Annotated in this window: 104 protein-coding genes (1 of these 104 running past the window's edge); 58 read left to right on the top strand and 46 right to left on the bottom strand. The window is 64.4% G+C overall.

The features are described 5' to 3' along the window. From N826_RS05785 to N826_RS05750, 8 genes are all read left to right on the top strand, one after another. Positions 1-190, top strand: partial view of a HEAT repeat domain-containing protein gene (locus N826_RS05785; RefSeq protein WP_044426600.1) — the end only. 404 nt of this gene lie to the left of the window's left edge; only the last 190 of its 594 coding nucleotides appear in the window; the start codon falls outside the window, past its left edge; its stop codon occupies positions 188-190. An 8-nt stretch (positions 191-198) separates the two neighbouring features. After that, positions 199-1080 carry a CheR family methyltransferase gene (locus N826_RS05780; RefSeq protein ID WP_186818069.1) on the top strand — a complete coding sequence of 294 codons (882 nt, stop codon included), beginning with the start codon at positions 199-201 and terminating at the stop codon, positions 1078-1080. Then, the gene (locus N826_RS05775) at positions 1073-1465 is read left to right on the top strand and encodes a response regulator (RefSeq protein ID WP_044426597.1); all 393 of its coding nucleotides are present in this window, start codon (positions 1073-1075) and stop codon (positions 1463-1465) included. The genes N826_RS05780 and N826_RS05775 overlap by 8 nt, the downstream gene beginning before the upstream one ends. Beyond that, positions 1462-3735, top strand: coding sequence for a chemotaxis protein CheA (locus N826_RS05770; RefSeq protein ID WP_044426595.1), 2274 nt, complete (start codon positions 1462-1464; stop codon positions 3733-3735). The genes N826_RS05775 and N826_RS05770 overlap by 4 nt, the downstream gene beginning before the upstream one ends. Then, entirely contained in the window at positions 3732-3971 is a 240-nt protein-coding gene (locus N826_RS05765) for a hypothetical protein (RefSeq protein ID WP_044426594.1), read from the top strand. The genes N826_RS05770 and N826_RS05765 overlap by 4 nt, the downstream gene beginning before the upstream one ends. Before the next feature lie 255 nt (positions 3972-4226). After that, positions 4227-4610, top strand: a complete 384-nt coding sequence (locus N826_RS05760) for a response regulator (protein ID WP_044426592.1) — start codon at positions 4227-4229, stop codon at positions 4608-4610. Continuing rightward, on the top strand, positions 4607-5266 hold the full coding sequence (locus N826_RS05755; RefSeq protein WP_044426589.1) for a chemotaxis protein CheX: 660 nt from the start codon (positions 4607-4609) through the stop codon (positions 5264-5266). The genes N826_RS05760 and N826_RS05755 overlap by 4 nt, the downstream gene beginning before the upstream one ends. Further along, positions 5266-6720: a sensor histidine kinase gene (locus tag N826_RS05750; RefSeq protein ID WP_052830863.1), complete on the top strand. Its 1455-nt coding sequence runs from the start codon at positions 5266-5268 to the stop codon at positions 6718-6720. The genes N826_RS05755 and N826_RS05750 overlap by 1 nt, the downstream gene beginning before the upstream one ends. 25 nt (positions 6721-6745) lie before the next feature. Here N826_RS05750 and N826_RS05745 read toward each other — a convergent pair whose 3' ends face one another. From N826_RS05745 to N826_RS05735, 3 genes are all read right to left on the bottom strand, one after another. Next, positions 6746-7960: an NnrS family protein gene (locus tag N826_RS05745; RefSeq protein ID WP_052830862.1), complete on the bottom strand. Its 1215-nt coding sequence runs from the start codon at positions 7958-7960 to the stop codon at positions 6746-6748. Positions 7961-8016: 56 nt separating this feature from the next. Continuing rightward, entirely contained in the window at positions 8017-9471 is a 1455-nt protein-coding gene (gene wsfD / locus N826_RS05740; RefSeq protein ID WP_147040281.1) for a glycan biosynthesis hexose transferase WsfD, read from the bottom strand. 223 nt (positions 9472-9694) lie between these two features. Beyond that, complete coding sequence (locus N826_RS05735) at positions 9695-10084, bottom strand: hypothetical protein (protein ID WP_044426586.1); 390 nt, start codon at positions 10082-10084, stop codon at positions 9695-9697. 566 nt (positions 10085-10650) lie between these two features. Between N826_RS05735 and N826_RS05730 the strand changes: the two genes are divergently transcribed. The 4 genes from N826_RS05730 (at position 10651) to N826_RS05715 (ending at position 16893) form a co-directional block, all read left to right on the top strand. After that, entirely contained in the window at positions 10651-11502 is an 852-nt protein-coding gene (locus N826_RS05730; protein ID WP_147040279.1) for a hypothetical protein, read from the top strand. Further along, entirely contained in the window at positions 11499-14954 is a 3456-nt protein-coding gene (locus N826_RS05725) for a glutamate--tRNA ligase family protein (protein WP_044426584.1), read from the top strand. The genes N826_RS05730 and N826_RS05725 overlap by 4 nt, the downstream gene beginning before the upstream one ends. Beyond that, on the top strand, positions 14947-16029 hold the full coding sequence (locus N826_RS05720; protein ID WP_044426583.1) for a GAF domain-containing protein: 1083 nt from the start codon (positions 14947-14949) through the stop codon (positions 16027-16029). Before N826_RS05725 ends, N826_RS05720 begins: the two co-directional genes overlap by 8 nt. A 153-nt stretch (positions 16030-16182) precedes the next feature. Continuing rightward, positions 16183-16893 (top strand): hypothetical protein, encoded by a 711-nt coding sequence (locus N826_RS05715; RefSeq protein WP_147040277.1) that lies wholly within the window; start codon positions 16183-16185, stop codon positions 16891-16893. A 99-nt stretch (positions 16894-16992) separates the two neighbouring features. On the opposite strand, the gene N826_RS05710 is transcribed toward N826_RS05715, so the two are convergent. From N826_RS05710 to N826_RS05700, 3 genes are read right to left on the bottom strand one after another with little or no spacing between them, the layout of a single operon-like run. After that, positions 16993-20142: an efflux RND transporter permease subunit gene (locus tag N826_RS05710; RefSeq protein ID WP_052830861.1), complete on the bottom strand. Its 3150-nt coding sequence runs from the start codon at positions 20140-20142 to the stop codon at positions 16993-16995. After that, positions 20139-21287: an efflux RND transporter periplasmic adaptor subunit gene (locus N826_RS05705; protein ID WP_044426581.1), complete on the bottom strand. Its 1149-nt coding sequence runs from the start codon at positions 21285-21287 to the stop codon at positions 20139-20141. The genes N826_RS05710 and N826_RS05705 overlap by 4 nt, the downstream gene beginning before the upstream one ends. 41 nt (positions 21288-21328) lie before the next feature. Beyond that, the gene (locus tag N826_RS05700; RefSeq protein ID WP_044426580.1) at positions 21329-22135 is read right to left on the bottom strand and encodes an SDR family NAD(P)-dependent oxidoreductase; all 807 of its coding nucleotides are present in this window, start codon (positions 22133-22135) and stop codon (positions 21329-21331) included. A gap of 208 nt (positions 22136-22343) precedes the next feature. Here N826_RS05700 and N826_RS05695 point away from each other — a divergent pair, with 208 nt between their 5' ends. Then, the gene (locus tag N826_RS05695) at positions 22344-22868 is read left to right on the top strand and encodes a winged helix-turn-helix transcriptional regulator (protein WP_044426579.1); all 525 of its coding nucleotides are present in this window, start codon (positions 22344-22346) and stop codon (positions 22866-22868) included. Next, on the top strand, positions 22865-24295 hold the full coding sequence (locus N826_RS05690; protein WP_044426578.1) for an MATE family efflux transporter: 1431 nt from the start codon (positions 22865-22867) through the stop codon (positions 24293-24295). The genes N826_RS05695 and N826_RS05690 overlap by 4 nt, the downstream gene beginning before the upstream one ends. A 7-nt stretch (positions 24296-24302) precedes the next feature. Here N826_RS05690 and N826_RS05685 read toward each other — a convergent pair whose 3' ends face one another. Next, positions 24303-25235, bottom strand: a complete 933-nt coding sequence (locus N826_RS05685) for an N-carbamoyl-D-amino-acid hydrolase (protein WP_169789295.1) — start codon at positions 25233-25235, stop codon at positions 24303-24305. A 179-nt stretch (positions 25236-25414) separates the two neighbouring features. Continuing rightward, complete coding sequence (locus N826_RS05680; protein ID WP_044426575.1) at positions 25415-26518, bottom strand: Gfo/Idh/MocA family protein; 1104 nt, start codon at positions 26516-26518, stop codon at positions 25415-25417. A gap of 367 nt (positions 26519-26885) precedes the next feature. On the opposite strand from N826_RS05680, the gene N826_RS05675 reads away from it, so the two are divergent. Beyond that, complete coding sequence (locus N826_RS05675; protein WP_044426574.1) at positions 26886-27803, top strand: AraC family transcriptional regulator; 918 nt, start codon at positions 26886-26888, stop codon at positions 27801-27803. Positions 27804-27986: 183 nt separating this feature from the next. Here the strand turns inward: N826_RS05675 and N826_RS05670 are convergent, their stop codons facing one another. Genes N826_RS05670 through N826_RS41515 form a run of 3 tightly spaced genes read right to left on the bottom strand, consistent with a single transcriptional unit; the run spans position 27987 to position 31825 of the window. Beyond that, positions 27987-30185: a xanthine dehydrogenase family protein molybdopterin-binding subunit gene (locus N826_RS05670; protein WP_044426572.1), complete on the bottom strand. Its 2199-nt coding sequence runs from the start codon at positions 30183-30185 to the stop codon at positions 27987-27989. Continuing rightward, entirely contained in the window at positions 30182-31201 is a 1020-nt protein-coding gene (locus tag N826_RS05665) for an FAD binding domain-containing protein (RefSeq protein ID WP_044426571.1), read from the bottom strand. The genes N826_RS05670 and N826_RS05665 overlap by 4 nt, the downstream gene beginning before the upstream one ends. A gap of 3 nt (positions 31202-31204) precedes the next feature. Further along, complete coding sequence (locus N826_RS41515) at positions 31205-31825, bottom strand: (2Fe-2S)-binding protein (protein WP_084720521.1); 621 nt, start codon at positions 31823-31825, stop codon at positions 31205-31207. A gap of 479 nt (positions 31826-32304) precedes the next feature. Here N826_RS41515 and N826_RS05655 point away from each other — a divergent pair, with 479 nt between their 5' ends. Next, on the top strand, positions 32305-33063 hold the full coding sequence (locus tag N826_RS05655; RefSeq protein ID WP_044426568.1) for a terminase small subunit: 759 nt from the start codon (positions 32305-32307) through the stop codon (positions 33061-33063). 40 nt (positions 33064-33103) lie between these two features. On the opposite strand, the gene N826_RS05650 is transcribed toward N826_RS05655, so the two are convergent. After that, the gene (locus tag N826_RS05650) at positions 33104-34807 is read right to left on the bottom strand and encodes a sensor histidine kinase (RefSeq protein WP_052830860.1); all 1704 of its coding nucleotides are present in this window, start codon (positions 34805-34807) and stop codon (positions 33104-33106) included. 250 nt (positions 34808-35057) lie between these two features. On the opposite strand from N826_RS05650, the gene N826_RS39700 reads away from it, so the two are divergent. From N826_RS39700 to N826_RS42850, 3 genes are all read left to right on the top strand, one after another. Then, positions 35058-37136: an ATP-binding protein gene (locus N826_RS39700; RefSeq protein ID WP_084720518.1), complete on the top strand. Its 2079-nt coding sequence runs from the start codon at positions 35058-35060 to the stop codon at positions 37134-37136. 69 nt (positions 37137-37205) lie between these two features. After that, positions 37206-37616, top strand: a complete 411-nt coding sequence (locus tag N826_RS05640; protein ID WP_044426567.1) for a DUF883 domain-containing protein — start codon at positions 37206-37208, stop codon at positions 37614-37616. A 57-nt stretch (positions 37617-37673) separates the two neighbouring features. Beyond that, positions 37674-37835, top strand: a complete 162-nt coding sequence (locus N826_RS42850) for a hypothetical protein (RefSeq protein WP_157599324.1) — start codon at positions 37674-37676, stop codon at positions 37833-37835. 11 nt (positions 37836-37846) lie between these two features. Here N826_RS42850 and N826_RS05635 read toward each other — a convergent pair whose 3' ends face one another. Then, complete coding sequence (locus N826_RS05635; RefSeq protein WP_247870462.1) at positions 37847-38770, bottom strand: LysR substrate-binding domain-containing protein; 924 nt, start codon at positions 38768-38770, stop codon at positions 37847-37849. A gap of 149 nt (positions 38771-38919) precedes the next feature. Between N826_RS05635 and N826_RS05630 the strand changes: the two genes are divergently transcribed. From N826_RS05630 to N826_RS05580, 11 genes are read left to right on the top strand one after another with little or no spacing between them, the layout of a single operon-like run. Continuing rightward, a complete protein-coding gene (locus tag N826_RS05630) occupies positions 38920-39954 on the top strand; it encodes an ABC transporter substrate-binding protein (RefSeq protein WP_044426564.1) in 1035 nt (344 codons plus the stop codon). A 54-nt stretch (positions 39955-40008) separates the two neighbouring features. Further along, positions 40009-41061 carry an ABC transporter ATP-binding protein gene (locus N826_RS05625; RefSeq protein WP_044426563.1) on the top strand — a complete coding sequence of 351 codons (1053 nt, stop codon included), beginning with the start codon at positions 40009-40011 and terminating at the stop codon, positions 41059-41061. Further along, complete coding sequence (locus N826_RS05620) at positions 41058-41987, top strand: ABC transporter permease (RefSeq protein WP_044426561.1); 930 nt, start codon at positions 41058-41060, stop codon at positions 41985-41987. The genes N826_RS05625 and N826_RS05620 overlap by 4 nt, the downstream gene beginning before the upstream one ends. Then, positions 41984-42784: an ABC transporter permease gene (locus tag N826_RS05615; protein ID WP_044426558.1), complete on the top strand. Its 801-nt coding sequence runs from the start codon at positions 41984-41986 to the stop codon at positions 42782-42784. Before N826_RS05620 ends, N826_RS05615 begins: the two co-directional genes overlap by 4 nt. 8 nt (positions 42785-42792) lie before the next feature. Then, positions 42793-43926: an NAD(P)/FAD-dependent oxidoreductase gene (locus N826_RS05610; RefSeq protein WP_044426557.1), complete on the top strand. Its 1134-nt coding sequence runs from the start codon at positions 42793-42795 to the stop codon at positions 43924-43926. Further along, positions 43907-44203, top strand: coding sequence for a (2Fe-2S)-binding protein (locus tag N826_RS05605; RefSeq protein ID WP_044426555.1), 297 nt, complete (start codon positions 43907-43909; stop codon positions 44201-44203). The genes N826_RS05610 and N826_RS05605 overlap by 20 nt, the downstream gene beginning before the upstream one ends. Further along, the gene (locus N826_RS05600) at positions 44200-45618 is read left to right on the top strand and encodes an FAD/NAD(P)-dependent oxidoreductase (RefSeq protein WP_044426553.1); all 1419 of its coding nucleotides are present in this window, start codon (positions 44200-44202) and stop codon (positions 45616-45618) included. The genes N826_RS05605 and N826_RS05600 overlap by 4 nt, the downstream gene beginning before the upstream one ends. A gap of 13 nt (positions 45619-45631) precedes the next feature. Next, positions 45632-46759, top strand: coding sequence for an NAD(P)/FAD-dependent oxidoreductase (locus N826_RS05595; protein WP_044426552.1), 1128 nt, complete (start codon positions 45632-45634; stop codon positions 46757-46759). A 28-nt stretch (positions 46760-46787) separates the two neighbouring features. Further along, positions 46788-47135: a RidA family protein gene (locus N826_RS05590; protein WP_044426551.1), complete on the top strand. Its 348-nt coding sequence runs from the start codon at positions 46788-46790 to the stop codon at positions 47133-47135. Positions 47136-47187: 52 nt separating this feature from the next. Continuing rightward, positions 47188-47952 (top strand): transporter substrate-binding domain-containing protein, encoded by a 765-nt coding sequence (locus N826_RS05585; RefSeq protein ID WP_044426550.1) that lies wholly within the window; start codon positions 47188-47190, stop codon positions 47950-47952. 49 nt (positions 47953-48001) lie between these two features. Continuing rightward, positions 48002-48349 (top strand): RidA family protein, encoded by a 348-nt coding sequence (locus N826_RS05580; protein ID WP_044426549.1) that lies wholly within the window; start codon positions 48002-48004, stop codon positions 48347-48349. A gap of 38 nt (positions 48350-48387) precedes the next feature. On the opposite strand, the gene N826_RS05575 is transcribed toward N826_RS05580, so the two are convergent. From N826_RS05575 to N826_RS05560, 4 genes are all read right to left on the bottom strand, one after another. Continuing rightward, complete coding sequence (locus tag N826_RS05575) at positions 48388-49092, bottom strand: cyclic nucleotide-binding domain-containing protein (RefSeq protein WP_044426547.1); 705 nt, start codon at positions 49090-49092, stop codon at positions 48388-48390. 227 nt (positions 49093-49319) lie between these two features. Then, positions 49320-49541 carry a hypothetical protein gene (locus tag N826_RS05570; RefSeq protein WP_044426545.1) on the bottom strand — a complete coding sequence of 74 codons (222 nt, stop codon included), beginning with the start codon at positions 49539-49541 and terminating at the stop codon, positions 49320-49322. Positions 49542-49592: 51 nt separating this feature from the next. Further along, positions 49593-50438: a hypothetical protein gene (locus tag N826_RS05565; RefSeq protein WP_147040275.1), complete on the bottom strand. Its 846-nt coding sequence runs from the start codon at positions 50436-50438 to the stop codon at positions 49593-49595. Positions 50439-50512: 74 nt separating this feature from the next. Continuing rightward, a complete protein-coding gene (locus N826_RS05560; protein ID WP_044426540.1) occupies positions 50513-51232 on the bottom strand; it encodes a hypothetical protein in 720 nt (239 codons plus the stop codon). A gap of 754 nt (positions 51233-51986) precedes the next feature. Here N826_RS05560 and N826_RS05555 point away from each other — a divergent pair. Next, positions 51987-53480 (top strand): adenylate/guanylate cyclase domain-containing protein, encoded by a 1494-nt coding sequence (locus N826_RS05555; protein WP_044426537.1) that lies wholly within the window; start codon positions 51987-51989, stop codon positions 53478-53480. Here N826_RS05555 and ehuA read toward each other — a convergent pair. The 9 genes from ehuA to ehuR all read right to left on the bottom strand — a co-directional run bounded on the left by ehuA (position 53422) and on the right by ehuR (position 62385). Next, a complete protein-coding gene (ehuA, locus tag N826_RS05550; RefSeq protein ID WP_044426536.1) occupies positions 53422-54261 on the bottom strand; it encodes an ectoine/hydroxyectoine ABC transporter ATP-binding protein EhuA in 840 nt (279 codons plus the stop codon). The genes N826_RS05555 and ehuA overlap by 59 nt on opposite strands. A 27-nt stretch (positions 54262-54288) precedes the next feature. Then, positions 54289-54951, bottom strand: a complete 663-nt coding sequence (gene ehuD / locus N826_RS05545; RefSeq protein ID WP_044426534.1) for an ectoine/hydroxyectoine ABC transporter permease subunit EhuD — start codon at positions 54949-54951, stop codon at positions 54289-54291. After that, entirely contained in the window at positions 54948-55610 is a 663-nt protein-coding gene (ehuC, locus tag N826_RS05540; RefSeq protein WP_044426532.1) for an ectoine/hydroxyectoine ABC transporter permease subunit EhuC, read from the bottom strand. Before ehuC ends, ehuD begins: the two co-directional genes overlap by 4 nt. A gap of 73 nt (positions 55611-55683) precedes the next feature. Next, complete coding sequence (gene ehuB / locus N826_RS05535; protein WP_044426529.1) at positions 55684-56553, bottom strand: ectoine/hydroxyectoine ABC transporter substrate-binding protein EhuB; 870 nt, start codon at positions 56551-56553, stop codon at positions 55684-55686. Between the two features lie 76 nt (positions 56554-56629). After that, positions 56630-57640 (bottom strand): N(2)-acetyl-L-2,4-diaminobutanoate deacetylase DoeB, encoded by a 1011-nt coding sequence (gene doeB / locus N826_RS05530; protein ID WP_044426527.1) that lies wholly within the window; start codon positions 57638-57640, stop codon positions 56630-56632. A 4-nt stretch (positions 57641-57644) separates the two neighbouring features. Continuing rightward, complete coding sequence (gene doeA / locus N826_RS05525; protein ID WP_044426526.1) at positions 57645-58826, bottom strand: ectoine hydrolase DoeA; 1182 nt, start codon at positions 58824-58826, stop codon at positions 57645-57647. A 20-nt stretch (positions 58827-58846) separates the two neighbouring features. Then, on the bottom strand, positions 58847-59839 hold the full coding sequence (locus tag N826_RS05520; RefSeq protein WP_044426524.1) for a cyclodeaminase: 993 nt from the start codon (positions 59837-59839) through the stop codon (positions 58847-58849). A 3-nt stretch (positions 59840-59842) separates the two neighbouring features. After that, a complete protein-coding gene (gene eutB / locus N826_RS05515) occupies positions 59843-60826 on the bottom strand; it encodes a hydroxyectoine utilization dehydratase EutB (RefSeq protein WP_044426522.1) in 984 nt (327 codons plus the stop codon). Between the two features lie 140 nt (positions 60827-60966). Beyond that, positions 60967-62385, bottom strand: coding sequence for a MocR-like ectoine utilization transcription factor EhuR (gene ehuR, locus N826_RS05510; RefSeq protein WP_044426854.1), 1419 nt, complete (start codon positions 62383-62385; stop codon positions 60967-60969). Between the two features lie 90 nt (positions 62386-62475). Here ehuR and N826_RS05505 point away from each other — a divergent pair, with 90 nt between their 5' ends. From N826_RS05505 to N826_RS05475, 7 genes are all read left to right on the top strand, one after another. After that, positions 62476-62970 (top strand): Lrp/AsnC family transcriptional regulator, encoded by a 495-nt coding sequence (locus N826_RS05505; RefSeq protein WP_044426520.1) that lies wholly within the window; start codon positions 62476-62478, stop codon positions 62968-62970. Between the two features lie 129 nt (positions 62971-63099). Next, on the top strand, positions 63100-64599 hold the full coding sequence (locus tag N826_RS05500) for an NAD-dependent succinate-semialdehyde dehydrogenase (RefSeq protein ID WP_044426518.1): 1500 nt from the start codon (positions 63100-63102) through the stop codon (positions 64597-64599). A 42-nt stretch (positions 64600-64641) separates the two neighbouring features. Continuing rightward, on the top strand, positions 64642-66033 hold the full coding sequence (locus N826_RS05495) for an aspartate aminotransferase family protein (RefSeq protein WP_044426516.1): 1392 nt from the start codon (positions 64642-64644) through the stop codon (positions 66031-66033). A 188-nt stretch (positions 66034-66221) separates the two neighbouring features. Further along, a complete protein-coding gene (locus tag N826_RS05490; protein ID WP_044426515.1) occupies positions 66222-67484 on the top strand; it encodes an ABC transporter substrate-binding protein in 1263 nt (420 codons plus the stop codon). An 84-nt stretch (positions 67485-67568) separates the two neighbouring features. Further along, positions 67569-68447, top strand: a complete 879-nt coding sequence (locus N826_RS05485) for a branched-chain amino acid ABC transporter permease (RefSeq protein ID WP_044426514.1) — start codon at positions 67569-67571, stop codon at positions 68445-68447. 8 nt (positions 68448-68455) lie between these two features. After that, complete coding sequence (locus tag N826_RS05480) at positions 68456-71059, top strand: branched-chain amino acid ABC transporter ATP-binding protein/permease (RefSeq protein ID WP_084720515.1); 2604 nt, start codon at positions 68456-68458, stop codon at positions 71057-71059. 39 nt (positions 71060-71098) lie between these two features. Continuing rightward, on the top strand, positions 71099-72037 hold the full coding sequence (locus N826_RS05475; RefSeq protein ID WP_044426513.1) for a 3-hydroxyacyl-CoA dehydrogenase: 939 nt from the start codon (positions 71099-71101) through the stop codon (positions 72035-72037). 10 nt (positions 72038-72047) lie between these two features. Here the strand turns inward: N826_RS05475 and N826_RS05470 are convergent, their stop codons facing one another. The 3 genes from N826_RS05470 to N826_RS05460 form a co-directional block, all read right to left on the bottom strand. Next, positions 72048-72866, bottom strand: a complete 819-nt coding sequence (locus N826_RS05470; protein ID WP_044426511.1) for a substrate-binding periplasmic protein — start codon at positions 72864-72866, stop codon at positions 72048-72050. 19 nt (positions 72867-72885) lie between these two features. Further along, a complete protein-coding gene (locus tag N826_RS05465; RefSeq protein ID WP_044426509.1) occupies positions 72886-73257 on the bottom strand; it encodes a c-type cytochrome in 372 nt (123 codons plus the stop codon). A gap of 71 nt (positions 73258-73328) precedes the next feature. Continuing rightward, the gene (locus tag N826_RS05460) at positions 73329-75086 is read right to left on the bottom strand and encodes a pyrroloquinoline quinone-dependent dehydrogenase (RefSeq protein WP_084720514.1); all 1758 of its coding nucleotides are present in this window, start codon (positions 75084-75086) and stop codon (positions 73329-73331) included. 527 nt (positions 75087-75613) lie between these two features. On the opposite strand from N826_RS05460, the gene N826_RS05455 reads away from it, so the two are divergent. From N826_RS05455 to N826_RS05435, 5 genes are all read left to right on the top strand, one after another. After that, a complete protein-coding gene (locus tag N826_RS05455) occupies positions 75614-76186 on the top strand; it encodes a hypothetical protein (RefSeq protein ID WP_044426508.1) in 573 nt (190 codons plus the stop codon). A 63-nt stretch (positions 76187-76249) separates the two neighbouring features. Beyond that, the gene (locus N826_RS05450) at positions 76250-77251 is read left to right on the top strand and encodes an MBL fold metallo-hydrolase (RefSeq protein WP_044426506.1); all 1002 of its coding nucleotides are present in this window, start codon (positions 76250-76252) and stop codon (positions 77249-77251) included. A gap of 89 nt (positions 77252-77340) precedes the next feature. Then, positions 77341-78555, top strand: coding sequence for a WD40/YVTN/BNR-like repeat-containing protein (locus N826_RS05445; protein WP_044426505.1), 1215 nt, complete (start codon positions 77341-77343; stop codon positions 78553-78555). Continuing rightward, the gene (locus N826_RS05440; protein ID WP_044426503.1) at positions 78549-79535 is read left to right on the top strand and encodes a Vgb family protein; all 987 of its coding nucleotides are present in this window, start codon (positions 78549-78551) and stop codon (positions 79533-79535) included. The genes N826_RS05445 and N826_RS05440 overlap by 7 nt, the downstream gene beginning before the upstream one ends. Before the next feature lie 3 nt (positions 79536-79538). Continuing rightward, a complete protein-coding gene (locus tag N826_RS05435; RefSeq protein ID WP_044426501.1) occupies positions 79539-80654 on the top strand; it encodes a HupE/UreJ family protein in 1116 nt (371 codons plus the stop codon). Here the strand turns inward: N826_RS05435 and N826_RS05430 are convergent. Next, positions 80640-82190 (bottom strand): class I adenylate-forming enzyme family protein, encoded by a 1551-nt coding sequence (locus tag N826_RS05430; protein ID WP_044426498.1) that lies wholly within the window; start codon positions 82188-82190, stop codon positions 80640-80642. The two genes, N826_RS05435 and N826_RS05430, sit on opposite strands and share 15 nt — an antisense overlap. A gap of 92 nt (positions 82191-82282) precedes the next feature. Between N826_RS05430 and N826_RS05425 the strand changes: the two genes are divergently transcribed. The 10 genes from N826_RS05425 (at position 82283) to N826_RS05380 (ending at position 93309) form a co-directional block, all read left to right on the top strand. Beyond that, entirely contained in the window at positions 82283-83443 is a 1161-nt protein-coding gene (locus tag N826_RS05425; RefSeq protein ID WP_044426496.1) for a CaiB/BaiF CoA transferase family protein, read from the top strand. Then, positions 83433-84242 (top strand): enoyl-CoA hydratase/isomerase family protein, encoded by an 810-nt coding sequence (locus tag N826_RS05420; protein WP_044426493.1) that lies wholly within the window; start codon positions 83433-83435, stop codon positions 84240-84242. Before N826_RS05425 ends, N826_RS05420 begins: the two co-directional genes overlap by 11 nt. A gap of 42 nt (positions 84243-84284) precedes the next feature. Next, positions 84285-85220: a hydroxymethylglutaryl-CoA lyase gene (locus N826_RS05415; RefSeq protein WP_044426490.1), complete on the top strand. Its 936-nt coding sequence runs from the start codon at positions 84285-84287 to the stop codon at positions 85218-85220. 12 nt (positions 85221-85232) lie between these two features. Beyond that, the gene (locus N826_RS05410; RefSeq protein WP_044426488.1) at positions 85233-86426 is read left to right on the top strand and encodes an acyl-CoA dehydrogenase family protein; all 1194 of its coding nucleotides are present in this window, start codon (positions 85233-85235) and stop codon (positions 86424-86426) included. A gap of 45 nt (positions 86427-86471) precedes the next feature. Beyond that, positions 86472-87848 (top strand): MmgE/PrpD family protein, encoded by a 1377-nt coding sequence (locus tag N826_RS05405; protein ID WP_044426486.1) that lies wholly within the window; start codon positions 86472-86474, stop codon positions 87846-87848. Between the two features lie 85 nt (positions 87849-87933). Then, positions 87934-88968: a TRAP transporter substrate-binding protein DctP gene (dctP, locus tag N826_RS05400; protein WP_044426484.1), complete on the top strand. Its 1035-nt coding sequence runs from the start codon at positions 87934-87936 to the stop codon at positions 88966-88968. After that, the gene (locus N826_RS39695; protein ID WP_169789290.1) at positions 88952-89572 is read left to right on the top strand and encodes a TRAP transporter small permease; all 621 of its coding nucleotides are present in this window, start codon (positions 88952-88954) and stop codon (positions 89570-89572) included. The genes dctP and N826_RS39695 overlap by 17 nt, the downstream gene beginning before the upstream one ends. Positions 89573-89584: 12 nt before the next feature. After that, positions 89585-90853: a TRAP transporter large permease gene (locus N826_RS05390; protein ID WP_044426482.1), complete on the top strand. Its 1269-nt coding sequence runs from the start codon at positions 89585-89587 to the stop codon at positions 90851-90853. Positions 90854-90925: 72 nt separating this feature from the next. Then, positions 90926-92017 (top strand): LacI family DNA-binding transcriptional regulator, encoded by a 1092-nt coding sequence (locus N826_RS05385; protein ID WP_052830853.1) that lies wholly within the window; start codon positions 90926-90928, stop codon positions 92015-92017. A gap of 173 nt (positions 92018-92190) precedes the next feature. Then, positions 92191-93309, top strand: a complete 1119-nt coding sequence (locus N826_RS05380) for a mandelate racemase/muconate lactonizing enzyme family protein (protein ID WP_044426479.1) — start codon at positions 92191-92193, stop codon at positions 93307-93309. A gap of 52 nt (positions 93310-93361) precedes the next feature. Here N826_RS05380 and N826_RS05375 read toward each other — a convergent pair whose 3' ends face one another. Beyond that, the gene (locus N826_RS05375; protein WP_044426849.1) at positions 93362-94681 is read right to left on the bottom strand and encodes a nucleobase:cation symporter-2 family protein; all 1320 of its coding nucleotides are present in this window, start codon (positions 94679-94681) and stop codon (positions 93362-93364) included. A 264-nt stretch (positions 94682-94945) separates the two neighbouring features. After that, entirely contained in the window at positions 94946-95161 is a 216-nt protein-coding gene (locus N826_RS05370; RefSeq protein ID WP_044426477.1) for a hypothetical protein, read from the bottom strand. A gap of 145 nt (positions 95162-95306) precedes the next feature. Here N826_RS05370 and N826_RS05365 point away from each other — a divergent pair, with 145 nt between their 5' ends. Continuing rightward, entirely contained in the window at positions 95307-96251 is a 945-nt protein-coding gene (locus tag N826_RS05365) for an SDR family NAD(P)-dependent oxidoreductase (protein WP_063772204.1), read from the top strand. 82 nt (positions 96252-96333) lie between these two features. On the opposite strand, the gene N826_RS05360 is transcribed toward N826_RS05365, so the two are convergent. From N826_RS05360 to N826_RS05325, 8 genes are all read right to left on the bottom strand, one after another. Further along, the gene (locus N826_RS05360; RefSeq protein ID WP_044426476.1) at positions 96334-97419 is read right to left on the bottom strand and encodes a nucleotidyltransferase family protein; all 1086 of its coding nucleotides are present in this window, start codon (positions 97417-97419) and stop codon (positions 96334-96336) included. 174 nt (positions 97420-97593) lie between these two features. After that, positions 97594-98043: a PaaI family thioesterase gene (locus N826_RS05355; RefSeq protein ID WP_044426474.1), complete on the bottom strand. Its 450-nt coding sequence runs from the start codon at positions 98041-98043 to the stop codon at positions 97594-97596. A 75-nt stretch (positions 98044-98118) separates the two neighbouring features. Further along, positions 98119-99207 carry a mandelate racemase/muconate lactonizing enzyme family protein gene (locus tag N826_RS05350; protein WP_044426472.1) on the bottom strand — a complete coding sequence of 363 codons (1089 nt, stop codon included), beginning with the start codon at positions 99205-99207 and terminating at the stop codon, positions 98119-98121. Between the two features lie 26 nt (positions 99208-99233). Beyond that, a complete protein-coding gene (locus tag N826_RS05345; protein ID WP_044426470.1) occupies positions 99234-100292 on the bottom strand; it encodes an ABC transporter ATP-binding protein in 1059 nt (352 codons plus the stop codon). A gap of 19 nt (positions 100293-100311) precedes the next feature. Beyond that, positions 100312-101163, bottom strand: coding sequence for a carbohydrate ABC transporter permease (locus N826_RS05340; RefSeq protein ID WP_044426468.1), 852 nt, complete (start codon positions 101161-101163; stop codon positions 100312-100314). After that, positions 101160-102032: a carbohydrate ABC transporter permease gene (locus tag N826_RS05335; RefSeq protein WP_084720511.1), complete on the bottom strand. Its 873-nt coding sequence runs from the start codon at positions 102030-102032 to the stop codon at positions 101160-101162. The genes N826_RS05340 and N826_RS05335 overlap by 4 nt, the downstream gene beginning before the upstream one ends. Positions 102033-102068: 36 nt before the next feature. Further along, a complete protein-coding gene (locus N826_RS05330) occupies positions 102069-103433 on the bottom strand; it encodes an ABC transporter substrate-binding protein (RefSeq protein WP_044426466.1) in 1365 nt (454 codons plus the stop codon). Positions 103434-103500: 67 nt separating this feature from the next. Next, positions 103501-104205 carry an RraA family protein gene (locus N826_RS05325; protein ID WP_044426464.1) on the bottom strand — a complete coding sequence of 235 codons (705 nt, stop codon included), beginning with the start codon at positions 104203-104205 and terminating at the stop codon, positions 103501-103503. A gap of 185 nt (positions 104206-104390) precedes the next feature. Between N826_RS05325 and N826_RS05320 the strand changes: the two genes are divergently transcribed. Beyond that, on the top strand, positions 104391-105371 hold the full coding sequence (locus N826_RS05320) for a 2-hydroxyacid dehydrogenase (protein ID WP_044426462.1): 981 nt from the start codon (positions 104391-104393) through the stop codon (positions 105369-105371). A gap of 12 nt (positions 105372-105383) precedes the next feature. On the opposite strand, the gene N826_RS05315 is transcribed toward N826_RS05320, so the two are convergent. Further along, positions 105384-105680 carry a helix-turn-helix transcriptional regulator gene (locus N826_RS05315; protein ID WP_044426461.1) on the bottom strand — a complete coding sequence of 99 codons (297 nt, stop codon included), beginning with the start codon at positions 105678-105680 and terminating at the stop codon, positions 105384-105386. Continuing rightward, complete coding sequence (locus N826_RS05310) at positions 105667-107043, bottom strand: type II toxin-antitoxin system HipA family toxin (RefSeq protein WP_044426459.1); 1377 nt, start codon at positions 107041-107043, stop codon at positions 105667-105669. Before N826_RS05310 ends, N826_RS05315 begins: the two co-directional genes overlap by 14 nt. A 102-nt stretch (positions 107044-107145) precedes the next feature. On the opposite strand from N826_RS05310, the gene N826_RS05305 reads away from it, so the two are divergent. Further along, complete coding sequence (locus tag N826_RS05305) at positions 107146-107913, top strand: SDR family oxidoreductase (protein WP_044426457.1); 768 nt, start codon at positions 107146-107148, stop codon at positions 107911-107913. Between the two features lie 10 nt (positions 107914-107923). Here N826_RS05305 and N826_RS05300 read toward each other — a convergent pair whose 3' ends face one another. Continuing rightward, positions 107924-109558: a winged helix-turn-helix domain-containing tetratricopeptide repeat protein gene (locus N826_RS05300; protein ID WP_244619465.1), complete on the bottom strand. Its 1635-nt coding sequence runs from the start codon at positions 109556-109558 to the stop codon at positions 107924-107926. Between the two features lie 128 nt (positions 109559-109686). Between N826_RS05300 and N826_RS05295 the strand changes: the two genes are divergently transcribed. After that, positions 109687-109866, top strand: a complete 180-nt coding sequence (locus tag N826_RS05295; protein ID WP_044426456.1) for a hypothetical protein — start codon at positions 109687-109689, stop codon at positions 109864-109866. A gap of 180 nt (positions 109867-110046) precedes the next feature. After that, positions 110047-110991 (top strand): MBL fold metallo-hydrolase, encoded by a 945-nt coding sequence (locus tag N826_RS05285; RefSeq protein ID WP_044426452.1) that lies wholly within the window; start codon positions 110047-110049, stop codon positions 110989-110991. 29 nt (positions 110992-111020) lie between these two features. On the opposite strand, the gene N826_RS05280 is transcribed toward N826_RS05285, so the two are convergent. The 3 genes from N826_RS05280 to N826_RS42845 form a co-directional block, all read right to left on the bottom strand. After that, positions 111021-112349, bottom strand: coding sequence for a DUF4384 domain-containing protein (locus N826_RS05280; RefSeq protein ID WP_169789289.1), 1329 nt, complete (start codon positions 112347-112349; stop codon positions 111021-111023). A gap of 102 nt (positions 112350-112451) precedes the next feature. Continuing rightward, entirely contained in the window at positions 112452-114365 is a 1914-nt protein-coding gene (locus N826_RS05275) for a porin (RefSeq protein ID WP_169789288.1), read from the bottom strand. Then, positions 114347-115343: S41 family peptidase (locus tag N826_RS42845; RefSeq protein ID WP_044426446.1), on the bottom strand; the 997-nt coding region annotated here is incomplete at its 5' end. The genes N826_RS05275 and N826_RS42845, both read right to left, overlap by 19 nt.

Below are 115343 nucleotides of genomic sequence, written 5' to 3'. Positions count from 1 at the left end.
TCTGTGCGGGCTGCTGGAGCGCGAGACCGATCCGAATGTCTGCCTTGCCGCCGTCGAGGTCCTGGCCGAGTCCGGCACGCCGGAGGCGGTCCCGGCGCTCCGGCGGCTGGCCGGACGGTTCCCGTCCCAGCCCATGCTGCCCTTCGCGGTCAAGGTCGCGGTCGAGCGCATCTCGGGAACCGCAAGCTGAAGCGCCGCATGCCCCCCGAAGATGCGCCGCGAGAAAAAGCGTCCGCCGGGGAGATCCGCATCGGCGATGCCGAATTCCGCCGGTTCCGCGATTTCTTCTACCGGCGCACCGGCATCGTGTTCGCCGAGTCGCAGCGGGTCTACGTCGAACGCCGGCTGTCGGACTGCATCCTGGCCGCCGGCTCGCGCGGGTTCGCCGACCATTTCGCCCGGCTGATGGTGGAGCCGGCGGAGATGGAGCGCCTGATCTCCTCCTTCACCGTCAACGAGACCTATTTCTACCGCGAGGACTACCAGCTTCGCTGCCTGACTTCGTCGCTGCTCGACCGGATCACCGCCCGAAAGCGTCCCGGCCAGCCGATCCGGCTGTGGTCGGTCCCCTGCTCCACCGGGGAGGAGCCTTACTCGATCGCGATCTGGCTGCTGGAGAACTGGCCGGAGGTCGATGCCTGGGAGATCGAGATCGTCGGCTCGGACATCGACGGCCGGGTGCTTCAGGCGGCCGAAGCCGGGATCTACTCCGAGCGCTCGCTGATGCGCCTGCCCCGTCCCCTGGTCGGAAAATACTTCACGGCGATCGGCGACGGGCAGTACAGGATAGACGCCGAACTGCGCGGCTCGATCCGGTTCAGCCGGGTCAACCTGATCGATCAGGGCGATACCGCCAAATGGCGCGACATCGACGTGGTCTTCTGCCGTAACGTCCTGATCTATTTCGATGAAGTCTCGCGCCGCACCGCCGCCGGCAACCTGTACGACAGCATGGCGCCGGGCGGCTTCATCTGCCTGGGCCATACCGAATCCATGAGCCGCATATCGCCGCTCTTCCGTGTCTGCCGGTTCGAAGACGCCATCGTATACCAGAAGCCGGAGGAAAATGGTCATGTCTGACCGGCCGGAGCGACCGCGAATCCTGATCGTCGACGACGGTTCCCTGATCCGCCTCTATTACCGCGAAACGCTGGAAGCCGCCGGGTTCGACGTCGCCGAGGCGCTGAATGGGATCGAGGCGCTGGAGAAGCTGCTGTCCGGCCGGTTCGACCTTGTGATCGTCGACATCAACATGCCGAAGATGGACGGCATGTCGTTCCTGCGGGCCCTGCGCGGCCGGCATGGCGAGGCGGGGTCGCTTCCGGCCCTGATGATTTCCAGCGAGGCGGCGAACCACGACGTGGCCGCGGCCCGGGCGGCCGGCGCGAACTTCTATCTGGTCAAGCCGGTGGCGGCGGAAGTCCTGGCGCTTCATGCCGCCGTGCTGACGGGGAGACCGGCATGAACGCGCTGCTCGAACAATTCCTGCTGGAAAGCCGGGACCTGATCGCGGAAGCGACACGGGATCTGCTGGCGCTGGAAAGGGCGCCCGACGACGGCGCGCTGATCGTCGGGGTCTTTCGGGCGTTCCATACCTTGAAGGGCTCATCCGGCGTGTTCGGCATCCAGCCGATGACCCGGATGCTGCACGCCGCGGAAGACATCCTGGCCGCCATCCGCGACGGCCGCGCCGCAACCGGACCCGACCTTACCGATGCGCTGCTGGAATCCCTCGACCAGACCGCGCGCTGGCTGGACGAGCTGGAGGCAAGCGAAGCGCTGCCGGCCGATGCCGACGCCACCGCAGCGGCACTGATCGGCCGCCTGCACGGCGACGGCGGCATCGACACGGCCCGGCCGGACGCACCGATGGCTGGCGACCTCGACATCTTCACCGGGGATGAGCGCGCAAGCGTGCTCGACGCCGTGCATGGACAGCCCGCCGGGACCGGAGTCTTCAGGATCGCCTATCGGCCCGATCCGCGCTGTTTCTTCAACGGCGACGATCCGCTGAAGCTGCTGGCCGGCCTGCCCGGACTGGCTGCCCTGCGCATTTCGGCACGCGAAGGGTGGCCGGCGCTGGACTCCCTCGATCCCTTCCAGTGTCACCTCGACATCGATGCGCTGGTGCTGGGCGATGAGTCGGCGGTCCGGCATGCGTTCCGCCTCGTCGCCGATCAGGTGACGATCGCCGCGATCGATCCCGCGGCGCTTTCGCCGCAGCCTTCCCCGATTGCCGGGGCCGGCGATGTCGTCGGCGCGGTGCTTGAGGAACAGCGGCGTCTGCTCGCGACGCCGGACGTTCCGCCGGGGGAAGTCGCCGGCCGCTGGGGATCGGCGGCGGCGGCCGCTGCCAACGCCCTTCGTCACGAAGGCCGCGGCGGCACTGCGGACGCCCTCGCCGCCGCCCTTGCCTTGGCACAGGACCGGCTCGATCCCAAGCCCCTGGCCGAGGCGCTGGAGCGGGCGATGCGCGACAGGTTGGCGAGCGGGAAGGACCTTGCGGCATCCTTGCCCTCGCAGCAGCCGTCCTCGCAGCAGGCGTCTTCCCGTTCGCTTCGGGTCGAGGAACAGCGGGTCGACCGCTTGTTCGCACTGGTCGGCGAGATGATCGTGGCGAAGAACACCCTCGGCTGGCTGGCGGGACGGACGGCGGAAGCGGCTGATCCGTCCGGGATCGTCCGCCCGCTGCGGGACCTGCATGCCCTGGTCGAACGGCTGACCCGCGACATGCACGATGCCGTGGTCAGGATCAGGACCGTGCCGGTGGGACAGGTCTTCGACCGATTTCCCCGTCTGGTCCGCGACCTGTCGCTCCGGCTGGGCAAGCCGGCCGATCTCGCGATCGAGGGGGAAGCGACCAGCGCCGACAAAACAGTCGTCGACGCCCTGTTCGAACCGCTGATGCATCTGATCCGCAACAGCCTGGACCACGGCGTCGAGCGGCCGGAGGAGCGCCGCGCCAGGGGCAAGCCGGACCGAGCCACCGTCGTCCTGCGCGCCTTCCATGCCAATGACCGGCTGGTGGTGGAAATCTCCGACGACGGCGGCGGCATCGATCTGGCGGCGGTCGGCAGGAAGGCGGTGCTAGCGGGGGTGCTGGACGAGGCCCAGCTCGCCCTACTGACCGACGCGGAAGTTGCCGCGCTGATCTTCGCCCCCGGCCTGTCGACCATGGAAGAGACCTCCGACCTGTCGGGCCGTGGCGTCGGCATGTCGGCGGTCCGCATGGCGATCGAAAGGATCGGCGGTTCGGTCGGCATCCGGACCCTCCGCCATCGCGGGACGACGATCAGCCTGGAGCTGCCGCTGACGCTGGCGCTGCTGCGGATCGTCACGGTCTCGGCCCGCGGCAGGCGGTTCGGCGCTCCGCTGGACGACGTGGCCGAAACCATCCGGCTGCCGGACAGCCATATCCAGCGGATCAGGGGCCGCCGGGCCTTCACGTGGCGCGACCAGGTGGTTCCGCTCCACCCGCTCGGGCGTCTTCTGGAACTGCCGGAGGAGCCGGGGCAAGGACAGCGGCGCGGCGACGGGGATGACAGGCTGGTGCTGGTCGTCCGGACCGGCGGCGGGGTCTTCGGGCTCGAGGTGGACGGGATCGGCGACCGGCTGGAAGTGGCGCTGCGCCCGATGGACGGGCTGCTGGCGAATATTCCGGCCTATCTCGGCACGACGTTGCAGGGAGACGGCGGCGTGCTGCTCATCCTCAACCTGAAGGAGCTTCCGCCATGACCGTCCGTTTGTCCGACCGGGTCATCGTCCTGGAAGGGGATTGCCCGGTCGATGAAGCGGAAGCGCTGCTCGATCTCCTCCTCGCCAATCCCAATGCCCCAGTAGACTGGACCGCCTGCCGCCAGCTACATAGTTCCCTGGTCCAGGTGCTCCTCGCGGCCCGGCCGGCGATGCGGGGAGTGCCTGAAAGTTCCTTCCTCCAACGATGGATCGTTCCGATCGTTCAAGGCTCATGATGAAACATACTTCCGATCAAAAATATGACGCTTCGCTATAATAAAAGAACTATGCGCATCGATAGCTGAATAGCGATATTAGGGTGCGCTTCGTTGCCATATAAATGTGGAACCGTGAACGATCGAATCGCATTATTCTGACTTGATGACCGCATTTCATCGTACGGGCGGTAGAAAGCGGCTTCAGCATTTATGCTGTTGGAGATCGAATTATCAGGACCGTGGCCTGATGATCATATTTGAGGTATAGGGTTTATGACGCGTACTGTGCTGGTTGTCGACGACAGCAAACTCGCCCGGATGGTTGTGAAGAGCATCCTCGTCAAGACGCGGGCCGACTGGCGGGTCGTCGAAGCGGCCGGGCCGGGACAGGCCCTCGACCTCCTGGACGGGGAAGGCATCGACATCGCCCTGATCGATTTCAACATGCCGGAGCACGACGGCCTGTGGCTCGCCTCGGAGATCCGCGACCGCGACCCGGAAATGCCGATCGCCATCCTTTCGGCCAATGCCCAGGACGCCATACTGGCCCGAGCCCGGGAACTGGACGCCGCCTTCGTCGAAAAGCCGATTTCGGAAGAAGCGCTGGCGGCCTTCCTGTCGGGAGCCACCCTCAAGCTCAGGCGTGCCGGCAAATGACCCCGGACCAGAGCGGCGTCCCGACCGGCGGCGACGGCCTCCTGACCGAGCTGGAGCGCGACGCCCTTACTGAAATCATCAATATCGGCGTCAGCCGCGCCGCCAAGAACCTGAGCCGGATGGTCAAGGATCAGGTCCATCTCGCCGTTCCCCGCACCGAGATCATGACCCGCGACAGCGCCGTCGAATGGCTGTCGAGACGCGAGAACAGCAGCCTGGTCGCCGTAGGCCAGGACTTCCGCGGCTCGTTCTCCGGTCAGGCGCTGCTGATCTTCCCGGAAAAGACCAGCCTGGAACTGGTCAGGAGCATCCTCGACGACACCTTGTCGCTGGATGAGATCGTCGATCTGGAACAGGAGGCGCTGGCGGAGATCGGCAACGTCGTGTTGAACGGCTGCCTCGTCGTCATGGCCAACATGTTGAAGGAGAGCCTGAACATGTCGCTGCCCCGCGTCATGCGCGGCAGCAGCCAGGTGGTGCTCCTCGGCGACGACGAGGAGGAAGACCCCGGAGAAATGGTGCTTTTCCTGACGATCGATTTCGCGGTGCGGGCCAGGAGCATAAACGGCTATATCGCCTTGCTGATGGATCTTCCCTCGATCGCCGCCATCAAGACCCTGATACGCGAGTATCTGAAGGGGTTCGAAGGAAGCTGATGGACGCGTCTTTCGACATGGCACAGGCCGGTGGCGCGATACTGGATGCGCTGGATACCGGAATCGTCATTCTGGACGACGAGTGCCGCGTCGGGGTGTGGAACGCCTGGATGGAGCGCGCCAGCGGCCTGGATCGCGCCGACGTGGCCGGTAAACCCCTGTGGGAAGCGCTGCCGGACCTAGCCGACAGCCGGCTGCGCGGCGCCGTGGACGATGCGCTCCAGGCCGGCGCGTCCAGCATCCTGACCCATTCGCTGCACGCCGGCCTGCTGCCGCTCACCCTCCCCGACGGCAGGCCGCTCCTGCACAACCTGATCATCCGCCCGCTGGCTGGAAAAGCCGCAGGCGGCTGCATGATCCAGGTAAACGACATTACGGTCACGGTGACGCGCGAGCGCGTGCTGCGCGAAAGGCGCGACGCCAAGTACCGGGCGGTGGTCGACACGGCGCAGGACGCCATCGTCACGACGGACGCCGCCGGCACCCTGCAATGGATGAACACGGCGGCCGAGCGGATCTTCGACGTCCATTCGCAGGAAGCCATCGGCAAGGATATCGGCCTGCTGCTGTCCGCCTCCGGCTGCGTCCACTGGCCGCGCAACCAGGCGGCCCTGGCGATCAACGAGGAGGCCTTGCAGCCTGTCGAGCTGGTCGGCCAAACGCGGGACGGCACGCCATTGAACCTGGAACTGTCGCTGGCAAGCTGGCGGAGCGAAGACCGCGTCTTCGTGACGGGCATCCTGCGCGACGTGACGGAGCGGCTGCGGGTACGCGACGCGCTGGAGCAGGCGGTCGCCGACAAGACAGTGCTGCTGCGGGAAATCAACCACCGGGTCAAGAACAGTCTTCAGCTCGTATCAGGCCTGCTCAACCTGCAAAGGGCGAGCATCGACGACAACTTGGCCAAGTCGCTGCTCAAGGACGCCTCCGACCGAATCGCGGCGGTCGCCCGCGTCCATTACCGCCTCTATCAGAGCGACCGCTTCTCCACGCTGGACTTCGCGGCGTTCCTGGAGGAGCTGTGCGACGATCTGGCCGAAGCTTCCGGCATGAGCGTCTGCGACCTCGTCCTGGAGGCGGGACCGCTGGAGATCAACATCGACCATGCCGCACCGCTGGGGCTGATCGCCAACGAACTGATCACCAACGCGATCAAGCACCGCGATACGGACCCCGCCGTCATCAAGGTCGCACTGGAGAGCGGCCAGGGCGGCTATGCGCTCACCGTCAGCGACCAGGGTCCCGGGCTGCCGGCGGACTTCAATCCGGCGAAATCCCGTACGCTGGGAATGCGCATCGTCACGGCCCTGACGCGCCAGCTCGGCGGCAAGCTGGAGATGCTTCCCGCCAGCAAGGGCACGACCTTCCGGGTGACGGTCCGGGGCAGCCGGAACGGCGCACCCCAGCAGACGGACGCTTCGACCGACCGGGCAAACGGCGAGAACGCCGCCTGAGACCGGAAAGTCGCCGGCGCCGCCTTCAGCCCGGCCGGCCGTCGATCCGCGCGCTGGTCAGGATCGGCGAGAACTCGATCAGGTAGAGCAGGAACGCCAGCGCCCAGAGCAGGGCCGAAACACCGATCAGGGGATGGGCATCGGGAAAGGCCACCGGCCCGAAGACTCGGACAACCGCCGCCAGATTGATGATCGCGAAGGCTGCCGTCATCAGGCGCGACGCCTCGATCGGCCTGCCGGTATGGCCGCACGCGGTACGGGCCATCATGCCGAGCGTCAGCACCCCGATCCCGCCGACCGTAAAGGCATGATCGGCGGTGCCGGCCGGCAGGTCCAGCCCGAAGTCGGAGGCGGCCCGCAAGGCCAGCGCTACCGCGATCCAGGCGTGCCCGGCATGCAGCACCCAGAGCATCGGGACCCTCAGCGTCGCCCACGGTTTCCAAGGCAGCGCACGGGCGATCAGCAGCGCCGCGGCGGCTAGGGCTGCAAGTCCGCCGGCGACGCTGCCGGGAACCAGCACAGAGGCCGTCACCGCCGCCACGGTCGCCGCGACCGCAAGCCCGTCGAGCCGCTTGTCGATGCCGGCCCCGGCCGCCGGCAGCCGGTTCTTCGTGAAGAACGGGATCACCCGGCCGCCCATCACGACCAGGATCATCATCATGACTCCCAGCACGCCCCGCGTGACCTCGGCGCCGACTGACAGGACGCCGGCGGCATCCAAGTGAAGAGCCAGGTTGGCCGATGCCAGCACCATCAGCACGAAGGGAAAGGCGATGTTCCGACGGTTGCGCGCGGCCAGCAGCGGCGGCAGCATGGCGGCGGCCGCCAGCGGCAGGAAAGCCACGTCCACTCCGGCGACGACCTGCCAGGGCAGGTCGTCGCCCGCCAGCATCAGCACGCGCCCCGTGATCCACAGCGCCGCCAGCCCGGCCAGGGGAGCGCCGGCGATCGTCGGCCGGCCCGTCCAGTTCGGGATCGCGGTCAGCAGAAATCCCACGAGGACCGCCGAGGTGAACCCGAACAGCATCTCATGGGTATGCCATGCCGCCGGGTTGAAACCGGCCGGCAACGCCAGATGGCCGTGCCACGCCGCGACCCACAGCGGGATCCAGGCGACGGCAAGCAGGGCCGCCAGCAGGTAGAAGGGCCGGAAGCCCAACGCGAACAGCACCGGCGCCCGAAAGAGGCCGGAGGTGTCGAAGCCGGGACCGGGGGTCGGGGCTGGCGTCGGAATGGTCATGGACGGAGTTCCTGATGGTGGCGCGATCATGCCGCACCATCCTCCGATCCGGCGGGCTAGCCCTTGACCGCGGTCAAGCGCGATGGAAAGACCCTGGACGCCACCGGGCTGGACGCGACAGCCCGGACCAGCAACCCGGCGGTCAGGACCACCGCCAGATCGAAGGCGAAGTTGCCGACCAGCAGATGCTTCGCGATCTCCGCCCTGCCGTCGCCGACGACGGTGATGACGGTCTGGCTGACGGCGACGGCGCACAGGAACTGCGCCGCCAGCGCGAAGCCCCGCAATCCGGCTGTTCTGGATATCGGCAGCAGCACGCCCGACAGCGCCAGGGCCAGCAAGTAGAAGCCGAACCCGGTCGGCAGCAGACCCTTGACGGTGGTCCAGAAAGACGGCTCGAACAGGGGTTCTATCAGGCCGTCGAGATGCCGCTTGCCGTAGACGTCCAGCGCTATGTCCTGCATGGCGTCCGAAGCGAAATGCACCGCGGACGCCATCGCCGGCGGGTCGTTCAGGTAGATCGAGACGACCTTGCCGTGGCTGGTCAGGCTTCCCAGTTCCGTGAAGCAGGTGCCGGGCACGAAGGCGTTGACGCCGATGCAGCGCGCCGCATCCGGCGGGAAATCGGCGAGATGCCGGCCGGGGTCTTCGCTGAAGGTCAGGGCGCCGATGAACGTCGCGTTGTAGGCATTGACGTTGCGGAACTCGTAGCCGGACGTGGCTGCCAGCGCGACGATCTGCGGCACCAGGAACAAGGCCGCAAAGGCCGGCGCCCTGCGCCAGGTCAGGCCGGGGATGCCCGATACCCAGGAATGCGCCAGGAACACGGCCAGCAAGATCGCCGGCGTCGGCGCGAACTGGGCCTTGGACGTGGCGAACAGCGCCAGCACCGCCGCGAACAGGATCTTCCAGCCCCAGCCGCCCGCCGCCCTGAAAGCCAGGACGGCGGCGGGCACCAGGACCGTCAGGTAGAGCAGGCTGGCCCGCTCCTCGTAGAAGGAGTTGAAGAAGGCCTTGTAGCTGACATCAAGCAGGACGGCCGAAACGAAGAGCATCGTCCCGAAGGTCAGGGCGGCACTTCCGGTCGCGGCGTGGAACAGGATCGCCAGAGCCGCGAAGGCGGCCAGTTCAACGATCCGGGCGGGAATGGAGGCGATCCGCAGCGAATAACCGGTGTTTCCGGTGACGGTCCGGGCAGCGGCATTGGCCGCGATCCCCGCCATGTTGAGCAGCTGTGCAGAGGATCGGCTCTCCATCCCGCCCAGCGCGGGTTCCGGCTTCGGAGTCCACTCGTCGATCCAGAACTTGGCGAACCGGCGGTCCCAGGTGGCGTCGTCCGACGGCCAGTTGGTCTCGAAGGCGGCCGGCTTCTCGATGAACCACTGCATCGACCGGGAGAAATCGCCGTTGTCGGCGATGCCCGTATTGATCAGCAACGGCGCCAGCACCGCGTAGATCAGCATGACCAAGGCCAGTGCTGCCGGTAGAGGCTGACGATCGCTTCTTCCCATAGTACCAACAACTCTCCCTACCGGCGGCGGCTTGGCAAGACCTCCCCAACCATCACGCGCGTGACAGTATCATAAGTTCAATCAGGCAGATTTTGAATCGAAATGCGACCATCGGGATGTTTCATCAGTTGTGAAAACGGCATCATGGATACCCCCGGGAGTGAATCCGTCCGCTGCCTTCAGATGCGCTGGCAAAGAAATACGGACGGACGGACACCCTTTTCTACTTGCCGACGCTGTTCTTCATGTCGCGAAGCTTCTTCAATCGGCTGCTGCAAGCTGCCTGGAGGCTGCGAAGCAGCCGGCCGGTGCTTTCGGCCAAGTAAACGGCGTGGTGCTGAGTCAGAAGGACCCAGCCGATCACGCCAACTAACCAGAGCGCAGAATACGCTATGCCATGGGCCATCAACTCGCCCCAGAGAACTATGGCGAAACGATTGACCGTTCCGGCCACCGTCATCTGCTGAACGGCTTCATTCAAGCCACTCTGGATCATGGGGTTGATTTTCAACGCACCCATTTCCTCGATGAAAGCTGTGGCCTTGACAGCGATCAAGGCACTTTCCAATGCGAAGCGGAAAAGATGGAATGCAGGGTCCCGGTTATCGGTCATGACTGCTGCTCCTTTTACAAAAGGTTTTCTGCTGACGAAACCAAGAGCCAAAGATGGGTAATTCGGTTGTACTCGCCTTGCCTGCCAATCATTTTTGCCGCCGAGCTACATATTTGCAAGGTATGACAGAATATTCCATCTTATAGAAGATGCTTCTTTGGATGATGCCTTGCTGCCGCTTTAGATTATTATTTATAATATTTTATTCAGCCGTATATTCTTACTTGATGATCGGCAATTTTAAAATCTGTGTTTTCGGGCGTGGCACCTAGCTTCGATATGTTGTGCTTCGAGTGAGATCAACACAGGGCATCTGGACTTATAGAATTTTATTCACGCCTTGTGCTTACCTGGTGCCGCTGTCACACTTGAGGTAATTCATCTGGAGGGGAACCCCATAGATCTTCTTCGCAATCCTGGAGGCATTTGCTGCAATGCGGCAAAAAATTCTCTTTTAGGACGTAATATCGATAAATTTATTCAACTTTAAAAGACATGTTGACATAAAGCACGCCTTTAGTTCGATAATCCAGCGTCGACTCAACTTTGAAATGAAGGAGGATTGGGTGATGATCAAAAACTTTTCGGACAAGGTCTTGACCGTCCAGAACCTGCTTCGCAAACATGGCTTCGTCGTTCCGGAAACGGGCGAGGAGATCCAGAGTCAGAGCCGAAAAGAGCTTTGCCATCTTATTAATGCATTACGCGAAGTCCGAGGACTCGGACGCGGCATGATGTACGATTCTAACCTGTCTAGTTTTCTCAACTATCCGGAAAAGGCGCCCCGCAACTTCGTCAATGAACTGACGACGGCAATGGGCCTCATCGACCTGGGGCTGAGTGAAACGTTGTGGGACGAAGAATTGCCGACGATCATGGCGACGGTCGATTCCGTGCTGAACGGCGGAGTGATCGCAACGGTGCTTGCGCAGCCGGTCAACCAGGTCCTGTTCAAAATGGGACCGAACATCTCGATGGGCATCCGTTTCAAGAGCCAGAACCCACTTCCCAACCTGCCGCCGATCCGAGAGTTTACTGTCGCGACGGGCAGTGACATAGCAACCGAAGCGACCCTCGACTATCCCGCCTACCTACGCGTGATGGCTTGCGAGGAGGGTGAGTTCATCGCCCTCAATGCCTTCCTCAGCATCCCGGAGGGCCGCATCGATGCTGGCACCCATCGTTTCGGCGTTATCCCCACGGACGATCGTGTCGCGCGGACGCTGATCTACGCCTTCGCGTCAAGCGAGCCGTGCTTCCACGGATGGCCAGTGACTCAGAAAAGGAGTAGTCGCCTTAAACAGGGCCAGTTCCTTAAACTCTTGCGCGGCTTCTATGACCTTCATCCGACCAAGCGCGATTCAAGCGTGCAGTCCTTCATCACGACGGTTTCCAAAGAAGCGGTGAGACAACAATGAAGAAGGCGCTTCTCGTCGCAATGGATAGCTACGATTGGTATCAACCATTCGATGGGGCTGTGCAGCACACCGCGCTGGAACTACGCAAGCTTCTTGCCAACCCCCTCTTTGGAGGGTTTCAAGATGTGAGTTTGAAAGAGAACGACCAATATCAAAGTTTCCTTGAAAGCGTCGGCCGCCTCTTCGATACGGCTACAGTAAAGGACGAACTTTTATTCTACTTTGCTGGGCATGGTGCAAAACTACTTGACGGCGACATGGTATTGCTGCCCGTCAACGCAACAGACACCGACCTGCGGCAATGCGCCATTTCAGGACACTTGTTGGCGGGGATGCTTCTTAGCACTAAGGCTACAAAGGTGTCGGTTATCCTTGACTGCTGTCATAGTGGGACATTTCTAAAAAGCGTCGCTAGCCAGGACATCGAAAGCGAACTCACCAGCTCCAGTTTCGCCACTCATAAGAAGTCGCTCCAAGTCTTGTGCAGCAAGGATGATTCGCATGTGGAGATGTGGCGATCGCAATTTACTGGCGGCATCCTCGATGGCATCCGGACTGGAGTTGCCGGGGGGAACGACATTAGCGTTACCTTAGACGATATAGCTAGGTACTTATCCATCACTAAAGCAATCGGACGAGATGTTGAAAATCATTTCCGGTCTTTCAAAAATATAAACAAAACGGATCCGGAACAACGGCATATCATATCGAAGAATCCATACCGAGGAAGAGCTGTCCCAAGGGAATTGATCATCAGTTTGTATTCACAAGATCGTGCCCGGAGTGAAAAAGCCATGCGCGACTTAAAGAATCTATCGACTCGTGAGACGGAGACACTCGACGGATCCTCGCCCGCGTCACGCCTGTTGCATGCATTCCTGCGAGACAATGGCGATTTTCAGCAGCAGATTGGCCAGTTGGCGCCCGAGATCCCACATGGCTCAAGGCAGGAGCCTGGTCCAAGGGAGGAAGCGATCCAAGTATTCTACCACCGTCGCAACGAACCCTTTGCACTGGAGGCTGCCACCTGTTTCACGCGGAACGACGTCGTATTCTGGTTGCACGACTTGGAAGGCCCGCTCAAGCATCGGGGTCCTGACGTACTTGATTGGATTTCAAGAAGCTTACCGACATTGTGGATCGTCGATGCCGAGTTCGCGCGGCGTCTGCGGAGCCGCAGCCCTGAAATCTATCGGGCACTCTGCGACACGCCCCACGACCGCATCGGCCACCGCGCCGTCTATTGGCTGGAACGTGGATCGGAGATGCCTTCGGACCTGCCGCTCGCCCATAGCCGGCTGACGGGCAATACCAATACACCGATGGAGGAGTTCGCATGCGAGTTGTCCAGGCTGGTCCTCCCCCATCGAGCCGATCTTCGCTACGAGGCTGAATTCAATCCGGCAAACTTCACTTCAGTCGTGAAGAAGGAGGAAGGTTTTCTGACACTGCTCGAACGCCGCGATGAGCAGTTGATGTTGGTCCTCAGGCGACACCAGGATTTGCCGACCGCTCACATACTGCGTGAGCCGCCCCGTGAACCGAAGTTTCTGATCTACGAACGCGCAGGCTCCTACGTCATGGCGATCGTTGACATGGATGCGAGCGTCAACGAGGCGGCCCTGCAATACACCTTCGAGCCGCAAGCCACGGCGCGCTTGGCGACTCACGAGGAGCTGAAAGAACTCGGCTTCGAACCCGACCGCGTACATCCGATGTGGCTTGATCCGGGAAACCAAATCTCGAGGATATTCATTGACGCGAACATCTTCTTCCAATATCTGATATTTCCTTTATCAAAAGTCATCCTGCCAAAATACCATCTGGGCGCCGACCATAAGGCTGTGTCGTCGATATCATCGTTTGTTCGGACGTTACAGGTATTTCATGGTGAGCAGAAAATCATATTCGGAAACATTATCCAGAAAAAGAAGCTTTACGACAAGACGTTGATCTCGTTGTTGTCCAGCCATCATGCCTTCTCGCGGTTCGCTCCGACGCCGTCCAATTCCTTGCATGTCGGCAGTTTGCGAACCGCAATCATTGCTTATCTTTTCTCCATCACCAACGCAAGTCTTGGGCGCTTTCACATCCGCTTCGATGACACGAACGTCGAACCGGACATGGCCGACCACAACATCGGCCTCATCCTGAAGGATCTGGAATGGATCGGCATTCCATCCAAGCAGCACTACCGCCAAACCAGTAGCATGGCGGCTGAACGTTACAATTCTGCATTGGATCTCCTCAATCGGTCAGGCCTTGTGGCGGAGCGGCGGGATGGCAGCTTCGAATTGCGCCTCGATCCGAACGTACCCGCCTTCTCCTATTGGCTGGACCTGCGGCACGGACCGCGGGTCCTGCACAAGGCACCGACGCGCTCACCGCACGCACAACCTCTCGACTATTCGTTGACGTGGGTGCCAAAGAAACCAGGTGACGTGCGCCGGTTCAAGTACAAGTTCGCCGGCGCCATCGATGACATGATCAACAACTCGCTTGTCGTCAGGGACATACGCCAGGAACATTCCATGTTCACTGCGCGGCAATCGCTGTTCATGGGTATGGTCCGCGAAGCACTGGCTTTCCCCAGGGATCCATACTCGAAGAACCTGGGCCAGCAATTAAAACAGAGCGCACAAAGGAGAATTGCCAACACGGGATCCTTTCGACCGTTCCCATTCCCCTGTCCTCCAACGTACTTCCACGTCTCCCGCGTCGTCGACGAGAAGGGAGTGCAGCTTTCGAAACGGGAGTTACGGCCCGAACATACGATTTCTTTCCTCCGGCAGCACGGCACCTATTTTCCCGAAACGATCCTGGCTTGGTGCTTGTACAGCCTGGGCCAGCCGTTCTGCGCGTCACTCGGTTATCGGACGTTGACGGCCTTGATCAAGGCGGTTGCCCCGTGCGGCGCCCATGGCTTTCTTTACGATCACCGGGATCGCGTACGTCCTGAAATGCTTTGGCAGTCGCAGCAAACCCATTCGATCCGTATCACCGGCTTGAAGAGAATCGACTACCTCATGCTGGTCAAACTGCCGCCTTACCGGCTTTATGACTTTGCGGAGAAGCTATACGCCGAAAATGGCATCAACTCCTCCGGCGAAACGGATATTACGGACTCGCTGCGCGAACTGGCGTTACGCCTGTACGAACGCAGGCGTTACTTCTCGGGCGCCGGTGACTTGGCGGCCGTCATCCTGGCGCTGCGCCAGACCGGGAAAAGGCCGGTTCCTCCGGGGGTGGAAGCGCCGGACGACATCGAATTGCCGCACGACGATGGCCGGCTCGAGGAATGGATCGACGGCTTTGAGCGGAAATATTATCGGTGGATCAGATTCTGCGTATGCGGCCTTGCCGACGGTCCGCCGCTCCGTGAACTGCTCTATGTCATGGGCCCTCTTCAGTTCCTCACTAAGCTGCGCGATTGGAGGCAACACAATGAATGACCCCATGATTTTCCCTCCTGCGCTTCTGCCAATCGTCGAGCAGAAGCTACGGGAAAGACTCTTGTCCTATGTGCAGCCCGGTGTACCGCGCTGCCTTCTGGCATTCGTCGGCGACGGGGAAATCGAAGTCAAGCGGCAGTTTACCACCGACCATGACTGGCGGATCTGGCATACCGACCTGGAGGATGGGCTGATCGGCGAGGCTCTGCGCACGGGGCAGATTGTCGAATGGGACGAGAAGCGCCCCAATACCCCCTTCCTGAAAGGCGACCCCCGGACCATCTACGAGATCGCGGCCAGTATATCGTTCAAGGACAAGGCAACGGCAGTTTTACTGATCGACTACTTCAAGGAAGATCCGGCCGACCGCGCGCATCACTGGAAAATTCAGGGATGGCGAGGGGAAATCGCGGAAATTCTGGCGACGCCAGAGCGAGAAGAAACTGAGATCAGAAACCATATACTCAATGCCGTGCAAGTCTCTGTGGACCAGACAAAGAGCATCAGGGGTTATATCGCTCTAAAGCAATGGGATGGAACGATCCGTTATTTCACTGCCGGTCAGGGGCGCGACAAGTTCCGTTATTTGAGTCAGCTGGAAGGTATTTGCGGAGAGGTAATGCGAACCGGCGTTTTTCAGAATGTCGGCAATGTCTGGAATCATCCGCAATACCGCTCGTCAGACGACAGCATACAGTCGGAAGCGGTTGCTCCAATCAAGGTCCGGGGCGACGAATGCATCGGCGTGTTGAACTTGGAGTCGGCGGAAGCCAACCACTATACGCCTGAGCGGGAGGCCGCCATTCTTCGCTCGGCCGACGAGATTATAGATCTTGCAGACCGATTCCGGCGTCCGGTGGGGGTCGACATCGGTGCTCATAGCCTCCTGCTGAGCGATTTGGTCGAACAGTTCAGCGCACCGGAGGACAACACCCGTTTACCCAACGAGGAAAGGATTTGGGAATGGGCAGAGGAACTGTGCCGACGGAAGATCACCAGCTTGGAAGGAGTCATCGACGCCACCTTCGTTGACGTTTCCGTTGGAGCCGAGGACGGACGTCGGATGCGCTTCTGACCAGCCGAGGTACAGACCACCAAAGACAATGGTAAAGATAAAGACGCTGAGAAGGAAAAAGAACAGGACAAGCGCAGGCCCAGGCTGGAGGACGGCGTCTGGAAATGCGATTTCGACCTGCTGGCGGACAGCATCCCTCGCTCTCGGGTGGAGGTGCGTTTTTCGGACCACCCAAAGCGCACGACGACCGAGATCATCGAGCAATTTTGCCGCCTGACCTCGAACGAGGTGCGCCGCCGCGGCGTCGAACTGCGGGGCGCCGAGTTCGAACGGTTCGTCGCTGAGATCCGACGTGTTTCGCTGGGCGACGACACGGCAAGGGAGTGCCTGCTGGCCAGCCTGCCCGCCATGCTTCAGCGCATGATGCATTGCGACCACGTCACCTACTTCAAAGTCGGCGGGAAGACACCGGAAGGATTGGCCATCCTGCGACCTTGGCAGTCGACCTCGCCCAAACTGACCTATAACTCCGACGAGCATTTTTACAGGGCCTGCCCGGACGACGGTCCGACAGGGCTGGCGGCGACGATGACGGACGTTCTTCTCCTCAGGAACATGAACAGGGCGGAGTTGCAGGGTCTCAACCCACATCTGCCCGATCCCAATCGATCGGAGAAGATTGCGGAAGAGGAGGCCGCCAAGCTTCGCTCGCTCTTCGCCCTCCCCGTGTTTAAAGGTGAAACGCTGGTCGGCTTGTTCCGCGGCCATAGGACGGTACGGCGTATCAACGTGTCGTTCACGGAAGCTGACCGTGACCGGTTGCGCTTGGTTCAATTTCTTCTTCGCGGAGTACTATCGAACGGGAATGGCAGAGTTGTAGACCGTTCCATGAGATCTGACGCCAGCTTGTCGGCAAATTGCTGAATTGCCATAAAGATAGTGGACGGCGGATCGCCGAGCGATGGGATGCATCGCTACGATGCTGAGATCCATTGCATCGCGAAAGTGGGCCAGACAGGTCAGTCACGCAGGCCGCGTATCATTCCCCGTCCCCGACCGATGCAGAGCGACGTAGCCGCGAAGGCTCCGGCCATGGCCGTCCGTCTGCCCGTCGCGGACCGGTTCGCCCGGACGGACCCTGAACCAGATCGCATAGAGCGCTGGCAGGAAGACCAGGATCAGCACCGTGCCGCCGGCCGTGCCGCCAATCAAGGTGTAGGCCATCGATCCCCAGAAGACGGATGTCGTCAGGGGAACGAAGGCCAGGACGGCGGCCAGCGCCGTCAGGATGACCGGGCGGGCGCGCTGGACGGTCGCTTCGACCACGGCGTGGTAGTCGTCCAGACCTTCCTGCCGGTTGGTGTGGATCTGGCCGATCAGGATCAGGGTGTTGCGCATCAGGATGCCCGCCAGACCGATCAGCCCCAGGATCGCGTTGAAGCCGAAGGGCTGGTCGAACAGCAGCAGGACCGGCACGGCGCCCACCAGTCCCAGCGGCGCCGTCAGGAACACCATCGTCGTGGCCGCCAGCGAGCGCGTCTGAAGGACGATGACCAGCAGCGTCAGGGCGATCATGATCGGGAATAGCGGGGCCAGTGCGGCGTTGGCCTTGCCGGCATCCTCGATGTTGCCTCCCGCCACGATACGGTAGCCGGCGGGCAGCCGGGCGATCAGCGGCGCCAGCGCCTCGGCGATCTCGGTGGAGACCTGGGGCGGCTGGAGGCTTTCGTCGATGTCGCTCTGCACCGTGATCGTGGGCACGCGGTCGCGCCGTCTCAGGATGGGGTCTTCGGCGCGGACCTCGACCCTGCCGATCTGGCTCAGCGGGATCAGGAGGCCGTCATGGCTGGTCAGGGTCAGGTCGCCCAGCCGGGCCGGATCGAGCCGTTCCGGCCCCGACGCCCGCGCTACCACGTCGACGGTGCGGATGCCTTCCCGCACCTGGGTCACCGGCACGCCGGTCAGCAGGAACTGAAGCTGCTCGCCGGCATCGGCGGGGGTCAGGCCGATCAGCCGCAGACGGTCCTGATCCAGGACGAAATGAGCGGTCGGCACCCGCTCGCCCCAGTCCTGGTTCACCTGCCGGGTATGGGGATTGGCGCGCATCACCGCCTGGACCTCATCGGCTATCGATCGCACCGTGGCAATATCAGGCCCCATGACCCGGAAGTTGACCAGGAAGCGGGAATACGGACCGAACACGAGCTGCGTCGCCCGCAGCCTCGCTTCCGGTGCCAGACCTTCGGCGATCCGCTCGCGCAGCCGATGCTTCAGGCGGTCGCGCGCTTCGGCATCGGGTGTCAGGACGATGATCTTGGCAAAGGACGGGTCCGGCAGTTCCGGGTTGTAGGACAGGACGAAGCGGGCCGCTCCGCGCCCGATATAGCTGGACACGATCTTAGCCTCGGGCTGCCGCCTCAGCCAGTCCTCGACCTTCTTCGTCGCGGCGCTTGTCGCGGCGATGCTGGTCCCTTCCGGCATCTGGACCTCGACCAGAACTTCCGGCCGGTCGGAATTCGGGAAGAACTGCTGCTTGACCGACCCCATGCCGACGCCGGCCGTCACGAAGGCGGCGACCACGGCGCCGGCGACGAGGAACTTGCGGCGGATCGACCAGCCGACCAGCCGGCGCAGCCGCCGGTAGTTGGGCGTGGCGTAGATCGCGGCGTGACCGCCGGGGACGGGCTTGATGTCGGGGAGCAGCTTGACGCCCAGATACGGCGTGAAGATAACAGCGACGAACCAGGACGCGATCAGCGCGAAGCCGACGATCCAGAAGATGTTGCCGGCATATTCCCCGGCGGTGGATCGGGCGAAACCGACCGGGGTGAAGCCGATGATCGTGATCACCGTGCCGGAAAGCATCGGGGCCGCCGTGTGGCTCCAGGCATAGGCGGCGGCCTTGGTCCGCTCGTAGCCTTCCTCCAGCTTCACCACCATCATTTCGATCGCGATGATGGCGTCGTCGACCAGCAGCCCGAGCGAGATGATGAGCGCTCCCAGCGTGATGCGGTCGAACGCCCGCCCGGTGTCGAGCATGATGACGAAGACCACCGCCAGCGTCAGCGGCACGGCGGCCGCCACCACGATGCCGACTCGCCAGCCGAGGCTGACCAGGCCGACCACCATGACGACGCCGAGCGCCACGAAGAACTTGAGCATGAACTCGTCGACGGCCTCGCTGATGTTGACCGCCTGGTCCGTGACCTTGCTGAAGGTGAGGCCGGCGGGCAATTCCGCCGAAATCGCCTTCTGTTCGGCTTCGAGCGCCCTGCCGAGGTCGAGACCGTTCCAGGCGTCCTGCATCACGATGCTCAGCATCAGCGCCGGCTCGCCGTTGTGGCGGATCAGGAAAGTGGCCGGGTCCTCGTAGCCGCGCCCGACCTCGGCGACATCGGACAGCTTCAGCGTCCGGCCGCCGGAAACGATCGGCGTATCGCGGATCTTCTGGAGGTCGTCGTAGGCGCCGTCGAGGCGGACGAAGACCTGCGGCCCGTTCGTCTCGATCGATCCGGCCGGCGTCACAGCGTTCTGGCGCTGGAGTGCGTCGAAGATATCGCGGGCGCCGACCCCGAGCGTCGCCAGCCGGGCATAGGAGAACTCGACGAAGATGCGCTCCGGGCGTTCGCCTAGGATATCGACCTTCTTGACGCCCGCCACGTGCAGCAGGCGCTGGCGCAGCTTTTCGGCTTCCCGCGTCAGCAGGCGCGGCGGCATGCCGGGTGCCTCGACGGCATAGAGCGCGAAGGTGACGTCGGAGTATTCGTCATTGACGAAGGGGCCGAGGGCGCCTTTCGGCAGGTTGCGTGCCTCGTCGCCGAGTTTCTTGCGCGCCTGATAGAATTCGTCGGGAACCGCTGCGGCAGGCGTATCGTCCCTCAGCGAGACGGTCATCAGGACCAGTCCCGGACGGGTGAAGGTCTCGACACGGTCGTACCAGCGCAGTTCCTGCATGCGCTTTTCCAGCGGTTCGGCGACGAGATCCTGCATCTCCTGCGCCGTGGCGCCGGGCCAGGCGGCGGAGACCGTCAGCACCTTGACCGTAAAGGCCGGGTCCTCGGCACGGCCGAGCTTGAAGAAGGCCAGACCGCCGGCCAGGATGACTGCGACGATCAGGAACAGGGTGATCGCGCGCTCACGGACCGCGAGCGCCGAGAGGTTGAAGCCCATCATCGGAGTGCCGCCTGACCGGCCAATCGATTGCCGGCCACTTGGTTGCCGAGGTCCGGACGCCCGATGGCGCGGACACTTTGGCCTTCGTGGAGGAAGCGTCCGCCCAGTGCCACGATCGTTTCGCCGACTTGAACGCCGCCGCCGAGAACGACGCTCTCGCCGCCGAACGCCGTGACCTGGACCGGGCGGAACGAAACCGTAGACGTGCCGTCGTCCAGCACCCAGACGCCGGGTCCCTTGCCCGCGTCGGTGATGGCCCCGATAGGGACCATGCTCGCGGCAGCCGGCGCGTCGCCGGTCAGATAGACCGTGACCGTAGCTCCCAGCGGCGCGCGGGCGGCGTCGCCCTCAAGAACGTAGCGGGCCTCGTAGGTCCGGGTCACGGGGTCGGCGGCGTCCGATAGCTGCCGGAGACGGGCCGGCCACGGCTTGTCGGCGCCGTAAAGGCTGGCCTGCGCTGCGGAGCCGATGGCGGGACGCAGCGTTTCCGGCAGGCTGATCGAGGCTTCGCGCGGTCCGGCATGGGCCAGCTTCACGACGCCCTGCCCCGCGGTCACCACCTGTCCCGGTTCGGCCAGCGTCTCGACCACCGTTCCATCGGCGTCGGCGTACAGCGTCGAATAATCGCCCTCGTCCTGGGCGACCTTGAGCTGCGCCTCGGCGGCGGACAGCAGGGCGCGGGCGCCGTCGGCCGCCGCCTTTGCCTGATCGTAAGCGGCTTTCGAAACGGCGCCGGTCGTGACCAGACCCCTGTACCGCGCTTCGTCGGCGGCGGTCTGAATCACCCGCGCCCTGGCCGCCGCGACGTTGCCGACCTGGGCCGTGATCGCATGGGCATATTCGGTCCGGTCGATCCGCATCAGCGGCTGGCCGGCCTTGACGGTCTGGCCGGTATCGACCAGCCGCTCGGTGACCTTGCCCGGCACCCGAAAGCCGGCATTGCTCTGAATACGGGCGGAAACGACACCCGTGAAGCCGCGCGCCGCCGCAGTCGCGGGCTCCACGGTCGCGACTGCGACCAGCTGGGCGCCGGTCCTGGGATCGGCGGCCGGTCCGGTGGCCGATTCGGACGGTGTGCAAGCCGCGAGGCCGAGCGCGACGAACGCCGCGAATGCCGCAGGACCCGAAGATTTGAAACGAGACATGCTGACTCCCCATGATCGCCGACGCCCGCCGCAAGGCTGGGTCAGGCGGCAACCGCAGTGCGATAGCGGGCGGCGACGTCACGGCGCGACAGGTTGGGCGCCATCGCGCGCCGTGCCTCGTCGTAGGCGATCCATTGCGCCTCGTCGGCAAGCGGCGGGATGGTCACCGTCTCGCCCCTGTCCAGTCCGACCAGCGCCGCATCGACCAGATCGCCGACCTCCATCACCATGCCGGGTAGGATCGCATCGACATCCTTGCCCGAGCGCTCCCAGATCTCCGTCCGCGTGGCGCCGGGCAGCACCGCCTGGACCACGACGCCGGCATTGCGCAGCTTCGCGGCAAGGTCGATCGACAGGTTGAGCAGAAAAGCCTTCGAGCCGCTGTAGACGCCATCCAGCATTTCGGGCGCCAGCGCCAGGACGGAAGCGATGTTGACGATGGCGCCGGTGCCGCGTCCGGAGAAAGCCCGCCCGGCAGCAGCCGCGAGCAGGGTCGGCGCCGTGACGTTCACCGCGATCAGCCGCTCCAGATCGGCCGGATCGTTCTCAAGCAAGCCGCCGTTCAGCGAGATGCCGGCATTGTTGACCAGCAGGGTGATCGACGGGTCGCCTGCCAGCCGGTCCCGAACCGTCGCCAGTTCGCCGGGGACGGCCAGATCTGCCGCCAGCACCTCGACGGCTCGTCCAGTCTCTTCACGCAGACGCGTGGCCAGCGTCTCCATCCGGGCTGCGTTGCGGGCGACGAGTATCAGATCGTATCCGCGGGCGGCGAGCCGGTCCGCATAGACCGCGCCGATACCGGAAGATGCGCCCGTCACGAGCGCCGTACCCTCGGTCTTGAGTGCCATATCGGATCTCCTGTTCGACCCGGCCGCGCCGAGTCACTTGCATGATGATAGGGATATCGCTATCATCATGCAAGTGACTAGTTAGATACGGTCGACTCTTCGGAACGGCATCGCAAATGGCAACCTGCCGATCGTCTTGACTCTCGCGCGGCATGGGCAACATAGTAAGTTTCATCATGCTACTGACTCACCGACACAGGCCTCGACCATGCAACGGAAAAGCTTCGACGAAATGCCCTGTCCGATCGCCAGGAGCCTCGAGCGGGTCGGTGAGTGGTGGAGCATCCTGATCCTCCGCGACGCTTTCAGGGGACTGACCCGCTTCGAGGAGTTCCAGAAGAACCTCGGCATCGCGCCGAACATGCTGACGCGCCGGCTGTCATCGCTGGTCGAAGCGGGGATGCTGGAACGGCGGCGCTACAACGACCGCCCGCCGCGTTACGAGTACGTGCTGACCGAGCGCGGCCGCGACTTCCGCAGCGTGCTCGGGACGCTGATGGCGTTCGGCAACCGCCATTTCGCACCGGAGGGGGCGAGCATCATGATCGTCGACGCCGTGACCGGCGAGCCGGCGGAACCTGTGCTGGTCGATCGCCGGTCGGGCCGCCCCCTCGTGGAACCGGACTTCGTCCTGGCGCCCGGTCCGGCCGCGAACGCCGCGACCGTCGAGCAGCTTGCCAACAGGAAGGCCGATATGGCTCCACCCGCCAGGACCAAGGATTCCGACGCATGAGCGCCGTCGCAGCCTTGCCGGCCCAACCCGCGCCGTTACAGGATACGGCTTCCGATGGGATGAACCCGCGCACCCGGCGGTTGCTGCAGGGTCCGATCATCCCGACGCTGCTGCTTCTCGCCTGGCCGAACGTCCTGGTCATGATGGCCCAGGCATCGACGGGACTGATCGAAACCTGGTGGGTATCCCATCTCGGCACCGATGCGCTGACCGGCATGGCGCTGGTGTTTCCCGGCTTCATGCTGATGACCATGCTGTCCGCCGGAGCCATCGGCGGCGGCATCTCCTCGGCCGTCGCCCGAGCGCTCGGCGCCGACCGGCGCGACGACGCCGATGCCCTGGTGCTGCATGCCGTCGTGATCAACCTGGGGCTCGGGGCCGCGACCTCGGCGTTGTTCCTGGTCTTCGGCCGCCAGATCTACGGCGCCATGGGCGGCCAAGGCGCTTCGCTCGATGCCGCCCTGCAATATTCCAACGTGGTGTTCGCCGGCAACGTGCTGGTATGGCTGATGAACGCTCTGGCCAGCGTGATCCGGGGAACCGGCAACATGCTGGTGCCGTCGATGGCGATCTGCCTCGGCGTTGTCATGCTGATACCGCTCTCGCCGGTGCTGATATTCGGGTTCGGCCCGATACCGGCACTGGGTATCGCCGGCGGCGGCTTGGCCGTCGTGCTGACCACCGCGCTGATGATCGCGGTGCTCGCCTGGTACATACTGTCCGGGCGCAGCGTGGTGCGTCTGCGCGCCGGACGTCTGCGCTGGCCCTTGTTCGCGGATATCCTTCGGGTTGGCGCCGTGGGCGCCGTCAGCACCTTGCAGACGACCTTGACGGTGGCGCTGACGACGGCGCTGGTCGGCGCCGCCGGCGGACCGGACGCCGTCGCGGGCTATGGGACCGGCGCGCGGCTGGAATACCTGCTGATCCCCCTCGTGTTCGGGCTCGGCGCCCCGATGGTGGCGCTTGTCGGCACGAATATCGGGGCCGGCCAGCATCGGCGCGCGCTGCGCATAGCCCTGACCGGCGGCGCCCTGGCCTTCATCGTGACCGAGACGATCGGGATCGCCGCCGCAATCTGGCCCACGGCTTGGCTGAACCTGTTCGGCAGCAACCCGCTGATGCTCGAAACCGGCACGGCCTATTTGCAGTTCGTCGGGCCGGCCTATGGGTTCTTCGGGCTTGGCCTGTCGCTCTACTTCGCGTCGCAGGGCGCCGGCCGGCTGGGATGGCCGCTGCTGGCCGGACTGGTCCGGATGGTGATCGCGGTCGCCGGCGGCTGGGCGGTGCTGGCGGCGACCGGATCGCTGGCATGGACATTCGCGACCCTGGGCCTCGCTCTCGTGGTTTACGGCACGATGCTGGCCGGTGCGATTGCATCCGGTGTGTGGTTCCGCAGCGGTGATAGGAAGGCCATCGACCGGTCTTGACGGCCCCTCAGGGCTTGGGCGGCGGCACGGCGCCTTTCCGCTCGACGATCATCCGGTACTGCTCCGGCTCGCGGTGGATGGCGAAGTTGAAGATCGTTTCCTTGTAAGGCTTGCACAGATCCAGATCGCAGCGAGCGACGATCAACTCGTCGCCGGACGTGACGCATTGCGCGACGATTTCGCCGGTCGGCGCGATGATGGCGCTGCCGCCGATCAGTTCGCAGCCTTCCTCGTTGCCCGCCTTGGCGACGCCGACGACCCAGGTGCCGTTCTGATAGGCACCGGATTGCATGACGAGGTGATTATGGAACCAGCCCAGCCGGTCGTGCTCGGGCGCCGGGGGATTGTGGACGGGGGTATTGTAGCCCAGCATGACCATCTCGACGCCCTGAAGCCCCATCACCCGATAGGTCTCCGGCCAGCGGCGGTCGTTGCATATGCACATCCCCATGAGCCCGCCGAAGGCATGGACGACCGGCCAGCTCAGGTTTCCAACCTCGAAATACCGTTTCTCAAGGTGCTGGAACGGCCGCTCGGGTTCGTGCGCGGCATGGCCGGGCAGATGGATCTTCCGGTATTTGCTGACGATAAGCCCCGATTTGTCGACCAGGATGGACGTATTGAACCGGCGCTCCCGGCCATCCTCCACGACCGCCTCGGCATAGCCGATCTGGAAGCCGATCTCCAATCGGACGGCTTCGTCGAACAAAGGCTGCGTCTCAGGCCCCGGCATGTCCCGTTCGAAGAAGAAATCGATATCTTCCTGCCGTTCGAAGAACCACCGCGGAAAGAACGTCGTCAGGGCAAGTTCCGGAAACACGACCAGATCGCATCCGTGCCCCTTGGCGTCCCGCATCAGGTGGATCAGCCTGCCCACCACCTCGGTCCTGCTTTCATCCCGGCGGATCGGCCCAAGCTGAGCCGCCCCCACTGTCACCATTCTTGTCACGTCGCTTGTTCCTCAAATCTTCGTTGCCGCGCGGCCCGAGCGACCGCTTGTTCGGCGTCCCTTCCCGCGCCATGCAAGATACGCGCAAAACGGCGTTCCCGCTCGGGATCCCGGCAGAGATGGCGCCATTCGTCGACCATTCACCCCTCGGCGCGTCGAAGCGCACCCTGTCAGCCGACGATGCGCTGCCGCTCGCCCGTCCAAGCCGCTCGCTCGACGGCGGCAACGAGGCGGCTGTTGTGGAGCGCATGGGCGAACCCAGGCGTCTCGTAGGTGCCTGCCGACAGATCGCGGGCGAGAGACGCGTAGACCTCGCCCACATTGATGGCGGCTCCCGCCCAGAAGTCGGCCGCCGTCGGACCGACGCCGGTGGCGACCGGTGCGTCGGGCGTGGCGAACCCGATGCTCGCCGTCAGCCTCAGGTCACCGACCTGCACGCCGGCAAGGTGGTTGCCCGTAATCTTCAGCCATCCCTCCGATCCGCGGATCTCGAAAATGAAATTCGCCTCCTCCGCCGGTACGCCCGCCAGGACCTGGACGGAGACGGGAGCGCCGCTCTCGGTCTTGGCAATCAGATCGACATGGTCCGGGATATCACGAACGGATTTCTCCCCAGTGTCGACGATCTCGATCTCCGGCCAGAGAAGTTCGGTGCGTGCATCGACTTCCGTGATGTCGCCGAGCACCGCTTCGATGACGTCCAGCACATGACCCGTCGTGATGGTCAGGAAACTGGCGCCTGAGGCCGCTTTGTTGAAATAGTCGTAGGCGCTGGGCGACTGCGGGCCGTAGCCGAACGTCGTGGCACCGACCCGTGCCGACATCAGCCGACCGATCTTGCCGGACGAAGCCAGCTCGGCCGCCCGCCGGACCGCAGGATTGTGCCGTCCTTGCAAGCCGATCGCGGTATGCAACGATCCCGTGGCGGCCGCCATCTCCTCGGTCTCGGCCAGCGTCGCTCCGAGAGGGGATTCGCAATAGACGGACTTTCCGGCCGCGAGCGCCGCCATCACCAGGTCCCGATGGTCCGGAACCTTCACGGCGACCGTGACGAGATCGATGTCGTCGTCGCGGATCATCGCGTAGGGGTCGGCGAACCATCGCTCGGCCCCGAACGCCTCAGCGGCAGCCTTCGCGCTCTTCTCCCGGCGGGTCGCCACCGCCGCCAGGACGAGCGAAGGCTGCGGTCGCAGCGCCGGTATGTGCGATGCGCCGGCCCAGCTCGCCTGCGTGTCCGCCCCGATGACTCCGACACGCAATTTGTTGTCCGACATGTCTCTATGCTCCGGTATTTCTTCGACCGGACGCCGATCGGCGCCGTTGCCAGGACCATAGTGACGGGCGTCCACCGGGAGCTACGCAGATCCTATCAGCGATTGGCTTGCCGCTCTCATTCGCAGGCGAGCGTCTGTGGCAAGTCTGAACCGAACGGAGCGTCCGGGACGGCAGCGACGGCCCGGCCTCATATCGTTTGAGAGGATCGGGCGCGCTCCTGATAGGATGTGCATAGTGCTCGGCACCGTTCGCTGGTGAACTGGAGCGGACCGTTGGGCCGGATGCCAACCAAGAGAACACCGCCGGGCAGTGTCCCCGGCATGAGCTTCGAAGAACCGATCACTTCATGCAGAACGTTTGACTCCCATGACGAAACCGAAGTTTTCCGACCTGCTGAACGTCATCGAGCGCCGTGCCCGGTATGATTACGTGACGCCGGTCGACGGGCTGAAAGTGGGTCGAACGGATGTGCCTTCCGAAGTCGGCCACTCTATCTACCAACCTTCCTTCGGTCTGGTCGCCCGGGGCGTGAAGGAGTTGATGGTGGGCGAGAACCCGTTCCGCTACGCTGCGGGGGAATCCTTGCTGTGCGCCGTCGATGTCCCCGTCACGTCGCAAGTCACCGAAGCCAGCCCATCCGCACCCTATCTCGCGATCCATCTCGAGATCGATCCGGCGGTCGTCGCCGACCTTCTGCGCGAGCAGTCCGGTTATCGCCCGAAAGCGCCGGACAATCTGGTTGCAGGCAAGTACACGCTCGATCCGGAACTGTTCGATCCACTCATGCGGTTGGTCTCGCTGCTGGAGCGGCCGCAGGACATCCCGGTAATGGCGCCGTTGATCAAGCGGGAGATCGTTTGGAGGTTGCTGCACACCGAGCATGGTCCACTTCTCAGCCAGCTCGCCTTCGCCAACGGGAACGCCGCCCGGATCGGGCGGGCGACTGCCTGGATCAGGGACAACTACGCTGAGGCGCTGAGTATTCCGGATCTCGCCGCCCAAGCGAACATGAGCGTTCCAAGCTTCTACCGGCACTTCAAGGCGGTGACCTCCATGTCGCCCGTCCAGTTCCAGAAGCGGGTCCGTTTGCAGGAAGCGCGCCGAGGGCTTTCCGGATCAAGCACCATCTCGGCGGTGGCCTACGATGTCGGCTATGAGAGCCTGTCGCAGTTCAATCGCGACTATCGCCGCCTTTTCAACCTGACACCGAGCGACGATGCCGCGACGCTTCGCGCCACGCTCCGGCGCGATCTCGGCCATAACAGGCAATCTACTTCGGCCTGAATCTCGCGGCACCTGAGAGCAGGCCGCTCTACCCGAACAGGCTGCTATCCCGACGCCAGTCCCTGATGACGACCGTCGTACGGCCTCCCGCCGCCTGAACTTCCCTGGCGAAGTCATACCGTTCGCGGAAACTTGCGTAATGGTAAGTCGTAGGCGCGCCCGCGGCCCGGGCGCGCCTACGACTTACATGACGTGTTCGATCCTGATCGGAAGATCGCGCAGTCGCCGTCCGGTCGCATGGAACACGGCGTTCGATACGGCGGCGGCGACGCCGACGACGCCGATCTCACCCACCCCCTTTACGCCTGCGCGGTTCACCAGCTTGTCCTCTTCCGGAACCATGATGGCCTGGATATCGACGATGTCGGCGTTCACCGGCAGCAGGTAGTCGGCAAGGTTCGCGTTGATGTAGCTTGCATTCCGGCCATCGACTTCGGTGTGCTCGTGAAGAGCGGAACTGATCCCCCAGATCATTCCGCCGATCAGCTGGCCGTGGGCGGTGCGCGGATTGATGATGCGTCCGGCGGCAAAGGCGCCTACGGCCCGGGAGACACGGATTTCATGCGTCAGCGCGTGAACGCGGACCTCGACGAACTGCGCGCCGAGGGCGAACTGGACCCGATCGGGAAGGCTCACGCCGCCTGTCGGCAAGGCCTTGCCGCGATACATATCCCGCACGCTTTCCAGCGGAAGGCCATGCGCGCGGGTTTCGGCAAACTCTTCGATGACACCCATGCCGGATGCCTCCATTGCGGCCCTGACACCGGCCGGGGGCGAATTGCCGACGCCGAGCCGCCTGCGAATGGCATCGCAGGCGGCCATGATCGCCGGGGCGACACTGGCGGTTGCGGCCGATCCGCCGCTGACGACGGCCGGGGGAAGATCCGAATCGCCGAGTGAGACGGTCACCCGCTCGATCGGCACGCCGAGTTCCTCCGCGGCGACCTGCGCCATCATGGTATACATTCCCTGGCCCAGTTCATGACCGGCGCTCGAAACATGAACCCGCCCGTCGGCCGTCAGCCGGACACGCGCCGCCGAATTTCCGGCCTGCGTTGGATAGAAGGCGCTGGCACATCCCCATCCGACCAGCCAGTCACCATCGCGCATGGACCCGGGCTGCCTTGTCCGATCCTGCCATCCGAATGCCGCCGCAGCCTCGTCGAAGCACCGCATCAGCGAACGGCTGGTATAAGGCAGGCCGCCGACCGGTTCCGTCCGGGTGTCGTTGACCCGGCGAAGCTCGACCGGATCCATGTCGAGCTTGCTGGAAAGCTCATCGAGTGCCGTCTCCAATGCGAAGCCGTAGGGCATCTCGCCCGGCGCCCTCATGAAACCCGGTGTAGACCGGTCGGCGGAGACGGCGTTCACGCGACCCACGATATTCGCGCAGGCGTAAAGCCGGGTGGTCATCGACACCGCACCCATGGCGACCGTGTCCGCGCGGGAGGTCAGCTCCCATCCTTCGTGCTTCAACGCGATCAGGCGCCCGTCTTGCTCGGCCGCGAGTTGGACATGCTGCCGGGTCTCGGCGCGATAACCCGAAACGGTGAAGCCCTGCTCCCGCGTCGCCACGAGCTTGACCGGCCTTCCGATGCGCCGCGCCGCTATCGCGACCAGGGCGGTACGCTGCGTCAGGAAACCTTTGGCACCGAATGCACCACCGACATAGGTGCTGATGACGCGTATGCGTTCAGGGTCGATGCCGAGCTGCTCGGCGAGCCCGAACTTCACGCTGTTAACATACTGGCTCGGTTCATGAACGACCAGCCGGCCGCCCTCCCACATGCACTGGGTCGCGAAAAGCTCCATCGGGTTCTGGTGTTGCGCCGGCGTGGAATAACGGGCGTCGATCTTGATCGGTGCCGCGGCATACGCCGCGTCGAAGTCACCGACATCGATAGCCATCGGTACCAGCGCTTGCGCGACGGCGTCGGGTGAGTCCATGTCCGCGGCCGGCGGCGAATGCGGCCCATAGGTGACGCCTATCCGATGCGCGGCCTCGCGTGCGGCTTCATACGTCTCGGCAATCACGACCGCGACGGGTTGTCCCCAATAGGCGATCTCGGCCGAGCCAAGGGGACGAAAGGAGTCGGACGCGTAGCCCCCCTGATAGATCGCCGGCGTCTGCTTGATCTGATCGCCGATCGTCTCATGCGTCAGAATGTCGATGACGCCTGGAACTGCGCTGGCGGCGGCGAGATCGAACGCTTGAACCGTGCCCCGGCCGATCCGGCTGATATGAAGGTAGGCATAGGCGGTTCGCGGCAGCCTCACGTCGCTTGGATAGCGTGCCTCACCCGTCACCTTGGCACGTCCCTCATAGCGTGGAACCGGTTGTCCCATGTTTGCGCCGTGTTGGGGAAACAAGGTCTTGTTCATGGGCGGAGCTCCATCGAAGAGGCCTGCAAGAGCGCGCGCACGAGCGTCGATTGGCCGAGTTCGATCTTGTACGCGTTGTGGGATTGCGGTCGGGCTTCGGCGAACGCCAGCCGCGCGGCGGTACGCGCGACCGCCTCCGTTAACGGTTGGCCACGGAGCGCGTCCTCGGCCTCTCGCGCCCGCCATGGAACGGCTGCAACGCCGCCGAGTGCGATGCGGGCATCGCGCACCATACCGCCGTCGAGATCCAGCGCAACCGCAGCGGCGGCGACCGCGAACTCATAGGACTGCCGGTCCCGGATCTTGAGATACAGCGATCGGCGCATCCACGACCGTGCCGGAACGATGAACTCCGCAATGATTTCGCCGGGTTGAAGGCTTGTTTCCAGATGGGGGTTGCCGTCCGGCCGCCGATGCAGGGAATCAAATGGGATTGTCCGGTTTCCTCGGGGACCGGCGATGACGATCGAGGCATCCAGAGCGACAAGGGCTTGCGCGAAATCGCCTGGATACGTTGCGATGCAATGATCGCTGGTACCGAGCACCGCATGCGCGCGGTTGGCTCCTTGAACGGCTGCGCACCCGCTTCCGGGCACACGCTTGTTGCAGGCGCTCCAGGAGGGATCGCGAAAATAGGGGCAGCGTGTTCGTTGCAGCACATTGCCGCCAAGGCTCGCCATGTTGCGCAGTTGTGCACTGGCGGCGAGCGACAGGCTCTGGGCGATCACGGGATAGTTGGCGATGACCTCGGCATCGGCCGCGACATCCGCCATCCTGGCGAAGGCGCCGAGGCGGAGAGCCGATCCGTCCGATCGTGTATACCCCAGCTCGTCGCGCAGGGCATTGAGGTCGATGATCCGTTCGGGTCGCACCACGTCCAGCTTCATGAGATCCAGCAGTGTGGTGCCGCCGGCGAGGAACGAAAGAGACGATTGTGGATCGGCTGCAAGGAATTCCCTCACCTCCAGAATGGCGTTGCTCACGGAAGAGGGGCGCGAATATCCGAAAGGCCGCATGGGTTAACCCTCCATCCGTTCGCGTGCCTGCATTATGGCGACCACGATGTTGGGATAGGCAGCGCAACGGCAGATATTGCCGCTCATCGACTCCCGGATATCCGCTGGTGTGCTGGCGTGACCTTCCCTAACGCAGCCGATCGCGGAGAGGATCTGGCCCGGTGTACAATATCCGCATTGGAAGGCATCATGATCGATGAATGCCTGCTGCATGGGATGCAGGCCGCCGTCCGAGGCAGCCAGGCCCTCGATCGTCGTCACTTCGCGTTGTTGAACGGAAACCGCGAGCGTGAGACAGGAGAGTTCGCGGCGTCCCTCGACGAGGACGGTGCAAGCTCCGCATTGACCATGATCACAGCCCTTCTTTACTCCCGTCAGACCTATATGATCACGAAGTGCGTCCAGCAGCGTCGTCCGCGGATCGACTTCAACCCGGTGTTCTTGGCCGTTGACATGGAGTGTCAGGTCGACGGATGGGTAACTGCCGGGCGACCGGGACGGCTCCGGCACTTGCGAAGCTGCGTCTCGCGGCATGAACGGGATCGTCCCCGTCACGGCGGAACCGATCAGAAATCGGCGTCGATCTGTGGAGAGACCGGTTGTCATGCTTCTCTCGTCGTTCATTATTGATCCAGACCATGCTGCTTCGCGCCTATGGCCGAATGGCCAGACGGCATGAGGTCAGGGATGCTCTGCGGCCAAGCGATCGCCTGGTGTCACTGGGAGGCAGGTTGTCGAAGGGTTTCGACCGACGCCGCATGCTTCTATCAAGCATGGAGTTGTCTGGTATCGATATGCGGATCCGATCAGAGATCGGTCGGATAATCTCAGTGCGACGTTCGTGGCGGCAACTCCCGCTGTTCCGTGCGACCCGTCACGCGAACCTGTGGCAAGACGAGGACGGCGCTGTCAAGTTGGGCTGGGGTGTCCGATACCGGCGGCCTTCGGCAACGAACAGCGCGCGGAACGCGCACGGGTCGTCGCGGGTCGATGTCCCTATGAGCTGCTCCACGCTGGCAGCGCCGGCGATTATCGATCTTGCAGGCCCTATATTTATAGGATAATAATCCAAACCAAGTCCTATCCTGCATAAGGCGTCGCCCATGGTCACCCCGGCACCAGCTCCGGCCAAGAAGCTTCCCGTCGCCAGGCCTGCGCTGGCGGCCTCCAACCGGTCGCCCCTGACCTCGCGTCAGGAGGCCTTCTGCCTCGCCATGGCTGGCAATGTCGGCGGGGCGGAGGCGGCGCGGCGTGCCGGATACTCAGCGAATGGAGCCAAGCAGCGTGGCGCCTTCCTGATGCGCCAGCCGGAAATCCGGGTCCGGATCGATGAAATCCGCACGGCCCGGCGCGCGGCCAATCAGGCCGAGTTGGACGACGCGGCGGAGCAGGTCGGCCGCGTGATCGAATGCGCTTTCGAAACGGACCGCTTGCCGCTGGCCCTTCGCGCCATCGAGTTTCGCTTGAAGCTGCTCGGCGTCATCCAGGACAAGCGGATCACTCATCACTATACCGGCTGCCTCGACACTCGTCCCCATCCCGACGCCGATCTGGAAGACCTTGCCGCCGATCCCGACGAGGAACTCGATTCCGTCCGCTTCCATCCCGGCTTCCAAGCGGAGCCGTCGTCGATAGAAACCGGCGCAGCCCCGGCGGCGACATCGGATGACCCGCCGGCCCAAGGCCGGATAGTGACCTTCGATGACCTTTCCCGGAAGATTGAAAGGATGACATCCCCATCCCGGTCGCTTCGCGATACCACGGCGCTGAGCGGCCCGGTCTTGCCGTTCCTCCCCGGCAGCGCCGCTAGCCTCACCGTATCCGCACTCCACGGGTTGTTCGCCGGCCGGCCGCCGGCATGACGGTTCCTCGCATGTCGACCCGCTGCCCGCGCCGTGTTCGCTATTTCAGGCAGACGGCCTTCAGGACGGCGCCCAGCGTGTCCGCGTTGACCGGTTTGTGCAGCAGCCGGCAGCCGCTTCTCTCGGCTTCCGCCAGCCGCTCCGGCGACGTGTCGCCGGTCAGCAGGATCGCGGCTTCCGTTCCGTGCCTACGCGCGGCGGCGACGACATCCGTGCCCCGTTCGCCATGCGCCAAGGAGTAATCGGCGATAACCACGTCCAGCGGCCTGTCCAGCGTCCTGAACAGTTCCTTGGCTTGGCTCAGGGTCCGGACCGCATGAACCTGCACGTCCCAGGATTTCAGCATCACTTCCAGCCCGCGCAGGACCAGCGGCTCGTCGTCGATCACCAGGGCGGAGAAGCCCGCAAGGCCCTGAATGCCGAAATATCTGCGATCCGACGGTACCGTCCCTTCGCTCTCGGCCTGGGCAAGGACCAGCGAGAAGGTCGAGCCGCGGCCGATCTCCGAAGCCACAACGATCTCGATACCGAGCAGCGCCGCGACGCGCCGTGCCGTCGCCAGTCCGATGCCGAACCCGCGGGAGTGGTCGCGGGCGGTTTCGGCGCCCTGGTAGAATTCGTCGAAGATGCGCTCGCTGTCTTCCTTCGCGATGCCCAGCCCGGTATCGGTCACGTCAAGCACGACATGCCCGTCTTCGACCCGGGTCAGGACGGAAACGCTGCCGTCCGGCGTGTACTTGATCGCGTTGGAGATAAGGTTGCGCAGGATCAGTTCGAGCAGCAGGGGATCGGAACGGACGCGCAGGTGAACGGGCGGCACGTGGAAGCGCAGGCCGGCCGCCTGCGCCGGCCGCTGGAACTCGTCGAAGAGCCGTTGCAGCAACTCGTCCAGAAGGAAATCTCGGGGATCGGCGGTCACGATGCCGGCATCGAGCCGCGCCACTTGCAGCAACCCGTTCAGCATCCCGATCAAACTGTCGATGCTGCTCGCCAGAGGTTCGACCAGCTCGCGCTCCTGCGGACCGAGAGGGCGCCTCTTCAAGAGGTCGAGGAACAGGCTGGCCGAGGTAACGGGCTGGCGCAGGTCGTGGCTGACGGATGCCAGGAAACGCGACTTCGCCCGGCTGGCCTGCTCCGCCTCGGTCCGGGCCTGGACGGCTTCGTCCCGCGTTTCCCGCAGCCTGTTCTCGGCTTCGCGCCGTTCGGTGAGATCGACCGTGGCGGCGATCACGCCAAGCGCTTCGCCGTCGGCGCCGATGATCCGGCTGACGCTGCTTTCGGCCCAGAAATGGCTGCCGTCGGCGCGGACGTAGCGTTTCTCGATGCTGAACACTTCGCCGGTTTCGACCAAGCGGGTGAACAGCGGCAGGTTGCGGGCAAGATCGTCCGGATGCGTCACGTCCTGGACATTGAGCCTCAGCAACTCTTCGCGCGTCCGGCCCAGCAGACTGCAAAGCTGATCGTTGACCATGCGGAACCGGCCGTCCGGCGCGATCTCGGAAAGGCCGACCGCCGCCTGGGCGAAGATCGCGGACAACCGCCTTTCGCTCTCGCGCAGCGCTGCCTGAGCCGCGGCAGGTTCGGCGGTTCGCGCTGCAAGGGCGCACTCGTCGAGCTTGCGCGAAAGCGCCGCAATGATTTCATCGCGCCGGTCGAGTTCCTTTCGAGCCTCCGCCAGCTCCTCGCGAAGGTCAGCTTCACGAGGCCCAGTTGGAAACCCGGTGCCAGAAGAATTCTGCGCCACCTCAAAACTCCTGGTGAACTCGTCAATAACCTTACATTGTATAACAGCTTTGAAGTCAACCCGGGGCAATGCGGTGCCTGAAAATTCCGGCAGGCCGGACCCTCCGATCACTTCGTGGTCACAGGCCAGCAAAACCAAAGAAACAAAATTTCGATGCTGAAAGAACTTTATTTCTTTGTGGATATATGAACCCTTAGATGTCTAATAGTGTTGATCATCAACCTTTTCTGATCGCGAATTCAACAGACCGATGTCCGCCACTTTTCTATCCCTAATCCAAAGCGCTGGCCTGCTCGGTCTCGTATTGGTCTTCTACAGCGGTGTGCTGCGGCGCTTCGATGTCCGGCCCTGGAGACGGCAAGCCGCTTGCGGACTGCTGTTCGGCGGCGGCACCGTCCTCACGATGCTGGTCCCGATCCACATCTCGCCCGGCGTGGTGATCGATGCCCGGGCGATCATGCTCGGTCTCGCGGCCCCATTCGGCGGCATCGGCGCCGCCGCGATCGCGGCGCTGATCTCGGGAGCCTTTCGCTTTTTCGGAACCGGCGGGATCGGGGCTCTTGCCGGAGTAGCCGGCATCACGATGGCGGTCCTGGCCGGCGTCCTCTTCGACCGCCTGCCCAGGAAGCTCCGGCTTCGTTTCCGGACGGCGTCGTTCGCGGCCTTGGGCCTGCTGATCTCGTGCAATATCCTGAGCCTCCTTCTGCTGCCGTCCTGGGAAGACGCCTTGCAGGTGCTCTCGGCGGTTGGCCTACCGCTGGTCGTCATAAACGTCGGCGGCACTGTGGTCTTCGGGATCTTGCTTTCCCGCGAGCAGGAGCGGATGGGCATCCTCCAGGCCCTGCGGACCAGCGAAGCACGCTACCGGGCGATCATCGACACGGCCGCCGACGCCATCGTCACGGCGCGCGGGGAAGGAGAGCTGACAGCGTTCAACTCCGCCGCCGAACGCCTGTTCGGCCACAAGGCCGCCGATGTCCTGGGCCGCGACATCCGCCTGCTCCTGCCGGAGGCGGAGCGGTTCATCCAGGCCAGCTTCACGAACCGTCAGGTCCGGGGGCTGCACCGGGACGGCACGGCCCTGGAACTGGAACTCTCGCTCAGTGCATGGCGCGGAAGCGGCGACCGGCGTTTCATCACCTGCATCATCCGGGACGTCGCGGAACGCAACCGGATCGACGCCGACCTGAAGCTGGCCAAGGAGACGGCGGAAAGCGCCAACCGCGCCAAGGGGCAGTTCCTGGCGGAGTTGAGTCACGAATTGCGCAGTCCGCTCAATGCCGTGATCGGCTTCGCCGACATGATCCGCAGCGAAGTGGCCGGTCCCCTCGGCAGCGACCGCTACCGGGAGTGGGCCGGCGATATCCGCGACAGCGGCCAGCATCTGCTGGGGCTGATCAACGAGATCCTGGATCATGCCAAGGCCGAGGCTGGTCGGCTGGCGATCGGCGAGGAGGAGGTCGATCTCGCCGAAACGGTCAAGTTCTGCATCCGGATGATGGAACCACGCGCCACAAGGGCGAGGATCACCCTGTCCGCCACGGTGGCGCCGGAAGTCGCGACGATACGCGGCGACGAAAAGCGGCTGCGGCAGATCCTGCTCAACCTCCTCACGAATGGCGTCAAGTACACGCCGAGCGGCGGGCAGGTGACGGTGACGGCGCAACAGGACGGCGACGGCGGCCTGTTCCTGACGGTGTCCGATACCGGGATCGGCATCGCGAAGGACGACCTCAGTCACATGTTCGAAGCGTTCTGGCGTGCCGATTCCGTTGGAACCGGCAAGGTCGAGGGCACCGGCCTCGGGCTGACGCTGACCCGGCGGCTGGTCGGGCTCCACGAAGGGACCATCGAGATGACCAGCGTGGCCGGACAGGGAACCACCGCCACGGTCCGCCTGCCCCGCCACCGCGTCCTGTCGCAGGCCCCTGAGTTGAGCGGTGAACCGGCGACCCCGTCGCTGGACATCCTGCTGGTCGAGGACGACGCCATAATCCGCTTGACCACGCAGATGATGCTGACGCGCTGGGGTCATCAGGTCGTCGGCGCCGCCCACGCCAACGAGGCGCTGGAAACCCTGCAAAGCGACCGGCCGATAGACCTGCTGTTCAGCGACATCGTCATCCCGCCCGGAATGAGCGGCGCGGAACTTGCCAAGGTAGCCGGACGCCTGCGTCCGGGCATCAAGGTCCTGCTGACATCAGGCTTCGCCGGACACACCGTCGCCAGCGATATCAGCCGGGACTACCTGATGGTGGCCAAGCCTTACGACTACGTCGAATTGCAGAGGAAGATCGCGGCTGCGATGGATGACGCTGCATGCCGATGAACGCCGTTAAGGAACCACCGTTTGCCCACCCTGTTTCCCATAGAGGTTACGAACCCGGGAGAAACGCTCATGACCGCCTCGACAGAGACGCCGCCGACATATGCCAAGTCCAGCGATGTCGCGGCCCGCTCCATTCCATCACGTCCGAATGCCGATCCCGGAAGGGTGCTGGAGACCGGTTCGGAAGAGGTCGGAGCCCCCACGCCGGCAGCGTACTCTCCGGTGAGCCCGGCGACCGGGACGGAAACCGGCAGGCACGCCGGCTATCCGGTCCGGGACCGTCGGTCCTACGGCATCGGAACCGCGGAAACATTCGTCCGGGAGCATCCCGTCGCGAGCCTGCTCGGCGCGCTCTCCGCCGGCTTCGTCATCGGCGCGCTGCTGAGCCGAAGCGGGCGAGGACAGGCGGTCTCCCACCGTCCGCCGGACCTCGGTTACGACGATGAAGACGCCTATCAACGCGACTACTACTACGACTAGACCTCGTAGGGTGGATCGTCCGAGGATCTGTGACATGGATGAAATCAGGAGGAATACATGACTGGCGGCAACGTTGCTTTTCTTCTTCTCGTAGTCGGCTCGTTCCTCGCGTTGAGCGCTTCGATGCTCTGGGCCAGTTCGCAGACCGTCGACGCGGAAGCCGATCCCAGTATGCCGACCGGGAAGACCAACCCCGACACCCAGCACGATCACGACTGATCGACCGGTAATTAAGCCCGCATTTTCAGGCTGTATCCCGCCACCTCGGAGCGGAATTCAGCCAGGAAGTCCTGAGCCAGTGTCGAGAGCGTCCGCTGCGCCGAATGCAGGATGGACATCTCGACATTGATGCTGGGTGCGAAGGGGCGGACAGCCAATCCGCGCCCGACATACTCTTCCGCGGTGAACGGGTCGACGATGGCGACCCCAGTGCCGGCGGCGACCAGCGCACAAGCGATCATCGTCAACTGCGTCTCGATGCGCTGCTTCCGGTTGACGCCGTGGTCGGCGAAGACGGCGTCGATCCGGTACCTGAGCAGCGTCGAAGATCCCAGTGAAATGAAGGGTTCGTTCGCGAAGTCCTCCGGTACGATCCGCTCTTTTGCCGCCAGCCAGTGGTCGCTGGGAATGATGGCGACCGCCGGGACGGGCGGCAGCTTCTCGCTTAGGACGGTGGCGTGCTCGACCGGGGTCTGGCCGAACCCCAATTCGCACTGCCCCGCCGCCACCCAGTCCAGCACCAGCGTCGAACTGCTGCCCCAGAGCGAGACGTCCACGCGCGGTCGCTGCTCCAGGAAGCGGGCGACGAAGCGCGGCAGGAAGCCGATCGCCAGGGCCGGCATCGCCGCCACCCGCAGCGTCCCCGCCCGGCGCGACTCCAGGTCGCGCGCCGCCTGCTCGATCCGCTCCAGCCCGACGAAGGACCGCTCGACCTCCTGATAGAGCAACTGCGCCTCGCTCGTCGGCGTGATCCTTGATCCGCGCCGTTCGAACAGCGTCAGCTTCAGCGCGTATTGCAGATCGCCGATCAAGCGGCTTACCGCCGGCTGGGAAATGCTCATCAGCTCGGCGGCCGACGTGATGCCGCCGGTCAGCATGACGGCGCGGAAGGCTTCGATCTGGCGGGGATTGAGCACGCGACGGGACAACTCCAAAGGCTTCAATTCCGTTACAGCATAATATTTGGTTATGAGAACCGCCAGCAATTCGATTTGACGATTATGCAGCGACGGGGCGAACCTGTCGCCCAAGCGCACCGGCAATAGCGCGGGTCGGCAATCAATGCAGAACAGGAGAGAGACAGATGCGGGCTTTGGTTTACGGTTTGATGGCGACGGCCGCCGTATGGTGCGGCACGGCGCAGGCGCAGCAGAAGACCCTCTACGTGGCGGCTTACGGCGGTTCCTTCGAGCAGACGATGCGGAAGGAGATCATCCCCGGCTTCGAGAAGCAGTACGGCGTGAAGGTCGAATACGTCGCCGGCAACTCGACCGACAACCTCGCCAAGCTCCAGGCCCAGAAGGGCAACCAGCAGATCGATCTGGTCATCCTCGACGACGGCCCGATGTACCAGGCGGTGGCGCTCGGCTTCTGCGCCGATCTGGCGAAGGCCCCCGTCTACGACGACCTGTACGACCTTGCGAAGATCCCGTCCAACAAGGCCGTGAACTTCGGCGCCGTCGGCACCGGCATCGTCTACAACAAGAAGGTGTTCGACGAGAACGGCTGGCCGGCGCCGACCTCGTGGAAGGACATCGAGGACGCGAAGTACAAGAAGAAGCTTGTCGTCCCGCCGATCAACAACTCCTACGGCCTGCATGCCCTGGTGATGATGGCGCGGCTGAACGGCGGTGGCGAGAAGAACATCGAGCCCGGCTTCGAGGAATTCACCGATAAGATCAACCCCAACGTCCTGGCCTACGAGCCGTCGCCCGGCAAGATGACAGAGCTGTTCCAGAGCGGTCAGGCCAACATCGCGGTCTGGGGTTCGGGCCGGGTCAAGGCGCTGGCGGATACCGGCTTCCCCGCCGCCTTCGTCTATCCCAAGGAAGGCGGCGTCGTGCTCGCATCGGCCGCCTGTCAGGTCGAGGGCAGCAAGCAGGCGGCCGAGGCGCAGCAGTTCATCCAGTACATGCTGATGCCGACGGCGCAGATGGCGCTGGCGGTAGACGCCGGCTTCGGCCCGATGAACAAGACGGTCGAACTCAAGCCCGAGCAGCAAAAGGGACTGCCCTACGGGCCGGAGCAGATGAGCAAGCTGCTGGTGGTGGATTGGGACACGATCAACGCCAACCGCGAGGTCTGGAACAAGCGCTGGACCCGCGAAGTCGAGCGCTGACCCCTTGATCTTGAGGCGGGCTTGCGCCCGCCTGCCGGCTGCGGAGATTCATCCTTGCCTTATCTTGTCCTCGATAAACTGACCAAGCGGTTCAACCAGTACCTTGCGGTGGACGGCATCTCGCTCGACGTCGAAAAGGGCGAGCTGGTCTCGCTGCTCGGCCCGTCCGGCTGCGGCAAGACCACCACGCTCCAGATGATCGCCGGCTTCACCGATCCCACGTCGGGCCGGGTTTCGCTGAACGGCGCCGACCTGCTGGCGAAGAAGCCGAACGAGCGCGGCCTGGGCATCGTCTTCCAGAGCTACGCGCTGTTCCCGCACATGACGGCGGCGGAGAACGTCGCGTTCGGCCTGGAGATGCGCGGCGTGTCGCGCGCCGACCGCGACCGCATGGTAACCGAGACGCTGAACCTGGTCGGCCTCGGCGCCTATGGCGACCGGCATCCCAAGCGGATGTCCGGCGGCCAGCAGCAGCGGGTGGCGCTGGCCCGTGCCCTCGTCATCAAGCCGAACCTGCTGCTGCTGGACGAGCCGCTGTCCAACCTGGACGCCAAGATGCGGGAGGAGATGCAGATCGAACTCCGGCGCATTCAGCGCACCGTCGGCACCACCATGATCCTCGTCACGCACGACCAGTCGGAGGCGATGGCCCTGTCGGACCGCGTCGTCGTGATGAACAAGGGCAAGGTCGAGCAGGTGGCGGCCCCGCAGGAAGCTTACGACCGCCCGGCCAGCGCCTTCGTCGCCAATTTCCTGGGCCGGACCAACCTGCTTCAGGGCATGGTGCGGCAAGACGGCGGCGTCGGCCGGATCGACGTGTCGGGCGCTTCCTGGCCGGTCGGGCCTGACGTTCCCGCCGGCCCCGGCGTCATGACCGTCCGTCCGGAGAAGGTCGCCTTCGTCCCCGACGCCGGCGTGCCGGGCATGGTGCGGGCGCGGGTCTTCCAGGGAACCCAGTGGCTGTTCGAAGTCGGGACCGAGGCCGGTCAGGTGATGGTGATCCGCCAGCACGACGGGCAGGCGATGCCGCAGGAGAACGAGCGGGTCATGGTCGGCTGGCGTCCGGAGGACATGCGGGTGATGGCCGCCCAGGCTGGCGCTTCATGACCGCCGTGCCTGAATCCAACTCGTTGACCGCCTCCCACGACACCGCGGCGTCCCCCTCCCCTGCGCCTGCGGACCGCCGGCGCTGGGTGCCATACCTGCTGAGCCTGCCCGCCCTGGCATTGTTCGCGGTGCTGCTGCTGGTCCCGCTGGCGATGACGGCGCTGCTGTCGCTCAACAGCTTCGGCTTCTACACCGGCATCCAGGATGTCTGGCAGTTCGGCAACTACCTCGAGATCTTCTCCGACAGCTACTTCCACGAAGTCTTCCTGCGGACGTTCCGCATCGCCTTCCTGGTCACGCTGATCTGCGCCGTTATCGGCGCTCCGGAAGCCTATATCCTGCGCCGCATGCGCTCCCCTTGGCGCGGCATCTGCCTGCTGATCGTGCTGGGTCCGCTGCTGATCTCGGTCGTGTCGCGGACGCTGGGCTGGGCGCTGCTGCTGGGTTCCACCGGGCTGATCAACCAGGGACTCATGGCGATCGGCGTGATCTCGACCCCGATCGAGTTCATGTACACCGAAACCGGCGTCGTCATCGCGCTGACCCATGTGCTGGTGCCGTTCATGGTGCTGTCGGTCTGGGCATCGCTCCAGCGGCTCGACCCGCAGATCGAGAACGCGGCGCTGTCGCTGGGCGCCAAGCCGTTCACCGTGCTGCGCCGCGTGGTCCTGCCCCAGATCATCCCCGGCATCCTGTCCGGCTCGATCATCGTCTTCGCGCTGGCGGCCAGCGCCTTCGCCACCCCGGCCATCATCGGCGGCCGGCGCCTGAAGGTCGCGGCGACCCTGGCCTATGACGAGTTCCTGAACACGCTCAACTGGCCGCTGGGCGCCGCCGTCGCGATCCTGCTGCTGATCGCCAACATCGTCATCATCGTCGGCTGCAACCGCCTGATCGAGCGTCGCTACAAGCAGGTGTTCGAATGAACCGCAACAGCCCCCTGGCCCTCGTCTTCCACGTGCTGTTCCTGGGCTTCCTGCTGGCGCCGATCCTGATCGTCTGCGCCGTCGCCTTCACGCCCGAAGGCTACCTGTCGCTGCCGACCAACGGCGTCTCGCTCCGCTGGTTCTACGCGATCGGCGACAATCCGGAATTCGTCCGGGCCTTCCGCGACAGCCTCCTGCTGGGAGCCCTGTCGTCGACGGTCGCCGTGGCCTTCTCGATCCCGGCGGCTCTGGCCATCGCACGGCACCAGTTCCCCGGCCGCGAGGTCATGACAGCGCTGTTCCTGTCGCCGCTGATGGTTCCTCATATCGTGCTGGGCATCGCCTTCCTGCGCTTCTTCACGCAGATCGGGTTGGGCGGGACGTTCACCGGGCTAGTGCTGAGCCATGTCGTCATCATCATCCCCTTCGCGCTCCGGCTGATCCTGGCGTCCTCCACCGGCATGGACCGGTCGATCGAGAACGCGGCGGCCTCGCTCGGTGCCTCGTCGTTCACCACCTTCCGCCGGGTGACGCTGCCGCTGATCCTGCCGGGCGTCGCCAGCGGCTGGGTGCTGGCCTTCATCAACAGCTTCGACGAAGTGACGATGACGGTCTTCATCGCCTCGCCCGAGACGACGACGCTGCCGGTCCGCCTCTTCCTCTACATCCAGGACAACATCGATCCGCTGGTGGCCGCGGTTTCCGCCGCCCTGATCTTCATGACGGTTGCGGCGATGCTGGTCCTGGACCGCCTTTACGGACTTGAGCGGCTGCTGGTCGGCCGCGGACAGGAGTAGTTTCCACGATGTCTGCTGAACAGAGATCCGATTACGACGTCGCCGTTGTCGGCGGCGGGCTCGTCGGGTCGGCGACCGCCTGGGGCCTCGCGCGCCTCGGGCAGAAGGTCGCCATACTGGACGAGGGCGATGTCGCCGTCCGTCCGTCGCGCGGCAACTTCGCGCTGGTCTGGGTGCAGGGCAAGGGGTTGGGCATGCCGGAATACGGCGCTTGGACCCGGCGTTCGTCCGACAGCTGGGGCGAGCTTGCGTCCCTGCTGCGCGACCAGACCGGCATCGACGTCTGTTTCGAGCGGCCCGGCGGCTTCATGCCGGCCCTGTCGGAAGCCGAGCTGGAAGACCGCGCCAACCAGTTGAAGCGGCTTCACAACCAGCAGGCCATGCTCCGCTACGACTACGAGATCATGGACCGCGCCGCCGTCGCGAAGGAGATGCCGTTCATCGGTCCCGATGTCGCCGGGGCGAGCTATTGCCCGCTGGACGGCCACTGCAATTCGCTCAAGCTCTTCCGCGCCTTCCATACCGGGCTAAACCGCTTCGGGGCCGCCTACCTGCCCAACCGGCGGGTCGAGAGCATCGAGCACCGCGACGGCGGCTTCCGCCTGACGACGGTGGGCGGCGGCGAGGTCAGGGCCGGCAGGATCGTGCTGGCCGCCGGCCATGACAGCGCCCGGCTGGCCCCCATGGTGGGCCTGAGCGCTCCCGTCCGGCCAGAGCGCGGTCACGTCATCGTGACGGAGAAGACGGCGCCGTTCCTGAAGTTCCCGGTCGGCTATATCCGCCAGACCGACGAGGGCGGCGTGATGATCGGCGACAGCTTCGAGGATGCCGGCTTCGACACGACGGTCCGGCCGGGCGTCACCTCCACCATCGCTGAGCGCGCCGTCCGCGTCTTCCCGCTGCTGGGCAAGTTGAACGTGGTGCGGACCTGGGCTGCCCTTCGGGTGCTGAGTCCCGACGGCTTCCCGATCTACGAACAGTCCGTCACCATGCCCGGCGCCTTCGTCGCCACCTGCCACAGCGGCGTCACCCTGGCCGCCAACCATGCCCTGGCGCTGGCTCCGCATATCGCGGCCGGCAAACTGCCCGAGGAATTCGATGTATTCAGCGCCCGGAGGTTCGATGTTCCGAAGGCTGCATGACGCCGCCGGCGAGCGGGTCCCGTTCACCGTCGATGGCCGCGCCGCCGAGGCGCTGGCAGGTGACACCGTCGCCGCCGCCCTTCTCGCCAACGGGATCACCGTCTGCCGGAACACGCCGGTATCGGGCGCTCCCCGTTCCCCCTACTGCATGATGGGCGTCTGCTTCGACTGTCTGGTGACGATAGATGATGTCGGCAACCGGCAGGGCTGTCAGGTTCGGGTAGCTCCTGGCATGCGGATCGAAACCCAAGACGGCAAGCGGGAGATCGACCGGTGAGCGACGTCAAGACGAGCTACGACCTTGCCGTGATCGGCGCCGGTCCCGCCGGCCTCGCCGCCGCCACACTGGCGGCACGCCAGGGCATTTCCACGGTCCTGCTGGACGAGCAGCCGGCGCCGGGAGGGCAGATCTACCGCTCGGTCACGGAGACGCCCGTCCGCGACCCGAAGGTGCTCGGTCCCGACTACTGGCACGGCGCCGGGCTGGTGAAGCCGTTCCAGGAGAGCGGTGCAGATTATCTGCCGGGGACGACGGTGTGGAGCGTTTCCCGCAATCTGGAGATCGGCTTGTCGCGGGAGGGTGCGGCGCGCATCCTGCCGGCCAAGCACATCATCCTTGCCACCGGCGCCCTGGAGCGGCCCTTCGCCGTTCCGGGCTGGACGCTGCCCGGCGTGATGGGAGCCGGGGCGGCTCAGGTCCTGCTGAAGTCTTCCGGGTTGGTGGCTACCGGCAACGTCGTGCTAGCCGGAACCGGGCCGCTGCTGTGGCTGCTGGCGTGGCAGTATCTCCGCGCGGGTGCTGAAATCACTGCCGTTCTCGACACCACGCCGCGGGCCAACTGGCGGCAGGCGATGCCGCACATGACCGGCTTCGTCCGCTCCTGCTATATCGGCAAGGGGCTGAAGCTGCTGCTCGACGTTCGCCGCAAGGTCAAGGTGATCGGCAACGTCACGGCGCTGCGCGCGGAAGGAGACGGACAGGTCCGGTCCGTCGTCTACCGTCAGGGCAACGGGGCGGAACAGCGGCTTCCCGCCGAGACGCTGCTGCTGCACCAGGGCGTCATCCCCAACCTCAACCTCGCCAACGCGATCGGCTGCGCCCAGTCCTGGGACGATGCCCAGCGCTGCTGGACGCCGCAGACGGATGGCTGGGGCGCCACCACGGTCGAGGGCGTTTCGCTGGCCGGAGACGGCGCCGGCATCGGCGGCGCGCTTTCCGCCGAGCATCAGGGCCGGCTGACGGCGCTGGACGCGCTGCATCGCCTTGGCCGGATCGACCGCCAGCAGCGCGACCGCGACGCGGCACCGCATCGGGAAGCACTGGAGAAGGCCAGGCAGGGACGGGTCTTCCTCGACACGCTCTACAAGCCGGCCCAGGACTTCCGCGTGCCGTCCGACGACACCATCGTCTGCCGGTGCGAGGAAGTGACGGCGGCGCAGGTCCGCGATGCCGTCAAGCTAGGGTGCAGCGGTCCCAATCAGGCGAAGTCGTTCCTCCGCTGCGGCATGGGTCCTTGCCAGGGACGGCTGTGCGGACCGACGGTGACCGAGGTGATCGCGGACGCGCGGGGAGTTTCCCCAGCGGAGGTCGGCTATTACCGCCTGCGTCCTCCCGTCAAGCCGATCACGCTGGCGGAGCTTGCCTCGCTGCCCAAGCGCGAGGACGAGATCGACGCCGTCCTGCATCACTGAGGACGTATAAGCCATGTCCGGATACGACGTCATCGTCATCGGGGGCGGCCTGCATGGCTGCTCCACCGCCCTGCACCTGTCGCAGCGGGGTGTCCGCGTGCTGGTCGTGGAAAAGGACCATATCGGACGCCATGCATCCGGCGTGAATGCCGGCGGGGTGCGGCAGCTTGGCCGCCACGTGGCGGAGATCCCGCTGTCGGTGGCGTCCATGGCGCTATGGCATCGCATCGGCGAGCTGGTGGACGACGACTGCGGGTTCGAATGCCACGGGCAGATCAAGGTCGCCGAGACGGAAGAGGAACTGGCGGACGGGCATGCCCGCGTCGCCGAACTCCGCGCCCTGGGCTTCAGCCACGAGGAAGTGGTGGATCAGGCGGAACTCCGCCGCCTCGTCCCGGCGATAGCGCCGCACTGCGTCGGGGCGGTCGTCTCGCGCGGGGATGGCGCCGCCATCCCGTACCGCACCACCTTCGCCTTCAAGCGCAAGGCGGAAAGCCTGGGCGCCCGGTTCGAGGAAGGGTCGGCCGTCACCCGCGTCGCCCGCGCCGGTCTGAACTGGCGGGTCAAAACGGCCGCCGGCGGGCGGTTCGAGGCGCCCGTCCTGGTCAACTGTGCGGGAGCCTGGGCCAACCGCATCGCCGCCCAACTGGGCGAGCCGGTGCCGCTGGAAGTCATCGCCCCCATGCTGATGATCACCGCCCGCCTGCCGCCCTTCATCAAGCCCGTCGTGGGGGCGACCGGCAGGACGCTCTCCTTCAAGCAGTTCCCCAACGGCACGGTGCTGATCGGCGGCGGCATGCTGGGGCGGGCGTCGCCCGACGAGAACCGGACCGAGCTGGACTTCACCAATCTGGCGATCAACGCGCGCACGGTCTGGGACCTGTTTCCGGTCATGCGGAGCGCCACCGTCGTCCGGGCCTGGGCCGGGATCGAGGCCCGCATGCCGGACCAGATCCCGGTCATCGGCCCCAGCGGCACGGAGCTTGGTGTTTTCCACGCCTTCGGCTTCTCCGCCCACGGCTTCCAGCTCGGTCCCATCGTCGGGCGGATACTCGCCGACATGATCACGGGCAATGGCACCCCCCTGCCGATCTCGCCTTTCCGCATCCAGCGCTTCCACCAGCCGGCGGTCGCCGCCTGAACCCCCTTACCTACCCAGGAGACTGAAGTTGCCGATACAGCGCGTCCACCCCGGCCCCCGCATGAGCGAGATGGTGATCCACAACGAGACCGTCTATCTGTCGGGCCAGATCGCCGACGACGGTTCGACCGACGTAGAATCCCAGACCCGCGACGTGCTGCGCCAGATCGACGCCCTGCTGGCGGAAGCCGGCACCGATAAGACCAAGCTGCTGACCGCTACGATCTATCTTGCCGATATCGGCACCTTCGCCTCAATGAACAAGGTGTGGGACGCCTGGGTCGATCCGGCGAACGCCCCTGCCCGCGCCACCGTCGAAGCGCGGCTTGCCGCCCCCGAATACCTCGTCGAGATCCAGGTCGTAGCCGCCCGCTGAGCACGGCCTGAAAGCACTCACGACACCTAGATCCAACCACCGGAGCACCTGAATGAAACGTCTGGCCCTCGGCTTGGCGCTGAGCCTCTTCGCGTCCATGCCGGCCCTGGCGGACGGCTCCGCCATCCGCATCGCGACGGAGGGCGCTTATCCTCCCTTCAACCTGACGAAGCCGGACGGGCAATTGGCCGGACTGGAAGTCGACCTGGCGAACGCGCTCTGCGAGCGCATGAAACGCTCCTGCACCGTCGTCGCCCAGGACTGGGACGGCATCATTCCCGGCCTGATGGCGCGGAAATACGATGCGATCATGGCGACGATGAACATTACGCCGGAACGGCTGAAGTCGATCGCGTTCTCGACCCCTTACATGGTCGTGCCCGCCTATTTCGTGGCGGCGACCGGATCGGGCATCGACGGAACGCTGGAAACCCTGCGCGGCAAGGAAATCGGCGCGCAGACCTCCACCACCCATTACCGCTACGCCGAGAAGCACTTCGGCGACGCGGTGACCCTGCGGAGCTACGACACGACCGCCAACCTGCTGGCCGACCTGAAGAGCGACCGCATCGCGGCCGCCATCACGACCGGCGCCACGGCTTCGGACTGGGTGCGGGAGGATGCCTCCAAGAGCATCCAGCTGGTCGGCAAGCCCCTGATCGACGCTGACGTGTTCGGTCCTGGTATCGGCGTCGGTCTCCGCAAGGACGATACGGCGCTGAAGCAGGACTTCGATGCCGCCATCGAGTCCGTCGTCAAGGACGGAACGCTCGCCGGCATCGCCGCCAAATACGTCGATTTCTCCATCACCCCCTGAGCGCGGCTTCCTTCCGCCTCTTTCACTTCCCCAAATCAGGAGAGACCTTATGGTCAAGCGTATCGAAAAGACCCGTATCATGCACCGCGCCGTCGAGCACAACGGCATCGTCTTCCTCGGCGGCATCATCGCCGACGACGTGACTGTGGGCATGTACGGTCAGGTTCAGCAGATCTGCAAGAAGCTGGACTCTGTGCTGGCCATGGCCGGCACGGACAAGACCAAGCTGCTTTCGGCCCAGCTCTTCGTCACCAAGATGGCGGCCAAGGAAGAGATGAACGCCGCATGGCTGGAGTGGCTGGACGGCAACGACTATCCGACCCGCGCCACCATCGGCGTCGCCGACCTCGGCGATCCGGCTATCCTGATCGAGGTGGTGGTGACCGCGGCGGCCTGACGCCGGTTTCACTTCCCGGATTGACGCGTCACCGGCGATCAGTCCGGGATCGGCGGCGCCATGGCGCAGGCCTCCGTCAGTTTTTGCAGGTCCGAGATCGTCACGGTACCGCCCAAGGTCCGGACGCCGGACGGCCGCAGATTGGCGAAGGCACGGGACAGGTTCTCAGGCGTCGTGCCAAGCCGGGTCGCGAGGAGCGCCTTTTCGACCGGCAGCGTCACTGTGACCGTCCCGTCGGGCTTGGTGGCCGCCTGCGCCGCCAGCACGAGCAGATAGCAGCCAAGGCGCTCGGTCGCGGAGTGGAGCTTGAGGTCCTTGATCTGTCGGACCAGCATCCTGTAGTGCCGGGAAAGCGAGGCGAGCATGCCTGCGGCCAGCTTGGCATTGGTCGAGACATGCTCGCGGAGCGCCTTCGCCGGGATCAGGAGAACGCGTGAGGGAGGGAGCGTCCTGGCCGCCATCAGGTAGGGCGCATCCGTCAGGACGGCGGCCAGTATGAAGGCCTCTCCGGGTTCCATGAACTCGACCACGACCTCCTTCTCATCCATGCCGCGCGCGGTCAGTCCGACCCGCCCGTCGATCAGCACATGAAGGAATTCAGGCCTGTCACCCTGACCGAAAAGTACGGCATCGGCCGGCAGGTCGTGGACGACCGCAGCCTCCAGCAGCATATCCAGATCGCCGGCCGGCAGCGACTCGAAGACTGGGTGGCCAGCGATCCACCTGCGATCCGAAGCTTCCATCGCCCGGCCTCTTTCATGAAGTACAGCAGCGTTCAACTCAGTGAATTCAATAGCCGTCTATCAAAAAACAATTCCTAAATACCAGCATAAGCTTAACTGCGTGGTTCATTTTTTTGAGGTCGAACCAGACGATCCTGCATTCCAGCGGGGCCGCCAAGATGCCGAAGTTTCCACTCCACTGAGCCATGAAACCTTCGGCAGCCCGACTTTTTTAGTGAAGCACAGCGTCAGAGGCGGAAGGTCACCGTCATTCCGCTGAAGGAACCCGGCAGAGTGACTGCATAGGTGGTGTTGCCAGCAACCACTTGTCCAGGCCTGGTCGCTCCGGAAGCGACGGCATTGAGGCCGGCGTTATCCGACATGGTGCAGGAGACGTTGGTGGGCGTGACCTGCAAGCTGCTGGAGTTGTAGGGCCAATGGGTCGAACCATCTACGACATAGTATAACATTCTACTTTCCTTTCAGGGTTTGTATTGAACGGGTCCCTGTTGGGCACCGTTTCAATCGGGGTATGCTCCATAAGCAAAGGCGTTGACCGACGGATCGAAATGCGTCACGGACTGCGTGTCGAAGAGAAGATCCACCGGCAGATAGCGGCCGAGCTGGATGGACGACGCGATCGGTGCCGGTGCGGCATCCTGCTGGGAACTGGCAGTTGCCGACGAAGGAGCCGAACCTGGGATCGGCTGTAGGAGAGATGCCGGCAGCGTCATACCGGTCGTGATGTTCTGGCCGATCAGGACGTAAAGAACGGTCGAAGGCGGCCTCAACAAACGATTTTCGAACGGTTGCAGATCGTAATAGCTGAAGGCTGCCGTGCTCGTGGCACCGCCGACCGATGAATTGCCTATCGTCAGAGCCAATCCGGTGGTCACCGCAACAGCTCCCGTGCCGACCGGCATGTACCTTATGCTGACCAAACCGGGTATGCCCGGGCCGTCGTTCGTGATCGACGAGCCGTTGAACAAATAGGCTTGGCCATAGGAGACCGCACTGACCAGATTTACGGTCACGGAACCGAACGGGGTCACCTTGGCAGGCGACAGAAACAGTACCGGCGTAGTATCGACGGTCACCAGCGACTGGTCACCGAACGGCAGGAAAGACTGGACCACCACCAGCGTATTGTCCTGGGACGGATCGGAACTGGTTATCAAAACCGTCTGACCGGTGTCGATCAGGAACTGCTGCGACTGAGAGTCGACTTCGATAGTGAGAGTCAGGCTCTGGAGCGATGCTGCCGCGGCTGGCGCGGACATCACGGCTTCCATTGCCTGACGGCTGCATCCGAGTCCGGAAAGAAGCAGAGACGTGAGGGCGATGAGCCGAAAAAGTCGATAGATCATCGTGTAACTCGCGGCTTTACCTTGAACCTATGGCCGCTCTCACGAGCGGCCATACGACTCTTGCCGATGCCGGATCAGGAATTGACGACCTGCGTGATCGAGGCACCGGAGTTGACCGGCGTCACCGGCGCCGTGTTCGGCGCATTGGTGATCCCATAGGTGCCGGCCATGACATCAAGGAAGTACTGCGCCGACGAGTTGAACGAGAAGCTGGCACCCGGCGCCGCTATCGCCGACTGGACGCTGCCCGAGACGGCATTGGTGATGGCGTTGACCAGCATGACGGACTGGTTGGGGGTCATGAAGATGGTGTTCTGGGCCGGCAGGGTGAACGCGCAGAACGGAGTGTAGGAATTGGACGCGTTGAACGCGGCCGGAGCCGACAGACCGACGGTGAGCGTCTGGGTGGTGCCATTGAAAAGGCCGACACTGTTGGCCGGAACGACGGTGCCTGCCGGCATGCCGTACGTCCAGGAGCCGTTCTGGGCGAAGGTGAAGCCCTGGCCAAGACCGGTGACCGGGGATACGGCCTGCATGTTGATGACGGTGCCCTGAGCGATCGGGGACTGGCTGGTCGTGTAGACCTGATAGGTCGGAGTATAGGTGATCGTCTCGGTGCCGAAGACCTGGGTATAGGGAACGGTGAACCAGGTCGGAACGCCGGCCGTGATCTGGCCGGTGCCGGACGCGCCGAGATATCCCACCAGTGAATAATTGAGTTCCTGCAAATTCGTCAGAACTGCCTGTTCATCAGACGAGGTAAAATCAAACTGCATCGTGAAGTTAGTGCTCATAATCATCCTCGTGTATGTTTTCCGCCTGGCACAGCACCAGACTGAATACAAGTTAGCCATTGAGATTTTTTACTTCAAATCAAAAAGCCTCAAAAAAACAAATATTTTACTGTGCATACTATGCTAATTTCTGTTTACCCAATTTAAAACATTAAAAATCACCAAAAAAGCCGAGATATTGCATGCTCACGAGTGTTTTTATTAGATAAATTCCAATTCATGTAGCAAATGCAATTTCCAATTGCCATATTTCTTAACGGTAATGAATATTCAAGTTTATTTCCTAAAATTAATAGGCACTTTGTTTTACTATTGGGCATTCTCTAGCGGTTTAACCGTTTTGATGGCATATTTACAATCATGCACAGCCTTAAGATGCTTATATAGCATTGCATATTTTGAAGTTGCAATGTACTGTCACACACACTGAAATCGAGTTTGCCGCAAATAGACTTCGTTTTTTCCTAGTACGGGCATGAGAAAAACCAATCCCCCATCAAAATGGCTTTCCATCGACATGACGGACGCGCCAGCGGAAATAACAACGCACGATTGAGCGACTCGATTCGTCGAGACAGCATCGCGGCGGCCCTATCCAACGGGGGCGGCCATAGGCGAAGCTTTGGATCAGCCTGCTTGCTCTCTCGAGAGAGTTCATGATATGTTCCTTCCCTTGCTTCACCCGCTCCTGCACGGAGCCGAGATCGAAGACGCGCCATCGACCATCCGGACTACGTAAAACCGAGGCCAGGATATGGAACCTAGGATTGACGAAGCGGTATTGGACGAACGTCTTGCAGCCTTGGAGACGGTACGGACCTGGAGCCCCCGGCTTGTTTCGAAACTGGAAACATTTATCCGGACCGGCGATGACCGCAGCCTGTTCCGGATCAATCCGCTGGCTTTCGCCGAAGAGCGAAGCATCGACGATGCGGAGGCGATCGATCTGTTCCTGCACGCAACGTCCCTGGGCCTGTTCGAAATGGATTGGCTTCTGGTGTGTCCGTTATGCGCCTGTATCGTGCAGAGCTTCGGCAGTCTGCGCACCTTGGAAAAGCATTATCGGTGCAGCCTGTGCCGCACCGATTACCAGGCGGCGCTGGACGACTTCATCACCATCACCTTCACCGTAGCCTCCAAGGTCCGGCCGATCGCTTTCCACGAACCGGAAAAGCTGAACGCCTTTGACTACTGCTTCGAGTGCCGGTTTTCGCCCGACAGCCTGACGGCGGAGGGAGCAACCTGGATTTCCGTCTTCAAGGAGGCTACCCGTGATATCCGGTTCCTGGCGCCGAATTCGACGGCACGGATCGACATCGGCGTCGAACACGGAACGCTCATTGGCTGGGACATCGATACCGATGCGAGCTTCACCCTCAGCGTCACCGGCGAAACGGCACCGGCCCATCAGGCACTGTCCATTCAATACAATGAGAAGTCATGTGAGCCGGCGGATGACCGGATCGCTCCGGGCGAGGTCGCACTGGAAGTCCGGAACGGTTCGGACCGGCGCCGCCTGATCGGCATCTATGCGCTTCCGGAAGGATTTTCCCATCCGCACGTTCATTTCAGGCCTTTCCTGACCGGCAAGAGGCTGCTCACCTCCCATACCTTCCGAAGCCTGTTCCGGTCCGAACTGATCAAGGCTTCAGAGGGAATCGGCGTCAAGGACATCACGCTGCTGTTCACCGATCTCAAGGGATCGACGGCGCTGTACGACAGGATCGGCGACCTTAATGCCTTTTCCCTGGTGCAGCAGCATTTCGACCGGCTTCAGGACGTAACGGCGGCGAACAACGGGACCGTCATCAAAACCATCGGCGATGCCGTCATGGCGGCCTTCATGAACCCGTCCGACGCGGTGAAGGCGGCGGTCGCGATGCTCGACGAGATGGAAACGTTCAACCGCGACCATCACGACCGCCTGCTGATCCTGAAGATCGGACTTCACAAGGGCGCATCGATCGCGGTTACGCTGAACGACCGGTTGGATTATTTCGGGCAGGCGGTCAACATCGCGGCACGGATACAGAGCCTCGCCGAAGCCGAGGAAATCTACATGAGCCGGGAGATCTACGATTATCCCGGAGTGAGCGCCCTGCTGGAGCCGTTCGCCGTGGAACGGCGGACGGTTCACCTGAAGGGCGTCAACGTCGAGATGCCGGTGTTCCGCGTCGCCGTGGACAAGGTCAGCTTTCGAGCACCGCCCGCAGGAACGCCTGGGTCCGTTCGTTCTGCGGATCATTGAACAGCCGGTCGGGAGGACCCTGCTCCAGGATCCTGCCCTGGTAGAAGAAGCAGACCCGGTCGGCGAACTCGCGGGCGAAACCCATCTGGTGGGTGACCATCAGCATGGTCAGGTTGTGCTCATGGGCGAGATCGCGGATCACGCTCAGTACTTCGCCCACGGTTTCCGGATCGAGCGCCGACGTCACTTCGTCGAACAGCATGACGCGCGGCCTCATGGCAAGGGCGCGCGCGATGGCGACCCGCTGCTGCTGCCCGCCGGAAAGCTGGGCCGGATAGTGGTTCACCTTGTCGCGCAGGCCGACCATGTCGAGCAGGTCGCGGGCACGGGCGTCGGCCTCGTCCTTGTCTATGCCCAGCACATGAACCGGCGCTTCAGTGACGTTGCGGAGCACGGACATGTGCGGGAACAGGTTGAACTGCTGGAACACCATGCCGACGTTCTTGCGCATCTCGCGAAGGTGGCGGCCGTCGGCTGGAACCAGACCGCCGTTCTTCGGCATATGCCAGAGGGGAGCGCCGTCGATCTCGATCGATCCCTTGTCCGGTCGCTCCAGCGTCATCAGGACGCGCAGCAGCGTCGATTTGCCGGATCCGCTGGGACCGATCAGGGCCACCTTCTCGGCGGGGGCTATATCGAGGTCGAGATCGTCAAGCACGACGAGGCTGCCGAACGCCTTGCAGATCCCGCTGAAACGGATCATCGGCTTCGCCCCTGAAGGCATGGTTCGGGACATGTCGAGGTCGGGCGTGGCCACCTGGGCTGGGGAGGGATTGGACATCGGCCTGGGCTCCGCTACTGGCATGGGTCAAATCCGGCGCAGCACGCCGAGGTGATTTTCGAGGCGGCCGATCAGGACGGCCGAGATGAGGCTGACGATTAGGAACAGGAGCCCGACGATAGTCAGCGGCTCCAGGTATTGGAACGTCTCCGATCCTTCGATCTTCGCCACCTGCATCATCTCCAACACCGTGATCGCAGACAGCAGCGGCGTGTCCTTGAAGATCGCGATCAGATAATTGCCGAGCACCGGGACGACGGGCGGCAGGGCCTGGGGCAGGATGATCGAGCGGAAAGTATGGAGCGGGCTGAAATCGAGCGCCCACGCCGCCTCCCACTGGCCGCGCGGCACGGCGTCCAGCCCGGCCCGGTAGACCTCCGCCGTGTATGTCGCATAATGGACCCCGAGACCGATGACGCCGGTGATGAAGGGGGATGTCTGGATGCCGAAACCCGGCAGGACGAAGAACAGGAAGTAGAGCTGGACGAGCAGGGGCGTCGAGCGGATGAACTCCGCCAGCGCGCCGACCGGAACCGACAGCCACAACCTGCCGGAACGGCGGGCCAGCGCTATCAGCATTCCCAGCACCAGCGCTATGACGAACCCGACCAACGCCGCCTGCACGGTGACGATCAGCGCGTCGAGCAGCTTCGGCAGAACCTCGAGGGCATAATCCCAATCCCAGATCATCGCGCCATTCCCTTCAAGCGGCCGACCGACAGGCGACGTTCCAGCGTCCGGAACACCGACGTGATGCCCAGAGCGATCAGGAAGTAGAAGACCAGAACAGCCATGAAGATCGGCGCCGTCTTCAAGGTTGCCGTATTGAGAAGCTGACCCTGAAAGGTAAGGTCGGTGATTGTGATGAGGGAAACCAGGGCGGTCGCCTTCAACAGCTCGATCATCAGGTTGTTGAACGGCGGCAGCATGGCGACGACGGCCTGGGGCAGGATCACGCGGCGCATCGCCAGCGCCGGCGACATGTTGAGCGCCAGCGCCGCTTCGTGCTGGCCACGCGGGATCGCCAGAACGGCGCTCCGCACCACTTCGGCGCCATAGGCGCCGATATGCAGCCCAAGCCCCAGCACGGCGACCGTCATCGGCGACAGCGACAGGCCGAACAGCGGCAGGGCGTAGAACAGCCAGAAAAGCTGGACCAGCGCCGAGGTTCCTCGGAAGAACTCGACATAGGTCACGGCGGTCCAGCGCACCGGACGCCAGGACGACATCCGGGCCAGTCCCGCGACCAGGGCGCAGACGAAGGCCAGAACGCCCGCCATGGCGGTGATCTGGATAGTGATCAAGGCGCCCTGAAGCAGGTTGCCGTAGAACTCGATCGGTAGAAACATGACGGCGTCCTTCCGTCATCGGGAAGCGGCGGCAGCCGGCGCGGTTGCGCCGGGCCGCTTCAGGAAAAGGCGGTTACTTGCCCGCGCACAGTTGTGCGGTGGTCTTCTCCGGCATCTCGGTCTTGGTGAAGCCGAACGGTTCGACCAGGGCCAGATGTTCGTCGGTGCCGCGGTAGGCGACCAGGACCTTGTTGAAGGCTTCGAGGAAGTCCTTGTCCTCCGGACGGAAGCCGAAGGCGCCGTAGCCCCGGATGCTTTCGCCGTCGATCACGGGGTCCTTGAACGGCTCCGCCCGCTCCAGACCGTCGCCGTTCTTCGACAGCAGGTCCTGAATGGTCAAGGCCGTGCCGGCATAGGCGTCGACCCGGCCGGTGCGCACGCCCGCCAGGGCGCTGGGGCCGTCGGGGAAGACGACGAGCTGGGACTCCGCGACGCCCATCTTGCGGGCGTAGCCGGCTTCGACCGCACCCGCCATGACGCCGAGCTTAGCGGAGGAGTTCTGGGCGAAGTCCTCGTAGCCTTGCAGCTTCTTCGGGTTGCCGGCGGCGACCGCGAAGGCCTCGCCGATCGAGTAGCTGGGTTCGGAGAACTGGACCTGCTTGCAGCGCGGCGGCGTAATGTACATGCCGGCGGCGATCATGTCGAAGCGTCCGGCCCGCAATCCGGGAATCAGGGCGCCGAACTCCGTCAGGACGCCCTCGACCTTGGTGACGCCGAGTTGCTTCAGGACGGCCTTGCCGACTTCCGGCGCTTCTCCGGTCAGCTTGCCGTCGGGCGTCTGGTAGCCGAACGGCGCTTCGTTGGCGAAGCCGATGCGGATCTCGCCGGTTCGCTTGACGCGCTCCAGAGTGGTTTCGGCGGATGCGGATGCTGCGGTCAGCGTCAGGCCGATGGCGGTCAGTGCTACCGCGGCAAGCCGGGACCAGGATTTTACGTTACGCATTGCTCAACCTCACTGTTCATCGTTGTCGTTTGTCTTGGCCGTTTCTTATTCTGAAACTTTTAACCTGATGGTCGCGTCACAGCCGGACGGCGACGACCGCCAGGGTGTCGCCGGTCCGGATGATTCCGGGAAAATGACGGGCCGCGAGGATGCCGTCCAAACCGGCGCGATACTCCCGCGCGGCAAGGCCGGTGCGGCCCATGGGGTGAATTCGGGCGACGAGCTCGCCGGACCGGACAGGCTCGCCCAGATCGACGCACATTTCCAGGATGCCGTCGTCCTCGGCGGTGGTGAAGCATTCGGGACCCGGCATGTCCATCCGGATGCCGGGAACCCGGTCCGGCTCGCCGGACAGGATGCCGGCGTGCTTCAGGACATTGCGGACGCCGCGTTCAGCAATCGCGATCGTTTGCGCGGTGGCTGTCCCGCCACCACCAAGCTCGGTCGTGACGAAGACCTTGCCCATCTCCTCGGCGGCGCTGTCGTACATCCCGACGCTGTCGATCTCGAGCATCATCATGCTGTAGGGGGCGGAGAACGCCTCCATCGCCGCAACGCATTGAGCCTGTTGACGCTGATCGGGCAGCAGATGCGCGGCGGCGAAGGGGACGAAGTCCAGCGTCTTGCCGCCGGAATGGAAGTCCAAGACGATATCGGCCAAGGGCAGCAGGGTACGCTGGAAGTAGTCGGCGATCTTCTGCGTGGCGGTTCCGTCCGGCTTCCCCGGAAAACTCCTGTTCAGGTTGCCGGCATCGATCGGGGACGTCCGGCGGCCTGCCTGGAAGGCCGGGAAGTTCATCGCGGGCACGATGATGACGCGGCCCGCAACGTCCTCCATCTTAAGATCGTTAGCCAGTTTCAGCAGGGCGACGGGACCTTCGTATTCGTCGCCATGATTGCCGCCGGTCAGCAGGGCGGTAGGACCGTCGCCGCGCTTGACAACCGTGACGGGGATCATCACCGATCCCCAGGCCGATTGGTCGTGCGAATAGGGTAGCTTGAGAAAGCCGTGCTGAACGCCGTCGCGGCTGAAGTCCACGGTCGGCGTGATCGGCGACGGACGCAGGTCCCGCGTGACGATGCCCATGGCTTCAGTCCTTCACGAACAGCTTGCGCGGATAGGTGCAGAAGGTCTCCGACCCGGTGTCGGTGATCCGGAAGCTCTCGGTGATCTCCAGCCCCCAGTCGTCCTGCCAGATCGCCGGGATCAGGTGGAAGCACATACCGGGCTGGAGGACGGTCCTGTCGCCGGGGCGGAGGCTCATGGTGCGCTCGCCCCAGTCCGGCGGATAGCTGAGGCCGATCGGATAGCCGCAGCGGCTTTCCTTCTCTATCCCGTACTTGGCGATGGTGCGCCGCCACGCCGCCTCGACCTCCTCGCAGGTATTGCCGGGCTTCGCGGCTTCGAGGGCGGCGACCATTCCTTCCAGAACGGCCTTTTCGGTATCCAGGACCTTCTGCGGCGGCTTGCCGAGCCAAACGGTACGCGAGAGCGGGCAATGGTAGCGCTTGTAGCAGCCGGCGATCTCGAAGAAGGTGCCCTCGCCCGTCTTGAAGGGACGGTCGTCCCAGGTCAGGTGCGGGGCGGAGGCGTCGATGCCCGACGGCAGCAGCGGGACGATAGCGGGATAGTCGCCGCCGTAGCCGTCCACGCCGCGAATGGCGGTACGATAGATCTCCGCGACGAGGTCGTTCTTGCGGATGCCGGGTTCGACCAGTTCCAGGATGCGGGTGTGGATCGCTTCGACGATGCGGGCGGCGACGGTCATGTACTCGATCTCGCGCGGAGACTTGACCGCGCGCTGCCAGTTGACCAGGGCCGTCGCGTCCTTGAACGAGGCGTTGGGCAGATGTTTGCGGAGAGAATTCAGGCAGGCGGCGCTGAAATAGTAGTTGTCCATCTCGACGCCGATGGACCGGCTTCCCCAGCCTTTGCTCTCGACGATGCCCGACAGGTAGTCCATCGGGTGACGCTCGGTCGATTGGACGTAGTAGTCGGGATAGCCCAGGATATTGTCCTGGTTCATAAAGACGGTGCGGCGGGCGCCGTTGGCGTCCTGACCCCTGCCGTACCAGAACGGCTCGCCATCCTGGGCCAGCAGCACGCATTGATGGACGTAGAACGACCAGCCGTCATAGCCGGTCAGCCACGCCATGTTGGACGGGTCGGTCACGATCAACAGGTCGATACCCTGGGCGGCCATGGCCTTGCGGGTGCGGTCGATCCGATTGGCGTATTCGGACCGGTCGAAATTCAGGGAAACGTCGGTCATCGGGATTGAACCTTGGATGGTCAAGACGTGAAGCGGGTGCCGGCGCCGCGCTCACCGGCGCGGCGGGCGGCCAGGGTCGCGATGGCGGTATCCTGAACGCCGGTGCCGGTCAGATCGCAGACGGTGATCTGCTGCGGCCCGGTGCGGCCGGGACGTTGGCCGGCGACGATCTGGCCGAGTTCCGGCAGGTCGGCATTCGCCGGGACGAGCCCTGCGGCGATGGCGTGGTGAAGCTCGCCGAGCACGGATGTCTGGCTGACGCGGTCGGCGACATAGAGGTCGGCGCGGGCAAGCACGGCGGGCGACAGCTCGTTCTTGTGTTCGGCGTCGGAACCCATCGCGGTGACATGCTGTCCGGGTCTCAGCCAGTCGGCCTCGATCAGCGGCTTCGGGCTGGGCGTCGTCGTCACGACGATGTCGGCGGACGCCATGACGGCGTCGGGGGCCGTGCAGACGGTGACCGGCAGGCCGGTCCTGCCGCGCATGTCGTCGGCGCAGCGCGCCGCCTTTTCGCCGTCGCGCGCCCAGAGGAAGACGCTGTCGATATCGCGGACCAGACGAAGCGCGTCGAGCTGCATGCGGGCCTGCATGCCGGCGCCGATGATCCCGGCTGTCCGGGCATCCGGACGAGAAAGCCATTTGGCGGCGACGGCGCCGGCGGCGGCCGTCCGCACATCCGTCAGGTATCCGTTGTCGAGCAGGATCGCCTCTACCAGACCCGTCCTTGCGCTGAGCAGGACCATCAGCCCGTTGACGCTGGCGAGGCCCAGCTTCGGATTGTCGAAGAAGCCGGGGCTGATCTTGATGGCAAAGCCGTCGAGACCGGGCACGTAGGCCGTCTTGACGTCCACCTCTCCGTTATGCTCGGGAATGTCGAGACGGAGGATCGGCGGCATGGCGACGGCCTGCGTTGCCAGGGCGCGGAAACAGTCCTCGACGCAGGCGACCGCCGCCGCGTCCAGGGCGACGCAATCCCGCAGCTCGGCCTCGGTCAGAATCTTCAGATCGGGCATCCGTCAAGTCTCCATCGCGTTGGCGACGATTTCGGCGTGGCGCGCCATGTCGATGTTCCTGCCGCTGAGGACGATCGCCGTGACGCCGGGATCGGCTATCAAGCCAGCAAAGAGCGCCGCTATCCCGACGACGCCGGCTCCTTCGACCACCTGCTGCTCCTGCCGATAGGCGAACCGGATGGCGTTCGCGATTTGGCTCTCGGAGACCAGGACGACATCGTCGACCAGATCGCGCACCAGGGCGAAGCTGTACCGGTTGGAAAGACCGACGCCGCCGCCGAGCGAGTCCGCGAGGCTTTCGACTTCCTCGACCAGAACGGGGCGGCCGGCGCACAGACTGGCATGCATGGCGGCTCCCCGCTCCATCGTGACGCCGACAAGGCGGGCTTTCGGATTGGCCGATTTGACGGCAAGGGCGATGCCGGCCAGCAGGCCGCCACCCGACAGGGGAACCAGGACGGTGTCGAGGTCCGGCAGGTCTTCCAGCAGTTCCAGGCCGATGGTGCCCTGCCCCGCGATCACGTCGGCATGATCGAAGGGCGGCAGCATCGCCATGCCGTAGCCGGACGCCAGCCGGTCGACTTCCTCCTGGGCATCGTCCTGGCTGGAGCCGATGATCCTGACTTCCGCGCCCAGGGCACGGATGGCTTCGACCTTGTTGGAAGGAACCAGCCGCGACATGCAGATCACCGCCGGCACGTCCGCCTGTTTGGCGGCATGGGCCAGGGCACGGCCGAAATTGCCGGTGGATGCCGCGACCACGCCGCGCCGGCGCTGCTCCGGGTCGAGCGACAGCAGTGCGTTGGCGGCGCCGCGCAGCTTGAAGCTTCCGGTAATCTGCTGGTGTTCAAGCTTCAGGTAGACGGGCGTCCCCGCGGCATCGGACAGCGCGATGCTGGGAACCAGCGGCGTCCGCACGACATGGCCGCCGATGGTCCGGCGGGCACGGTAGATGTCTTGAAGGGTGGGCAGAGAACCAATTGTCATGAAGGGTCCATGCTACCGTTGGCGACCGGCGTGTCCGCCAGCTACCGACGAAGCATAAACCTCTTCAAATACGGATCAATGCATACATTGTCATGAGACAATGAAATTTAGATAGCGTGCGAAATTCGAATAGCATGAAGTCAGGCGACGAAACCCGCGTCGTTGACGCCGGGATATTGAGCGAAGGTATTGCCTATCGTGTCAAGGGCATCGTTCAGGGTCTCCATCGACATCGAGCCGCCGATGCAGATGCGGATGGCGTTGGGCGGGTCGCCGGCCTCGACGACGAACGGCTCCGACGAAGTCGCGGCCACGCCGCGTTCGCGCAAGGCCCGGATCAAGCCGTCCTCGGTCCAGTAGTCGGGGACCTTGAGCCACGCGCTCAGCGCCAGCGGGTGGCTGCCAAGCACGTATTGTCCAAGCGCTCGGGCGATCATTTCCTGGCGGGTCCGGACTTCCTCCCGCTGAATGTCGACCAGCCGCTCGGCGACGCCTTCCTCGACCCAGCGCGCCGCCATCTCCGCCACTACGGGGACGGCGCTCCAGCTGGTGACCCGCAGCACGCTGGCGGCGCGGATGCTGAAGTGGCGCGGCACCACCAGATAGCCGGTCCGCAGTCCGGTCATCACCGACTTGGTGAAGCTGGTGCTGAAGAACCCCAGTTCCGGCACGAAGGACGAGATGGCGGGAAGTTCGGTTTCGATCAGCGGCCGGTAGACCTCGTCCTCGATCACGTAGACGTTATGGGCCCGGGCGATCTCGGCCAGCCGCTGCCGCCGCGCCGCTCCCATCAGCGTGCTAGTCGGATTGTTGAAGGTCGGCGTACAGACCAGGGCCTTGACCTTGGCGGTCCGGCAGGCTTCCTCGAATCCCTCGGGAATGATCCCTTCGCGGTCGGTCGGCAGGCCGCACAGGGTGAAGCCAAGAACGTTGGAAAGACCGATGACGCCGTGGTCGGTCAGGGACTCGGTCAGGACGAGGTCGTCGCTCTGGACGACGGTGGCGAGCGCCAGGAAGATCCCGTGGGAGGTGCCGTTGGTGATCAGGATGCGGTCAGGCGAAACCTTGGGAAGGCCGAGCTTTTCCAGCCAGCCGGCGCCGATCTCCCGGTGCGCGTCCAACCCGGCGACCGGGCGGCAGGGGCGCATCCAGGGTGTATTGTCCGCTTCCGCCATCGCCGAGAGAAGGGTGCGGGATGCCGCATCGTGTTCCGGGGTGAAGACGGCCCGCACGATCGACAGGTCGACGGTGTCGCTTGGGCGGTGGTCCAGCATGTGGCGCGACGCCCGGTCGGTGACGCGGGCCTTGACGAAGGTGCCGCGTCCGACCTCGCTCCGCAGGTAGCCCTGGCGTTCGACCTCCTTGTAGCTGGCGCTGACGGTCTGGACGCTGACCCCGAGCCGCAGCGCCAGATCCCGGTGGGTCGGCAGCCGATCGCCCTGGGTCAGGCGACCTGAGTCGATGTCGGCGATGATCGCCTCGGTCAGCGCCTTGTGCTTGGTGCTGTGCCTGATGCCGCCGCGCTGCTGGAGCGACAGGACCGGGAGCCATTCCGTCATCATTATCCTCGGCAATCAGGTCAATTTCGCCTATTGAATTGGCACAATATGGTCATTGACGGACTCGTGCTGTCAAAGGAAAGTTTGCCGATGAAGCTCGATGAACTCGATATCAAGATCCTTGCCGCCCTCCAGCGCGAAGGCCGCATGACCAAACTGAAGCTGGCCGAGACCATCAACCTGTCGCCGACGCCGTGCTGGGAGCGGCTTCGCAGGCTGGAACAGGCGGGCGTCATCTCCGGCTACCATGCCCGGCTGAACCTGGAGAAGCTGGCCCGCGCTACCATGGTGCTGGTCGAGGTTACGCTGAAACGCCACCAGCACGCCGATTTCCAGCGGTTCGAAGCAGCGATCCGGGACGTTCCGGAAATCGTGGAATGCTACGCCACCGGCGGCGGGCTGGACTATGTGCTGAAGATCGTCGCCCGCGACGTCGATGCCTATCAGCGCCTGATCGACCGCCTGCTGATCGACGATGTCGGCATCGACCGCTACTTCACCTATATCGTGACCAAGCCGGTCAAGGAGTCCGGTGCCTTGCCGCTCGACCGGCTGATGGACGGGACCGGCAGAGAGTTTCTCTGACCGGCACGCCGAAATCCGGGAAACTGCCTGGAAAGGCGTCCACCTTCGAAAAACCTCTCTGCCAAGCCTGCGCTAGCATTCTCCCGAAACCGAAGCTTACAGGCCCAAGCTTATGAGGGAGAGCGCGACATGCTGGCAAAATCCTCCGACCTGCTGGAGAACATCACCCGACTGCTGCGCGACCCGAGGCTCTTCCGCGAGCAGGCCTATGTGAACGGTAGGTGGTGCTCCGCCTCCGGCGGCGCCGTCGCCGAAGTCACCAATCCCGCCACGGGGGCGGTCATCGGCACGGTGCCCGATATGGACGCCGATGCGACCCGCCAAGCGATCGAAGCGGCGGCGAGGGCTTGGCCGGCCTGGCGGTCGAAGCTGCCGCAGGAGCGCGGCAGGATTCTTCGGCGCTGGGGCGACCTGATGCTGGAGCATCGCAAGGATCTGGCCATCCTGATGACGGTTGAGCAGGGCAAGCCGCTTGCCGAATCCCGTGGCGAGATCGACTACGCCGCCAGCTTTATCGACTGGTACGCCGAGGAAGGCCGCCGGCTGAACGTGGAAAGCGTCACGCCGCATCTACCCAATTGCTCCATGGTGGTGAGACGCGAACCGGTCGGCGTCACCGCCGCCGTCACCCCCTGGAACTTCCCCAGCGCCATGATCACCCGCAAGGCCGCGGCCGCGTTGGCCGCCGGGTGCCCGATGATCGTCCGTCCTGCCCTGGAGACGCCCTATTCCGCGCTCGCGCTAGCCGAGCTTGGTGAGCGGGCCGGCATTCCCGCCGGCATCTTCTCGGTCGTGACCGGGCAACCCGAGGCTATCGTCGGCGAGATGTGCGCCAACCCAACGGTGCGTGCCCTCAGTTTCACCGGCTCGACCGCCGTCGGTCGCCGGCTGCTGGCGCAGTCGGCCGGTACGGTCAAGAAGATGTCGATGGAACTGGGTGGACACGCTCCGTTCATCCTGTACCCGGACGTCCCGCTCGACAACGCGGTCGCGGCGGCCATCGCGGCCAAGTTCGCGACGACGGGGCAGGACTGCCTTGCCGCCAACCGAATCTATGTCCATCGCCGCATCCATGACAGCTTCGTCGCGGCTTTCACGAAGGCTGCGGCGGCCCTGCGTTGCGGCAACGGCCTTGACGAGGCCACCGACCTAGGACCGCTGATGCACCGGCGCGCCGTCGCCAAATGCCGGGAACACGTCGAGGACGCGGTCGCCAAGGGCGCCCGGCTGATGACGGGCGGCGGCGGCGATCCCCGTTTGGGCGGCCTGTTCTTCCAGCCGACCGTGCTGGCCGGCGTGACGCCCGACATGCTGATCTACCGCGAGGAAACCTTCGGTCCGGTGGCGGCGATCATCCCGTTCGACGACGGTGACGGCGACGACGACGTGGCGGCGATGGCCAACGACAGCGAATACGGCCTTGCCGCCTATGTGTTCACCAACGACCATCGGCGCATCCAGCACCTGACGTCCCGGCTGGACTACGGAATGATCGCGGTCAACCGCGTGAAGCTGACGGGAGCACCCATTCCCTTCGGCGGCGTCAAGCAATCCGGCCTGGGGCGCGAAGGAGGACGCATGGGGATCGAGGAGTTCACCGAGGTCAAATATCTCTGCCTCGCCGCCTGACCCGGCCGCTGGCCGATCGAATATCCCAAGGAGACCGACACCATGACGACCAGCAACCATACCGCCGTGCTTCAGGCGCAGGACCGCGCCCACGTCTTCCATCCCTCGACCCATATGCGCCAGCATGCCGATGGAGAAACGCCGAACCGGATCATCCGCGGCGGCCAGGGCATCTATATCGAGGATACCGAGGGCAAGAGGACGCTCGACGCCTTCGCCGGCCTCTACTGCGTCAATGTCGGCTACGGCAGGACCGAGATCGCAGATGCGATCCACGAGCAGGCGAAGCAACTCGCCTACTATCACACCTATGTCGGGCACAGCAACGAGCCGGTCATCAAGCTTTCGGAGCGCATCATCGCCAAGGCGCCGGCCGGGATGTCGCGGGTCTATTACGGCATGTCCGGGTCCGATGCCAACGAGACCCAGATCAAGCTGGTCTGGTACTACAACAATGTCCTGGGGCGGCCGGAGAAGAAGAAGATCATCTCCCGCTGGCGGGGCTATCACGGCTCCGGGATCATGACCGGCAGCCTGACAGGCCTTGAACTATTCCACAACGCGTTCGACCTGCCCCGCGCGCCGATCCTCCACACGCTCGCCCCGCACTACTACTGGGGAGCGGAAGCCGGAGAGACCGAGCAGGATTTCTCGAAGCGCTGCGCCGACGAACTGGAGAAGCTGATCGTCGCGGAGGGTCCGGAGACGGTGGCCGCCTTCATCGGCGAGCCGGTACTGGGCACCGGCGGCATCGTGCCGCCGCCCGAGGGTTACTGGCAGGAAGTGCAGAAGGTCCTGAAAAAGTACGACGTGCTGCTGATCGCCGACGAGGTCGTCACCGCCTTCGGCCGCACCGGCGCCTATTTCGGCAGCCAGAAATACGACATCTCGCCCGACCTGATCACCATCGCCAAGGGCGTCACCAGCGCGTATCTGCCGCTGTCGGGGGTCATCGTCGGCGAAAAGGTCTGGCAGGGGCTGGAACAGGGGTCCGACAAGCTGGGCGCCATCGGCCACGGCTGGACCTATTCGGCTCATCCGGTCTGCGCGGCAGCCGCCAATGCCAACCTGGATATCGTGGACGGCGAGAACCTGACGGGCAACGCCGCCGATGTCGGAGGCTATTTCCAGCAACGGCTGCACGAGACCTTCGACGATCATCCGATGGTCGGTCAGGTGCGCGGCGTCGGCCTGCTGGCGGCGCTGGAGTTCGTCGCCGACCGGCAGGCCAAGCGCCGGTTCGATCCCAACCTGAAGGTCGGCCCGCAGGTTTCGGCCGCCTGCCTGTCGCGCGGCATGATCGCACGGGCGATGCCCCAGGGCGATATCCTCGGCTTCGCGCCGCCGCTGGTGGTGACCAGGGCGGATATCGACAGGATCGTCGATATCGCCAAGCAGGCGGTCGATGCCGTGGCCGCCGAAAATCGCGCCTGACCCGAAGGCGCTGCGCGCGGCCGTCCGACGTGGCGGCCGCGCTTTCCCAACCCCTCGTTTCGTTTTACGGCGTCCCGGATCCGAAACCCGGATCTCCACGTTGACGCGCCCGGCGTTTCGCTTACTCTTAGCCGGCGATACGGATGGTTAATCAAAAAACAACAAACCGTTATCGGGGGAGTGAAACGATGATCTACGCAAAGGGGCCGGCGAAAGGATTGACGCGTCGTGCGATCCTGAAGGGATCGGCTGGAGCGGCGGCATTGGCGACGATCGGAGCGCCCGCCATCGTCCAGGCGCAGTCCGACGTCATCCGCATCGGACATCTGACGCCGCGAACCGGGTTCCTGGGGCCGCTCGGCGAATATGGCGTCATGGGCGTCACGCTGGCGACCGAGGAAATCAACGCGGCGGGCGGCGTGCTCGGCCGCAAGATAGAGTTGCTGGCCGAGGACAGCGTCAATCCTTCGACCGCCTCGACCAAGGCGGACCGGATGATCGGGCGCGACCAGGTCATCGCCATCCTGGGCGAGATCAGCTCGGCGTCGGGACTTGCCATCTCGCAGGTCGCCGGCCGTGAGAAGAAGCCGTTCATCCAGACTGGCTGCAACTCCGACGAGCTGCGCGGAAAGTCGTGCAATCGATATATGTTCCATATCGAGGGCGCGAACACGATGTACATCAACGCGGTCGGCGACAGCCTGCGGCGGGAAGGATTGGTCAAGGACAAGAAGTGGTTCGGCCTGACGGCCGACTACGCCTACGGCCATGACCTGCTGGCGGTGTCGCGCCGCTATGCCGAGCGGAATGGCGCCGACTTCTCCCAGAACGAACTGGTGCCGACCGACAGCACCGATTTCAGCCCCTTCATCCTGAAGATCCGCCGGGCACGGCCCGATGTCGTCGTTTCCAACTTGGCCGGCAACCAGATCACCAACTTCATTAAGCAATATAAGGAATACGGGCTGGAATACCCGCTCGCCGGCGGCGGGTTCGACACGGCAGCCGCCTGGGGCGCCGGGCCGGAAGCGTTTGCCGGGATCTGGCCCGCTATCTGGCACCACACCCTCGACACCCCGAGCGCCAAGGCCTTCACCGCCGCCTTCACCAAGCGCTGGGGCAAGCCGCCCGAGAACCAGGCCTGGGGCGACTATCTCGGCATGAAGATCCTGGCCCGCGCCATAGAGGAAACCAAGTCGACCGAGGGCGACGCCATCGTCCAGCATTTGGAATCGGGCGCCAAGTTCGATGTCCTGAAGGGACGCGAGGGCTATTTCCGGAGTTGGGACCACCAGCTCATGAACGAGATGTACTCGATCCGGCCGAAACCTCGGGACAAGCAGGCCGACCAGTGGGACATGCTGCTGCTCGGCGATCCCGTCCCCGGTCCGGGAGACGACCTGGAAAGCATCGCGACCAGCCGCTCGGACAGCGCCTGTAGCCTCGGATGACGCCGGAAGGTCCGGCGCGGACGGTTGCCGTGCCGGACCTCCGAACGCCCTAGCTCCGCGTCTCCCCTCCGCAAGGACCACGCCTTGGAAGAGCTTCCCTTCGTCCTGGAGCAGGTGGTCAACGGCGTCGTCGTCAGCGCCTACTACCTGCTCATCGCCCTTGGCCTGTCGCTGATCTTCAGCCTGGGCGGCATCGTCAACCTGGCGCATGGCGCCTTCTATGCCCTGGGCGCCTATTTCGCGTTCGAGATCCAGCCCTATCTCGGTTTCGCCGGTGCGCTCGTCCTGTCGCCCATCCTGGTCGCGGCGATCGGCATCGTGCTGGAGCGGACCATGTTCAGCCGCTTCTACCGCTCCGATCCGATCCTGGGACTGCTGCTCACCTTCGGGCTGGCGATGGTGATCGAACAGGCCATTCGCATCGTCTGGGGTGCCGCCCCTCTGCCCTTCCAGATCCCGGACTTCATCCGGGGCCAGCTTTTCGTCGGCGACATGATCTTCCCCTATTACCGGCTGGCGATGCTGGCCGTCGCCGTGCTTGCCGTCGCGGGGACCTGGGTGCTGCTGAACAAGACCTCGTTCGGGCGCGTGGTCAAGGCCGGCGTCCAGAACCCCGACATGGTCGCCGTGCTCGGCATCTCGCTGGCGCCCATCATGACCGCCGTGGTGGCGCTGGGGATCGGGCTGGCCGCCCTCGCGGGCGTGCTGCTGGCCCCGATCTCCGGCGTCCATCCCGCCATGGGGGCGGAGATCATCACGGCCGCCTTCGTGGTCGTCGTAATCGGCGGATTGGGGAGCTTCTGGGGTGTCGTGATCGCCGCCGTCCTGGTCGGCGTCGTGCGCGGTCTGGCGATCCACTTCGTACCGGCCGCCGCCGAGGCGTCGATCTACCTGCTGATGCTGCTGGTGCTGCTTCTCCGTCCGCGCGGCCTGTTCGGCGAGCGCATCATGCGTTTCGAATGAGGCCGCCGATGGGTATCGATAAAGACGCCGCGTCCAGTCCCGCGACAGGGGCTTCGCGAGTTGTGACCGTGTCGCCGAAAGCGTCGCCCGTTCCGGTCGAGCTGATCGTCGCCGCGGCCGGCATCCTGACCCTGCCCTTCCTGTTCCAGGCAATCGGCCTTACCTTCGACAGCGCCACGGTCTGCCTGATCCTCGTCATCGCGGCCCTGGGACTGAACCTGCTGGTCGGCTTCACCGGCCTCGTGTCGTTCGGTCATGGCGCGTGGTTCGGCATCGGGGCCTATGCGGCAGCGCTGATCCAACTGAACTGGGCGCCCGGCGGTTTGTTCGTCCCGGTCGCGGGAGCCGTCGCCGTGGTGGCCGTGCTGGCGGTCGTCGCCGGGTTCCTGTTCCTGCGGCGGCGCGGGGTGTACTTCTCCCTCCTGACGCTGGCCTTCACCGCGATGACGTTCGCCGTCGCGTTCCGCTGGACCGAGCTGACCGGCGGTGAAAACGGCATCGGCGGCATCCAGCGGCCGATGCTGTTCGGCATCGATTTGAACGACCAGCGCACCTTCTATGCGCTGGTCGGCGTCGTGACCTTCGCGGTGGCCGCGGGGCTCCGGAGGCTCCTGGGGTCGCCCCTGGGACGGACGCTGGTGGCGATCCGGGAGAACGAGCAGCGGGCATCCTTCGCAGGGTATCCGACGCGCCGCTACAAGCTGGTCGCCTTCGTGATCTCGACCACGGTCACCGGCTTGGCCGGCGCGCTGTTCGTGCTTCAGAACCGCTTCGCCTCGGCCGAACCGACCAGCATCGCCTTCTCGGGCGAACTGCTGGCGATCGTCGTGATCGGCGGCATGCGGAGCTTCCTGGGCCCGGCGCTGGGCGCCGTCTTCTACATCCTGTTCCGCGAATACCTGTCGATGTGGACGCCGAACTGGCTGCTGTGGTTCGGCCTGCTTTTCGTCGGCTTCATCCTGTTCTCGCCGACCGGGCTGATCGGCGTCGGCACGCGGCTGTGGTCGATGATCCGCCCGCCTCCGACGGAGGAGGCGGCCATGGCGAACCGCGTCTCCGCCCGCAGCACCGACCGGACGTCGACCGTGCCGGGATTCCTGCGCGAGGCGGCCGGCACCGGCGGGGCCACCCTGGTCTGCGACGGGCTGGGCAAGCGCTTCGGCGGTCTGGCCGCCGTCAGCGACGTGTCCTTCACGGTCGGGAGCCGCACCCTCCACGCGCTGATCGGGCCGAACGGCGCCGGTAAGACGACGGTCTTCAATCTCGTCTCCGGCATGTTCCCGGCGAGCGGGGGGACCGTACGGCTGGGCGGCAAGCCCGTGTCAGGATTGCCGCCGGACCGCATCTGCCAAGCAGGACTGGCCCGGTCATTCCAGATCACCAATCTGTTCCCCGACCTGACCGTAGCCGAGAATATCCGCCTCGCCTCCCAGGCACGGCATGCCCATCGGTTCAACGCGTGGCGCCCGGCGGACGCGATCGAGGAGATCAACGCGGATACCCGCGAGATCATCACCTTCATGGGACTGGACGGCACCGAGCGGGCCTTAGCCGGCAGCCTGTCCTATGGCGGGCAGCGTCTGGTCGACATGGGCATAGCGCTGGCCTCGCGGCCGTCGATCCTGCTGCTGGACGAACCCCTAGCGGGTCTGGCCGCAGCCGAACGCGAGCGCATTTCCGGCCTGATCCGGCGCATCGCGGACCATATCCCGGTGCTGCTGGTCGAGCACGACGTCGACCGGGTGTTCGGCATCGCGGACCGGGTGACGGTGATGAACCAGGGCCGCGTCCTGATCGACCGCACGGTCGATCAAGTCCGCACCGACGCCCGCGTCCAGGAAGTCTATATCGGCTCCGGCGCCTCCGCCTTGGCGGCCCGGCCACGTGAAAGTGCGGCGGGCAGCGCCGTCGTCATGGCCGCGCAGGGTGTGAACGTGTTCTACGGCAAGAGCCACATCATCAACGACGTCTCCTTCGACCTGCACGAGGGGGAGATCGTGGCGCTGCTCGGCCGCAACGGGGCCGGCAAATCGACGCTGCTCAAGGGCATCATCGGCAGCGCTCCGCCGGCATCGGGCTCCATCCAGTACGGCGGGCGCAATCTTGCCGGCCTGGGCGCGCCCGAGATCGCCCGCCTCGGCATCGGCTACGTACCGCAGGGGCGCGGTCTCTTCGCCGGCATGAGCGTTGCCGAGAACCTGATGCTGGGGCGGCTGCGCCGCCGAACCGGCGCCGGCAGGCACTGGGACGAGGATCGCATCTTCGAGTTCTTCCCCCGCCTGCGGGAACGCCTGGACACGCCGGCCGATTACCTTTCGGGTGGCGAGCAGCAGATGGCTGCCGTCGCCCGCGCCCTGCACGGTGACGTCCGCGTGCTGCTGCTGGACGAGCCGTTCGAGGGCCTGTCGCCCGCCGTCACCGAGGAGCTGTTCACGGTGTTCGACCGGCTGCGGCGGGAAATCTCCATCGTGATCGTGGACCACAACCTCGATCTCGTGCTGGCCCTGTCCGACCGCACCTACGCGCTGGAACGCGGGCGGGTGGTGCATCAGGGACCGAGCCGGCCGCTGCTGGAAGACCTGGAATACCGCCGCGAAGTGCTCTGGCTGTGAGGACGGACCGGTGAGTGGAACGAGAAGGATCGAAACATCATGACGACCATCGCAGTTATCGGAAGCGGCCTGATCGGCCGGGCCTGGGCCATCGTATTCGCGCGCGGCGGCTGCGACGTCCGGCTGTCCGACGCCTCGCCGGCGCAGGCCGAACAGGCCTTGGGCCTCATCCGGACCGGATTGGCCGACCTGCACGCCGCCGGCCTGCTGAAAGAGACGCCGGACACCGTCCTGGCCCGCATCAGCGTCTCCGACGGGTTGGAGGATGCCCTGGCCGGGGCCGACTACGTGCAGGAGAACCTGCCGGAAAAGCCCGACGTAAAGCGCGCCGTCTTCCAGGACCTGGACCGGCTGGCTCCGGCTGGCGCCGTAATCGGCAGTTCCACCTCGGCCATCCCCGGATCCGACTTCACGGAAGGATTGGCCGGGCGCGGGCGCTGCCTGGTGGTCCATCCCGTCAACCCGCCTCATCTGGTACCCCTGGTGGAACTCTCCCGGACGCCGTGGACGACCGACGAGGCGGTCGCCAAGACCCGCGCGCTGATGGAGAGCGTCGGACAGGTGCCGGTCACGGTCGAGCGCGAGGTCGAAGGCTTCGTGCTGAACCGGTTGCAGGGCGCGCTGCTCAACGAAGCGCTCCGGCTGGTCGCCCAAGGCTATGTCTCGCCAGAGGATGTAGACCGGTGCGTCCGCGACGGCCTGGGCCTGCGCTGGTCGTTCATGGGTCCCTTCGAGACCATCGACCTGAACGCTCCCGGCGGAGTGATCGACTACGCGGCCCGCTACGGCGGCTTCTACGACCGGCTGGAAAGCCAGCCGCTGCCGCCCGCCGGATGGCAGCATGAGGTAGTGACCCGGATCGACGCCGAACGCCGCGCCGCCCTGCCCGCTTCGGAACTGCCGACCCGCCAGGAGTGGCGCAACCGCCGGCTGATGGCGTTGCTCGCCCACAAGGCCGAGGCTTCGAAGCAGTCGTAAAGCTGTCGGGTCATTGCTTGCGCTGCGGCGCCCGATGCTCGATCCCGTACCGGGCATAGATCGTCCGGACCGTGCCGTCGGCGAGCAGCCGTTCCACGGCCCGGTCGATCTCGCCGCGCAACTGGCTGTCGGACCGGCGCATGCCGACGGCGATATCCCACGACATGTCCGGTTCGCCGTCGCCTAGAGCCATCACGCGCAGCTTGCGTTCGGGATGGTTCATGTTGAAGAAGCCAATGCTGGCGGGAGAGGCGGCAGCCGCGTCGATCTCGCCGCTGTCGAGCGCCGCCATCATCTCGTCCTCGAAGCCGAACGGGATCGTCTTCACGCCGCGCCGGTTGAGGATCATGTGGGTCATCGAACCCGACATGACGCCGACCCGGTGCTCGCCATTCAGGTCGCGCGGGGTCGCGATCCCGGGCGCATCGGAGCGCATCGCCAGTTCGACGCCGCCGTGCTGATACGGGATCGACGCCCGCAGGCGGCGCTGCTCCAGGGCATCCGGATCGATGATGGTATCCATGATGAGATCGCAGTCGGCAATGCGGAACTGGTTGCCGCTGATGACCCATTCGACCGACAGGCCGACGCCGAGCTGTTGGGCGATCGACCTGGCAAGCTCGATCTGAAAACCGGGCGGATTGCCTTTGCGGCTGGCGAACGGCAGGGCGTTGGGATGGGCGCAGATCGACAGGCTCCCCCTGGTCTTAATCGAATCGAGCGGCCGGGCGGACGCTTGCGGCATTGCCGCGACGAGAGCGGATATCGACAGAAGGACGAGGTAGCCGGCGAGCCGTGTCCGCCCGGCTCTTCTTCGCTGCTGGATCATCTATGAAAGCCTCGCGGTTCTACTGGGCCGGCAGCGCCCTGATATAAGCCAGGATCGCGTGGATCTGCTCGTCGTTGAAGGAGTGTTCGAAAGAGGGCATGGCGCCCTGCTTGCCGCGCTTGATCCTGTTCAGGATGAAGTCGTCGTCGCGCTTGCTGCCGGCAAGCTTCGGACCGCGTCCGGCAGCCCGGCCGCCCTGCTGATGGCACCAGCCGCAGGAGGTGGCGAACAGGACCTCGCCGTTCACCGGAACCTCGGCCTGTTCCGTCTTCGTCTTTTCGTCGGTCGTGGGTTGAGCCTCGGCCAGCGCCTGGCCGGCCAGCGCGACGGTCAGGAAGACCGCCGCCGTCCAGCAGGCCATGCGCCGGTCAGGGACCATGGAAGGACTCATGTCGGACCATCTCCGGAACCACCTGGGATGAGCCGGGCGGGGAGGCCTCCCCGCCCGGCCACGGCACATGATCACTTCGGCTGATCGGGGAGCGCGAACACCACCAGGGCGCCGGAGTCCTTCGGCATGCTCTTGTACGGCTCGCCGAACAGGGCGGCGTATTCGTCGCCGACCAGCGACCCCCAGCCAGTCTCGACCGCGACGTACTGCTTGCCCTTGGCGCTGTAGCTGATGATGCCGCCGTTGTGGCCGACACCGTTGTTGTGCTTCCAGACCTCCTGGCCGGTCGTCGCGTTCAGCGCCCTGAGATAGCCGCGCGCGTCGGGAACGAACAGCAGGTTGCCGCCGGTCGTGAGGAGGCTTGCGAGCGGCGGTTCGGTGAAGTTGACTTCCCATTTCTTTTCGCCGGTCACCGGATCGCGGCCGGAGACATGGCCGTGGGCCTTGCCGCCCTCGGGATCGCGAAGCTGGAAGTTGGCGCCGATGTTGAGCTGGATCTGAGGCTCGACGATCGGTGTCGTCTTGACGACTTCGAGATCCATGCACCATTCCTGCCCGACCTTGTAATAGAGGCCGGAATTGGGATTGTAGGCGCCGGTGTTCCAGCTTATGCCGCCGGGGATCGCCGGGCACAGGTTGGAATGCTTGCCGGCCGCCATGTCACGGCGGCCGATCAACTCGCCGGTCTTGGGATCTATGTCCTTGACGAAGTTGATGTTCTGAACCAGCCGCCAGACGTTGGCAATTTCGGCGTTGCTGCGGTCGTAGACGAAGATGAAGCCGCTCTTGTTCGGATGGACCATCAGTTTGCGGCCATTCCGGTCTATGTTCAGGAACTCGCCGACCGCGCTGTCGAAGTCCCACGCGTCATGCGGAAGTTCCTGGTGGAAGAACTTGAGCTTGCCGGTATCGGGGTCGAGCGCGATGACCGAGCTCGTATACAGGTTCAGCCCCGGCCTTGGCCCTTCCTTCTGCCATTTATCGCCGGCCCAGTCGTAGAGAGGCGCCGGATTGGCGGTGCCCCACCAGACAGCGTTTGTTTCGGGATCGTAGGTGCCGGGCATCCAGCCGCCGCCGCCGCCGGTGCGCCAGGACTCGTTGCCCCAGGTCGCCTTCGCCTCCTCCGTGCCGGCGACCGTGAAGAACTCCCACTTCTTCTTGCCGGTGGCGGCGTCGACGCCGAAGATCGGGCCGCGCGACGGCCATTCGCCGCCCTGGGCACCGATGATGACGGTATCCTTGACCAGCAACGGCGCGCCGGTGAAGCCCACCGTCAATTTCTCGGAATCGATCAGCTTGGTGTCCCAGGCAGGTTCGCCCGTCTTCATGTCGACGGCGATCAGCCTGCCGTCCACGGTGCCGACGAAGACCTTGCCGTGGCCGAGCGCGATACCCCGATTGTAGGGCGAATGGGTCTGGGTGGCGATCAGGTCTTCGTTGAGTTCAGGGAAATGGGTCCACAGCACCTCGCCGGTGGCGCCGTCCAGCGCAAAGAGCCTGCTGTAGGAACCGGAGTAATAAAGGACGCCGTCGGCGGCCAGCGGCATGGATTGCAGACCGCGGGTGGACCTGCCGGGCACATGGGTCCAGGCGACCTGAAGATTGCGGATATTGTCCGCGTTGATCTGGTCCAGAGCACTGTAGTGATAGGACTTGTAGGAACCGTGATACGTCAGCCAGTCGGCGGGCGACTTGTCGGCATCGACGATACGCGACGGATCGACGGCGCCGGCTGTCGAGGCGGCCAGACCGGCGGCCAAGGTCAGTCCGAGCAGGGCAGTGAACTTTCTGAGGCCATGGGATGTGACGTGATTGCGCGCAGGTATCATTGAGTGATCCTCCCTTGCAATTTTGTTTCCTTGGCAGCCGTCAGCCGGCCGCATTTCCTGGCCACGGCGAAACAAGTCGCCGCTTCACGCACCGAGCACTCGGGACCTTCCAGGGTCAGACCTGTATTGGTGAAAACCGGGATATGGGCATTTCCAATCCTGTCTGAAGTAGATGCCCAAGCGTTTTCAAAGTATAGGTGTATTTTTAGACGCAAAGGTATTAATTCATTGCTCCTATTTTCTTGAAAGATCGAAATGGTACGGCGAATTTATATTTCTCAGAACGATATAAAACATACCTGACAGAGTCCGCTTACGCATTGGGCAGTTTCAGTAGAAACAATATCGAATGGTATACACCCAAACTTCGGTGTTTATTAAACCAAAAACCTGGGACAACATGGCAGAGTCAAGTCATCCATGAATTTCTATACTGCAATGCGGCAATAATCTGCGGATTTTTTGCCGCCTCCTTCTCGCCCGTGCGAAAGGAGAAGACATCATATCGGCAGGGAAAGGACTAGGTCTTGCCGTTTCGAATCGCGTTCGTTCCGCTCCTGATTCTGGTGGCGGCCTTTCTGGCGCTGGCGGGGATAGCGACCTATACGGCCCACCCCCTCGCGACGCGCGCCATCGTCAGCCAGTCCGCCCAATCCGCAACTTCCGGACCTATCCGCGAGCGCCCGGCGCTCAGCGCCGAAGAGGAAGTCTATGCCGCCGAATTGGGGCAGATCCACGGCGCCGTCAAACTGGCCGCCGTGGAAATGAGTTTTGCCGGCGTCCTTTATAAAACCGAACATCACGATACGGGCCGGCTGGTGCAGACGATAAGATCGCTGTCCGGCCAGTTCGCCGCGGCAGCGGACCATGCCGGTAAGCTTCAGACACCTGCGTCGATGCAGGACATCGGCCGCCGGTATCTGGCCGCGGTCGACCTTTACGTGACGGCATCGGCGGAGATGATGAAGGTTTCGCAAGATGCAGGCGACAACGTCAATGACGCCTACCTGATCGATGCGCAGGCGATGACCCATCGGGCGGCGGAGGAACTGCTGCGGGTCGGAGACCGCCTATGGCCCGGCGAGTACAAGCCGCACTGACGCCGGACAGCGATCCTCTGTCAACTCGAAGTTAGAAAACAAGAACCGGGGGGAAGCAAGCACATGAAACGCCTGATGACGACCCTGATGAAAACGATCGCGACGGCGGGCCTTGCGGTCCTGGCCATGGCGAACTGCGGCGCCGCGCAGGCCCAGCAGCCGCAGAACTGCTCGGTGTGGCTGGTCGAAAGCAGCCGCTTCATGAACGTGCCGTTCGGTTCCTTCATGCCCGACCGGGCCTTCGTCCCGAACAGCTCCAATCCGATGAACAATATCAGCACGATCGACCTGCCGGTCAATCTGGGCGTCATCAAGTGCGGCAACGACCTGATGCTGTACGATTCCGGCTGGAAGCAGCAGGACTATCTCAAGATGACGGGATCGGACCATTGGGCGCCGCTGCCGGAACAGCTCAAGGCGCTGGGCTTCGACGCCGCCGCCGTGACCAGGATCGTCATCGGCCACGGCCACTGGGACCATGCCGGTCAGTTGTCCGACTTCCCGAACGCGGTCGTCTACGTCCAGCGGGAGGAATTGCGCGGCATCGAGTGGGCGCTGAACTATCCCGAACCGCACATCCGGGCGATCAACAGCGATCCCGGCGGCTGCTACCGCACGCCGGCTTGCGGTTACATGCCGCTGACCATGGACGAGATCTACGGCAAGGTCCTTCACGGCAAGGCCGTGATCGTCGACGGCGAGATGGAGATCATGCCCGGCGTTAAGATCCACCCCGCGTTCCGCGCCCATACCGCCGGCTCCCAACTGCTGGAAGTCCCGACCAGCATCGGCAAGCTGGTATTCGGGTCCGATGCCTATTCGTCCTGGGAAGGCATTCGGGACTGGATGGTCGCCAATGTCCAGCAGACGGATTCGGTCCAGCAGTTCCTGGCCTACGAGAAGTGCTACAAGATCACCGGCGGGTACGAGAACTGCGTCGCGGCGCATGAGCCGCTGTCCTACACCGACAAGTACCCGCTCACCAAGAACTCCTGGGTCGGCCCCAACGGCTCGCGCATGGCGGAGATCGCCCTGGCTGCCGGCGAGCGGTCGCACAAGCCCTGAGCAGGTGCAACAGAGACCACCGGCCGGCTGACGAGGCCGGCCGGCTTCAAGTCCCGGTACCACTGCAAGCGCTGCGGCGAGGAGTTTCCGTGATCGGTATCATCATTCGGATGCTCGCCGTAGCCTTGGTCCTGACGGTATCCGATGCCGGGGCGCACGACTCCGCGACCTATGGCGGGTTGTTCCGGTCGCGCGACCTGGGCCGCACCTGGCTCAACGCGGATGCGGGGCTGTTCCTCAGCGCGGCGCTTTCCGTCGCCGTCGATCCGCTCGATCGGGCCCATCTGCTGATGGGAACGGATCTCGGCCTGATGGCGTCGCGGAACGGCGGTCAAAGCTGGATGCCCGAAGCGCCGTCGCTGATCGGGGGCGCCGTCTTCTCGGTGATTTTCGAGAAGGACGGCAGGAGTGCGGTCTGCGTGACGCCCACCGGCGTCTTCCGCTTGCAGGACGGCAACTGGAAACGGTCGAAAACGCCGGACGGCGCAGTGCCCGGCCGCACCCTTGCGACGGGGGCGGGAGCGGGCCGCTTGTACCTGCTGGGCCGCTCACGCCTGTTCAGGAGCGAAGACGGCGGGCGGAGCTTCGATTCCATCACCGGTGCGCCTCATGGACGGGGACCGATGACCGGCGTTGCAGTCGCTGCCGCGACGGCGGAGCAGACCGCGGAAACGCTCTATGCGGTCATCGACGGCAGGATCATGGCGAGCGCGGACGGCGGCGACAGCTGGGAAGCACGAGGCACCGGGCTGGGGCCTGAACCGGTCGACACCCTGGCGCCGGACCTGACGGTGCCCGGCCGTATCTGGGCGGCACAGGCGGGCCGCATCCATGTGTCCGACGATGCCGGCTCCGGCTGGCGGTCAGTGGGCAAACCGTTGCCACCGGAAACGACTGTCCGGGGCATCGCGGCCGATCCGGCGGGGCGTTCGCTGACCGTCTCGACGCACCGGGGGCTGTACCGGAGCGAGAACGGCGGAGACGACTGGACGCCTAGAGAGGGTGTCCTGCCGTTCCATCTCGAAGCCGGACCGCTCTTCCGCGTCCCACACGATCCATCGACCCTTTACGCCGTGTTCTCGCGCACTCCCTATCCTGATATCTGGCGCGCGGCGGTCGACTCCGCCGAAACCGCACCACGTTCCGGTTCCATAACCTTGAAGGGCGGGCTGATCTTCGGCCTGACCCTCCTGGCCATCGTCGCTGTTCTGATGACGCGCTTCACGCTCACGAGACGGGCGGCGCGCCGGTCCCCCTCCGCGACGCTTGCCGGACCTTTGCCGCCACGGGTACCATCATGCTGAAGATTTCCCGCCTGCACGGCATCGGTGCGGCAGTACTGCTGACGGTAGCGGCGACAACCGCCGTCGCGCTCAACCGGTTCGCCGGCGCCGGAGCGGAGGCGCGGTTCGTCGAGTATCCGATGACGCAGCCCCAGGACATGCCGACGGCCGTGGCGGCGGCGCCGGACGGTTCGATCTGGTTCACGCTGGACCTTGCCGACGCGATCGGACGCGTGCGCGACGGCAAGATCGAGCGGCTGCCGACACAGGGCCGCAATGTCGAGCCGATCGGCCTCGGCGCCGCATCCGACGGGGGCGCCTGGTACACCGACGCGGCTGCCAGGGCGGTCAAGCGGATCGATCCGTCCGGCACGATTACAAGCTACCCGCTGGACACACCAATCGTTCGCCTGGGTCGGCTTTCCGTAGCGCCGGACGGCGCCGCCTGGTTCGCCGAGGGCACTAGTTTCAGCATCACCAGCCTGCGCGACGGAACGCTGACCCGGCACGTCTACGACGCCTTGCCGGGCGGTCCCTACGGCGTGGCGGCGGCGCCGGACGGCGCCGTATGGGCGACGCTTCAGGATGCGAACCAGCTCCTTCGCGTCGGGGGCGACGGCTCCGTGCAGTCCTTCGACATACCTCAGCGCGGGTCGGTGCCGACCGACATCGCGGTCGGGCCGGACGGTTCGGCCTGGTTCATCCAGTTCTGGCGGAACCGGATCGGCCGGTTCAAGGACGGGATGTTCACGGAGTTCGACGTACCGACCGAGAATGCCGGGCTGAGCGGTCTGGTGGCGGCGCCGGACGGGAGCGTCTGGTTCGGCATGCTGCGCACCGGCAGCCTTGGCCGACTGCGCGACGGCAAGGTCGCGACGTTCAAGATCCCTCGGGAACGCGCGCGGCCCTACAGCTTGGCGATCGATCGCGACGGCGGCGTCTGGTACGCCGATATCACCGGCTATGTCGGTATGCTGCCGGCCCAATACGCCCGTGATTGAGCCATGACCGGGAAACTTCCGCTTGCAGTCCTTCTCGTCCTGCTGGCCCTGATCCTGCGGCCCGGATCCGCTGGGGCACACGAGGTCAACCTGACCAATGCCCGTCTCTCGATAAGGGGCGACGCCATAGTTGCGACGATCGGCATCAAGGGCAGCGATGTCGATCGGGCAATCGGATCGGCGATCTACGACGCCGCGACCGGCACCGTCGACGGCGATGCGCTTCGCGATGCCACCGAGTCGATCCTTCGCTACTTCACCCGCAACGCAACCGTCGGGGGCGAGGGCGGAGCGGCCTGCCGGCAGGTATCGACAGGAACTGCGCCCGACCGGGACGGCATTGCCGTCACGCTGGAATGGGACTGTGCCGGCGTCACCGGCGCACTCGTCTACCGGTCGACGGTACTGACCGAAATCGAGCCGTCGGCCCGTCAGATCGTCCTGATCGAGAACGAAGACGAGAGCGGCAGCGCGGGACCGGCGCAGGTCCTGCTGAACGGCGATCAGACGGAGGCGGCACTTTCCAACGCGGCACCGGACCTGATGGAGACGGTGCTGCGCTATATCGCGTCCGGTATCGAGCACATCTTCCTGGGCTACGACCATGTCGCGTTCCTGCTCGCCATTCTGCTTTGGGCACGCAGGCTGATGCCAGTCGTCAAGATCGTCACGGCCTTCACGGCGGCCCACAGCATTACCCTGTCGCTGGCAGCCAGCGGCGTTGCCGTGCTGCCGCCGTCCCTGGTCGAGCCCGCCATTGCGGCGAGCATCGTCTATGTCGCCGCCGAAAACTTCATTTCGCGGGACGTCGATCAGCGTTGGCGCGACACCTTCGTCCTCGGCCTGATTCACGGTTTCGGCTTCGCCGGCGCCTTGCAGGCGTTCGGCCTGCCGACCGGGGCGGTCGTTCCGGCGCTGGCCTCCTTCAACGTCGGCGTCGAGATTGGCCAACTTGCGATCGTCGCCGTAGCGGTTCCCGCGCTTCTGCTGCTCGACCGCCTGACGACGGCATCCGGAATGACCGGCATGAGGCGGCCGGGTGTCGTCTATGCCGGGTCCTTGGCGATCATGTCCCTGGGGCTTTACTGGCTTGCCGAACGGACGCTATTCGTCGCGTGAGCGGCGGGTGAGCGAGACCTTGGGACCGTCGATCATCGCGTAGTCCTCCGCGATGATCGACCGGACCCTTGCCCGGACTATCTTTCCCATGGCGTTGCGCGGCAGTTCCGGCAGCGTGACGAACAGACGGGGGCGCTTGTACGGAGTCATGCGCTCCAGCGCAGGCGCCAGTTCGCGCTCCCAGCCGGGTTCGGCTCCGGCGGTGGCCACGGTGATGACTTCGCCCCAGTAGGGCGACGGCAGCCCAACGACCAGCAATTCGCCCTGCCGCAGTGCGGGGCGCAGGTAGCCTTCGACCTCGTCCGGCGAAACCCGGTAGCCGCCGGACTTGATAAGGTCGCCCTCTCGTCCGCACAGGTGGAGGCGGCCGAGAGCGTCGACCATGCCGATGTCGCCGGTCTCGTGGAATTCGTCCGTCGCGAGAGGTGCGAAGCCCTGGCCGGTCAGATAGCCGGCCAACATGTGGCGGGCGCGCAGGAGAAGCCTTCCGGTTCCGGGGAGGCCATTCACTTCTCCGTCGGCAGTCGGCTGCGGGTCGATACGGATCTCGACGCCGCTGGCCGGCCATCCGACGCAGATGCTCTTGCCGGCATCGGGGTCGGAGTACCATGCATCGGTTTCCTCCGGCGTCAGGACAGTGATCGGATTGAAGATCTCCGACTTGCCGTAGGTCAACCGAACGACAGGGCCGAAGACATGGCGGGCCTTGGCGTAGAGTTCGGGCGACAGCGGCGCCGTTCCGGTGAAAACGGTCCGAATATGCGGGAAAGTCCGATCACCAACAGCGGCGACGATCTTCGCCAAGACGGTCGGCGGCGCGAAGACCTGATCGACGCGGCGCTCCTCCAGGATCGGCAGAACCGTCGCGGTATCGACGCCGTTCAGCAGGAACGCCGCCGCTCCACCGTCTAGGAAAGCGCCGCACAGCAGTGACGAGCCGTGCGAATAGGGCGTCATCAGCAGCACCTTGTCGCCTGGGCCGGGCGCTATCTGGAGCGTCGCGCGCAGCAGGATATTGGCGGTCCAGCGCCCACCATGGGTGTAGACGACTCCCTTGGGCGCCCCAGTGGTGCCGGAGGTGAAGACGATCTTTCCCCAGGCGTCCTCCGCCACGGCCGGCAGACCAGTCCCGCCCAGACCAGCCGGCGCGATCTCGTCAACTCGATGTGTTTCGGTGACAATACCATCGAGTAAGGCTGCTCCTTCCCGGTCGGTGACGACCCGCCGGATACCGGCGATGCAGAGGCAGTGGGCGATCTCGTCCCGTGACAGGAGAGTGTTCAGCGGCGTTTCCGCCGCTCCGGCCATGACGGCGCCGTAGCTTGCCCAGACGGCACGTCGGCCGTTCTTGAGAAACGTAGCGACCGGCTCTCCGGGACCGACACCCGCATCGACCAGCCGTCCCGCGACGCCGGCGGCACGGCTGAACAGTTCGGCGAAGGTCACGTCGCCTTCGAGGTCGGATATGGCCGTCCGCCCGGCATGACGCTGGGCCAGGGGAGCCAACTCGTTTTCCCAGCAGATCGAACCCGGCATGCATTCCCTCCTGGAAGTTTTTGTGGAAACGTTTTCTTGACTCGGCGCAGCTTCGCACATTACCGTTTCCTTCACAAGAAACGGGAGGAACGATGTCAGGGACATTACCGCTCAGCGGCATTGTCGTCGTGGAAATCGGCCATAGCGTCGCGGCACCGTACGCCGGACTGATCCTGGCGGATTTGGGAGCCAGGGTGATCAAGGTCGAGAATCCGGCGGGCGGGGATTATGCGCGCGGCTGGGGACCGCCGTTCTGGGAAGGAACCGCAAGCGCGTTCCACAGTTTGAACCGTGGAAAGGAAAGCATCGCGGTCGATCTTTCCAAGACGGAGGACGTCGCGAACCTGCGGCGGCTGATCCTGGAGGAAGCCGATGCGGTGATCCAGAACCTGCGCCCCGGACTGCTGACGAAACACGGCCTCGACGCCGCATCGCTGCGCGAAGTCAAACCCGATCTGGTCTACAGCGATATCGGAGCCTTCGGCGCCGACGGCCCGATGGCGTCGAAGCCCGGTTACGATCCGCTGGTCCAGGCGTTCTCCGGTATCATGAGCGTCACCGGAGAAGGCGGCAGGCCGCCGGTCAGGGTCGGCGTCTCGCTGGTCGACATGGGTTCCGGCATGTGGTCGGTGATCGGCATCCTGGCGGCCCTGCTGGCCCGCGCCGGCAACGGCAGCGGTACGGGCAGCGGCGCCCATGTCGCGACATCGCTCTATGAAACCGGGCTGGCATGGATGACGGTCCATCTGGCGGGATACGCGGCCTCCGGCGAGGTCCGCCGTCCCCACGGATCGGGGCTGGCCGAGATCGTGCCCTATCAGGCGTTCGAGACGCGGGACGGCTGGCTGATGGTCGCCGCCGGCAATGACGGGCTGTTCCGCAAGCTTTGCCTGGCGCTCGGCCGCGGCGACCTTGCCGACGATCCGGAGTTCGCGACCAATGCCTTGCGGGTCGTCAACCGGGGCCGGCTGGTCTCCGACCTCGAACGGCACATGGCCGGAATGACGTTGGAAGGACTGGCGGCGGCGCTCGATGCCGCAGGTGTGCCCTGTGCCCCGATCCAGACGGTCGATCAGGTGATGGAGCATCCGCAGACCCAAGGTCTCGGCATGTTCCGCGACGATGCCGGCCTGCCGTTGGCTGGACTGCCGATGACTTTAGACGGCGTCCGCCCACGCCGGACCGGCAAGGCGCCGGAACTGGGGCAGCACACCGGCGCCACGCTATCGAGGGAGACCGCGAATGCCCGTTAAACTTGAACGGATCGAATTCGACACGCTCAAGCTCGAACGGCTGGGCGAGCACGTCTTGCTGGTGACGCTCGACCGGCCCGAAGCCTCCAACGCCATGAACACCCAGATGGGCCTCGACCTCGTGGCTCTCCTGGAAGACTTCGCCATCGACCAGTACGACATCCGGTGTCTGGTGCTGACCGGCCAAGGGGAGAAGGCTTTCTGCGCCGGCGGCGACCTCAAGGAACGGAAGGGCATGACGGACGAGGCGTGGCAGCGCCAGCATGCCATCTACGAGCGGATGATCCGTGCGCTGATGGGCTGCCCGATCCCCAGCATCGCCGCGGTGAACGGCGCCGCCTATGGCGGCGGCTGCGAGATCGCGGCGGCCTGCGACTTCGCCTACGCCGCCGAACACGCCCGGTTCGCACTGACCGAGGTCACGCTGGGTATCATGCCGGGGGCCGGCGGCACCCAGAACCTGCCGCGTGCGATGGGCGAACGCCGGGCGAAGGAGGTCATCCTGACCGGCTTGCCCTTCACGGCGCAGCAGGCGCTGGACTGGGGTCTGCTCAACCGGGTCCTACCGATCGGCGATCTGGTGCCCGAGGCGCTGAAGACGGCGGAGCGCATCGCCGGCAACGCGCCGATCTCGGTCCGGCAGGCCAAGCAGGCGATGCACCGGGGCATGCAGATGTCGGTGTGGGACGGTTTGGCCTACGAAATCGAAGCCTATAACCGGATGGTCCCGACCGAGGACCGGCGGGAAGGCGTGCTTGCCTTCAACGAAAAACGACGCCCGAACTTCAAGGGCCGCTGAAATCCGGGCCTTTCAACAGGCCTGAAGGGGGGAGGGAATCCCATGCGGGAAAAAGCTTACTTGCGTGAAGTAGGGCTGCGTGACGGCCTTCAGATGGTCAGGTGCATCCTGTCGAGCGACCGCAAGGTTGAGTGGTGCCGGGAAGAGGCAGCGGCAGGAGTAGGCGAGATCGAGGTCACGTCCTTTGTGCCGCCCAAGATCGTGCCGCAGTTCGCCGATGCCGTCGAAGTGGCGGAACGGACCGGCAAGATCGGCGGTTTCCGGCTTTCGGCCCTGGTGCCGAACCTGAAGGGCGCGGAACGCGGCTTCGAGCTTGGCGTTCACAAGCTTAACTACGTCCTGTCGGCGAGCGAGACCCACAATCTTGCCAATGTCCGCCGCTCGACCGAGGACTCGATAGAGGACTTCCGCCGTATCGTCCAGGCGCGGGCGCATCGCGGCCTGGGCTTGGTGGCACTCGGCGCCGGCGTCGCGACAGCCTTCGGCTGCACCATGGAAGGCGCCGTCGACGAAGGCCGCGTGGTTGAGATCATCGACCGGCTGCTCGACGCGGGAGCGGACGAGATCATCGTCGCCGACACCGTCGGCTACGGCAATCCGGCACAGGTGCGCCGCCTGATGGGCCGGGTCGTGGAACGCTGCGGCGATGTTCCGGTCGCGGCCCATTTCCACGACACGCGCGGGCTGGGCCTCGCCAACGTCACCGCCGCCGTCGAGGCCGGCGTCCGCCGCTTCGACGCCTCGCTCGGCGGTCTGGGCGGCTGCCCCTTCGCGCCGGGAGCCACCGGCAACATCGACAGCGAGGACTGCGCCTTCCTGCTGGAGTCCATGGGCTTCGACACCGGCATCGACATAGATGCCCTGATCGCCCTTCGACAGAAGGTCGAGACCTGGCTGCCGGACGAGAAGTTCTACGGCATGGTGGCGAAAGCCGGCCTGCCTAAGCATTACCGGCCGGCTTCGGCCCTGGCCGCCTGAGGGAGAAGCGACATGGACGGATATCTCAGCACTCCCGACGCCATTTCCATGGAACTTGGCGAGGACTATCCCGAACTGCGCGATTCCGTGCGCCGGGTCTGTCAGCGCTTCCCCGGCGAATACTGGCGGAAGCTGGACGAGGCCTCCGGCTACCCGACCGAGTTCGTCGACGAACTGACCAGGGCCGGCTTCCTGGCGGCGCTGATCCCGGAGGAATACGGCGGCTCCGGCCTGCCGATCCGCGCCGCCGCCGTGATCCTGGAAACGATCAATGCCAGCGGTTGCACCGCCAGTCCCGCCCATGCCCAGATGTACATCATGGGCACTCTGCTGCGGCACGGCAGCGCCGAACAGAAGCAGCGCTACCTGCCCGGCATCGCCGACGGCTCGCTCCGGCTCCAGGCCTTCGGCGTAACCGAGCCGACATCCGGTTCCGACACGACCAAGCTGAAGACGCGGGCGGAGCGGCAGGGCGACCACTACGTGGTGACCGGGCAGAAGGTCTGGACGTCCAGGGCGCTGCATTCCGACCTGATGCTGCTGCTGGCCCGGACGACGCCGCTCGACAAGGTGGCGAAGAAGACGGACGGCCTGTCGGTCTTCCTGGTCGATCTGCGCGACGCCGTCGGCAACGGCATGGAAATCCGGCCGATCGACGCGCTGATCAACCACAACACGACCGAAGTCTTCATGGACGGCCTGAAGGTACCCGCCGAGAACCTGATCGGTGAGGAAGGCAAGGGTTTCCGCTATATCCTGGACGGCATGAACGCCGAACGGATACTGGTCGCGACCGAATGCCTGGGCGACGGCCGCTGGCTGCTCGACAAGGCGGTCGAATACGCCAAGACCCGCGAGGTCTTTGGCGGTCCGATCGGCCGCAACCAGGGAATCCAGTTCCCGCTCGCCCGCTGCTATGCCGAGATCGAGGCCGCCGACATGATGGCCCGGCGGGCGGCGGCCCTGTTCGAGGCCGGCGCTCCCTGCGGTTCGGAGGCGAACATCGCCAAGATGCTGGCGTCCGAAGCGACGTGGCATACGGCCGAGGCCGCCTTGCAGACCCATGGCGGTTTCGGCTTCGCCCGCGAATACGACATCGAGCGCAAGTGGCGGGAAGCGAGGCTTTATCAGGTGGCGCCGATCTCGACCAACCTGATCCTGGCCTATGTCGGCCAGCATGTCCTGGGCCTGCCCCGGTCCTATTGACTGGCCCTACCGACCGTCCTCTTCTCCCGAACAAGGAGCTGGCGCATGGCATCCCTGACCTGCGACATCGGAGCCTTCATCGCTTCATATGACGGAAACGCCCTTCCGGCGGAGTGCCGGGAAGCCGCCCGGATCGGCATGACGGACTGCGTCGCCGTCACCATCGGCGGGGCGGACGAGCCGGCGGTGCGGATCGCCGCCGACCTCGTGGGTACAACGGCAGCCGGCGGCGTGCCGGAGATCCCCTCCGGCCGCCCGCTGACGCCGCTCGACGCGGCGCTGGTCAACGGCGTCGCCGCCCATGTCCTGGACTACGACGACGTCGTTCTGGACGGCCATACGAGCGCCGTGCTGACGCCGGCCATCCTGGCGGAAGGCTGGGCACTGGATTCGAGCGGCGCCGAGGCGGTCAAAGCCTATGCCATCGGCTACGAGGTCTGGGCGCGGCTGGTCGAACTCGAACCCGGCCACATGCATGATAGGGGGTTCCATCCGACCGCCTTGTGGGGCACGCTGGCGGCAGCTGCGGCCTGTGCCCGGCTGAACGGGCTGGACGCGACCCAGTCGGCCCATGCGGTGGCGATCGCCGCGTCGATGGCATCGGGACTGGTCGCCAATTTCGGCACCATGACCAAGTCGCTCCATGCCGGGCGGGCGGCTCAGGCGGGGGTGATGGCGGCGAGGCTGGCGGCCAGCGGCTTCACCGGCTCGCCCGACGCGATCGAGCATCCGGTCGGCCTGCTGCGCGCCCATTCCCCCTCGGGCGAGCCGCGCCTCGACTTCGGCGACGACGCCTTGGGCGGGCGCTGGCGGCTGGCGGAGCATGGGGTCAACGTCAAGCAGTACCCGATCTGCTACGCGACCCATCGCAGCATCGACGCTATGCTCGACCTTGTGCGCGACCACGGCCTGACCCCGAACGACGTGGCGGAAATCCACGTCCGGATCGGCAGGACACAGCGGCTGATGCTGCGCAACCGGTCGCCGAAGACCGGGCTTGAAGCGAAGTTCAGCATCGAGTTCGCCATGGCCTCGGCCTTGGTCGCCGGTCAGGTCGGCCTGCGCCAGCTCACCGACGATTTCGTCCGGCGGGACGACGTGGTCCAGGCGATGACGAAGGTCGTCACGACGACGACGGACGAATGCATGCCCGACATGCCGTTCGCCCCGGCGGATGAGGTATCGGTGGTGCTGGGCTCCGGCCAGACCCTCCGGCACGAGCCGGTGGCTCTCGCCAAGGGAAGCTGGGGCAAGCGGCTCAGCCGCGACGAGTTGCGGGCGAAGTTCATCGACTGCGTGGGCGACCGGCTGGGCAGCGGCGAGACCGCCGACCGGCTGTTCGGCGACCTGATGGATCTCGACCGCGTGACGTCCCTGCGCTCACTCGACCTTACCAACCGACACGCGGCGGCAAAGCACTGACGCGACCGCGGCAAGAGGCCAAGAACGCCCGGCCGCTCGTTTACGATCGAGAAACAGGTCTAATCAAGAAATAGGGGAGGAATCGATGAGTCTCTTGAGCAGGCGATTACTTGGAACGCTGTCCGTGGCCGTTCTGGCGACGCTGACCGCGATCGGATCGGCGGATGCGGCGGAGAAGCTGCGCATCTCGCTCGACACCAATCCCTCTCACGTCCGCAACAAGGGCGTCGACCTGTTCGTCGAGGCGCTTAAGCAGCGCGTCGGCGACCGGATGGAGATCGAGGTCTATCCCAGCGCCCAGCTTTACCGCGACCGCGACGTCGGACGAGCGCTGCGGCAAGGCAGCGTCGAGATGGCGGTTCCCGGAACCTGGGTTCTCGACGGCCTCGTGCCTGTTATGGCGATGACCTCCCTGCCCGCCTTCTACGGGATCGACGAGCAGGCGACGCTGACGCTGATGGACGGCGAGCTTGGCCAGAAGATCAACGAGCGGACCGAGGAGCGGATGCGGGTCAAGGTGCTCGGCCCGTGGATGAACCTGGGTTTCTCGCACTTCTACAGCGTCTCGAAGCCGCTCCAGTCGCATGAGGATCTGGTTGGCCTCAAGATCCGCATCTCGGGCGGCACATCCAACGCCGACCGCGTCTCCGGCCTGGGCGGCACACCCAACCTGATCCCCTGGCCGGACGTGCCGCTGGCGCTGTCGTCCGGCGTGGTCGATGCCGTGTCGTCCACGCATGAGAGTATCGCCAGCGCCAAGCTTTGGGAGTCCGGAATCCACTATGCGTTCGAAGACAACCAGTGGTTCGGCCAATACGTCCCACTCGTCTCGGAGAAGTTCTGGAAGGGACTAGACAAGGATCTCCAGGCCGCGATGACCGAAGCATGGGCGGAAACGATACCCAAGGCGCGGCAGATGGCGGCCGATGCCCAGACGCACGCCCGCGAGCAGGTTGCGGCCAACGGCGTCAAGATCGTGACAGCCAGCAAGGAAGCCCTGCGCGACAAGCGGCTGAAGCTGCTGGAAACGCAGGACGGCATCGTCAAGGACATGAACATCGACACCGATCTGGTGGATTTGGCCATGAAGGAGATCGATCGCCTTGGCATCGTCAAATGATGTGATCGGCCGGGACGCGGCGCGCTACGACGCCGTGTCGCCGGTCAGCGGAGAAGCGGAAAGCCGCACGGCTGCCGGGAACTCCGAATCCCGGCATTCCGGCGCTTCGTCCGGCCTCTTCCACTGGATCGACAGGCTGGAAAGCCTGATCGTCGGGGTCATCCTGGGCTCGGCCCTGCTGCTGGTCGTCGTCACCATCGTCCTGCGCTATCTGGTCCCACAGTTCGCCCCGCAGATCACCGACGAAGTGACGGTCTATATGGTCATGTGGGCGGTCCTGCTCGCCTGCGGCGGCATCACATCGCGCGGCGAGCATGTCAAGGCGGACTTGGTGGTCGGCTCGCTCTCGCCGGGGGTCCAGCGAGCCTGCGAGATCGCCAGCCACGTCGTCGGCATCGGCTTCTGCCTGGTGCTCGCGTGGTTCGCCAGCCAGGTGACCTACGAGGCCTGGGACTTCGGCGACCTTTCTCCGACCAACCTGCGCTTCCCGATGTGGATCTATTACGCGGCGCTGCCGCTCGCGGCCGCATCCATGGCCGTCCGGCACCTGATCGTCCTGGTGAGACTGCTGACAGGCTCTCGCACCGCTATGGCCCAGCGATAAGGAGTTCTCCCGATGGGCGGAATAGCGATGTTCGGCGGGATGCTCGTGCTGGGCTTCCCGATCTACCTGGTGCTCGGCGTCACCGCCTTCTTCCTGCTTGCGATGACCGGCACGCCGATGGTCAGCGTGGCGCAGAAGATCGTCGACGAACTGAATTCACAGACCCTGCTGGCTGTCCCCTTCTTCGTGGCGGCGGCGGTCTTCATGGAGCGCGGCGGCATCGCATCCGCGCTGATCGACGCCACCTCGACCTGGGTCGGTAGGGTCAGGGGCGGCCTTGGGATCGTCTGCGTCCTGGCCTGCACGATCTTCGCGGCGATGTGCGGGTCCAGCGTCGCAACGGCCCTGGCGATGGGCACGATCCTGGTGCCGAGCATGCTGAAGCTCAACTACGACCGGCATTTCGCGGCCGGTGTCGTCGGCGCCTCGGGCACGCTGGGCATCCTGATTCCGCCCAGCCTCGCCATGGTGGTCTACGGCGTGCTGGCGGATGAATCCGTCCCCCGCCTGTTCCTCGCCGGCGTCGTACCAGGGCTTCTCCAGGCGGCGTTGATCGGAGCCTGGGTGCTGTATTACAGCCACCGCAAGGGGTATCCGAGGCCGGAGCCGATCTCCGGCGCGGAGTTCCGGCGCAAGAACCTCGGGGCGCTGCCCGCTTTCGCAATGCCGGCGATCGTGCTCGGCGGCATCTATGGCGGCCTGACCACCGTCACCGAGGCGGCGGCCCTGTCCGCCGTGGCGGCGCTGGTCATCAGCATGGGGTTCTACAAGCGGATCGGGCCGTCGGACATCCTGCCCTTGCTGGCCCAGGCGGCCCGCAACTCCGCGGCTATCATGATCATCATCGTGATGGCCCTGGCGTTCGGCCATTACGTCACCGAAAGCGGCATGGCGGCGGCCGTCGCCAGCCAGATGCGGGCATGGGACCTGCAACCCTGGCATTTCCTGGTGCTGGTGAACCTGCTGCTGTTCGCGCTCGGCATGTTCCTGGAAGTCTTCTCGGTGCTGCTGATAGCCTTGCCGGTGCTGCTGCCGATGCTCGACACCTTCGGCATCGATCCGATCCATTTCGGCATGATCATCGTGATCAACATGGAACTGGCGCTCCTGACGCCGCCGGTCGGATTGAACCTGTTCATCCTGGCGTCGATCACCAAGGCGCCGCTGACCGAAGTGATCCGGGGCATCACGCCCTTTGCCATCCTGCTCCTGATCCTGTTGATCATTATCATGGCATTCCCGCAGCTTTCGCTGTGGCTGCCGAACCTTTTGCTGGGATAGGAAAATGGGTGCGGGCGATTACCGGATGATTTGCGCTATGGTTTGGAAACTTCGTGACCTCCGGGGAACTCCATGAACGTGGCGCCCAGACCGATCCGCACCCCCCATCCGGACCCCGGCGGTCCGGAGGTTCCGGCTAACGTCACGATCAAGCAGATCGCGCGGGAGGCCGGCGTCGGAATCGCCACCGTTTCCCGCGTGATGCACAACCACCACTCGGTCAGCGAGGACCTGCGCCAGCGGGTCCGCAAGGCGATTGACCGGCTGGGCTACGAACCCAACCCGGCGGCGCAGGCGATGCGCACGCGGTCGTCGCGGACGATCGCTTGTGCTATCCGCGACATCTCCATCCCGGAATTCGCGTCCTTCGTCTGGTCGGCCGAGCGGATCATCCGCGACGCCGGCTATACCCTGATCCTGACCAACACCGGCGACGATCCGCGCCATGAAGCCGACCTGCTCAAGGTATTCGCAAAACGCCGGATCGACGGGCTGCTGCTGACCAAGAGTGCCGAGGCGGTGCCGGAGCTGGAGGACGCCATCGCCCGCGTCAACGCACCCGTGGTGCTGATCGACCGCGAGGCCGGGAATTTGGCGGACAGCGTCGTCATCGACCACCGCCGCGGCATCCGGGCGGCGGTCGATCACTTGGCATCGTTCGGCCATACCAGGATCGCCCTGCTGACCGGCAAGCCGCATATGCGCCCCTCGCGTGAGCGGATCGAAGGCTACAGGGAAGGCCTGGCGGCCAACGGTATCCCCTTCGACGAGCGCATGCTCCAGACCGAAAGCTTCGTCGCCGAGCAGTGCTTCCGCACCACGTCCTTCATGCTGGACGGCACGGACCGGCCGACCGCGATCATCGCCGGCGGCATGTCGCTGCTGGTCGGCGTGCTCAAGGCGGTGTCGCTGCGCGGCTTGCGGATTCCCGACGACCTGTCGATCGTCGCCGGCTGCGATTCCGATCTGGCGCTGCTGACGTCGCCGCCGACGACGGCGATCCGCTGGGATATCCAGGCCTGGGGCAAGGCCTCGGCCGAGCTTCTGCTGGACCGGATCGGTGGCCGTCACAGTGGTCCGGGACGTCAGATGATGCTGCCGACCGAACTGGTCATCCGGGGATCGTGCGGGCGGCCGCCTGAAAGACGTTCAGATCGGCCATAGACGTTTCTCGTGGAAGAGAGGCGCCGTCCGGTCGCGGGTCTTGGCCCTGACCGAATCAAAGTGCCGTTCCGGTGCAATCCTCTGCCTCAGCACGTTGTCATGCTACGTGTAGAACGAAGTGACCAAGCCCAGAGCTACGGTCAAGTAGCCATCGCAAGGAGGAACGTGACCGCATGAAGATCACCGCAATCGAACCGTTCATCGTCCATCTGCCGCTGACGGCTAGTTCGATTTCCGACTCCACCCACAGCATCACCCATTGGGGTGTCGTCGGGACCCGCATCGTGACCAGCGACGGACTGACGGGCTACGGGTTCACCGGGACCCATGCGCACCTGCCGTCGGACCGCCTGATCACGTCCTGCATCAGCACCTGCTACGCGCCGTTGCTGATCGGGGAGGATGCGAACGACAGGACGCGGTTGTGGAACAAGCTGGCGCGCAGTCCGGCGCTTCAGTGGGTCGGCCGCTCCGGCATCACGCAGTTGGCGCTGGCCGCCGTCGATGTCGCCCTGTGGGACATCGCCGCCAAGGCGGCCGGCGTGCCGCTCTGGAGCTATCTGGGCGGGGCGAGGACGGACAAGCTGGAAGGCTACAACACCGATATCGGGTGGCTGTCCTTCGATCTCGATACCATGCTCGACCTGACGCGGCGGGCCACGGAAGAGGACGGCTTCACCCGCATCAAGATCAAGGTCGGCCACGAAAATCCCGCTACCGACATCAAGCGGCTGGAGGCGGTTCGGCAGCGGATCGGGTCGGATATCCGCATCGCCGTGGACGGAAACGGCAAATGGGACCTTCCGACCTGCCGGCGGTTCTGTGCCGGGGCGAAGGATCTCGACCTCTTCTGGTTCGAGGAGCCGACCTGGTACGACGACGTTTCCAGTCATGCCCAACTGGCGCGGTCGACCGAAATCCCGATAGCACTGGGCGAACAGCTCTACACGGTGGACGCTTTCCGCAGCTTCATCGACGCGGAGGCCGTGGCCTATGTCCAGCCCGACGTGACCCGGCTGGGCGGCATCACCGAGTATATCCAGGTCGCCGACCTCGCCTTGGCCAACCGGCTGCCCGTAGCCCCCCATGCGGGCGAGATGAGTCAGGTCCATGTTCATCTCAGCTACTGGCACCCGGCCTCGGGCATTCTCGAATACATCCCCTGGATCAAGGACCACTTCGAAGAGCCCATCCATGTCGAAGGAGGCATCTACCGTCTGCCCCAGCATCCCGGCGCCGGCACCACGCTGCTCGCCGACAGTCTTCAAACCTTCGGGAAGAGCCTGGCTTGAAGAAACTGGTTTGAAGACTGCCAAGCGGCGTTGCCGGCACCGGGACGCCGCTTCAGTGACTAGCCGGCCAGTGTTCCAGCGCCGCGTCCTCAATCGTCTTTTCACCGGTCGAGGGGCGGGCGTTCAGGACGGCGTTCAGCAGGACCGCGCAGAGCGCGCCCAGCGTTATGCCGCTGTGGGTCAGGGGCGCCGTCCAATGCGGGAACTGGTCGAAGAAAGTGGGTGCCACCAGCGGGATCATGCTGACGCCCAGGCTGATGGCGACGATCAGCAGGTTGTTGCGGTTCTCGAAGTTCACCTTGCCCAGGATCTTGATGCCGGTCGCGGCGACCATGCCGAACATGGCGATCCCGGCCCCGCCGAGCACGGCCACGGGAATGGACGCCACGATCGTCGCCAGTTTGGGCAGCAGTCCCAGCGCCAGCAGGATGACGCCCGCCACCGCGACCACCCATCTGCTGCGGACGCCGGTCATCCCGACCAGACCGACGTTCTGGGAGATCGATGTGTGCGGGAAGGTGTTGAAGATGCCGCCGATCAGCGTGCCGATGCCGTCGGTGCGAAGGCCGCGCGTCAGGTCCGTCTCGCCGACCGGGCGGTCGGTCAGTTCGCCGAGCGCCAGGAACATGCCGGTGGATTCGACCATCACGACCAGCATGACGAGGCAGAGCGAGAGGATCGGTCCGATCTCGAACACGGGAGGGCCGAAGGCGAAGGGATAGACGACCGCGAACCAAGGAGCATCGGACAGTCCGGAAATGTTGACCATCCCGGCGGGCAGGGCCACCGCGAACCCGATGATCAGCCCGAGCAGAACCGAGACGTTGGACCAGAAGCCTTTGAAGAACCGGTTGATGAGCACGATCGAGACCAGCACGAGGAAAGCGACGGTCAGGTAGCGAGGCGCTCCGAAGTCGGCCACTCCCCTGCCCCCTCCGGCCCAGTTGATCCCGACCTGCAACAGCGTGATGCCGATGGCGGTAATGATCGTGCCGGTGACGACGGGCGGAAAGAAGCGCAGCATCCTGCTGAAGAACGGCGCCACCAGCACCGTGAACAGGCCGGACGCCATGACGGCCCCCAGGATGGTCGGCAGACCCGTTCCGGCATTGGCCATGGCGACCATCGGGCCGACGGCGGCGAAGGTCACGCCCATCATGACCGGCAGGCGGATGCCGAACTTCCAGACGCCGACGCTTTGGATCAGCGTCGCGATGCCCACGGCGAACAGATCGGCGCTGATCAGGAAGGCGATCTGGTCCTTGGGAAGCTTGAGGGCCGCGCCGATGATCAGCGGCACCGCGATCGCACCCGCATACATGACGAGCACATGCTGAAGGGCGACGGTAAACATCTGCCATGGAGGCAGCATGGCGTCCACTGGATGGATAGCCGAATGGTTTTGGGCCGGATCGGCGATCCGACCCGTTCCGCGCTCTCGTCGTGCCGACCGATCCGACATATGACGTTCCTCTCCCGAAGGATTTATTGTTTTTCGGCGCGGGTTTCTGTCGTTCCGCGTCCGGAACAAGTGTTAGGCGGGGTGTCCCGGTGGGGGAAGCCACCGAGTACCGCAACACTTTCAAATAATTCGGAAGGGTCGGGTGAGCGGGGATCGCGGAGGACGTGCCGCGGTCTACTGGGGTTCGATCTCGTCGGTAACGCCGAGAGCTTCAAGCAAAAGCTCAATCTCCGTCTCGACGGCTTCAAGGTTGCGATGAAGGCGTTCCGCCGCCTTGGGGTCGTGACCGCTCGCCATCACCAGTTCACCTGACAAACGTGCGGCGATAGCTTGCAGTTTGTCGAGTCTCTGTTCATAGGTTCGGCGCGTTACATCACTCATGGTCAGCATGGCTTTGTTCCCACATCGGCCTAGTGATTTCTCCGCTATCTGACACTCTATCGCCGGTGACGTCAATTCTTTGAAACACCGCCGCCCTTGACCTGTTGACGCCGTCATTCGTCCGTTTGATCGAATACGTCGTGGGAGATTAAGAATGAACACGCAGCGGCTTGCCGTGATTACCGGCGGCTCGAGTGGCATCGGCCTGGAACTGGCTCGGCGGTTCGGCCGCCACGGTTACGACCTTGTGATCGGCGGCCAGGATTCTCCGAAGCTCGAAGGCGCCGCGGCCCTGCTCCGGCGGGAAACCGGCCGGGAGGTCTGGACGGCTCCGGCCGATCTGGCGCAGTCGGACGGCGTCGAGCGGTTCTACGAGCGTGTCCGGGAGATAGGCCGCCCGGTCGATGCGTTCTGCGCCAATGCCGGAGTCGGCGTCGGCGGCGGCGACTTCAGCCAGACCGATCTCGATGCCGAGTTGCGTCTGATCGACCTCGACGTCCGCAGCCAGGTACACCTAACAAAGCTGATCGTCCGCGATATGGTCGCGCGCGGCAGCGGCAGGATCCTGTTCACATCGTCGATCTCGGCGCTGATGCCGGGACCGTTCGAAGCCGTCTATTCGGCATCGAAGATGTTCATAAGGTCGTTCGCCGAGGCGCTGCGGAACGAAATGGCGCCCAAGGGGATCGTCGTCACGGCGCTGCTTCCCGGCCCGACCGACACCGACTTCTTCCACCGGGCCGGCATGGACGGGACGCCGGTCGGAGACGGCGCGAAGGACGATCCCGCCGAAGTCGCGCGCCAGGGCTTCGAAGCGCTGATGGCGGACCGGCATCACGTGATCGCCGAGAGCCTAAAGACCAAGATCCAGGCCGCCGCCACCAACCTGATGTCCGACCCGATGCTGGCGCAGGTCCATCGCAGGATGAGCGAGCCGAAGGCAGCCCGACGCCAAGCGTCATCGCGGCAGGCGTCGTCTGGCTCGCTGGTGTTCATGGGGACCAGCTTGGCGCTGGTCGCCCTGCTGACTACGGCTGCCATCGTCAAGCCGGGACGCCGGATGGCCGGTGATGCGCGTGACGGTCATTACCGGAGCTGATGAGTCCGGAGCCAACGTCGAGAGAATCCGATTGGTCGCTTGAACGGCAGCGCGGAGGGACAAGGGCCGGCGGCTTACGGTCTCAAGTTGCGGAGCTGCCCGCCGGTCCGTCCTCCGGCTTCTCAGCCGACAGATCGTCTTGAATGACCCTGACGACCTTCTTCCGGATTTCCTCGTCGATTGCGGCCATTCCGTTTGCTGCCAGAAACCGCCACTTCGGTCCACGGCCGCACAGTTCCTCCCAAGCATCGCGCAGATCCGCCTTGCGGCGGTCAGCCAGCACATCGAGCAGGACTTCCGCCTGTAGCAGATCCTTATCGATTTTCGCAGCGTCTTCCCGGCGACGCTGACTGACGATCAGTTTGTGAAGGGCATATCGTTCAGGTCTGGGGACATTGACCAGGACGCCGCCGCCATGAAGCACGGCGGCTGGTATCGCGTCATAGATCAGGAAGTCAAGGAAGCGAAGCGGCTGAGCCTGCGCCTGGAGTGCCGGTAAGTCGACGGGCGCTTCCAGATCAGGCCCCCTGTTCGGGGTCAATACTTCTACGCGATACTCGATGTCGTTCCTGTTAGCCATGTGCAGGCAGGCATCCGTGGCGTAGGGAACAGGCTGGAAGCTGGAGTCGATACCGCGGAGGATGTCGAGCAGCGGCTCGGTCTGATCATCGTCAGCGATCGCCACCGATATCGACCTGAATTGAGCAATATCTATATCTCCGGTCTGAACGATCGCTCCCGGTAGCTTGACGCCGAGCAGTCCGCCGAATGTTTGAAATGCGACGGTTCCGACAAGACAAGCGGGCAGCCGGAACACGCCGGCACGGGATAAGGCTTCCAGGATTTCACCCGTCTCATCGGGTGGAACGGCGATCCCCGATCTCCGCAGCGCGGCGATCAACTGTCGGCGTTCCTTGTAGGCACTCTTTGTTTTTCCATGCTTTGCGATACGCTCGCGTATATCCGGACCATCGGGTCCGGCATATTTCTGCCGACGATGTCCGCTGCTATCGGGACTTTCGCGGAAGTACCAGTAGTCGCGCCCCTTGATCGATGTTTTGTAGAAGCCGCCATTAGGCGGAAAGTCGGCATCGAAAGCCGCGATCTCGCACCTGTCGATCAGTTCGGCATAAAGCGTCTGGATCGGCATGGTCAGGCGTTCAACCATGGCAGTTTTCCGATTTCAACATGGTTACAGCCAGATTTCAATTCTGGCTGTAACCATCATAACCACTTTACCGGCTTGGCGACAAGCATGTGCGTCCCTGGTTACAGCCAAAATTCAAATCTGGCTGTAACCGGCGTGCATTGGGCGTGCTCGGTCGACAGGAGTCATCGATTCTTATCGGTCTTGGGGCTGCGGCTGCGGGCGGTCCAGTATCTTCCAGACGCCATTGGCCGAGGACACGACCCGGTCGCCGACCATCAGCATGCCGCGCAGGAAGACGAGCGTCTGTGTCTTTCTGATCACTTCCGGCTGGATCTCGATGAAGTCGCCGATCTCGCCGGCTCCGATGAACTGCATGTCGAACTGAATGGTGACGCAGACCCTGGTCTGCGCCGCCTCCCAGGCGGCGATGCCGAGCGCCCGGTCGCCGAACGTCATCAGCATGCCGCCCTGGACGACGTTGATCAGGTTAGCGTGCTTCGGTTCCGCCCGGAAGCCGAAGGCGAGGCCCCGTTCGTCCCGCTTCCGCCAGAGGGGGCCGACCAGATCAAGGAAGCCGGCGTCGGGCAGACGCTCCCATCCGGCTTTGGCAGGGTCGAAGGTGGATGGCGTGCGATGAGGCATGGTGCGGAATTTCCAGAAAGTCGGATGCTTCCGGCACCATTGCCCATCGGGCGAGCTTCGGCAACGGCCGAACGATCAGGCCCGGATCTTCTCCAGCCCTTTCCAATCGAACTCGATCCCGTGACCCGGCCGTTCCGGCGCCAGGGCGACGCCGTCCTCGATCCGGAGCGGTTCCGCGATATAGCGCTCCAGCCCGAATCCGTGAGCTTCCAGATAGGAGCGGTTTGGACAGGCGGCCAGCAGGTGGACGGTCACGTCATGCGCGCCGTGGCTGGTTACCGGCAGGTTGAAGGCTTCGGCCAGATGGGCGATCTTCATGAAGGGGGTGACGCCACCGCAGTTAGTGACGTCGGGTTCCGGGTAGGTCACGCCGCCGCCGGCGATGTAGAGTTTGAATTCCCAAAGGGTGCGCAGGTTCTCGCCGGCTGCTATGGGGAGGCCGCCTTCGCGGACGATGCGTGCGTGGCCTGCCGGGTCGTCGGGGATGGTCGGTTCCTCGAGCCATGTCAGGTCGAACGGCTGGAGGGCGCGGGCGGCTCGGATCGCTTCGTCCACGCCCCATTTCATGTTGGCGTCCACCATCAGGGGGAAGCCTTGGCCGAGATGCTGGCGCATGGCGGCGACGCGCTCGACGTCCTCGAACAAGTTCTTGCGGCCGACCTTCATCTTGATCGCGCGGAAGCCCTTGGCGAGGTTGCCGTCGGTCTGGCGCAGCAAGTCGTCGAGGGGAAGGTCGAGGTCGATGCCGCCGGCATAGCAGGGCACGCGGGGATCAAAGCCGCCGAGCAGACGCCACAGCGGCAGGTTGGCGCGGCGGGCCTTGAGGTCCCACAGCGCCATGTCGAAGGCGGAGAGGGCGAGGACGGTCGGGCCGCCTCTGCCGCCGTAATGGAGCGCCCACCATGCCTTGAGCCACAGGCGTTCGATGGTGTCGGCGTCCTCGCCGGCCATCAGTTCGGTCATCTCGCGGGTCAGCACGGAATCGACGGCGCCGCCGTTGCGGCCCACGGTGAAGGTGTAGCCGGTGCCTTCCGCCCCGTCGGCGTCACGCAGGCGGACGGTGTTGAGTTCGAACGCCTTCATTTCGCCGTGGGTGCTGTCGGTCAGCACCGTGGGCAGCGGTATGCGGTAGAATCCGGGTTCGATCGAAGTCAGTCTTGCCATTGTACTTTCCGTTTACTCGGGAGCTTCTATTCCAGCCTGCGCCCGCTCTCGGCGTCGAACAGGTGAACATGTGCGGTGTCCGGCTGGATGCGCAGGGTTTCGCCCGGCTTGGGATGGATGCGACTGCGGAACAGGCAGTCGAATTCGGTGTGCCCGCCCTTGACCACGATCAGGGTTTCCGATCCGGTCGGTTCGACCACCACGACTTCCACCGGAACGCCGCCGTCGCTGAGCGTGATGTGTTCGGGGCGGAGGCCGTAGACGAGGGGGCGGCCGGCGGGGGCCGAGGCATGGTTCGCCGGCAGCGGTAGGCGCAATCCGCCCTTGGTCACGAAGGCGTCGCCTTCGATGGCGCCTTCCAGCAGGTTCATCGCGGGGGAGCCGATGAAGCCGGCGACGAAGAGGTTGCCCGGCCTGTCGTAGAGGTCGAGGGGTGCTCCCATCTGCTCCACGATGCCGTCGCGCATCACCACGATCTTGTCGGCCATGGTCATGGCCTCGATCTGGTCATGGGTGACGTAGACCGTCGTGGTCCGGAGCCGCTGGTGCAACTCCTTGATCTCGGCGCGCATGGCGACGCGCAGCTTGGCGTCCAGGTTGGACAGCGGCTCGTCGAACAGGAAGACCTTAGGGTCGCGGACGATGGCGCGGCCCATGGCGACGCGCTGGCGCTGGCCGCCGGACAGTTCCTTGGGATAGCGGCCGAGCAGCTTGGTCAAGCCTAAGATATCGGCGGCGCGGTTGACCCGGACCTCGATATCGGACTTCTTGGCCCGACGCAGCCGCATGGAGAACGCCATGTTCTCCGCGACCGTCATGTGGGGGTAGAGGGCGTAGTTCTGGAACACCATGGCGATGTCTCGTTCCTTGGGCGGGATGTCGTTGACCACCCGAGGACCGATGCGGATCTCGCCGCCGGTGATGCTTTCCAGTCCGGCGAGCATGCGGAGCAGCGTCGATTTTCCGCAGCCCGAGGGACCGACCAGAATGACGAACTCGCCGTCCTGGATGTCTACCGATACGCCGTGAAGGACCTGCGCGTTGCCATAGGCCTTGCGGACGTCCCTGATCTCAACCGAGGCCATGCTTGGTTCCTTCCACTGTTCAGCTCTTTACCGCACCGGCGGTCAGGCCCGAGACCATGTAGCGTTTGAAGGCGTAGTAGATCGCCGCCGGCGGCAGCGCGTAGATCAGACCGGTGGTCATCAGCAGTTCCCACGGGGAGTCGTCGGCAGCCAGGAAATTGCCGAGCGCCACCGGCAGCGTGATCTCGGTGTCGCGGGACAGCAGCAGGAAGGCGTAGAGGTACTCGTTCCAGGCCAGTAGCAGGGCGTAGGTGCCGACCGCCACCAGCGATGGCTTCATCAGCGGCAGGTAGACCATCCAGAAGAGCTGGAGGGGTGACGCGCCGTCCACGACGGCCGCCTCGTCCAGCTCGTAGGGCAGCTTGTCCGATGCCTGCTTCAGCACCCAGATCGCGTAGGGCGACGCCACCGTCACCATGGCGAGGATCAATGCCCACTTGCTGTTGAGCAGCCCGTAGATGCCCATGGTGCGGTACATCGGGACCGCCAGGAAGGCGGCGGGGATGAAGTAGGTGAAGAGCGCGAGGTTCATGACCGTGCGCCCGCCTTCCACCCGCAGCCTGCTGATGGCGAAGGCGGCGAATGTTGCGATCAGCAGGGTCAGGAAGCCGGTCGAGACGGCGACGATCAGGGAATTGCCAAGCTGTTCCCAGAAGTGGATCAGGAAATAGTGGTCCTGGTTCAGCACGATCTGGAAGTTGCGGAGCGTCGGCTCCTCCGGCCAGAGATTGCCGGAGAATGCGGCGTCGCGTGGCGATATCGCGAACAGCAGCAGGTGGTAGATCGGCAGCAGGGTCCAGAGCAGGACCGGGATGCCGATCAGCAGGAGCTTCGCTTCGCCCGCGATTTTGGCTAGAGGTCGTGTCGTCATTTGGACAGCCGCCTCATCATGAAGTACACGAGCGGAAGCACCAGCGGCAGCGCCGAGACGATGGCCGCCATCGACAGGTTGACCTGATCGAGCCGCAGGTATCGGATGCCCAGCGTCGCCAGCACATGGGTAAGGTCGGCCGGACCGCCGCCCGTCAGCAGGTAGACGCTGTTGAAGTCGCCGAGCGTCCAGATCATCGACAGGAGCGTGCAGGTCACATAGAGCGTCTTCATCGACGGCCACGTGACGAAACGGAACTGCTGAATCGAGCTTGCGCCATCGACCGAGGCCGCCTCGTACATGTCCTTGGAGATCGCGAGCCGGCCGGACAACAGGATAAGCGTCCAGAACGGCAGGCTCTTCCAGATATGGACCAGCACCGAGAAGGTCAGGCCTAACGTGGGATCGTTCAGCCAGTTCGGCCCGTCTTCAGCCGTCAGCTTGAAGATGAGCTGGTTGACGATGCCCCATTCCGGATTGAGCATGAAGCGGACCGACAGGATCGTCGGGATCGACGGCACCGCCCAGGGCAGGATGAAGATCAGGGACAGCCAGCGTATCCAGATGCGGTCGTGCAGGAAGAAGCCCGACAGCAGCAGCGCCACGAGCATCTTCAGGTTCACGCCGACCAGCAGGAAGAACAGCGTGTTGAAGATCGACCGGATGAAGATCGGGTCTTCGAACAATTGGACATAGGTCTGCGGGTCGCGTGCCAGCCAGAACCCGTAACAGACGGGATAGACCACGAAGAACAGAAAGACCAGGACGTAGGGCACCAGGAAGATGGTGCCCCAGATCCGCGTCTGCGACCAGCCCCGCCGCTTGGGCGGGGCCTCCGTGTCCCTGTCGGAAACCGTCAGAGTATCCATCGGGTCCGCCGTTTTTGTTGGAACTTGTTTATCCGCTTAGCCGGCGACCGCCTTGATGCGGGCCAGCATCTCGTCCACGGCCTTGTCCACCGGCACCTTCTCGTTGATGACGCGGTTGGCGGCCTTGGCCCAGATGTTCTCGTTGTTGAGGATCGTGAACTTGTAGTTCTTGGTGAACTCGAAGGTCACGGTGCCGTCCTTGAACTGATTGTAGACCGACTGGCGATGCGGGTCGGCTTTCCAGAACGGGCGTTCCTGGCCTTCCTTGGTGACAGGGAACCAGCGGCCGAGCGAGCCCTCGACATAGGGGGTCAGGTTCTCTTCCTCCAGCAGGAACTTCACGAATTCCTTGCCGCGCGCCTTGTTCTTGGAGTTGGAGAAGATGACGCCTGTTTTGACCGCGGCGCGGTATACCATCTTGCTGCCGTCCGGCTTGCTCGGGAACCCCGCCGTGCGGATCAGTTCGTAATAATTCTTCTTCGCCTGGGCGCGCTGCTCGTCGTTGAGCGTGGCGTTGTTCATGTCGTCCAGCCACTTGGCCGCGATCGAGATCGTCGCGTTGTGAGTCAGGACCGTCGTCTTGTTGTGGAACGCCACGTTGTTGTCCGGGTCCTTCCAGCTCGTAGCAGAGGGCGGCACGCAGGTCTTTGTGTAGGGCTCGGTATAGTCGGCGAGGGCGCCAGTCAGGCCTTCTTTCACCTTGGGATCGTCGATCAGCAGCTTGCCGTCATTATCGACCATCTTGACGTTGTAGGCGTCGGCGAAGGTCAGGAACGAGTAGAATGAGTCGCTGCTGTCCACGCCGAGCGGCTGGCCGATGCCGTAGCCCCGCTGGCCGGACGCCTTGCGGTAGGCGGGCTGAACCTTGCCGCACCAGAAGGCCCAGTACTCCTTCCAGGTCTTCGGGATGTCGGCTTCCTGGAAACCGGCCTGGTTCAGCATATCGATCCAGTATTCGATATGCATCGTCTGCTGCTTGATCGGATATGCGTAATAGGCGCGCTTGCCGGTCTTCTCGTTGAGCAGGTAGGTCGTCTCGATCGTATTAGGAGCGAAGCGGTCCTTGATCGGCTCGATGATGTCGCTGACGTCCTCAAGCCGGCCTTCGAAGGCCCATTTGCCGGTGACCTGGAAGTCGTAGACGTCGGCATAGGCGACGTCGGGCGGCGTGCCGCTGTCGAGCGAGGCGACCGTCTTCGGGATCATGTCCTGGACGGGATATTGGGACAGCTCGACCTTGACGCCGGTCTTCTGCTCGAACTTCTTGATCGTCTCGTAAAGCGCGTCGTCTTCGGATTTATAGAAACCCTTGACCCAGGACACGTTCAGGACTTCCTGAGCCGACGCCTGCCCCGCCGCCGCCACGCTGATCGCGAAGACGGCTCCCATCAATGACTTCATCGTTTTCTCCCCATCGCTTTAGTTATCGTTGTCGTTTTTGGGTATTAGGTATTGGATATTGCGTGGTTCACATGATGCCGGTCTTGCCGAAGATCGCTTCGGTGCTTTCCCCTTTCTCGATCATCAGACGGACGGCTTCCTCGCCCTCGACCTTTTCAAGAGCGGCGGAGACGATCTCGTCGGCGCGGGCTCGCGGGATCACCAGCACGCCGTCGATATCGCCGACGATCACGTCGCCGGGATCGACTCGCGCGCCGTTGGCGAACTGGATCGGGCAGCGATAGTCGATGACACGTCCGCGCACCCGCTGGTCCTGAGCGTAGGACCCGTAGGAAAAGACCGGGAAGCCCAGCCGCCGGATGCCGTTGGTGTCGCGGTGGTAGCCATCGACCACGGCGCCAGCCGCGCCGAGCGTCTTCGCTCGCGTGCTCATCAGCTCGCCCCAAAGGGCGTAGCGCGGCGTGCCGCCGGTGCAGATATAGACTTCGTTCTGTTTCAGTTCGTCGAGTGCGCGGAGCATCAGGCCGAACGGGTTGGATCGCCCGCCCTGCCCATCCCTCTGCCCTTCCAGGTCGCCGCAGCAGTCCGCTTCCAGCACCGGCATGGCGTAGCCTGCGATCACCATGTCAGGATCGAGTGCGCGGATTTCCGGCGGCAGGAACTGGCGGGTCAAGCCGCGCGCGTCCATGACGTCGCCGAGAACGGCTGTGAACAGCTTGGTCCTGATAAGGTCGAGCCGCGCTGGATCGAGTAGTTCCGTGTCGTTCGCCACGGGCTCATCTCCCCCTTTTGCCGCCTCTCTGGTTCGGAGGCTTTGCCGGATGGTAACGCGACTTTTTGCCACATTAAAGCAGCTTTTGTTTGGAACGAAACTTGCCGATGGTTGACGGACAGGGCATTCTATGCACCTACCCGGATGTTACCCGGTTCTTCAAATAATAAGGTGCTGAATCAGCCATGGCTCGTCCCGAAATTCTCCAGATCGCCCCTATGCTGCCGGTCGTCACGGATCAGATCGCCAAACTGTTCACGGTCCACCGATTCTGGGAAGTCGCCGACAAGGAGGCTTGGCTGGCGGAAAACGGGTCGCGAATCCGGGGAGTAGCAGCCGGCGGTCATTCCCCAATTAACGAGACCCTGCTGGGCAAGCTGCCGTCGCTGGAAATCGTCGCCGCCTTCGGCGTCGGCTATGACCAGATCGACGCCAAGTGGGCCGGCAACAACGGCATCGTCGTGACCAACACGCCCGACGTTCTGACCGACGAGGTCGCCGACCTGACCATCGGCCTGCTGATCTCGACCGTCCGCCGCATCCCCGCCGCCGAACGCCATCTGCGTGACGGCAAGTGGCCGTCGGGCGCCTTCCAACTGACCTCGTCGCTGCGCGACCGCAAGATCGGCATCCTGGGCCTGGGCCGGATCGGCAAGGCCATCGCAAAGCGGCTGCAAGCCTTCGGCCTGCCGATCTCGTATTACGGCCGGCACAAACAGGACGGCGTCGAATACGCTTATGTCGCCGATCCGGTCGAACTGGCGCGTCAGGTCGATGTGCTGATCTCGGTCATTCCCGGCGGCAAGGCGACTGAAAAGACCATTGGCGCGGCGGTGTTCGAGGCGCTGGGTCCCGATGGCATCTTCCTCAACGTCGGGCGCGGCACCGTGGTCGATGAAGCGGCCCTGATCGATGCGCTGAAGTCGAACAAGATCCAGGCCGCCGGTCTGGACGTCTACGCCGACGAACCCAACGTCCCGGCGGAACTGATGGCGCTGGAGAACACGGTCCTGCTGCCGCACGTGGCGTCGGGAACGGTTCATACCCGCAACGCCATGGGCCAGTTGGTGGTGGACAATCTGGTTTCCTGGTTCGACGGTCGCGGCGCCGTGACCCCCGTGGCGGAGACAGCGGAGGTAGCGCGCACCAAGGGCAGCAAGGCGTAGCTAGAGCTGACGTCAGCCGGTGGGCGGCGGTTTGGGCGCACGGGGGACGAACCCGACGGCGAAGCCGAAAGGCTTGGCGATCCGGTTGAGGGTTTCCGCCGTCGGGTTGCCGGCCCCCGTCTCCAGGTCGCTGACCTGCCGGCGGGTCAGTCGGAACGCCTTGCCGAACTGCTCCTGCGTCATGCCCAGCGTGTGGCGGATGGCGGTGACCGCTTCGGGCAGACGGAGATCGCCGCTTGCCGCCCGCTCCGCCAGCAGGCGTCGCGCCTCCAGCGTTTCTTCCCGCGTCATGCGCTTAAGCCGGGGCATGACCGGGCTCCTTTCCTTTCAGAGCAGCCCCATTCAAGGCGGCCAGGGTGTCGGCAATCTCACCGCATCGGCCAAGCGCCTGCCCGATCACGTCACCGGGGACGTTATGCCGCCGGGCGATGGCCGGCAGGTCGCGGACGAAGTCTTCCTTGCCGGCGAGGATGGCCCGCAGCGCCTCCGGCGCCATCACGCCGTCGGCGGCGGTCTCGCAGACGATGGACCAGTCCGGCATCAGATCGTCGCGGTTCAGGCAGGCCCATCTGGTGTGCCGCATGATCCCGCCGGGGTCGAGGCGCATGGGCGTGAAATCGAACAGCGGGGTCAGCCCGATCCAGCCATCCGGCGCCTTCTGGAGAGCGGTGTTCCGCCCGTGGTTGTCGGGATTGCCCATCGCCAGATTCAGGACGTCGCGCAGCACGTATTCGACGGTTTCAGCCGCCGGATCGGTGCTGAAGCGCTTGATCGCCGCAAGGTATTCCTCATGCGCGGCCACATAGCCGAACTGCGCCACGCCAATGGCGGAGACGATGCTTTCCTGTCCAAGGCGGATGGTCCCGGAACCCTTGCCCCCGGCTTTGACCTGCCTGTCGAAACGCGGGATGAGCAGAACGTGGTCGGCATAGGTGAGCGGCTTGCCGACCCGCAATCCAAATTCACGGGCGACTTCGAGATACGGAGCTTCCGCCGCCAGGATCAGCAGGTCGGCGGCGGTGCGTGCCCGGCTCAGCTTGACGATGGCGTGGTCCCGTGCGTCACTGTCCGATACCAGAGGGTCGGGATACCACAAACCATCGGCGGCCTGTGTCAGCAACACCTTCGGCCATTCGCCCTGGACGCCGCTGGAGCCGGATGCGATCAGGGCGAAACGGTCGGCGGCATCCAGAAAGCGGTCGCTCCGGTCGAGGATGTCTGCGGTTTCCAGGCCCTTGAAGCTGTGGCTCTTCAGGCGCCCCTGTTCAGCCTCCCACGCTTCCCGGACACGCAGGTTGCCGATGGGGCTTCCGGCGCCGCGCAGCAGCAACGGCAACTCCACCGCAGGGGTGTCGGGCGACGTAAATCCAAGATCCGTGGCGAGCTGCCGCCTTGCATGTCCCTGCGGCAGCAGGTCGAGCAGGAACGCCGGCCAGCGTCCGATGCTTCGGTATTCCATATCGACCGGGACCTGGACCGACAGGGCATGGATGTCCACCAGCGGCCTGTCGTCGGAAAATGGGATGGCGCCCCAATCGAAGAAGTAGTCCGCTTCGCAGGACAGGACCGTTGCTCCGGCGATCCCCCGATCGGGCTCCCGGATATCGAGGATAGCGGCATCGTGCCAGTTCCCGTGGTGGTGGATTTGCAGGGTCAGGGATGCCGCGCACATTCTGTCGTCTGTCCCAGCATGATGGGTCATAAATGCAAGGTAATGCTTTTTACTACCCATTTCAATGGGACGAATGCAATCAGACCATAGGGAGGAGAAACCATGTCGCTTTCACTTTTCGACCTGAAAGGCCGCCGTGCGCTGGTGACGGGATCGGGTCAGGGGATCGGTTTTGCCCTGGCGCAGGGGTTGGGGCTTGCCGGGGCTTCGGTCGTGCTGAACGGGCGCGACCGGGGGAAATTGGACAAGGCGGCGGAAAGCCTGCGGGCACAGGGGATCGAGGTGGCGGTGGCGGCGTTCGACGTGTCCGACCATGGCGCCGTCGTGGAGGGCATCGCCGGCATCGAGCGGGATGTCGGGCCGATCGACATCCTGGTCAACAATGCCGGCATCCAGCGGCGGGCGCCGCTTGAGGACTTTGCGGTGGAGACGTGGCATGAGGTAATCCGCACCAACCTGGACAGCGTCTTCTACGTTTCGCAGGCGGTGGCGCGCGCCATGATCCCGCGCGGTCGGGGCAAGATCATCAACATCGGCAGCCTGATGAGCGACGCCGCGCGCTATTCGGTGGCGCCCTATACCGCCGCCAAGGGGGCGGTGAAGAACCTGACCAAGGGGATGTGTACCGACTGGGCGCGCCACGGCTTGCAGATCAACGCAATCGGCCCTGGATACTTCGCAACGCCGCTCAATCAGGCATTGATCGACAACGTCGAGTTCGACACGTGGCTGAAGAAGCGGACGCCGGCCGGGCGCTGGGGACGGGTCGAGGAGTTGCAGGGGGTCTGCATCTTCCTGGCCTCCCCCGCATCGGACTTCGTCAATGGGCAGATCATCTACGTGGATGGCGGGGTGCTGGCGACGCTGTGACGGCGTTCTTTCATTCCGGCAGGCCTGCCTTTCGGAAGCCCTCCGTGAACACGGCGAGGTCTTCCGGTCGCCGGAGCAGAACCCAGTCCTTGAGATTGGAGATCCGCAGCTCCGGATCGAGCCCGCGCAGATGACGCAACACCTGTCGTGCCTCGTCCGTTCGGCCGGCAAGCGCATGGCTTGCCGCAGCGATGCCGGCCGCCAGCAGGAACCCCGGCAAGTCTCTCATTGCTTTCTCCGCCCATGACGATGCGGCGTCGAAGCGTCCGGCGAACAAATGGGCCATCGCCGTTCCCGCCTGCATTCGGACCATCTCCGGGTCCAATGGACTGAGGCGCATGGCATGCGCGATGCGCTCGATGGCATCGTCGTGTTCCCCTCGGGAAATCCGCTGGAAGCCGCCGAGATACCAGGCGGCCGACAGGTTGGGGTTGAGCACCAGCGCCCTGTCGAGCAGTGCGATGCAGCCGTCGAGGTCGCCGCCGAAATGGCCGAGCGCGTGACCGCCTCTGGTGAGGGCGACCGCATCGTTCGCGCCCAGATCCACCGCCCGGCGGGCCAGTCGGGCGCCCTCGGCGGCCTCATCAGCGGGATCGGTCATCCAGCCGTTGATCTTCCGCCAGAAATGGCACCACGCCGCCATTCCATAGGCCGAGGCGAAGTCCGGATCGAGCTCAGCCGCCTTGTGGAACAACGGCAGAGCTTCCCCGACAGCCTCCCTGGTCCGCTGGTGAAAGTTCGCCATGCCGCGCAGATAGTAGTCGTAGGCATCCAGGCTTTCGGTCGGCTTTCGCTTCGCGCGGTCGATCTCCGCCCGCTCCAACTGCGGTGCTATCGCCCCGACGACGCTCTCGGCCACCTGATCCTGCAACTCGAAGATATCATCGAGAGCGCTTTCGAAACGCTCCGCCCAGAGATGCGCGCCCGTCGTCGCATCGATGAGCTGGCCGGTGATGCGCACGCGGTGCGCCGCTTTGCGCACGCTGCCTTCCAGCACGTAACGCGCGCCCAACTCGCGACCCACCTGTTTCACGTCCACCGCCCGGCCTTTGTAGGTGAAGCTCGAGTTTCGCGAGATGACGAACAGCCATCCAATGCGAGATAACGCCGAGATGATATCCTCGACAATGCCGTCGGCGAAATACTCCTGTTCCGGATCGCCGCTCAGATTCAGGAACGGCAAGGCGGCGATGGAGGGCTTGTCGGGAAGGGCCAGGGCATGTGCCGGCGGTTCATCCGAGTTGAGAATTCCGGTCCTCAATGCTCCGAAACCGTTCGACGATCGTATCTCCCGGACGTCTCCAACGAAGCGGAATCCTTTCCGGGCGATCGTTCGGATCAGCCTCTGTTCCTCACCATTGTCGCCGACCGCCTTGCGCACCGCATTGATGTGACTGGTCAGGGTCGATTCAGAGACGATCCGCCCATCCCACACCGCGTCCAGCAAATCATCCTTGCCGACGACGCGCTCGCGGTTCCGCACCAGATAGACCAGCAGGTCGAAGGCTTGCGGTCCGGTAGCGATCGCGTCGGCGCCCCGTGAGAGCTCCCGCCGGTCAAGGTCGAGCAGGTAGTCCTCGAACACGAATTGCATTTCGGCGCTCAGCAGGCTGGTAGTCCGGATGGTGCCAGAATAGCGGCCCATTTGGACAATCTTTGAAGCTGAACTCAATGGAAATTCAAGGAGGCCGCAAGGTCTTCCGGCCAGTTCCCAGGCATCCTCCGCTCATCGATCGCCACTGATGTGGTCGATATCAGATGAAGGAGCGAGGCATGAAGATCGTCGTTATCGGCGGCAGCGGCCTGATCGGGACCAAGCTTGCCGGCGATGAGGTGGTCGTCGACGTGGCCGGCCCCGAGCCGATCGCCTTCGACAAGCTGGCCGGAGAGGTCATGGCCGCGAATGGGGACGGTCGCCGGGCCGTCGCGGACATCCGCGCGCGCTACTACTGATCGCTATTGAACAACCAGTGGCTGACGCCGGGCCAGAACCCGCGCATCGGTCCGACGAGGTTCGAGAACTGGCACGCCGGCGCGTCGCTATCGCGCTGACGCTCCGAGCGATCCGCCGCTCTCGCGCCGGAGGAGCGACTTCCGCTCAAAATTCCCGACTTAAGCAACAGGAGAACAACCATGACAAGCCATCTGAAGGAAACGGCCATGAGCCTGGACAACACCTCACGCGCCGCAAGACCGGGGCACGACGAGCTGGTTCCGTCGCGCTACGCGCTACGAATTGGCGAGATCGACGTGCTGGTGCTCAGCGATGGGGTGCTGCCGCTCCCGACCGCGATGTTGGCGCACAACGCGGAACCGGCCGTCCGGGCGGCCTGGCTGGACGACATGTTCCTGCCGCCGGACGCTTTCGACTGGGCGCTGAATGTGGTCGTGGTGCGTAGCGGCGGGCAGACCATACTCATCGACAGCGGGCTGGGATCGGACCCGAACCTGAACTTGCCTCGCGCCGGGCAATTGGTAATGCGACTGGAGGCCGCCGGCGTCGATCTTGCGTCCGTAACCGACGTCGTGATTACCCACATGCACATGGACCACATTGGCGGGCTGCTCGTCGACGGGGTGAAGGAGCGGCTGCGTCAGGACCTGCGGATCCACGTGGCGGCCGCCGAGGTCGAATTCTGGAAGTCGCCCGATTTCTCCCGCACCTCCATGCCGCAGGGGTTCCCGGACGCGCTTCGGTCGACCGCCAAGCGGTTCATCAAAGAGTACCACGGCCATCTGCGGACATTCGACGAGGAGCACGAAGTGGCGCCGGGGGTAGTCGTCCGTCGCACCGGCGGCCACACTCCCGGACATAGCGTGGTCCGCCTGGCATCCGGCGGCGAGGGGCTGACGTTCGCGGGCGACGCCGTGTTCACGGTCGGGTTCGAACAACCCGGCTGGTATAATGGCTTCGAGCACGACCCGGAAGAGGCCGCCCGCGTTCGGGTCCGTCTTCTGCGGGAACTGGCGGCGACCGGCGAACTGCTGGTGGCCACTCACCTGCCGTTCCCATCCCTTGGCCGGGTGGCGGCCGACGGCGATGCCTTTCGCTGGGTGGCGGCCTTCTGGGACTACTGACCGATTGTTGGGTCAGGCATCTGACCCGGTTACTGATCGGCTACCTTGGCGACGACGTTGATCGGCATGGTCTGGCTGCACGCTCCCGTGCCGGCCAGCTTGCCGAAGGCGTCGAAGATGTCCTGCAATCCCAATCCTGGAATGGGCGTCAGGTCGTCGATGTCCGTGCCGTCGATCCCGCTCCCGTCGATGGCGGTCGAGGAGGCGAGACAGGTGATGACTTCCAGGCGGCTGGCCATGTCGAGCCGGATGTTGAAGGGGCGCTCGGCTTCCGGACCCGGCGGGATCGCGACCTGCTGCCCTGCCGGGACGAAGGCGTCGGTCTGGAAACGGTTGGGGAAGATACGGGATACCTGACGGAAGCTGTCCATGTAGTAGCAGTAGACGAACCTATCCGCGTTGGATTCCACCTGGACGACGATGGTATCGCCGGGGTTCAAGGTCGGCATGGGGCCGTGGTCGGTCGAAAGCAGAATCTCAGGGGGTGGTTCGGGACTTGGGATGGCGGCTTGAGGCTCGATGGGGGCTGGTGCAGGCTCCGGTTCCGGTTGGGGGCTGGCTTCGGCCAGCGGCGCTTCGATCACCGGCGGCTCGGAAACGGCGACGGCGTATTCGGTCAGGGCACGGTCGGCGGCGAACCATCCTGTCGCGGCGGCGGCGGTCAGCAGCAGGCCGAACGCGGCTTGACGGTGGCGGGGACGCCGGTCAGCAGGCGGCGGGGCTTGTGACGGAGTGGGTGACGGCGGCTGTACCGGGATCGGCTGAGGCTGAGGCGTCGGTGCGGGTATTGCCTTCTGGGCGGCCGGCTGCGCACACAGATCCAGGGTCCACCGCTTGACGCGGACCTGACCGGCGCTACGGTCGAGATTGGCGTTGAGATCGTCGTTTCCGGCCAGAAGCACCTGCAAGGCGCGGCTATCTCCTAGGTGAACCTGGGACAATGACAGCAGGTCTTCCAGCGTTTCCTGGTCCAGGGCGTGGGCCTCGGCGACGATGAGCAGCCCGGCGTCCTCTCCTTGCAGGAGGGTCAGGGCTAATGATTCAGGGCTGGGGAGGTCGTCGCTCCGATGCTTTTTTGCCTTGGCCTTGGACGCAGCTATGGGGATGACTTTGGGACGAGAGGTCAACCCGACCTGATCGATCAGGTCGAGTAACGATGCTCCCGGATGCGCCAAAGCGATCATGACGACGGCGCCTGCCGCGTCCATGCGCGTCCCGACGGTTCGCACCAGCGTAGTGGCATCGTCGTCGTGAGCGGCGGTGACCGCCATGGCGCCGTACCCGGCCATCGCGGAAACGAGCACGGCGTTGAAGATTTCCTCGGCGCCGCCTGGATTTTCCTCCTGAACAGATGTCATCCGCAGCATCGCCATGCCAAGCCTCGTGATCCGGAGTTTCCGTGTGGTCCTCACGGTCGGGCGAATTGGCCGTGGGCGCTATGAAGCGCCTCACATACGGGATCAAAAGCTCAGTTGAAGGCCGACCAGGACGACATCGGAAGTGTTCACGTTGCCGGACCGCTCGAAACCGACCTTGGAATGGACGTAGTCGGCCTGGAGCGACAGGCCTGGAGCCAGGACGTAGTTGACGCCTACTCCCGCCGCCCAGGAGTGGTCACCGTTGATGTCCCGTGCCCAAGCGTACTGGGCGCCTATGCCGAAGGGGCCGGTTTCATAGGTGGCGCCGACATTCCACTGCCAGTCCAGGTCGGCGTAGCCGTCGAACTTCCCGAAACCTCCCCCGACGGTGAAGTCGGAGATGCCGATCTGGATACCCGTCACCCAGGCGGTAAAGTCCCTGAAGCCGGGACCGTAGCCGTTGCCGTTCATGACGGCGGCGCTGCCGCTGAACGTCAGGTTCTCGAACTCCTTCTGATAGTTCACCGCGAAGGAGGTGACGTTGCGATATCCGCTTTCCTCGTCTTCATCTTCTTCTTCCTCGGGCTCTTCGACGACGGGCGTTTCGGGCTGGGGCTCCACAACGGGCGGGACCGGCGGCGTCGGATCGCCGGGGCTGGGTTGCTCCGGGGTGGGCTGCTCAGGAGTAGGCTGCTCGGGAGTAGGCTGGTCGGGCACGTCAGGCTGATCCGGCGTGTCCGGTTCATCAGGGGCATCCGGCTCGTCGGGGGCATCCGGATCATCGGTATCCGGCCCGTCATCGGGATCATCGTCATCGTCTTCGTCGTCGTCGTCGTCACCACTGTCATCCTCCGAATCTTCGCCGTCGTCCTCATCGTCTTCGACGGTCTGGGCGACCCGCGTCGGAGCGGGAGCCGATGCGCGGGTCACGGTCCGGGGGCTGAGCGATGCCGACCGGATGGTGGTCTGTGGAATGGCCGTTCGGGCAACGGCGCTGGCCGAAGACAAGCTCCGCGACGGAGCGGAGGCGGTCGTGGCGCGCACCCTTCCGGGTCGAAAGGCCACGACGGACTGACCGTTGTCGGAAAGGTGCGGGCTATAGGATATGCCTGCCTGAAAGCCGGCGATCCTGGGGGTGTAGTAGTTGACCTTGGTCGAAGTCCCGATGTCGGGATAGAACGGATAGTAGTCGTCCAGGCTCAGTCTGGAAAAGCTGCCGTAGTCGCCATCGACCTGTCCGATGCCTACGCTCGGGGCGTAGATAACAAGCCCTCCCGCCACGACATCGTCGGTATCGCCGAACTCCAGCCGGCCCCAGGGGCCGCCAATATAGACGTAGGCCTCGTCAAAAAGCGTTTCCGAACTGGATTCATGGCCGGTGACAGTCTCCAACTGAAGCTTCAGGCCGTATAGAAGACCGTTGTCGGCCTTGCCCCGGACGTTGAAGTCCACTTCCGTCTTGTTGCGGAACTGGACGCCGTGCGTGAGGTCTCCGAATACTCCGGCCTGAAGAGTCGCCGTACCGCCTATCGTAGCGTTTAGAGTTCCCGGAGCGCTTGGGAACGGATCGTCTTCCTCGTTCTCGTCTTCGTCTTCGTCTTCGTCCTCATGCTCGTCGGCATCGTCAGCCGCTATGTCATCTTGACCGTCGGTGACGGCGCCGGGAACGGGATCGGCGGTGGCGCTCCCGTCGTCCTCATCGCCTTCGTCGTCTTCATCCTCATCCTCTTCGTCCTCTTCGTCTTCATCCTCTTCGTCATCACTGTCATCCTCTTCATCGTCGTCTTCTTCGTCTTCGTCGTCCTCGGTGGGTGCAGCCTGGGCTACGGAGAGGAACCGGTCGCCTGCCCCGTCGCCGGCTTCGACGCTGACGGCGACGGCGCTTTCAGGGCGGGAAGTGCTGCGCGCTTCGGCGGACGGCGTGAGCATCAGGCAAGCGACCGCCGCAGTCGTGGCAAGCAGCATCCGCTTCATGAGGCGAGGCCCAATCGCCGTCGTCAGAGCGCCAGCAGCCATGTCTTGGCATCCGTGGTTTGAGCGTCTATCGATCCCCAGAAGTCCCGCGCCGACGGCTCGGCGGAGGGCTGGTCCGGGGGAATCCCCGAGCCTTCGTACACGGCGCCGTCCCATGCCCGATAGATCTCGTTCGACACAGCACCCTTCCAGCCATTCGGCAGGCGGTACTTATAAGGATCGGAAAGCGCGCCGTAGGTCGGACGGCCGAACGACCGGGTGTTCGGCAAGGCGCGCAGGGTAAGCGTCCCCACTTCCGCAGCACTGACCGTGGAATCGCTGGTCAGAACGGCAACCGGACCGGTGAAGCGGGCGCCTTGGGCGGGCGCCAGTTCGATCGTCTGGACTTGAAGGCCGGAGCCATGCCGCACCGGCTGCTTGGTGAAGGCGCGCACCGTTCTGTCCGTCAGGTGCGACGCCAAAGTGAGAGAGACCCGATCCCAGCCGCCGGGATTGCAGCGAAGATCGACGATCAGTCCACGGACGTCACCCAAGTCCCGGACCGCGCGGTCGAAGACCTGTCTGGCGGCCAGCACCTCGGCATGCCCCCCTTCGTCATCGGACAGGCCTTCGCATGCCATCAGCGAGATGTATCCCAATCCGTCGGGCAGGCGGCCCCAGGCGACGGTGTCGTGGGCGGCGACGTGGCCGGACCCGGACAGGATGCGGCGTCTGACATGGTCGAGCCAGCCGCTGGCGAAACCGTCCGAGTAGTCGCCGTGGACCGACCGGCCGCCGGCGGCTTTCCAGGCTCGGTAGAGCTGACCTTCCCAAGGGCGGCTGTCCTCGTAGCGCTCCAGTCCCCTCAGCGATCCATGGCCGTCCTCCAGAGCGCGCAGGGAAGCGGCCAACGTGTCGAACAGGTGCTCCCGAGACGCGGGACCGCGCCGGAGCGCCGTGTCGCAGCGCGCCCGCAGCGCCGACCAGTCAATCCCGCGCTCGGCGGCGAAGGCGAAATGGCCGGACAGGATATCGAAGAAG

The organism is Skermanella aerolata KACC 11604, from assembly GCF_000936425.1.
Classification (GTDB): domain Bacteria; phylum Pseudomonadota; class Alphaproteobacteria; order Azospirillales; family Azospirillaceae; genus Skermanella; species Skermanella aerolata.
Note: the sequence above shows the minus strand (reverse complement) of the source record. Positions and strands in the feature narration are given on the sequence as shown.

Excerpts from the sequence above, each read along its gene's own strand:
- N826_RS05350 (WP_044426472.1), bottom strand. The coding sequence starts at position 99,207 with ATGGCAAGACTGACTTCGATCGAACCCGGATTCTACCGCATACCGCTG.
- N826_RS05675 (WP_044426574.1), top strand. The coding sequence starts at position 26,886 with ATGACGAAACCGAAGTTTTCCGACCTGCTGAACGTCATCGAGCGCCGT.
- N826_RS05615 (WP_044426558.1), top strand. The coding sequence starts at position 41,984 with ATGAACCGCAACAGCCCCCTGGCCCTCGTCTTCCACGTGCTGTTCCTG.
- doeA (WP_044426526.1), bottom strand. The coding sequence starts at position 58,826 with ATGACCGACGTTTCCCTGAATTTCGACCGGTCCGAATACGCCAATCGG.
- N826_RS05685 (WP_169789295.1), bottom strand. The coding sequence starts at position 25,235 with ATGGTGACAGTGGGGGCGGCTCAGCTTGGGCCGATCCGCCGGGATGAA.
- N826_RS05760 (WP_044426592.1), top strand. The coding sequence starts at position 4,227 with ATGACGCGTACTGTGCTGGTTGTCGACGACAGCAAACTCGCCCGGATG.
- N826_RS05295 (WP_044426456.1), top strand. The coding sequence starts at position 109,687 with ATGAAGATCGTCGTTATCGGCGGCAGCGGCCTGATCGGGACCAAGCTT.
- N826_RS05655 (WP_044426568.1), top strand. The coding sequence starts at position 32,305 with ATGGTCACCCCGGCACCAGCTCCGGCCAAGAAGCTTCCCGTCGCCAGG.
- N826_RS05595 (WP_044426552.1), top strand. The coding sequence starts at position 45,632 with ATGTCCGGATACGACGTCATCGTCATCGGGGGCGGCCTGCATGGCTGC.
- N826_RS05695 (WP_044426579.1), top strand. The coding sequence starts at position 22,344 with ATGCAACGGAAAAGCTTCGACGAAATGCCCTGTCCGATCGCCAGGAGC.
- N826_RS05580 (WP_044426549.1), top strand. The coding sequence starts at position 48,002 with ATGGTCAAGCGTATCGAAAAGACCCGTATCATGCACCGCGCCGTCGAG.
- N826_RS39700 (WP_084720518.1), top strand. The coding sequence starts at position 35,058 with ATGTCCGCCACTTTTCTATCCCTAATCCAAAGCGCTGGCCTGCTCGGT.
- N826_RS42850 (WP_157599324.1), top strand. The coding sequence starts at position 37,674 with ATGACTGGCGGCAACGTTGCTTTTCTTCTTCTCGTAGTCGGCTCGTTC.
- N826_RS05300 (WP_244619465.1), bottom strand. The coding sequence starts at position 109,558 with ATGGGCCGCTATTCTGGCACCATCCGGACTACCAGCCTGCTGAGCGCC.
- ehuR (WP_044426854.1), bottom strand. The coding sequence starts at position 62,385 with ATGACGGAATGGCTCCCGGTCCTGTCGCTCCAGCAGCGCGGCGGCATC.
- doeB (WP_044426527.1), bottom strand. The coding sequence starts at position 57,640 with ATGGGCATCGTCACGCGGGACCTGCGTCCGTCGCCGATCACGCCGACC.
- N826_RS05665 (WP_044426571.1), bottom strand. The coding sequence starts at position 31,201 with ATGCGGCCTTTCGGATATTCGCGCCCCTCTTCCGTGAGCAACGCCATT.
- N826_RS05710 (WP_052830861.1), bottom strand. The coding sequence starts at position 20,142 with ATGATGGGCTTCAACCTCTCGGCGCTCGCGGTCCGTGAGCGCGCGATC.
- N826_RS05380 (WP_044426479.1), top strand. The coding sequence starts at position 92,191 with ATGAAGATCACCGCAATCGAACCGTTCATCGTCCATCTGCCGCTGACG.
- N826_RS05605 (WP_044426555.1), top strand. The coding sequence starts at position 43,907 with ATGTTCCGAAGGCTGCATGACGCCGCCGGCGAGCGGGTCCCGTTCACC.
- N826_RS05630 (WP_044426564.1), top strand. The coding sequence starts at position 38,920 with ATGCGGGCTTTGGTTTACGGTTTGATGGCGACGGCCGCCGTATGGTGC.
- N826_RS05480 (WP_084720515.1), top strand. The coding sequence starts at position 68,456 with ATGGGTATCGATAAAGACGCCGCGTCCAGTCCCGCGACAGGGGCTTCG.
- N826_RS05315 (WP_044426461.1), bottom strand. The coding sequence starts at position 105,680 with ATGCCCCGGCTTAAGCGCATGACGCGGGAAGAAACGCTGGAGGCGCGA.
- N826_RS05365 (WP_063772204.1), top strand. The coding sequence starts at position 95,307 with ATGAACACGCAGCGGCTTGCCGTGATTACCGGCGGCTCGAGTGGCATC.
- N826_RS05755 (WP_044426589.1), top strand. The coding sequence starts at position 4,607 with ATGACCCCGGACCAGAGCGGCGTCCCGACCGGCGGCGACGGCCTCCTG.
- ehuA (WP_044426536.1), bottom strand. The coding sequence starts at position 54,261 with ATGTCCAATCCCTCCCCAGCCCAGGTGGCCACGCCCGACCTCGACATG.
- N826_RS05310 (WP_044426459.1), bottom strand. The coding sequence starts at position 107,043 with ATGTGCGCGGCATCCCTGACCCTGCAAATCCACCACCACGGGAACTGG.
- N826_RS05745 (WP_052830862.1), bottom strand. The coding sequence starts at position 7,960 with ATGACCATTCCGACGCCAGCCCCGACCCCCGGTCCCGGCTTCGACACC.
- N826_RS05690 (WP_044426578.1), top strand. The coding sequence starts at position 22,865 with ATGAGCGCCGTCGCAGCCTTGCCGGCCCAACCCGCGCCGTTACAGGAT.
- N826_RS05775 (WP_044426597.1), top strand. The coding sequence starts at position 1,073 with ATGTCTGACCGGCCGGAGCGACCGCGAATCCTGATCGTCGACGACGGT.
- N826_RS05765 (WP_044426594.1), top strand. The coding sequence starts at position 3,732 with ATGACCGTCCGTTTGTCCGACCGGGTCATCGTCCTGGAAGGGGATTGC.
- N826_RS05725 (WP_044426584.1), top strand. The coding sequence starts at position 11,499 with ATGAAGAAGGCGCTTCTCGTCGCAATGGATAGCTACGATTGGTATCAA.
- N826_RS05700 (WP_044426580.1), bottom strand. The coding sequence starts at position 22,135 with ATGGCACTCAAGACCGAGGGTACGGCGCTCGTGACGGGCGCATCTTCC.
- N826_RS05405 (WP_044426486.1), top strand. The coding sequence starts at position 86,472 with ATGGCATCCCTGACCTGCGACATCGGAGCCTTCATCGCTTCATATGAC.
- N826_RS05610 (WP_044426557.1), top strand. The coding sequence starts at position 42,793 with ATGTCTGCTGAACAGAGATCCGATTACGACGTCGCCGTTGTCGGCGGC.
- N826_RS05470 (WP_044426511.1), bottom strand. The coding sequence starts at position 72,866 with ATGATCCAGCAGCGAAGAAGAGCCGGGCGGACACGGCTCGCCGGCTAC.
- N826_RS05575 (WP_044426547.1), bottom strand. The coding sequence starts at position 49,092 with ATGGAAGCTTCGGATCGCAGGTGGATCGCTGGCCACCCAGTCTTCGAG.
- N826_RS05360 (WP_044426476.1), bottom strand. The coding sequence starts at position 97,419 with ATGGTTGAACGCCTGACCATGCCGATCCAGACGCTTTATGCCGAACTG.
- N826_RS05345 (WP_044426470.1), bottom strand. The coding sequence starts at position 100,292 with ATGGCCTCGGTTGAGATCAGGGACGTCCGCAAGGCCTATGGCAACGCG.
- dctP (WP_044426484.1), top strand. The coding sequence starts at position 87,934 with ATGAGTCTCTTGAGCAGGCGATTACTTGGAACGCTGTCCGTGGCCGTT.
- N826_RS05370 (WP_044426477.1), bottom strand. The coding sequence starts at position 95,161 with ATGCTGACCATGAGTGATGTAACGCGCCGAACCTATGAACAGAGACTC.
- N826_RS05440 (WP_044426503.1), top strand. The coding sequence starts at position 78,549 with ATGCTGAAGATTTCCCGCCTGCACGGCATCGGTGCGGCAGTACTGCTG.
- N826_RS05680 (WP_044426575.1), bottom strand. The coding sequence starts at position 26,518 with ATGTCGGACAACAAATTGCGTGTCGGAGTCATCGGGGCGGACACGCAG.
- N826_RS05555 (WP_044426537.1), top strand. The coding sequence starts at position 51,987 with ATGGAACCTAGGATTGACGAAGCGGTATTGGACGAACGTCTTGCAGCC.
- N826_RS05500 (WP_044426518.1), top strand. The coding sequence starts at position 63,100 with ATGCTGGCAAAATCCTCCGACCTGCTGGAGAACATCACCCGACTGCTG.
- N826_RS05415 (WP_044426490.1), top strand. The coding sequence starts at position 84,285 with ATGCGGGAAAAAGCTTACTTGCGTGAAGTAGGGCTGCGTGACGGCCTT.
- N826_RS05450 (WP_044426506.1), top strand. The coding sequence starts at position 76,250 with ATGAAACGCCTGATGACGACCCTGATGAAAACGATCGCGACGGCGGGC.
- wsfD (WP_147040281.1), bottom strand. The coding sequence starts at position 9,471 with ATGGGAAGAAGCGATCGTCAGCCTCTACCGGCAGCACTGGCCTTGGTC.
- N826_RS41515 (WP_084720521.1), bottom strand. The coding sequence starts at position 31,825 with ATGAACGACGAGAGAAGCATGACAACCGGTCTCTCCACAGATCGACGC.
- N826_RS05585 (WP_044426550.1), top strand. The coding sequence starts at position 47,188 with ATGAAACGTCTGGCCCTCGGCTTGGCGCTGAGCCTCTTCGCGTCCATG.
- N826_RS05280 (WP_169789289.1), bottom strand. The coding sequence starts at position 112,349 with ATGACATCTGTTCAGGAGGAAAATCCAGGCGGCGCCGAGGAAATCTTC.
- N826_RS05750 (WP_052830863.1), top strand. The coding sequence starts at position 5,266 with ATGGACGCGTCTTTCGACATGGCACAGGCCGGTGGCGCGATACTGGAT.
- N826_RS05425 (WP_044426496.1), top strand. The coding sequence starts at position 82,283 with ATGTCAGGGACATTACCGCTCAGCGGCATTGTCGTCGTGGAAATCGGC.
- N826_RS05560 (WP_044426540.1), bottom strand. The coding sequence starts at position 51,232 with ATGAGCACTAACTTCACGATGCAGTTTGATTTTACCTCGTCTGATGAA.
- N826_RS05620 (WP_044426561.1), top strand. The coding sequence starts at position 41,058 with ATGACCGCCGTGCCTGAATCCAACTCGTTGACCGCCTCCCACGACACC.
- N826_RS05490 (WP_044426515.1), top strand. The coding sequence starts at position 66,222 with ATGATCTACGCAAAGGGGCCGGCGAAAGGATTGACGCGTCGTGCGATC.
- N826_RS05305 (WP_044426457.1), top strand. The coding sequence starts at position 107,146 with ATGTCGCTTTCACTTTTCGACCTGAAAGGCCGCCGTGCGCTGGTGACG.
- N826_RS05275 (WP_169789288.1), bottom strand. The coding sequence starts at position 114,365 with ATGGCTGCTGGCGCTCTGACGACGGCGATTGGGCCTCGCCTCATGAAG.
- ehuD (WP_044426534.1), bottom strand. The coding sequence starts at position 54,951 with ATGATCTGGGATTGGGATTATGCCCTCGAGGTTCTGCCGAAGCTGCTC.
- N826_RS05430 (WP_044426498.1), bottom strand. The coding sequence starts at position 82,190 with ATGCCGGGTTCGATCTGCTGGGAAAACGAGTTGGCTCCCCTGGCCCAG.
- N826_RS05770 (WP_044426595.1), top strand. The coding sequence starts at position 1,462 with ATGAACGCGCTGCTCGAACAATTCCTGCTGGAAAGCCGGGACCTGATC.
- N826_RS05565 (WP_147040275.1), bottom strand. The coding sequence starts at position 50,438 with ATGATCTATCGACTTTTTCGGCTCATCGCCCTCACGTCTCTGCTTCTT.
- N826_RS05330 (WP_044426466.1), bottom strand. The coding sequence starts at position 103,433 with ATGAAGTCATTGATGGGAGCCGTCTTCGCGATCAGCGTGGCGGCGGCG.
- N826_RS05780 (WP_186818069.1), top strand. The coding sequence starts at position 199 with ATGCCCCCCGAAGATGCGCCGCGAGAAAAAGCGTCCGCCGGGGAGATC.
- N826_RS05435 (WP_044426501.1), top strand. The coding sequence starts at position 79,539 with ATGACCGGGAAACTTCCGCTTGCAGTCCTTCTCGTCCTGCTGGCCCTG.
- N826_RS05735 (WP_044426586.1), bottom strand. The coding sequence starts at position 10,084 with ATGACCGATAACCGGGACCCTGCATTCCATCTTTTCCGCTTCGCATTG.
- N826_RS05285 (WP_044426452.1), top strand. The coding sequence starts at position 110,047 with ATGACAAGCCATCTGAAGGAAACGGCCATGAGCCTGGACAACACCTCA.
- eutB (WP_044426522.1), bottom strand. The coding sequence starts at position 60,826 with ATGACAATTGGTTCTCTGCCCACCCTTCAAGACATCTACCGTGCCCGC.
- N826_RS05495 (WP_044426516.1), top strand. The coding sequence starts at position 64,642 with ATGACGACCAGCAACCATACCGCCGTGCTTCAGGCGCAGGACCGCGCC.
- N826_RS05340 (WP_044426468.1), bottom strand. The coding sequence starts at position 101,163 with ATGACGACACGACCTCTAGCCAAAATCGCGGGCGAAGCGAAGCTCCTG.
- N826_RS05705 (WP_044426581.1), bottom strand. The coding sequence starts at position 21,287 with ATGTCTCGTTTCAAATCTTCGGGTCCTGCGGCATTCGCGGCGTTCGTC.
- N826_RS05390 (WP_044426482.1), top strand. The coding sequence starts at position 89,585 with ATGGGCGGAATAGCGATGTTCGGCGGGATGCTCGTGCTGGGCTTCCCG.
- N826_RS05640 (WP_044426567.1), top strand. The coding sequence starts at position 37,206 with ATGACCGCCTCGACAGAGACGCCGCCGACATATGCCAAGTCCAGCGAT.
- N826_RS05520 (WP_044426524.1), bottom strand. The coding sequence starts at position 59,839 with ATGCCCGATCTGAAGATTCTGACCGAGGCCGAGCTGCGGGATTGCGTC.
- N826_RS05465 (WP_044426509.1), bottom strand. The coding sequence starts at position 73,257 with ATGAGTCCTTCCATGGTCCCTGACCGGCGCATGGCCTGCTGGACGGCG.
- N826_RS05410 (WP_044426488.1), top strand. The coding sequence starts at position 85,233 with ATGGACGGATATCTCAGCACTCCCGACGCCATTTCCATGGAACTTGGC.
- N826_RS05475 (WP_044426513.1), top strand. The coding sequence starts at position 71,099 with ATGACGACCATCGCAGTTATCGGAAGCGGCCTGATCGGCCGGGCCTGG.
- N826_RS05385 (WP_052830853.1), top strand. The coding sequence starts at position 90,926 with ATGAACGTGGCGCCCAGACCGATCCGCACCCCCCATCCGGACCCCGGC.
- N826_RS05420 (WP_044426493.1), top strand. The coding sequence starts at position 83,433 with ATGCCCGTTAAACTTGAACGGATCGAATTCGACACGCTCAAGCTCGAA.
- N826_RS05720 (WP_044426583.1), top strand. The coding sequence starts at position 14,947 with ATGAATGACCCCATGATTTTCCCTCCTGCGCTTCTGCCAATCGTCGAG.
- N826_RS05670 (WP_044426572.1), bottom strand. The coding sequence starts at position 30,185 with ATGAACAAGACCTTGTTTCCCCAACACGGCGCAAACATGGGACAACCG.
- N826_RS05570 (WP_044426545.1), bottom strand. The coding sequence starts at position 49,541 with ATGTTATACTATGTCGTAGATGGTTCGACCCATTGGCCCTACAACTCC.
- ehuB (WP_044426529.1), bottom strand. The coding sequence starts at position 56,553 with ATGCGTAACGTAAAATCCTGGTCCCGGCTTGCCGCGGTAGCACTGACC.
- N826_RS05355 (WP_044426474.1), bottom strand. The coding sequence starts at position 98,043 with ATGCCTCATCGCACGCCATCCACCTTCGACCCTGCCAAAGCCGGATGG.
- N826_RS05505 (WP_044426520.1), top strand. The coding sequence starts at position 62,476 with ATGAAGCTCGATGAACTCGATATCAAGATCCTTGCCGCCCTCCAGCGC.
- ehuC (WP_044426532.1), bottom strand. The coding sequence starts at position 55,610 with ATGTTTCTACCGATCGAGTTCTACGGCAACCTGCTTCAGGGCGCCTTG.
- N826_RS05320 (WP_044426462.1), top strand. The coding sequence starts at position 104,391 with ATGGCTCGTCCCGAAATTCTCCAGATCGCCCCTATGCTGCCGGTCGTC.
- N826_RS05460 (WP_084720514.1), bottom strand. The coding sequence starts at position 75,086 with ATGATACCTGCGCGCAATCACGTCACATCCCATGGCCTCAGAAAGTTC.
- N826_RS05335 (WP_084720511.1), bottom strand. The coding sequence starts at position 102,032 with ATGGATACTCTGACGGTTTCCGACAGGGACACGGAGGCCCCGCCCAAG.
- N826_RS05375 (WP_044426849.1), bottom strand. The coding sequence starts at position 94,681 with ATGCTGCCTCCATGGCAGATGTTTACCGTCGCCCTTCAGCATGTGCTC.